The organism is Roseateles sp. PN1 (assembly GCF_038419725.1).
Taxonomy (GTDB): domain Bacteria; phylum Pseudomonadota; class Gammaproteobacteria; order Burkholderiales; family Burkholderiaceae_C; genus Paucibacter_A.
In genome coordinates this window covers 1-115,343 of sequence record NZ_JBCARA010000014.1, presented here as the reverse complement: position 1 = coordinate 115,343, position 115,343 = coordinate 1, and the positions used below count along the sequence as shown (strand labels likewise).

91 protein-coding genes and 3 tRNA genes (1 of these 94 running past the window's edge) are annotated in these 115,343 nt (G+C 63.9%); 41 read left to right on the top strand and 53 right to left on the bottom strand.

Features of this window, described 5'->3' with window-relative positions:
- The 5 genes from AABB87_RS19680 to AABB87_RS19660 form a co-directional block, all read left to right on the top strand.
- Positions 1-485, top strand: partial view of a HutD/Ves family protein gene (locus AABB87_RS19680; RefSeq protein WP_341972991.1) — the 3' portion only. 67 nt of this gene lie to the left of the window's left edge; the window shows 485 of its 552 coding nt (coding positions 68-552); the start codon falls outside the window, past its left edge; the stop codon is at positions 483-485.
- The gene (gene hutI, locus AABB87_RS19675; protein ID WP_341972990.1) at positions 482-1,699 is read left to right on the top strand and encodes an imidazolonepropionase; all 1,218 of its coding nucleotides are present in this window, start codon (positions 482-484) and stop codon (positions 1,697-1,699) included. The genes AABB87_RS19680 and hutI overlap by 4 nt, the downstream gene beginning before the upstream one ends.
- Entirely contained in the window at positions 1,699-2,502 is an 804-nt protein-coding gene (gene hutG, locus AABB87_RS19670; protein ID WP_341972989.1) for an N-formylglutamate deformylase, read from the top strand. The genes hutI and hutG overlap by 1 nt, the downstream gene beginning before the upstream one ends.
- Positions 2,499-3,878, top strand: a complete 1,380-nt coding sequence (hutF, locus tag AABB87_RS19665) for a formimidoylglutamate deiminase (RefSeq protein WP_341972988.1) — start codon at positions 2,499-2,501, stop codon at positions 3,876-3,878. Before hutG ends, hutF begins: the two co-directional genes overlap by 4 nt.
- A 162-nt stretch (positions 3,879-4,040) precedes the next feature.
- Positions 4,041-5,597 carry a methyl-accepting chemotaxis protein gene (locus AABB87_RS19660; protein WP_341972987.1) on the top strand — a complete coding sequence of 519 codons (1,557 nt, stop codon included), beginning with the start codon at positions 4,041-4,043 and terminating at the stop codon, positions 5,595-5,597.
- Between the two features lie 73 nt (positions 5,598-5,670).
- Here AABB87_RS19660 and AABB87_RS19655 read toward each other — a convergent pair whose 3' ends face one another.
- Together AABB87_RS19655 and AABB87_RS19650 are read right to left on the bottom strand one after the other, a co-directional pair.
- A complete protein-coding gene (locus tag AABB87_RS19655) occupies positions 5,671-6,714 on the bottom strand; it encodes an asparaginase (protein ID WP_341972986.1) in 1,044 nt (347 codons plus the stop codon).
- Complete coding sequence (locus tag AABB87_RS19650; RefSeq protein ID WP_341972985.1) at positions 6,711-8,279, bottom strand: S10 family peptidase; 1,569 nt, start codon at positions 8,277-8,279, stop codon at positions 6,711-6,713. The genes AABB87_RS19655 and AABB87_RS19650 overlap by 4 nt, the downstream gene beginning before the upstream one ends.
- A 39-nt stretch (positions 8,280-8,318) precedes the next feature.
- Here AABB87_RS19650 and AABB87_RS19645 point away from each other — a divergent pair, with 39 nt between their 5' ends.
- On the top strand, positions 8,319-9,173 hold the full coding sequence (locus AABB87_RS19645; RefSeq protein WP_341972984.1) for a DUF429 domain-containing protein: 855 nt from the start codon (positions 8,319-8,321) through the stop codon (positions 9,171-9,173).
- A gap of 141 nt (positions 9,174-9,314) precedes the next feature.
- On the opposite strand, the gene rocF is transcribed toward AABB87_RS19645, so the two are convergent.
- The 5 genes from rocF to AABB87_RS19620 form a co-directional block, all read right to left on the bottom strand.
- Positions 9,315-10,235, bottom strand: a complete 921-nt coding sequence (rocF, locus tag AABB87_RS19640) for an arginase (RefSeq protein WP_341972983.1) — start codon at positions 10,233-10,235, stop codon at positions 9,315-9,317.
- Between the two features lie 111 nt (positions 10,236-10,346).
- A complete protein-coding gene (locus tag AABB87_RS19635) occupies positions 10,347-11,240 on the bottom strand; it encodes an LOG family protein (protein WP_341972982.1) in 894 nt (297 codons plus the stop codon).
- Positions 11,241-11,300: 60 nt separating this feature from the next.
- Positions 11,301-12,059, bottom strand: a complete 759-nt coding sequence (locus AABB87_RS19630) for a HesA/MoeB/ThiF family protein (RefSeq protein ID WP_341972981.1) — start codon at positions 12,057-12,059, stop codon at positions 11,301-11,303.
- Positions 12,060-12,142: 83 nt separating this feature from the next.
- Complete coding sequence (locus AABB87_RS19625; RefSeq protein WP_341972980.1) at positions 12,143-13,597, bottom strand: S41 family peptidase; 1,455 nt, start codon at positions 13,595-13,597, stop codon at positions 12,143-12,145.
- Positions 13,598-13,905: 308 nt separating this feature from the next.
- Positions 13,906-15,015, bottom strand: coding sequence for an ABC transporter ATP-binding protein (locus tag AABB87_RS19620; protein ID WP_341972979.1), 1,110 nt, complete (start codon positions 15,013-15,015; stop codon positions 13,906-13,908).
- A 69-nt stretch (positions 15,016-15,084) separates the two neighbouring features.
- Between AABB87_RS19620 and AABB87_RS19615 the strand changes: the two genes are divergently transcribed.
- Together AABB87_RS19615 and AABB87_RS19610 are read left to right on the top strand one after the other, a co-directional pair.
- Positions 15,085-16,692, top strand: coding sequence for an ABC transporter permease (locus AABB87_RS19615; RefSeq protein WP_341972978.1), 1,608 nt, complete (start codon positions 15,085-15,087; stop codon positions 16,690-16,692).
- Between the two features lie 60 nt (positions 16,693-16,752).
- Positions 16,753-18,714 (top strand): acyltransferase family protein, encoded by a 1,962-nt coding sequence (locus AABB87_RS19610; protein WP_341972977.1) that lies wholly within the window; start codon positions 16,753-16,755, stop codon positions 18,712-18,714.
- 4 nt (positions 18,715-18,718) lie between these two features.
- Here the strand turns inward: AABB87_RS19610 and AABB87_RS19605 are convergent.
- The 7 genes from AABB87_RS19605 to AABB87_RS19575 form a co-directional block, all read right to left on the bottom strand.
- Positions 18,719-18,793 (bottom strand) — tRNA-Arg (locus AABB87_RS19605).
- Between the two features lie 71 nt (positions 18,794-18,864).
- Positions 18,865-23,130, bottom strand: coding sequence for a translocation/assembly module TamB domain-containing protein (locus tag AABB87_RS19600; RefSeq protein WP_341972976.1), 4,266 nt, complete (start codon positions 23,128-23,130; stop codon positions 18,865-18,867).
- Between the two features lie 2 nt (positions 23,131-23,132).
- Positions 23,133-25,226: a BamA/TamA family outer membrane protein gene (locus AABB87_RS19595; RefSeq protein ID WP_341972975.1), complete on the bottom strand. Its 2,094-nt coding sequence runs from the start codon at positions 25,224-25,226 to the stop codon at positions 23,133-23,135.
- Positions 25,223-26,404 carry a vWA domain-containing protein gene (locus tag AABB87_RS19590; RefSeq protein WP_341972974.1) on the bottom strand — a complete coding sequence of 394 codons (1,182 nt, stop codon included), beginning with the start codon at positions 26,402-26,404 and terminating at the stop codon, positions 25,223-25,225. The genes AABB87_RS19595 and AABB87_RS19590 overlap by 4 nt, the downstream gene beginning before the upstream one ends.
- A gap of 174 nt (positions 26,405-26,578) precedes the next feature.
- Positions 26,579-28,678, bottom strand: a complete 2,100-nt coding sequence (locus AABB87_RS19585; protein ID WP_341972973.1) for a S9 family peptidase — start codon at positions 28,676-28,678, stop codon at positions 26,579-26,581.
- A 123-nt stretch (positions 28,679-28,801) separates the two neighbouring features.
- On the bottom strand, positions 28,802-29,041 hold the full coding sequence (locus AABB87_RS19580; protein ID WP_341972972.1) for a hypothetical protein: 240 nt from the start codon (positions 29,039-29,041) through the stop codon (positions 28,802-28,804).
- A gap of 5 nt (positions 29,042-29,046) precedes the next feature.
- Positions 29,047-29,901, bottom strand: coding sequence for an AAA family ATPase (locus tag AABB87_RS19575; RefSeq protein WP_341972971.1), 855 nt, complete (start codon positions 29,899-29,901; stop codon positions 29,047-29,049).
- An 86-nt stretch (positions 29,902-29,987) separates the two neighbouring features.
- Between AABB87_RS19575 and AABB87_RS19570 the strand changes: the two genes are divergently transcribed.
- The 4 genes from AABB87_RS19570 (at position 29,988) to AABB87_RS19555 (ending at position 35,939) form a co-directional block, all read left to right on the top strand.
- Entirely contained in the window at positions 29,988-30,674 is a 687-nt protein-coding gene (locus AABB87_RS19570; RefSeq protein ID WP_341972970.1) for a c-type cytochrome, read from the top strand.
- Between the two features lie 155 nt (positions 30,675-30,829).
- On the top strand, positions 30,830-32,122 hold the full coding sequence (locus AABB87_RS19565) for an HD-GYP domain-containing protein (RefSeq protein WP_341972969.1): 1,293 nt from the start codon (positions 30,830-30,832) through the stop codon (positions 32,120-32,122).
- Positions 32,123-32,260: 138 nt separating this feature from the next.
- Complete coding sequence (locus AABB87_RS19560; RefSeq protein WP_341972968.1) at positions 32,261-33,841, top strand: ABC transporter substrate-binding protein; 1,581 nt, start codon at positions 32,261-32,263, stop codon at positions 33,839-33,841.
- Between the two features lie 112 nt (positions 33,842-33,953).
- Positions 33,954-35,939 carry a hypothetical protein gene (locus AABB87_RS19555; RefSeq protein WP_341972967.1) on the top strand — a complete coding sequence of 662 codons (1,986 nt, stop codon included), beginning with the start codon at positions 33,954-33,956 and terminating at the stop codon, positions 35,937-35,939.
- A 69-nt stretch (positions 35,940-36,008) separates the two neighbouring features.
- Here AABB87_RS19555 and AABB87_RS19550 read toward each other — a convergent pair whose 3' ends face one another.
- Both AABB87_RS19550 and AABB87_RS19545 read right to left on the bottom strand, forming a co-directional pair.
- Positions 36,009-38,129, bottom strand: coding sequence for a metallophosphoesterase (locus AABB87_RS19550; protein WP_341972966.1), 2,121 nt, complete (start codon positions 38,127-38,129; stop codon positions 36,009-36,011).
- Positions 38,130-38,249: 120 nt separating this feature from the next.
- Positions 38,250-43,949: a CHAT domain-containing protein gene (locus AABB87_RS19545; RefSeq protein ID WP_341972965.1), complete on the bottom strand. Its 5,700-nt coding sequence runs from the start codon at positions 43,947-43,949 to the stop codon at positions 38,250-38,252.
- Positions 43,950-44,259: 310 nt separating this feature from the next.
- Between AABB87_RS19545 and AABB87_RS19540 the strand changes: the two genes are divergently transcribed.
- From AABB87_RS19540 to arsH, 6 genes are all read left to right on the top strand, one after another.
- Positions 44,260-45,120: a Crp/Fnr family transcriptional regulator gene (locus AABB87_RS19540; protein WP_341972964.1), complete on the top strand. Its 861-nt coding sequence runs from the start codon at positions 44,260-44,262 to the stop codon at positions 45,118-45,120.
- Between the two features lie 233 nt (positions 45,121-45,353).
- Positions 45,354-45,677, top strand: coding sequence for an ArsR/SmtB family transcription factor (locus AABB87_RS19535; RefSeq protein ID WP_341972962.1), 324 nt, complete (start codon positions 45,354-45,356; stop codon positions 45,675-45,677).
- A 62-nt stretch (positions 45,678-45,739) separates the two neighbouring features.
- Entirely contained in the window at positions 45,740-46,234 is a 495-nt protein-coding gene (locus AABB87_RS19530; RefSeq protein ID WP_341972961.1) for an arsenate reductase ArsC, read from the top strand.
- 31 nt (positions 46,235-46,265) lie between these two features.
- Positions 46,266-46,778 carry an arsenate reductase ArsC gene (locus AABB87_RS19525; protein ID WP_341972960.1) on the top strand — a complete coding sequence of 171 codons (513 nt, stop codon included), beginning with the start codon at positions 46,266-46,268 and terminating at the stop codon, positions 46,776-46,778.
- Between the two features lie 21 nt (positions 46,779-46,799).
- Positions 46,800-47,882, top strand: coding sequence for an ACR3 family arsenite efflux transporter (arsB, locus tag AABB87_RS19520; protein WP_341972959.1), 1,083 nt, complete (start codon positions 46,800-46,802; stop codon positions 47,880-47,882).
- A gap of 111 nt (positions 47,883-47,993) precedes the next feature.
- The gene (gene arsH / locus AABB87_RS19515; RefSeq protein ID WP_341972958.1) at positions 47,994-48,716 is read left to right on the top strand and encodes an arsenical resistance protein ArsH; all 723 of its coding nucleotides are present in this window, start codon (positions 47,994-47,996) and stop codon (positions 48,714-48,716) included.
- Here the strand turns inward: arsH and arsA are convergent.
- Complete coding sequence (gene arsA / locus AABB87_RS19510) at positions 48,713-50,845, bottom strand: arsenical pump-driving ATPase (RefSeq protein ID WP_341972957.1); 2,133 nt, start codon at positions 50,843-50,845, stop codon at positions 48,713-48,715. The genes arsH and arsA overlap by 4 nt on opposite strands.
- A 359-nt stretch (positions 50,846-51,204) precedes the next feature.
- Here arsA and AABB87_RS19505 point away from each other — a divergent pair, with 359 nt between their 5' ends.
- Complete coding sequence (locus AABB87_RS19505; RefSeq protein WP_341972956.1) at positions 51,205-51,558, top strand: BON domain-containing protein; 354 nt, start codon at positions 51,205-51,207, stop codon at positions 51,556-51,558.
- A gap of 220 nt (positions 51,559-51,778) precedes the next feature.
- Here AABB87_RS19505 and AABB87_RS19500 read toward each other — a convergent pair.
- Positions 51,779-51,868: transfer RNA gene (locus AABB87_RS19500), tRNA-Ser, on the bottom strand.
- 84 nt (positions 51,869-51,952) lie between these two features.
- The gene (locus AABB87_RS19495; RefSeq protein ID WP_341972955.1) at positions 51,953-52,780 is read right to left on the bottom strand and encodes a symmetrical bis(5'-nucleosyl)-tetraphosphatase; all 828 of its coding nucleotides are present in this window, start codon (positions 52,778-52,780) and stop codon (positions 51,953-51,955) included.
- A gap of 105 nt (positions 52,781-52,885) precedes the next feature.
- On the opposite strand from AABB87_RS19495, the gene AABB87_RS19490 reads away from it, so the two are divergent.
- The 5 genes from AABB87_RS19490 (at position 52,886) to AABB87_RS19470 (ending at position 59,169) form a co-directional block, all read left to right on the top strand.
- Positions 52,886-54,196 (top strand): hemolysin family protein, encoded by a 1,311-nt coding sequence (locus AABB87_RS19490; RefSeq protein ID WP_341972954.1) that lies wholly within the window; start codon positions 52,886-52,888, stop codon positions 54,194-54,196.
- Positions 54,193-54,939 carry a SapC family protein gene (locus tag AABB87_RS19485; protein ID WP_341972953.1) on the top strand — a complete coding sequence of 249 codons (747 nt, stop codon included), beginning with the start codon at positions 54,193-54,195 and terminating at the stop codon, positions 54,937-54,939. Before AABB87_RS19490 ends, AABB87_RS19485 begins: the two co-directional genes overlap by 4 nt.
- Positions 54,940-55,094: 155 nt before the next feature.
- The gene (locus AABB87_RS19480; protein ID WP_341972952.1) at positions 55,095-56,678 is read left to right on the top strand and encodes a lyase family protein; all 1,584 of its coding nucleotides are present in this window, start codon (positions 55,095-55,097) and stop codon (positions 56,676-56,678) included.
- Positions 56,679-56,781: 103 nt separating this feature from the next.
- Positions 56,782-58,077 carry an acetyl-CoA hydrolase/transferase family protein gene (locus AABB87_RS19475; RefSeq protein ID WP_341972951.1) on the top strand — a complete coding sequence of 432 codons (1,296 nt, stop codon included), beginning with the start codon at positions 56,782-56,784 and terminating at the stop codon, positions 58,075-58,077.
- Positions 58,078-58,545: 468 nt separating this feature from the next.
- Positions 58,546-59,169, top strand: a complete 624-nt coding sequence (locus tag AABB87_RS19470) for an N-acyl amino acid synthase FeeM domain-containing protein (RefSeq protein ID WP_341972950.1) — start codon at positions 58,546-58,548, stop codon at positions 59,167-59,169.
- Positions 59,170-59,208: 39 nt separating this feature from the next.
- Here AABB87_RS19470 and AABB87_RS19465 read toward each other — a convergent pair whose 3' ends face one another.
- Positions 59,209-60,003: an IclR family transcriptional regulator gene (locus AABB87_RS19465; RefSeq protein ID WP_341972948.1), complete on the bottom strand. Its 795-nt coding sequence runs from the start codon at positions 60,001-60,003 to the stop codon at positions 59,209-59,211.
- A gap of 138 nt (positions 60,004-60,141) precedes the next feature.
- Between AABB87_RS19465 and AABB87_RS19460 the strand changes: the two genes are divergently transcribed.
- The 7 genes from AABB87_RS19460 (at position 60,142) to AABB87_RS19430 (ending at position 69,724) form a co-directional block, all read left to right on the top strand.
- A complete protein-coding gene (locus AABB87_RS19460; protein WP_058720486.1) occupies positions 60,142-61,113 on the top strand; it encodes an MBL fold metallo-hydrolase in 972 nt (323 codons plus the stop codon).
- 80 nt (positions 61,114-61,193) lie between these two features.
- Complete coding sequence (locus AABB87_RS19455) at positions 61,194-61,730, top strand: VOC family protein (protein ID WP_341972946.1); 537 nt, start codon at positions 61,194-61,196, stop codon at positions 61,728-61,730.
- A gap of 24 nt (positions 61,731-61,754) precedes the next feature.
- Positions 61,755-63,440 carry an FAD-dependent oxidoreductase gene (locus tag AABB87_RS19450; protein WP_341972944.1) on the top strand — a complete coding sequence of 562 codons (1,686 nt, stop codon included), beginning with the start codon at positions 61,755-61,757 and terminating at the stop codon, positions 63,438-63,440.
- Complete coding sequence (locus AABB87_RS19445) at positions 63,437-63,649, top strand: DUF2783 domain-containing protein (RefSeq protein ID WP_341972942.1); 213 nt, start codon at positions 63,437-63,439, stop codon at positions 63,647-63,649. The genes AABB87_RS19450 and AABB87_RS19445 overlap by 4 nt, the downstream gene beginning before the upstream one ends.
- Positions 63,650-63,718: 69 nt before the next feature.
- Positions 63,719-65,041, top strand: a complete 1,323-nt coding sequence (fahA, locus tag AABB87_RS19440) for a fumarylacetoacetase (protein WP_341972940.1) — start codon at positions 63,719-63,721, stop codon at positions 65,039-65,041.
- A gap of 382 nt (positions 65,042-65,423) precedes the next feature.
- Positions 65,424-68,066: a TonB-dependent receptor gene (locus tag AABB87_RS19435; RefSeq protein WP_341972939.1), complete on the top strand. Its 2,643-nt coding sequence runs from the start codon at positions 65,424-65,426 to the stop codon at positions 68,064-68,066.
- A 383-nt stretch (positions 68,067-68,449) separates the two neighbouring features.
- Positions 68,450-69,724 (top strand): sugar MFS transporter, encoded by a 1,275-nt coding sequence (locus AABB87_RS19430; protein ID WP_341972938.1) that lies wholly within the window; start codon positions 68,450-68,452, stop codon positions 69,722-69,724.
- 161 nt (positions 69,725-69,885) lie between these two features.
- On the opposite strand, the gene AABB87_RS19425 is transcribed toward AABB87_RS19430, so the two are convergent.
- Entirely contained in the window at positions 69,886-71,016 is a 1,131-nt protein-coding gene (locus AABB87_RS19425) for a PEP-CTERM sorting domain-containing protein (RefSeq protein ID WP_341972936.1), read from the bottom strand.
- 172 nt (positions 71,017-71,188) lie between these two features.
- A complete protein-coding gene (locus AABB87_RS19420) occupies positions 71,189-72,010 on the bottom strand; it encodes a substrate-binding periplasmic protein (RefSeq protein ID WP_341972935.1) in 822 nt (273 codons plus the stop codon).
- Between the two features lie 450 nt (positions 72,011-72,460).
- Here AABB87_RS19420 and AABB87_RS19415 point away from each other — a divergent pair, with 450 nt between their 5' ends.
- From AABB87_RS19415 to AABB87_RS19405, 3 genes are all read left to right on the top strand, one after another.
- A complete protein-coding gene (locus tag AABB87_RS19415) occupies positions 72,461-72,706 on the top strand; it encodes a hypothetical protein (protein WP_341972934.1) in 246 nt (81 codons plus the stop codon).
- Positions 72,707-72,771: 65 nt separating this feature from the next.
- On the top strand, positions 72,772-73,380 hold the full coding sequence (locus tag AABB87_RS19410; RefSeq protein ID WP_341972933.1) for a hypothetical protein: 609 nt from the start codon (positions 72,772-72,774) through the stop codon (positions 73,378-73,380).
- Between the two features lie 194 nt (positions 73,381-73,574).
- Positions 73,575-74,342 (top strand): substrate-binding periplasmic protein, encoded by a 768-nt coding sequence (locus tag AABB87_RS19405; RefSeq protein ID WP_341972932.1) that lies wholly within the window; start codon positions 73,575-73,577, stop codon positions 74,340-74,342.
- 26 nt (positions 74,343-74,368) lie between these two features.
- On the opposite strand, the gene AABB87_RS19400 is transcribed toward AABB87_RS19405, so the two are convergent.
- The 11 genes from AABB87_RS19400 to AABB87_RS19350 form a co-directional block, all read right to left on the bottom strand.
- Entirely contained in the window at positions 74,369-75,910 is a 1,542-nt protein-coding gene (locus tag AABB87_RS19400; protein ID WP_341972931.1) for a tryptophan halogenase family protein, read from the bottom strand.
- A gap of 36 nt (positions 75,911-75,946) precedes the next feature.
- Positions 75,947-77,515: an ATP-binding protein gene (locus AABB87_RS19395; RefSeq protein ID WP_341972930.1), complete on the bottom strand. Its 1,569-nt coding sequence runs from the start codon at positions 77,513-77,515 to the stop codon at positions 75,947-75,949.
- Positions 77,505-78,263 carry a response regulator transcription factor gene (locus AABB87_RS19390; protein ID WP_341972928.1) on the bottom strand — a complete coding sequence of 253 codons (759 nt, stop codon included), beginning with the start codon at positions 78,261-78,263 and terminating at the stop codon, positions 77,505-77,507. Before AABB87_RS19390 ends, AABB87_RS19395 begins: the two co-directional genes overlap by 11 nt.
- Before the next feature lie 8 nt (positions 78,264-78,271).
- The gene (locus AABB87_RS19385; protein WP_341972927.1) at positions 78,272-79,657 is read right to left on the bottom strand and encodes an extracellular solute-binding protein; all 1,386 of its coding nucleotides are present in this window, start codon (positions 79,655-79,657) and stop codon (positions 78,272-78,274) included.
- A 494-nt stretch (positions 79,658-80,151) separates the two neighbouring features.
- Positions 80,152-80,568: a VanZ family protein gene (locus AABB87_RS19380; RefSeq protein WP_341972926.1), complete on the bottom strand. Its 417-nt coding sequence runs from the start codon at positions 80,566-80,568 to the stop codon at positions 80,152-80,154.
- Between the two features lie 162 nt (positions 80,569-80,730).
- Entirely contained in the window at positions 80,731-81,498 is a 768-nt protein-coding gene (locus tag AABB87_RS19375; RefSeq protein WP_341972925.1) for an SDR family NAD(P)-dependent oxidoreductase, read from the bottom strand.
- Positions 81,499-81,565: 67 nt separating this feature from the next.
- Positions 81,566-83,152 carry a cryptochrome/photolyase family protein gene (locus AABB87_RS19370; protein ID WP_341972924.1) on the bottom strand — a complete coding sequence of 529 codons (1,587 nt, stop codon included), beginning with the start codon at positions 83,150-83,152 and terminating at the stop codon, positions 81,566-81,568.
- Positions 83,149-83,277, bottom strand: a complete 129-nt coding sequence (locus AABB87_RS19365; RefSeq protein WP_341973011.1) for a DUF2256 domain-containing protein — start codon at positions 83,275-83,277, stop codon at positions 83,149-83,151. Before AABB87_RS19365 ends, AABB87_RS19370 begins: the two co-directional genes overlap by 4 nt.
- 92 nt (positions 83,278-83,369) lie before the next feature.
- Positions 83,370-84,116, bottom strand: coding sequence for a bifunctional 2-polyprenyl-6-hydroxyphenol methylase/3-demethylubiquinol 3-O-methyltransferase UbiG (ubiG, locus tag AABB87_RS19360; RefSeq protein ID WP_341972923.1), 747 nt, complete (start codon positions 84,114-84,116; stop codon positions 83,370-83,372).
- Positions 84,113-85,189, bottom strand: a complete 1,077-nt coding sequence (locus tag AABB87_RS19355) for an NAD(P)/FAD-dependent oxidoreductase (protein WP_341972921.1) — start codon at positions 85,187-85,189, stop codon at positions 84,113-84,115. The genes ubiG and AABB87_RS19355 overlap by 4 nt, the downstream gene beginning before the upstream one ends.
- Positions 85,190-85,199: 10 nt before the next feature.
- Positions 85,200-85,571, bottom strand: coding sequence for a thiol-disulfide oxidoreductase DCC family protein (locus AABB87_RS19350; RefSeq protein ID WP_341972920.1), 372 nt, complete (start codon positions 85,569-85,571; stop codon positions 85,200-85,202).
- Between the two features lie 95 nt (positions 85,572-85,666).
- Between AABB87_RS19350 and AABB87_RS19345 the strand changes: the two genes are divergently transcribed.
- Positions 85,667-86,734: a MerR family transcriptional regulator gene (locus tag AABB87_RS19345; RefSeq protein WP_341972918.1), complete on the top strand. Its 1,068-nt coding sequence runs from the start codon at positions 85,667-85,669 to the stop codon at positions 86,732-86,734.
- A 31-nt stretch (positions 86,735-86,765) separates the two neighbouring features.
- Here AABB87_RS19345 and AABB87_RS19340 read toward each other — a convergent pair whose 3' ends face one another.
- The 6 genes from AABB87_RS19340 to prfB all read right to left on the bottom strand — a co-directional run bounded on the left by AABB87_RS19340 (position 86,766) and on the right by prfB (position 94,023).
- Positions 86,766-87,521: a substrate-binding periplasmic protein gene (locus AABB87_RS19340; protein ID WP_341972916.1), complete on the bottom strand. Its 756-nt coding sequence runs from the start codon at positions 87,519-87,521 to the stop codon at positions 86,766-86,768.
- Between the two features lie 280 nt (positions 87,522-87,801).
- A complete protein-coding gene (locus AABB87_RS19335; RefSeq protein ID WP_341972915.1) occupies positions 87,802-88,623 on the bottom strand; it encodes an abortive infection family protein in 822 nt (273 codons plus the stop codon).
- A gap of 369 nt (positions 88,624-88,992) precedes the next feature.
- A tRNA-Thr gene (locus AABB87_RS19330) sits at positions 88,993-89,068 on the bottom strand.
- 53 nt (positions 89,069-89,121) lie between these two features.
- Positions 89,122-90,135: a class 1 fructose-bisphosphatase gene (locus AABB87_RS19325; RefSeq protein WP_341972914.1), complete on the bottom strand. Its 1,014-nt coding sequence runs from the start codon at positions 90,133-90,135 to the stop codon at positions 89,122-89,124.
- 4 nt (positions 90,136-90,139) lie between these two features.
- A complete protein-coding gene (gene pepN, locus AABB87_RS19320) occupies positions 90,140-92,833 on the bottom strand; it encodes an aminopeptidase N (protein WP_341972913.1) in 2,694 nt (897 codons plus the stop codon).
- Positions 92,834-92,918: 85 nt separating this feature from the next.
- Positions 92,919-94,023, bottom strand: a protein-coding gene (gene prfB / locus AABB87_RS19315) for a peptide chain release factor 2 (protein ID WP_156422024.1) whose coding sequence is annotated in 2 segments (ribosomal slippage) — positions 92,919-93,941 and positions 93,943-94,023 — 1,104 coding nt in all. Because the reading frame shifts where the segments join, the coding sequence is not laid out codon by codon here.
- A 164-nt stretch (positions 94,024-94,187) separates the two neighbouring features.
- Between prfB and AABB87_RS19310 the strand changes: the two genes are divergently transcribed.
- A complete protein-coding gene (locus AABB87_RS19310; protein ID WP_341972912.1) occupies positions 94,188-94,502 on the top strand; it encodes a DUF4212 domain-containing protein in 315 nt (104 codons plus the stop codon).
- 16 nt (positions 94,503-94,518) lie between these two features.
- On the opposite strand, the gene AABB87_RS19305 is transcribed toward AABB87_RS19310, so the two are convergent.
- Positions 94,519-95,487 (bottom strand): alpha/beta fold hydrolase, encoded by a 969-nt coding sequence (locus tag AABB87_RS19305; RefSeq protein ID WP_341972911.1) that lies wholly within the window; start codon positions 95,485-95,487, stop codon positions 94,519-94,521.
- A gap of 109 nt (positions 95,488-95,596) precedes the next feature.
- Between AABB87_RS19305 and AABB87_RS19300 the strand changes: the two genes are divergently transcribed.
- Positions 95,597-96,085 carry a GNAT family N-acetyltransferase gene (locus AABB87_RS19300; protein ID WP_341972910.1) on the top strand — a complete coding sequence of 163 codons (489 nt, stop codon included), beginning with the start codon at positions 95,597-95,599 and terminating at the stop codon, positions 96,083-96,085.
- 15 nt (positions 96,086-96,100) lie between these two features.
- Here the strand turns inward: AABB87_RS19300 and AABB87_RS19295 are convergent, their stop codons facing one another.
- The 7 genes from AABB87_RS19295 to AABB87_RS19265 form a co-directional block, all read right to left on the bottom strand.
- Positions 96,101-96,373, bottom strand: coding sequence for a hypothetical protein (locus AABB87_RS19295; RefSeq protein ID WP_341972909.1), 273 nt, complete (start codon positions 96,371-96,373; stop codon positions 96,101-96,103).
- 380 nt (positions 96,374-96,753) lie between these two features.
- Entirely contained in the window at positions 96,754-97,575 is an 822-nt protein-coding gene (locus AABB87_RS19290) for a DUF2987 domain-containing protein (protein ID WP_341972908.1), read from the bottom strand.
- Between the two features lie 82 nt (positions 97,576-97,657).
- Positions 97,658-98,335: a hypothetical protein gene (locus AABB87_RS19285; protein ID WP_341972907.1), complete on the bottom strand. Its 678-nt coding sequence runs from the start codon at positions 98,333-98,335 to the stop codon at positions 97,658-97,660.
- Positions 98,325-98,579, bottom strand: coding sequence for a helix-turn-helix domain-containing protein (locus AABB87_RS19280; protein WP_341972906.1), 255 nt, complete (start codon positions 98,577-98,579; stop codon positions 98,325-98,327). Before AABB87_RS19280 ends, AABB87_RS19285 begins: the two co-directional genes overlap by 11 nt.
- Entirely contained in the window at positions 98,579-99,160 is a 582-nt protein-coding gene (locus AABB87_RS19275) for a DUF2975 domain-containing protein (RefSeq protein ID WP_341972905.1), read from the bottom strand. The genes AABB87_RS19280 and AABB87_RS19275 overlap by 1 nt, the downstream gene beginning before the upstream one ends.
- Before the next feature lie 188 nt (positions 99,161-99,348).
- Positions 99,349-99,945 (bottom strand): GNAT family N-acetyltransferase, encoded by a 597-nt coding sequence (locus AABB87_RS19270; RefSeq protein WP_341972904.1) that lies wholly within the window; start codon positions 99,943-99,945, stop codon positions 99,349-99,351.
- Positions 99,942-100,433, bottom strand: a complete 492-nt coding sequence (locus tag AABB87_RS19265; protein ID WP_341972903.1) for a carboxymuconolactone decarboxylase family protein — start codon at positions 100,431-100,433, stop codon at positions 99,942-99,944. Before AABB87_RS19265 ends, AABB87_RS19270 begins: the two co-directional genes overlap by 4 nt.
- A 233-nt stretch (positions 100,434-100,666) precedes the next feature.
- Between AABB87_RS19265 and AABB87_RS19260 the strand changes: the two genes are divergently transcribed.
- A complete protein-coding gene (locus AABB87_RS19260; RefSeq protein ID WP_341972902.1) occupies positions 100,667-100,927 on the top strand; it encodes a hypothetical protein in 261 nt (86 codons plus the stop codon).
- Between the two features lie 108 nt (positions 100,928-101,035).
- Here AABB87_RS19260 and AABB87_RS19255 read toward each other — a convergent pair whose 3' ends face one another.
- A complete protein-coding gene (locus AABB87_RS19255) occupies positions 101,036-101,563 on the bottom strand; it encodes a GNAT family N-acetyltransferase (RefSeq protein WP_341972901.1) in 528 nt (175 codons plus the stop codon).
- Between the two features lie 309 nt (positions 101,564-101,872).
- Here AABB87_RS19255 and AABB87_RS19250 point away from each other — a divergent pair, with 309 nt between their 5' ends.
- Positions 101,873-102,364, top strand: coding sequence for an SET domain-containing protein (locus tag AABB87_RS19250; RefSeq protein WP_341972900.1), 492 nt, complete (start codon positions 101,873-101,875; stop codon positions 102,362-102,364).
- 121 nt (positions 102,365-102,485) lie between these two features.
- Here the strand turns inward: AABB87_RS19250 and AABB87_RS19245 are convergent, their stop codons facing one another.
- Together AABB87_RS19245 and alaS are read right to left on the bottom strand one after the other, a co-directional pair.
- Positions 102,486-103,196 carry a UPF0149 family protein gene (locus tag AABB87_RS19245; RefSeq protein ID WP_058720448.1) on the bottom strand — a complete coding sequence of 237 codons (711 nt, stop codon included), beginning with the start codon at positions 103,194-103,196 and terminating at the stop codon, positions 102,486-102,488.
- An 83-nt stretch (positions 103,197-103,279) separates the two neighbouring features.
- Positions 103,280-105,910 carry an alanine--tRNA ligase gene (gene alaS / locus AABB87_RS19240; protein ID WP_341972899.1) on the bottom strand — a complete coding sequence of 877 codons (2,631 nt, stop codon included), beginning with the start codon at positions 105,908-105,910 and terminating at the stop codon, positions 103,280-103,282.
- Between the two features lie 194 nt (positions 105,911-106,104).
- On the opposite strand from alaS, the gene AABB87_RS19235 reads away from it, so the two are divergent.
- Positions 106,105-107,592 carry an NAD-dependent succinate-semialdehyde dehydrogenase gene (locus AABB87_RS19235; RefSeq protein ID WP_058720446.1) on the top strand — a complete coding sequence of 496 codons (1,488 nt, stop codon included), beginning with the start codon at positions 106,105-106,107 and terminating at the stop codon, positions 107,590-107,592.
- 120 nt (positions 107,593-107,712) lie between these two features.
- Here AABB87_RS19235 and AABB87_RS19230 read toward each other — a convergent pair whose 3' ends face one another.
- Positions 107,713-109,260 (bottom strand): methyl-accepting chemotaxis protein, encoded by a 1,548-nt coding sequence (locus AABB87_RS19230; protein ID WP_341972898.1) that lies wholly within the window; start codon positions 109,258-109,260, stop codon positions 107,713-107,715.
- A 380-nt stretch (positions 109,261-109,640) separates the two neighbouring features.
- Positions 109,641-112,130: a TonB-dependent receptor gene (locus tag AABB87_RS19225; RefSeq protein ID WP_341972897.1), complete on the bottom strand. Its 2,490-nt coding sequence runs from the start codon at positions 112,128-112,130 to the stop codon at positions 109,641-109,643.
- Between the two features lie 575 nt (positions 112,131-112,705).
- Here AABB87_RS19225 and AABB87_RS19220 point away from each other — a divergent pair.
- Complete coding sequence (locus AABB87_RS19220; RefSeq protein ID WP_341972896.1) at positions 112,706-114,442, top strand: bifunctional metallophosphatase/5'-nucleotidase; 1,737 nt, start codon at positions 112,706-112,708, stop codon at positions 114,440-114,442.
- A 192-nt stretch (positions 114,443-114,634) separates the two neighbouring features.
- Here the strand turns inward: AABB87_RS19220 and AABB87_RS19215 are convergent, their stop codons facing one another.
- The gene (locus tag AABB87_RS19215) at positions 114,635-114,889 is read right to left on the bottom strand and encodes a hypothetical protein (protein ID WP_341972895.1); all 255 of its coding nucleotides are present in this window, start codon (positions 114,887-114,889) and stop codon (positions 114,635-114,637) included.
- Positions 114,890-115,343: the final 454 nt, after the last annotated feature.

Here is a 115,343-nt window from a genome sequence, read left to right as displayed (position 1 = left end):
CCCGCGAGTTGCTGGCCTGGCCGCATAGCAACGACTGGCTGCTGCGCATCAGCGTGGCCGATATCGAGACCGACGGCCCGTTCTCTAAATTCGAAGGCGTGGACCGCTGGTTCGCGGTGCTGGACGGCGCAGGCGTGTGCTTGTTCGGCCACGAATTGCGGGCGGGTGAGCCGCTCTTGCAGTTCGATGGCGCTGCGGCGCCCGAATGTAGCTTGATCGACGGGGTGACGCGCGATTTCAATTTGATGCATCGGCGCGGCAAGGGCCGCTTGCGGGTGCAGCCGGCCGGCACCGCCTTGGCGCCGGTGAGTGCGCGTTGGGTCGGCCTGTTTACCGCCGCGGGCGGCGCGCTGAGCCATGGCGGCCGGGCCATGCCGCTGGCCGCTTTGAGCCTGGCCTGGTGTGAGGCGCCGAGTTTGCAAACCTGCACGTTTGAAGGCAACGGTTCGGCCTGGTGGATGAGCTGGCATGAGGACGCTGAATGATGAAGTTATGGACCAACGCTCACCTAGCTACCCTGGCCGGTGCGCAGCCCTGGGGCTGGATTGAGCAAGGCGCGCTGATCACCCAAGGCGCGCACATCGTCTGGGTCGGCGAAGCGGATCAAGTCCCTGCGGAGTTGCGTGGCCAAATCACGGCCAGCTATGACCTCGCCGGCGCTGTGATCACGCCCGGCCTGATCGATTGCCACACCCATCTGGTTTACGGCGGCTTGCGGGCCAAGGAATTCGAGCAGCGCTTGCAAGGGGCGAGCTACGAAGAGATTGCCCGCGCCGGTGGTGGCATACGCTCTACCGTGTCTGCGACCCGCGCTGCCAGCGAGGATGAGTTGTTCGAGGCCGCTGCTGGGCGCTTGCGCCACTTGCTGGCCGAGGGCGTTACCAGCATCGAGATCAAGTCCGGCTACGGCCTGAGCCTGGCGGCGGAGCGCGCCAGCCTGCGCGTGGCGCGGCGCCTGGGCGAGCATTTTGATGTGACGGTGCGCACCAGCTATCTGGCGGCGCACGCCTTGCCGCCGGAGTTTGCGGGCCGCCAGGATGACTACGTCAGCGCCCTGTGCGATTGGATGGCGCAACTGCATGCGGAAGGCCTGATCGACGCGGTGGACGCCTTCTGCGAGGGCATAGGGTTCACGCCCGCGCAGACGCGTCGGGTGTTCGAGGCGGCGCATCGCCTGGGCCTGCCGGTCAAGCTGCATGCCGAGCAGCTGAGCGACCAGGGCGGCACCCAGCTGGCCTGCGAATTTGCAGCCCTGTCTTGCGACCATCTGGAATACCTCAGCCCCGCCGGCATTGCCGCCATGGCGGCCAGCGGCTGTGTGGCCACCTTGCTGCCCGGCGCCTATTACTTTTTGCGTGAGACCAAGTTGCCGCCGGTGCAGGCTTTGCGCGAGGCGGGGGTGAGCATCGCCATCTCCACCGACCACAACCCCGGCACCTCACCCACGCTGTCCTTGCTGCTGATGCTGAATATGGCCTGCACCTTGTTCCGCCTGACGCCGGAAGAGGCTTTGCGCGGCGTGACGGTGAACGCGGCCAAGTCCCTGGGCCTGGCGGACCGTGGCCAATTGCTGGCCGGGCAGCGCGCCGATTTTTGTGTTTGGGATGTCCAGCATCCCAATGAACTGGCTTACTTTTTCGGCCGTAACCCGTTGCGTCAAGTGGTGCAGGGCGGCCAACTTCGCGGAGAGGCGTTTTGATGAGCAGCGCGGTATTTCGGTTAACGCAGGGCAACACGCCTCTTTTGATCAGCATGCCCCATGTGGGCAGCGAGATTCCCACCGATCAGCAGCGGCGTTATGTGCCCCGCGCCCTGGACAGCGAAGACACCGACTGGCATCTGGAGCGGCTTTACGGCGAGATCGCCCAGGCCCTGGGCGCCAGCCTGATCGTGCCGCGCTTTTCGCGCTATCTGATCGACCTGAACCGCCCGCCGGAGGACACGCCGATGTATCCGGGTGCGTCCAACACCGAGCTGTGCCCGACGCGATTTTTCACCGGCGAAGCGCTTTACCGCGATGGCATGGCGCCCGACGCCAAGGAAAAGCGCCGCCGCCGCGAGACTTATTGGATGCCCTACCACCAGGCCTTGCAGGCCGAGTTGGATCACATCAAGGCGCGCCACGGCTATGCGCTGCTGTTTGATGCGCACAGCATTCGCTCCGAGCTGCCCTGGTTGTTCGAGGGCCGTTTGCCCGACCTGAATCTGGGCACAGCGGACGGCGCCGCCTGCGAGGCAGGCTTGCAGCAGGCCGTGGCTGAGGTGCAAGCCGCGCAGGCGCAGTACACCCAGGTCGTCAATGGCCGTTTCAAGGGCGGCTACATCACCCGCCACTACGGCCAGCCCGCGCGCCAGCAGCATGCGGTGCAGCTGGAAATGTGCCAGCGCTGCTATATGGAGGAATGGGCGCCCTATGGCTATGACGCAGCCCTGGCCGCCCAGGTTCAGCCCTTGCTGCAAGGCCTGCTGAAGGCCATGTTGACCTGGCAGCCCGCCGCATGAGCGCCGCGTTGTATTGGGCCGCCTGGGCCTGGGTGGAGGGGCGCTGGCAAGCCGATGTGCTGCTCAGCGTGGGGGCCGATGGTCATTGGCAAGACATTCGTGTCGGCCAGCCTCAGCCTGCGGACGCGATGCGGCTGAGCGGCCCGGTGATGCCCAGCTTGGTGGACACGCATAGCCATGCTTTCCAGCGTGCCTTTGCCGGCCTGGCCGAACGGCGCGAGGCGGGGGATGATGATTTCTGGTCCTGGCGCGACCGCATGTACGGCCTGGCCCTCAAGCTCAGCCCCGAACAATTGCGCGCCGTGGCGGCCCAGCTCTACCAGGAACTGCTGGCCGGCGGCTACACCCAGGTGTGCGAGTTCCATTACCTGCAGCACGCCCCGGATGGCCGCGCCTATCCCGATGAACTGGCCATGAGCTGGGCCCTGGCTGATGCGGCTGCAGAGGTGGGTATCGGTTTGACGCTGTTGCCGGTGCTGTACGCCCGCTCGGGCTTTGGCCAGCCCGGCTTGCGCGAGGACCAGCGCCGCTTCAAGACCGACGCGGCCTGGGTCTGGGCTGCCAGCCAGCGCATCAATGCCGCCCAGCGGCCCTTGCTGAATGCCGGCGTGGCCCTGCATTCGCTGCGCGCGGCCAATGTCGACGATATTCAGGCGCTGCAGGCGCTGGTGGGCGAGACCGACATCCCCATCCACATCCACATCAGTGAGCAGCAGCAGGAGGTGCGCGACTGCTTGGCCGCCACCGGCCAGCGGCCGATGCAGTGGTTGTGCAGCCAATTCAAGCCTGATGTGCGCTGGCATCTGGTGCATGCCACCCACAGCACCCGAGACGAAATCGCCCAAGTGGCGGCAAGCGGCGCCAGCGTGGTGATCTGCCCCGGCACCGAGGGCAATTTGGGTGACGGCTTGATTGATCTGCCGGGCTGGCTGGCAGCCGAGGTGCCGATCAGCATTGGCTCAGACAGCCATGTCACTCGTAACTGGGTGGAAGAGCTGCGCTGGCTGGAGTATGGCCAGCGCCTGGGTCTGCAGCAGCGCAATGTGGCGGCCGCGCCGGGCCGCCAGCCCAGCACGGCGGCGCGTCTGTTTGAAGCCGCGTGCCAGGGCAGCGCTGCGCCGGCTGGCTTCAAGCAATGGGGTTTGCTGCCCGGCGCACGGGCCGATTTTCTGGTGCTGGACACGGCGGCCAGCGGCCTGGCCGGCTTGCCCCCAGCGGCGCTGTTGGATGGCTTGCTTTTCGCCTCCCAGGGCCAGGTCTTGCGCGAGGTCTATGTGGCCGGCCGCTTGCGCCTGCAGCCAGGTGGCACCACTGGGCAGTCCACCCAGGATGAGGTTCGCGCGCGCTTCGTGGCGGCCATGGAGGCGCTGGTCTAGGCGAATGCCTGGGCGCGGCGTCAGCAAAAGGCAAGGTCTGACACTCCTTGCCCGGCATGTTGCGATTTGGCCTAATTGCGCGTGACTTCTTGCGCTTTTGTGCGAGCAGCGTATCGCATATATTGGGGGGACCCAGGTGGGCCGTCGCCCCAGGAGCCAACGATGCTGAATCTGCAGGATTTCACGGTTCGCGCCCGCTTGTATGCCTTGGCCGCCATATCGATGGGCCTATTGCTTTTAGTCGGGGGCATGGGCTTGTACAGCCTGAGTCAGTCCACCGCTGCGTTTCAGCATTTTGTCGATAACGACAACCAGTCCTTGGTGCATGTGTCGGTCTTGCGGGCCGAAGCTGGCAATTTGCGCCGCTATGAAAAAGACATGCTGATCAATCTGGCCGATGCGGCTGCGGTGGAAAAGTACCGCAGCGATTGGATGAAAGCGTATGAGCGATTTCTCAAGGCGGAGCAGCAGCTCACCAAGTTGGATATCCCACCGGTAGAGAAGGAGCTGAACAAGTCCATCGAAGAAGGCTTGGCCAAGTACAAGTCCGAGATGGAAGTCTTCATGGGCAAGCTGCGCGACAACGCATTCCAAGATCCAGCCGAAGCGAATAAGGCGCTGGGCGATGCCAAGAAAGCCGTGCGTCCCTTGGAGGAAAAGCTCGCTGAACTGGTGGCGGCCATCGACAAAGACTCGGAGGCCGGGGTTGCTGATATTGCCGCCCATGAGCGCCGCATTCGCACGAGTTTGCAGCTCATTCTGGTCGGCAGCCTGATCTTGATTTGCTTCTATACCTTCTTCAACATTCGCTCGATCTTGCAACCTTTGAGCGAGCTTCAACAGTCGGCCGTGCGAATCGCCGGGCAGGATCTGAGTGAAGAAATCAATCCTCGCGGCAAGAGTGAAACGGGGGACCTGATGCGTGGCGTCAAGGCCATGCAAGATTCCTTGCGCCATGTGGTGGGCAATGTGCGCGGCGCGACCGACAGCATCGCCACGGCGGCCGCCGAGGTGGCCGCCGGCGGTCATGACCTCAGCCACCGTACCGAACAAGCGGCCTCCAATCTGGAGCAGACCGCGGCGGCCATGGAACAGCTGACCGCCAGCGTCAAACATAACGCCGACTCGGCCCGGCAGGCCAATCAGCTGGCTGCTGAGGCGGCCGGAGTGGCCGAGCGCGGCGGCGCGGTGGTGGGCGAAGTGGTCAGCACCATGAGCCGCATCAGCACCTCCTCCAACAAGATCAGCGACATCATCTCCACCATCGACGGCATCGCCTTTCAGACCAATATCCTGGCGCTGAATGCGGCCGTGGAAGCCGCTCGCGCGGGCGAGCAAGGGCGGGGATTCGCCGTGGTGGCCAGCGAAGTGCGCTCGCTGGCGCAGCGCTCGGCCGAAGCGGCCAAAGAGATTAAGGGCTTGATCACCGCCAGCAGCGAAAGCGTGGAGGCCGGCGCGGCCCTGGTGGAACGCGCCGGGGGCACCATGCAGGAGGTGATTGCCTCGATTAGCCGGGTCAGCAATATCGTGGCCGAGATCAGCCATTCGACCGCAGAGCAGAGCACCGGCATTGGCCAGATCGGCCAGGCCATCAGCCAGCTCGACACCATGACGCAGCAAAACGCGGCCTTGGTGGAACAGTCCGCCGCGGCCGCGCAAAGCCTGCAGAGCCAGGCCGATGAGTTGGCCAAATCGGTGGCGGTGTTCAAGCTGGCTTGAAGCGGCGTGAAGCCGTTTGCTGCCGCTTGATGTCGCGTGAGGCTGCCGCCGAGTTGCGCCCGGCTGGCTGAACCTAGCGCATCCCTGCCGTCAGCGCCGCCCTGGCCCGCACCGCGCCCACATGCACGCCTTGCCAATTGTGCAAAGCCATGTCGGCATAGCGGGCCAGCAGGGCAGAGGCCTCCGCGCCCGGTGTGGGTAGCAGGGCCTGTGCGATGGCCGCCATGGCGCATTCAGCCGCCCGGACCTGGCCGTCGTCGATCTTCAAGGCCAGGCCCAGACCCAGCTCGGGCAAGCTGGCGCAGTAGACGCCTTCCGCGCCGACCTTGCAGAACAGGCGCTCACCCAAGGCCTGCATCAGCACGGTGTCCAAGCGCTCGCTGCCGGCCACAAAGAATGGCGCAGCCGCCACCGCCTGGCGCAAGCGTTTGGCGGCGGCTGCACGGCCCGCGCTGAGGCCCTGGCCGGTACCCAGGCGTGCAAAGCCCAGCGCCAAATTGCGCAGCGGGATGCCGTAGGTGGGGATGGAGCAGCCGTCGGTGCCGCGCGGTGCCTGGCTCAAATCGCAATCGGTGGCGGCGGCCAGTGCCGCGCTAACTTCGCGCATCAAGGCGTGCTCGGGCGCGATATAGCCGCGCACAAACTCTGCGGGTTCATGGCCTTGCGCCAGCGCCATCTGGCAGGCCACGCAAACAAAGCCTGCATGTTTGCCCGAGCAGTTGTTGTGCAGGGCGCTGGCTGTTTCTCCGCGCGCCAACATGCCGCGCAACACCGGCTCGCGGCTGGGCCAGTGGCTGCCGCATTCCAACGCGCGCTCGTCCAAGCCCAGCTTGGTCAGCATGCCGAGTGAGGTGGCAACATGGGCCGGCTCACCGCTGTGTGAGGCGCAGGCGATGGCCAGCTCCGCATCCGTCAGCGCAAAGCGATCGGCCGCGCCGCTCTCCACCAAGGGCAGGGCTTGCAAGGCTTTGACCGCCGAGCGGGGGAAGATCGGCCGCTCAATATCGCCGAGCGCCCGCACTAAGCGGCCATCGGCGTCCACGATGGCCAGGGAGCCGCTGTGGCTGGACTCCACATGCGCGCCGCGCAGCACTTCAACCAGGATGGGGTGGCTCATTGTTTCGAGCTCGCTGACGTTGAGGAGGTCACATCACTGCGCACGAATTGGCGCAACTCGCTGGCCATGCGGGCCAGTGATGGGGGATGGATGTACATCATGTGGCCGGCCTCGAAATAGCTGACCTGCACGTTGTCTGTCAGCGGTGCGCGCAGGCCCAGGTGGGAAAGCGTGTAGTCACCCGCCGCATGTGGCGTGGCCAGGTCGAAATAGCCACTGGCCACATAGACCCGCATATCCGGGCAGGCGTGCATGGCGCGGCGAAGGCTGTCGCCAACGTTGACGTATTTGTTCTCGAAGCCCTTCCAGGTCCAGCTCTTCCATAGCGGGGCGATGACGGTGTAGGGTGAGTCGTTCTTGTAGCCCAGGGTCTCGTGCAGCAGGCGGTTGATGCCGACTGCGTAGGCGCCGACCAGATTGTTCATGCCCGCATCGTCCTCGGGCTGCTCGCCGGCATCGTCGCGGTCCAGGCCCAGGAAGCGGCTGTCCAGGCGGCCCACGGTCTGGCCCCGGTCGCGCAGCAACTCCTTGAAAAAACGGAACTCGTTCGGCCGCAGGTCGCAGCGCAGCACATAGGCTTTGCTCAAGCCGGTGAGCTGGGCGAGGCGCTCGGCAATCTGCTCGCGCCGCTCCGGGTTCAGGCGTGAGCCCTGCATCAGGGCGAGCAGATAGTCGGTGTTTGCAAAGGTCTCGGCCTCGGCCACTACGGCCTTCAGCGGCTTCTTCTGCATGGCCGTTGACAGCGCGTGGTGGTACCAGGCGGTGGCCGCGTAAGTGGGCAGGTAGAGCGGGTAGGGCAGCTCATTGCCGTGGTCGAAGCTGAGGGTTTGGAAGTCCACCGCCATCGACACCAGCATCAAGCCGTTGACGTGGATGTTGTGCTTGTCTTGCAGATGGCGCGACAGCCCTGCCGCGCGCGTGGTGCCGTAGCTTTCACCGATCAGGTATTTGGGGCTGGACCAGCGCCCATGGCGGGTGAGGTAGAGGCGGATGAATTCGCCCACGGCGTCGAGGTCGCGCTGGTAGTCGTGGAACTCGGCCATCTTCTCGCCCTCGGCGACACGCGAGTGGCCGGTGCCCACGGGGTCGATGAAGACGAGGTCGGAGTCTGTCAGGAGCGTGAACTCGTTGTCCGTCAGCGCATAGGGCGGCGTGCCGCATTGGCCCATCGAATCGGTGGGCACGCGCTTGGGCCCCAGCAGGCCCAGGTGCAACCAGACGCTGGACGAGCCCGGCCCGCCGTTGAAGCTGAAGGTGATGGGTCGCGGCTGCGCAGGCTTCTTGGCTGCGCTTGTCGTGTTTGCTGTCTTCGGCGTTTTGAGTGTGTAGGCGATGAAGAAGATGCTGGCGCGTGCCTTCTCGCCCTTGGACTGGCCCTTGCCTTCGGGCTCACTGGAATCGGGCTCGCGCAAGACCACCGTGCCACAAGTGGCTTGGTAGTTGAGGGTGGTCTTGCCGATGCTCAGCTTGTGTTCGGTGGTGACCAGTCGCTCGACGGGGAGCTCGGGGCTGGGGGGCTCACGCCGGTGCTTGTCCGTCTCGGCCGGGGTGTCTTTGTCTGCCATGCGCGGTCTCCGATTTTGTTCAAAGCTACATTGCTGAGCATGCACTCTAGCGCGACAAAACAAAGTACGCCTCACTCGTCCCCAACACCGATCATTGGGGTGGATTTCAGCAGCGCGCCCAGCCGGCGCAAACCCATCGTGATGGCGCAAGGCCATTTGCCTCAGCAGGGTCAGGTCTTGCGCCTGGACGGGCTGCGCAGTTTCGACAGCCTGGGCGAGTTCGGTGAATTTCTGGCCCAGCCCGGGACGTGGGTGGGTGGCTTCGATTTGCCCTTTGGCTTGCCTCGGGAACTCGTCGAGCATTTGGGCTGGCCGCAGGATTGGCTGGGCTTGATGCGCCACTACACCCAGCTGCCGCGCGAGGACATCCGCGGCCTGTTCGCGGCCTTCTGCGCGGCCCGGCCGGTGGGGGGCAAATTCGCCCACCGCGCTTGTGATGGCCCGGCGGGTTCATCCCCCAGCATGAAGTGGGTCAACCCGCCGGTGGCTTTCATGCTGCACGCCGGGGTGCCCCTGCTTCTGCAGGCGGGTGTTTCCTTGCCGGGTCTGCATGCCGGCGATTCCACTCGGCAGGCTTTGGAGGCTTATCCCGGCCTGCTGGCGCGTGAGATTCTCGGGCGGCGCAGCTACAAAAGCGATGACAAGCTCAAACAAACACCAGAGCGCCTGATTGCCCGCAAGGATTTGATTGAGGCGCTGGAACAAGGCCGCAGCCGCTTGGGGCTACGCCTGAAGCTCAGCCACGCTCAGCGCGATGCCTTGATTGATGATGCCAGCGGTGACCGCTTGGATGCGGTGTTATGCCTGCTGCAGGCGGCCTGGGCGAGCAGGCAGGCGAACTTTGGTTTGCCGGCTGGAATGGATCCCTTGGAGGGATGGATCGTCAGCGCTTGAAGACTTGCGCCTGTGGCTTGCTGCCGCAGGGCGGGCCAAAACAAGTGGGGACAGAGCTCGCCGGGTACGGCGCGGTCTGTCCCACAAGGTCATAAGAATCGCATCAGAGTAATCTTGCCCTCAGCCACCGGCTGGGCAAACTTACTTGCGCATGAGCGTTGATTTGCCAAACAGCGACTCAATCAAGTCCACCGCCACCTTGGCGGTCTTGTTTTGCAAGTCCAGTGCGGGGTTGAGTTCCATCACATCCAGCGAGGCCATGAAGCCGGTGTCGGCAATCATTTCCATGCACAGCTGGGCTTCGCGGTAGCTGGGGCCGCCGGGCACGGTGGTGCCGACGCCGGGGGCGATATCGGGGTCGAGGAAGTCGACGTCGAAGCTGACGTGCAGATGGGTGTTGGCGTCCAGCGTGGCCAGGGCCAGTTCCATCGCGTGGCGCATGCCCATCTCGTCGATGTAGCGCATGTCGAAGACTTCCAGCTCTTGCTCATGCACAAAGCGCTTCTCGCCCGCGTCGACGCTGCGGATGCCGATCTGGCGCACCCACTTCGGGCTGATCGCCGGCACCTGGCCGCCGATCTCGATCAGCTGCTGCGGGCCAAAGCCGCACAGGCAGGAGACGGGCATGCCGTGGATATTGCCGCTGGGCGTCAGTTCGCTGGTGTTGAAGTCAGCGTGCGCGTCCAGCCACAAGATGCGCAGCTTCTTGCCAACTTCGCGGCAGTGCTTGGCCACGGCGCTGATGGAGCCGATTCCCAGGCAATGGTCGCCGCCCAACAAGATGGGCATGCGGCCGAGCTTCAGTTCGGCGTAAACGGCGTCGTGCACCGACTGGTTCCAGGCCGTCACTTCGTTCAGGTGGCGGTAGCCGTCAACAGGCGGCAGCCAGGGGTTGGCGGGGCCGAGCAGATTGCCGCGGTCGGCCACTTCGACGCCATGGCTTTGCAACGCTGCGGCCAGGTCGGCCACGCGCAGGGCTTCGGGGCCCATGCTGGCGCCGCGCGCGCCGGCGCCGATGTCGGTGGGCGCGCCGATCAGGGATACGGATCTGAGGGTGGTCATGCGAATTCCTTGCAGGGGAGTGGTGGGCGGAGGGGCGTTTGACCTCAGCCGGCCGATGTCGTCAGGCCAGCAGTCTATCGCCCCGGCAGGCGATCGACTTGGCGCGGGCGATCAGACCCCGTCGCCACCCACGGGCATGGGATCGAGGTCATAGGTCGACTCCAGCAGCGCCCAGGCTTCTTCGGCGGTTTCGACGAAGTGGAACAACTTCTCGTCGCCCGCCGTGATCATGCCGGTTTCGATCAAGAGTTCGAAGTTGATCAGCCGGGTCCAGAAATCGCGGCCGAACAAAAGAATGGGGCGGCGCCGGCATTTGCCGGTCTGGATCAGTGTCATGGTCTCGAACAACTCATCCAGCGTGCCGAAGCCGCCGGGGAAGCAAACCAGGGCCACCGAGCGCATCAGGAAATGCATCTTGCGCAGCGCGAAGTAGTGGAAGCGGAAGCACAGCTCCGGCGTGATGTAGGGGTTGGGAACCTGCTCATGCGGCAGCACGATGTTCAGGCCTATGCTTTTGCCGCCCGCATCGTAGGCGCCGCGATTGCCGGCTTCCATGATGCCGGGGCCGCCGCCGGTGACGATGTAGATCGGGTCGGCCCGCTCCACCGAGGCGCGGGTGACGATATTGGCAAAGCGGCGCGCTTCTTCGTAGTAGTCGCTCATGCGCAGCTGTTGCTCGGCACGCTTGAGCGTGGCGGCATCGGCCTGGGTGCTTTGGGCCTGCTCCAGCGCGCGCTGGGCGTCCTCACGCGACTTGATGCGGGCGCTGCCGAAAATCACGATGGTGCTTTTGATGCCTTGCTCGTGCTGCACCAGTTCGGGCTTGAGCAACTCCAGCTGCATGCGCACCGGGCGCAGATCGTCGCGCAGCAGGAATTCGCTGTCGTCAAAGGCGAGGCGGTAGGCGCTTTCCGGTCCGTCGTAATTGGGCAAGGGCCGGGTGGCTTGAACTTCTTCTTTGGCGCTGGGGAAGTTGCGCAGGGTAAGGTCTTTGCGTTTGTTCATGTTGCTAGTTTCGCAGGCTTGGGCGCAGCCCTTGCTGCGCGCGAATAGGCGTTTTGTCGCTCAGTTTTGCCTGGACTTGGCGCAAACCGGGCAGTTGGGGTCGGGTCGCACTTCAATCTCTGTCCACTCCATGCGGCGCGCGTCCAGCATTTGCAGACGCCGGCTCAGCGGCGTGGGCAGACCGATCAGCTGCTTGAGTGCTTCAGCCGCTTGCATGCTGCCGATGATGCCGACCAGCGGCGCGAACACACCCATGGTGGCGCAGCGCACTTCATCGACCGCGCTCTCTGGTGGGAACAGGCAGGCGTAGCAGGGCGAATCGGCCTGCCGGCTGTTGAATAGGCTCACTTGTCCGTCGAAGCCAATCGCCGCGCCCGAGGCGAGCGGCTTGCCGTGATTGACGCAGGCGGAGTTGATGGCTTGGCGGGTGGCGAAGTTGTCGCAGCAGTCCAGCACGATATCGGCCTGCGCCACCAACTCGTCCAGCAGGGCGGCGTCAGCGCGTTGTTGGAGGGGTCGCACCCGCACATCGGCATTGATGGCAGCCAGGCTTTGCCGCATGGATTCGACCTTGGGCAGGCCGACGCGGGCGCTGGCGTGGGCGATCTGGCGCTGCAGATTGGTCAGGTCCACCGTGTCGTCATCAACCAGGGTCAGCTCACCCACACCGGCCGAGGCCAGATAAAGCGCCACCGGCGATCCCAAGCCGCCGGCACCAATGATCAAGGCCTTGGCGGCCAGCAGGCGGGTTTGGCCTTCGATGCCAATATCGTCCAGCAGGATGTGGCGGGAATAGCGCAGCAGTTGTTCGTCGTTCATGGGCGCCAGCATATCGCCCCGGCGCCATGAAAAAAGCCCGCTAGGTCAGCGGGCTTCTCTGTTTGCGAGTGCTTGTGTGCGCTTTACTCGACCGGCTTGGCTTCGGCCTTGCGCTCAATAGCGGTCTTGGACACGATCACCGATTCACCCTTGAGCTTGTTGAGCGCCTGGGTCAGCGGGAAGTCTTGTGCCGAGCCGAACTCCGGCAGTGGCTTGGGCGGCTCCATCTTCTTGGCGTACTCGGCCTCGAGCTTTTGGCGCGCTTCTTCGCGGGCAGTTTCGCGGGCCTTGTCGGCGGCTTCGTTCTTGGCGGGATCGTCCTTGCCGGCGTTCAGGTGCTTTTCCAGGTCGGCTTCACGCATGCGCAGTGCGGCGAAGACATTGCCCTCGGCCGTTTCGTCCAACATGATGTCGGGCACGATGCCTTTGGCCTGAATGCTGCGGCCGCTGGGCGTGTAGTAGCGCGCAGTGGTGATCTTCAGAGCGGTTTCTGGGCCGAGCTGACGCACGGTTTGCACCGAGCCCTTGCCGAAGGTTTGCGCGCCCATGATGACGGCACGCTTGTGATCTTGCAGGGCGCCGGCCACGATTTCGCTGGCCGAAGCCGAGCCTTCATTCACCAGCACCACCAGCGGCACCTTCTTCAGCGCGGCCGGCAGCTTGCGCAGCGGATCAGCGCCACCGCGACGGACATAGGACTCGGGGTTGGCCTTGAGGCTGCTCTTGGACTCGGGAATCTGGCCATTGGTGCTGACCACTTCCACATCACGTGGCAGGAAGGCGGCGGAGATTGCCACCGAGGCGTCCAACAGGCCGCCCGGGTCATTGCGCAGGTCCAGCACCAGGCCCTTCAAATTGGGCTCGGCCTTGTAGATTTCTTCGAGCTTTTTGACGAAGTCGTCCACCGTGCTCTCTTGGAACTGGCTGACGCGCAACCAGGCGTAGCCCGGCTCCATGATCTTGTAGCGCACGCTCTGGGCGTGGATTTCTTCGCGCGTGATCGTTACGGGGAAGGTACGGTTCTCGTTCTTGCGGTAGATGGTCAGCTGAACCTTGGTGTTGAGCTCACCGCGCATGCGCTTGACGGCGGCGTCGAGCGTGAGGCCGCGCACGGCGGTGTCGTCGATCTTGCTGATCAGGTCACCGCTCTTGAGGCCGGCGCGGAAAGCGGGTGAGCCTTCAATCGGCGAGACGATCTTGACCAGACCGTCTTCCATGCCGATCTCGATGCCAACGCCGACGAACTTGCCGGTTGAGCCTTCGCGGAATTCTTTGAAGTTTTTCTTGTCAAAAAACTGCGAATGCGGATCCAGCCCGGAAACCATGCCGGCGATCGCATCGTTGATGAGTTTCTTTTCGTCGACCGGCTCCACATAGTCGGACTTGACCATGCCGAACACGGCGGCGAGTTGCTGCAGCTCTTCCAGTGGCAGGGGCGACAGGCTGCTGCGCGCGTTGGCCTGGAATTGCATCGTGGTCAGCGCGCCAGCAACGGCGCCTACAGCGACCCAGCCGGCTACTTTCAATTTGGCACCCATGATGCGAGCGATTCCTTCTTTGGCAGGACTTACGCAAAACCGACTTCGCGGCGTTCAAGCAGGGCGCCGGACAGACGGGCTGTATTTGGCGCTTTGCTTGACTGAATCAAGCCAGACCGAATCAATTTTGCGTAAGCCCCAGATGAGAGCGAAAAAAGACGATGTTTGCAGGCGCGTGGCCCCAAAGATTTGCACTTCAAGTATAGGCCCCGCGCTTCTACGCGCAGAGGGCAGACACCCCTATTTGACGGTGCAATTCGGCGTTTTCAAGCGAAGTTTTGGCCAGCAGTGCCAGGTTTAACGCTTCTTTACGCGGCCGGAAAGGTCACCACATGGTCGACGTTGACGCGAATGCCAATCCACTCGCCCACATGATGGTCGTGGTGCGAGGGCACATGGGCCATTAGCCGCTCGCCGCTGGCCAGGCGCAGGGTGTAGAGAAAGTCGGCGCCACGGAAGATCTTGCGTTCGATCTGCGCCTGCACCGGGGCTAGGTCGTCGTGGATGATGTCGTCGGCGCGCAGCAGCACATCGCAGCGCCCGCCGGGGTAGGCGCTGGCCAGCGCGCAGGCCTCGGCGTCGATCAGCGCGCCCACGGGGGTCTGCACCTCGGGGCCGTTGGCGCCCACGACGATGTGGCCGGGGGTGAAGACGCCGTGGCCGATGAAGTCGGCCACAAAGCGCGTGGCCGGGCGGTGGTAGACGGTGTAGGCCGCGTCCCATTGCTCCAACTGACCCTGGTGCATCACGCCCACCACATCGCCGATGGCAAAGGCCTCGGCTTGGTCGTGGGTGACGAAGAGAGCGGTGGTGCCGCTGCGGTTCAGAATGCCGCGCAACTCTTGCGACAAATGCTCGCGCAAGTCCACGTCGAGGCTGGAGAAGGGCTCGTCCAGCAGCAGCAAGCGCGGCGCCGGCGCCAGGGCGCGGGCCAGTGCCACCCGTTGCTGCTGGCCGCCCGAAAGCTGGTGCGGTGCCCGTTTGGCGGCGTGGGCCAGGCCCACCAAGTCCAGCACTTCTTGAATTCGCTCGGCGCGCTGGGGGCGGGCCAGGTGGCGCAGGCCGAAGCCGACGTTGTCGGCCACCGAAAGGTGGGGGAACAAGGCGTAGTCCTGAAACACCATGCCGATGCGGCGTGCCTCAGGGGCCATGTGCAGGCCCTGGCTGGCATCGGCCAGGGTTTCGCCCGCGATGCTGATGCGGCCGGTTTCCAGCCGTTCCAGCCCGGCGATGCAGCGCAGCAGCGAGGTCTTGCCGCAGCCCGAGGGGCCAATCAGCACGCCGATTTGGCCGGTGGTCAGGCTCAGGCTGAGTTGTTGAACGGCTTGCGCGCCGGTGCCGGCGCGAGCGGTGGTGGCTGCGGTAGCGGCCGAATGCCCCGGGTAGCGCAGCCCGACGCGGTCAAGAGCTAGAAACATGGGCCGTATGATAGCGGGCTATCGCAAATGCGCATTGTTCGCGTTTGTTTGTTTTGTTTGACGAAGCGCATGCTGCGACTGATTACCCTTATTTGCCTGACGCTGGCGCTGCCGGTGCTGGGCGTTCTTGGCTCTTGGCTGGCGTTGGACGCGGCCGCTTGGGCCCTGCTTCAACATCAGCTCAGCACCGTGCTGGCGGGCTACGCCTGGGCCTCCTTGCTGCTGTGCTTGGGCGTGGGCGCCGGGGTGCTGATGCTGGGCGGGGCCACGGCGGTGGCGGTGAGCTTGTTTGATTTCCCGGGGCGGCGGGTCTTTGAGTGGGCTTTGCTCTTGCCCATGGCCATGCCGGCTTATGTGGCGGCCTATGCCTATACCGACGCCTTGCAATACAGCGGCATGCTGCAAACCATGTTGCGCGACTGGACCGGCCTGCAAGGCGCCCTGTGGCCCGATGTGCGCAGCCTGCCGGGCGCCATCGTTCTATTCGTGCTCTGCCTCTACCCCTACGTCTATCTGCTGACGCGCACCGCCTTGGCCGAGCGCGCTGTCGGCCTGATGGAAACGGCCCGCTTGCTCGGCGCGGGCAGTTGGCGGCGGGTGCGTGAGGTGGCATTGCCGCTGGCGCGTCCGGCCCTGGCTGCGGGCTTGGCGTTGGCCTTGATGGAAACCTTGGCGGATTACGGCGTCGGCGCCTATTTCGGCCTGACGACCTTCACCACCGGCATCTACAAAGCCTGGCTGGTGATGAATGACCGCATGGCGGCGGCCCAGCTTGCCTCGGTGCTGCTCTTGGTGGTGGGTGCCTTGTTGTGGCTGGAGCGGCGCTCGCAAGCCCGCCTGCGTTTCGGGGCCAGCCGCAGCGGCGCCCAGCACGCGGCCGAGGCCCGCGCCATGCACCTGCGCGGCGCTGCAGCGGCCGGCGCCGTTTTGCTGTGCGCCTTGCCGATCTTGCTGGGCTTTGTGTTCCCGCTGCTGGCCTTGCTCAAACTGATGTGGCTGGAGGCGCGCTACGGCGAATTCGGCCTGCCGCTGCTGCGCTTTGTCGATTGGTCGCTGACCAGCTTGAAGCTGGCCGGCATTGCCTCGCTGCTGGCCGTGAGTCTGGCCCTGGCCTTGGCCTTTGCCACCCGCATCGGTGGCGGTGGCCCGCTGCTGAAGGGTGCCACCCGCGTGGTGGCCTTGGGCTACGCCGTGCCCGGCGCGGTGATCGCCGTGGGCATCTTGCTACCCCTGGGTTGGTTGCAGACCCATGCGCCGGAGCTGGGCCTAACCTCCATCGTGACCGGCACCATCACCGGCCTGATCTATGCCTACCTGGTGCGCTTCTCCGGCGTGGCCTTGCAATCCATCGAGTCGGGCTATTCGCGCATCTCGCCCAATGTGGACGAAACCGCCCGCCTGCTGGGCGCCAGCCGGGCCCGCCTGCTGATTGAGCTGCATGCCCCGCTGCTGGCCCGTTCTGCTCTGGCCGCCGCCTTGCTGGTGTTTGTGGATGTGATGAAGGAGCTGCCCGCCACCCTGGTGCTGCGGCCCTTCAATAGCGACACCTTGGCGGTGGTGGCTTATCAGCTGGCCCGCGATGAGCGCCTGGGCGAGGCTGCACTGCCTTCCTTGGCCATCGTGCTGGTGGGGCTGGTGCCGGTGGTGATGCTGTCTCGGGCGCTGCGCAAGCGCTGACGAAAGCCGGCCAATCCGCCGCTACCATCTGCGCTCCATGATTTTGGCCGGGGGGCAGGTTTGATTAGGCAAGATATCCAAGCTTTGCGCGGCGTGGCTGTGCTGCTGGTCGTGTTCTATCACCTCGGCTTAGGGGGTGTCAGCGGCGGCTATCTCGGCGTTGATGTGTTCTTTGTCCTCTCGGGCTACCTGATTACTGGCTTGGTTGCGAACGGGATCACGCGCGGTGATTTCAGCTTAAAGGCCTTCTATTGGCGCAGAGCCAAGCGGCTTTTGCCCGCAGCCTATTTGACGATTCTTGTGACAGCCTTGTTAGCTCCCTGGTTCCTGAATCAGCTGGAGCTCAAAGACTTTGCCCTGCAGGTGGTTGGAGCCGTGAGCTTCACAGCCAACATTTTTTTGTGGCAGCAGACGGACTACTTTCAGGGTGCGGCCGACCTCAAGCCATTGCTGCACACCTGGTCGCTGTCGATAGAAGAGCAGTACTACATGCTGCTGCCGGCCGCCTTGTTACTGCTGCGCCGCTCCAACTGGTTGCCCGTTATGTTGGTGGCGACAGCGGTCAGCCTGGGTCTGTGCTTTGCCGGGGCCGAACTCAAACCCATTGCCACCTTCTATCTTTTGCCTACCCGTGCCTGGGAAATGCTGCTGGGCTCGGTAGGCGCTTTGTGGGTGCACCGACAGTCATCGGCCGGGCAGATCGCCAATCTGCCTGTGATGCGCTTGCTGTTCTACCCTAGCCTGATGGTGCTTTGCCTGCTGCCATTCTTCCCCTTAGGCCGCCAGCACCCGGGACTCTCCGCTGTGTTGATTTGCACTGCAACGTTGCTGATTGTTCTGCGTCAGCATGCGGGGCTTGAGAAATTGCGCGTCACGGCAGCCTTGGCCAAAGTGGGGGATTTCTCATATTCGCTTTACCTCGTTCACTGGCCCCTGATTGCGTTACTGAAGAATGCCTGGGTGGGGGCGGATCGGCAGCTGCCCCTGGGCTTGCGCCTTGCGGTCTTGCTGCTTTCATTTGTCAGCGCCTACCTGCTTTACCGATTTGTAGAAAACCCGTTTCGGCATGCGCGTGTTAATCCCAACCCCAAGCTCATATTGAAGGCGGTGCTGGTTTCGGTGGTGCTGATGACGCTTGCGCCCTTGGCACTTTGGTTGCGCCAGGATTCCACCGACTATCTCTCCTTGCGTCGAGTCAACCAGGGCCTGGATGAGCGCTGTGACTTCGCCGAGCGATTCACCGCAAAGCCGGAATGTGTCAGTGGCCCGCAGCCGAAAATTTTGGTTTGGGGCGACTCATATGCCATGCACTTGGTGCCCGGCTTGGCCGCCCAAGCTCAGCAGGGCAATCTCGTTCAGGCGACTCGAAGCGCATGTGGACCCATCCTGGGCTTGGGGCCACAGCGCTTGGTCAACGTCTCGCCAGGCCCTGTTTATGACCAGGCCTGGGCCCTGCGCTGCGTTGAATTCAATCAGTCGGTGCTGGACTTTATTCGGCGCAATCAAACGATCGAAACTGTGGTGATGTCTAGCCCTTTGGCCAGCTACACCGATGCCTTGAACTGGCGTTTGCTCGTTGGCGATGGCGCGGGGGCGAGCAGCGAAATGCCGTCTCAGAAGCTGGTGTTGCAAGCTTTGCTTCAAACCGTGGCCGCCTTGCGCGACGCGGGCAAGAAAGTCGTGTTTTTTGCCCCACCGCCGACGGCTGGCTTTGACATCGGCGCCTGCTTGGAGCGTCAGGAATCCGGACGGGTTGCGCTGGGCGGGGTGGATGGCTGCAGCGTCCCTGTGGCGACATATCAGAAAGACAGGGCTGAAGTGCTGGCCTTGTTGAGTGCGGCTGAAGCCGCCGGCCTTCCGGTGATCCGTATGGATCCATTCCTTTGCTCAGCCACCAACTGCCAAACCTTGAAAGACGGCATATTGATCTACCGGGACGGCGGGCACCTGTCCCACGCTGGCTCTAAGTATCTGGCCACCCAGATGGATTGGGCCCGACTGATCTTGGACAAGGCCAAGTGAAACTTGGTCCCTCCGACAGGAATCGAACCTGTATTTGCCGCTTAGGAGGCGGCCGTTCTATCCATTGAACTACGGAGAGACAGTCCCTGTGCCGCGTGGCTCAGGGCGGGCCGGATTCTCGCATGAGTTCGGCCACGTTCATTGGCGTGATCACTCCCACTTCCACTGCCAGATCAGGTCGAGCGCGTTCTCATCGCCCGATTGGGCGCGCAGGGTGAAGCGCTGTGCTGCCCGGTAAATCAACTGCCAGACGCCGGTGGTGGCATTGAGCCCGCGCTCGTAGCCCACATACCAGCGCTCCGACAAATTCTTACCTACCCGCACCACGGTGCCTTTGAAGTCGCTGCCCTTGCCGTCGAAAGACAGCTCATCCAGACCCACGGTCTTCATCACCTTGGTGGTGACGCCTTCGCCGTCGCCGGCCAGCAGGGCCAGGGCGGCGCTTTGCAGCATGGCGGCGTCGTTGCCCTCCACCTGATCGGGCGCACGGCCCAGCAGCAACCAAGAGAGCTTGGCGCTGTCGGCCATCTCGGGGTCGGAATAAAGCTTGATGCGCGGCGACTGCGCGGTGCCGGTCACCGTCACGCCGACTTGCACATCGTCATTGGCACTGCTGTTGAGCTTGTTGGGCCGCAGGGCCAGCACGTCCAGGCGCGGGTTGTCCGGCGTGCCGGTGAAGGTGATCAGGCCTTTTTCGACCGTGAGCTTTTGGCCATAGGCGTCGAAGCTGCCCTTGACCGCCTTGATCTGGCCGTTCAGCGCGGGGCCGCTGGCGGCTTGGGTCAGCACCAGCTTGCCGGCCAGCAAAGTGTCGAGGCCGTGGCCGCGCACACGCAGCTTTTGCCCCAGGTCGATGTCGAGCTTGACCTTGACGTTGCGTTTGGTCGAGGCCTTGTCGGCGACCTGGGGGGCGGCCTTGGCCGGGCGGCGCACCTTCACATCGTCATCCAATTCGGGCGCGTTATTGCGGGAGAAATCGAACAGGCCTTCCTCCACATCCAGCTGGCCGGTCAAATCGAAAGACTTGGGGTCGGTCAGCATCTGCAACTGGCCGTTGACAGACAGGCGCCGGTCCACCCGGCGCAGCAGCGCGAACTTGTTCGCTTTGACCTGCAACTCGGCATGCGGCTTGGCGCCCAGCTGCATGAGGCCGACGGCGCTCAACTCGCCGCCACCGGCGCGCAGCTTGAAGGTTTCCAGCTGGGCCTTGCCGCCGCTCAGCGTCAGGCGTAACTCGCCTTCGTTGACGTCCACGCCCAGCAAGGGGTTGCGCAGCGACAGCTTCTCGGCGCTGGCCAGGCCAGTGATCTCAGGCGCCCCTAAGCGCCCGCCGAAACTGGCGCTGGCCAAGAAGCTGCCGCCGACGCGCCAACCGGCAGGCAGCAAAGCGCCCCAGGTGTTGAGATTGGTCACCTGAGCTTCCAGCACGCCTTGCAGCTGCGAGTTGGGGCCGGGCCAAAGCTGGCCATCCGTGTTGCGCGCCGTCAGCGCCCCAGCTAGCGCGCCGCCGGGCACGCTGGCCGCCGCCTGCGTCAAATGCCACAAGCCCGGGCTGCCGATCAGGCCGACCCGCAGATCGGTGAGCTGCAGCATTTGTGTGCCGTTGTCGTCGGTGACGCTGAGGTCGCCGCGGCTGCGCTCCAGCGCGATGTCCACCTGCAGCTTAGGGTGGCTGCTGATGCGGGCATAGCCGGCCACCACCAAGTCGCCGCCCCAGCCGAAGTCGGGCTGCCAGCGCGCCAGCAGGGGCGCCACCGCCAGCGGTTCGATGTTCAGGTCGAGCGCGATCTGCTGCTCGCCGGCCCAACTCATTTGCTGCCAGCGCAGGCCGGCGCCCAGCAGGTCCAGGCGGCCGGGTTTGAGTTCGGCCTGCTTGAGCTGGCCCAGCGCCGCGAAGCTGACTTGGCCGCTTAAGTTTTGGGCTTGCAGCCAGGGCGCTAGCGCGCTGTCTTGCGGCCGGGCCAGCAGCTTGCCGCCGCTGAATTGCCAGCGCCCGCCCTCACGCCAGAGCTTGAGCGGTGCGGTGTCCAGGCCGGCTTGCAATTCCAGCTTGATCGGGCCGCGGGCGATCAGGTTCTTGGGCTGGTCGGGCGGGATCAGGGCCGCCGGCACTTTGCCCTCGACGCTGCCGTCCAGCAGCAGGCTGTGCTGCGCCCAAGTGCCCTTGAGTTGCAGGCTGGCCTGCGGCAGAGCGAAGCCCTGGCTGGAAAATTTTTGCAGGCTAAGCTGGGCCGATTGCGGCTGCGTCAAGCCGCTGCTGAGTGCCCATTGCAGCTGCGCGCCGCCCAGCTCGGTCAGGCCCGCGGCATCGCCTTGCGGGCCGGTGATGTTTTGCAATTGCAGGCCGCTGCCGCGCAAATCGGCCTCAGTGCGCCAGGCCCAGGCTGGGGCGGCTGACTTGGTGGACTTGGCATTGCTACTGCCGGGTTCGGGTTGCAGTTGCAGGCTCATTTGGCCTTGCAGACTGCCACTCAGCTTGGCGCCTGGCAGGAAACTGGCCAGCAAGGCCTGTGCGGAATTCAGCTGGCTGGCGTTGATATTGAGCCTGGCCTGCAGCTGCTCCGCCGCGGACAGGCTGGCTTCGCCGCGCAGCTGATTCGGGCCGGCTTGCAGCTCCAGCATGGCCTTGGGCATGCCCGCAGCTTGGCGCTCGTAGTTCAACAAACCGCTCAGAACGGTTCCGCCCGGATTGCTCGTTAGCACTTGCAAGGCCGCCGTGCCTTGCGGCGCCATTTGCAGCGGGCCGGCCTTGGTGGTACTGGGGCCGGCCTGCAAATTGGCGTCGAGTTTGAGGTCCAGGGCTTGCGCTTTTTGTTGCCAGGCACTGCCGGGCAGGCCAGCCACAAAGCGGCGCAGATCCGGGGCGTAGCCCTTGGCTTGCGTCTTGAGCTGCCAGCCTTGCTGCAGGCTGAAGGCCTGCTTGAGCTTGAGTTCGCCGCTGCCTGTCAGTTCACTCAAACCCACTTTGAGTGCGAAGTTGGGCAGCGTGACCATTTGGCGGCTCAGCTGAGCCTGCAGTTGAAGACTCAGCGGCAGATTGGGCTCGGCCAATGGCTTGCGGACCAGCCATTGGCCGTTCAGCTGGGCGTTCAGATTGAGCTGTGGGTCGGCGCCGGTCTGATTCAGTTGATTGATGGCCTGGCGGGTGCTCAGCTCGATGCGGCCATTGGCCTGCAAGCCTTGCAAGCGCGTGTCCAGCCCTTCGCCGCGCAGTTGTTCCAGTGCGATGGCAAGCTTGACGCCTTGGGCCGCACTGCTGCTGCCGACCAGGTTCAGGCGCCCGGCTGGCTGGCTGGCGCTGCCCAGCGCCAAGTCCAGGGTTTTGATTTGCAAAGCCGCCGGGTCGGCGGGCTGGAAGCTCAGGTCCAGCTTGAGGCTGCGCAGCGGCAGCAGGGCCTGGTTCCAGGTGCCGGCTGCGGCATTGCTGAGTTGGGCCTGAACGGCCAGGGTTTGCGCTGCCTTGGCATCGCCAGCGTCCTGGGCGCGGAGGGTGGCCGAGCCCGTCAGCGCGGTGCGTGGCACGCCGGACAGCAGGGCCGCCAGATCCAAAGATTTGGCGTCCAGCTGCAAAGACTGCAGCGGCCAAGCGGCGAAGGCTTGCACCTGCGCGTTGGCCTGCAGTTGCTGGGCTTGCGCGCTCAGCTGGCCCTGCAGTTGGAACTGCTGCAGCGGGCCTTTGGCCACCACTTGCGCGCTCCAGGCCGGTAGGCCGTCCTCGGTGGCCGCTGCTTGCAGTTGCAACTGCGCGTCCAGCGGCAGCGTGCCCTGGCTGCCCAGGTTCAGTTTGCCGGAGGCCTGCATCAAGTCCCAGGCCAGGTGGTGCAAGGTGAGCTGGTGTTGCTGACCTTGAGCCGCGCTCAAATCCAGGCTGGCGCGCAAATCGCGCAGAGGCTTGTCGCCCAGCTCCGGGCTGTGAATGCTGCCAATGCTCAGCTCGCGCACATGCAGGCCTAGGGGGCTGAGCAGGGAGGTCGGCACTTGTGTGGGCTCGGTGCTGGGGGCCAGGGCTAGCGTGAGGCGCTCGACATGCAGGCGCTGCAAGTTGATGTCGGCCCACAGCGCGGGGCTGCGGTTCCAGGCCAGCTGCAGGCCTTGCCAGTGCAAGCCTTGCAATTCGATCTGATCACTGCCGCCGGGCAGGGTGTAGCGCAAGCTCTTGGCCGAAAACTCACCGCTCAAGCTGCCTTGCACTTGCTCAACAGCAAGACCTGGCACCAGATTCAGCAGTTGCTGTGTGCCGGGCTCGGTGGCCACCGCCCACCAGCCGGTGATGCCGACCGCGCACAGCAGTACCGGCAGGGCCAGCATGCCGGGCAAGAGGGCGCGGCTGCGTGGCTTCTTGGCCTTGATCGGCGCCGGCGCCGGGGCGGGTGCCTGGGCTTGGCCTTGCGCTTGGGGTTCGGGGGTCTCGTTCATGCTCACAGTGCGATGCCCACGCTGAAGTGCAAACGCCATTTGCCGGTGGCGTGCGCATGGGCGTAATCCAGGCGCAGGGTGCCCAGTGGGCTGCGGTAGCGCAGGCCCAGGCCGCTGGCCAGGGTGGGACGCAGCTCGGCCCAGTTCATGGCGGTATGGCCGGCGTCCACAAAGGCAGCACCCATCAGGTCCGGCAAGGTGGCCGTGAAGGCGTGCGCCAGCTCGATGCTGCCGGTCCACATGACTTTGCCGCCGGTTGGGTTGCCGTTGGCGTCCACCGGGCCCAGGTCATGCAGGCCATAGCCGCGCACCGAGTCGTCACCACCGGCGCGGTAGCGCAGGGCTTCGGGCAGGCCAACCTGAGGCTGCGCGTAAACCTGTGACCAGTTCATGCGCGCGTTGCCGAACCAGCCGCCCGGCAAGGGCTTGTAGCCGTGCAACACGAGTTCGCTGCGGCCGAAGGCGCCGCTGCTGGCGACCGAGTTATCGGCTCGGCCCAGGCCCAGCAGCAAGCTGACGGTGTAGCCGTCGCTGGGCTTGAGCGTGCTGTCCACTCGCCGCCGGGTCCATTGGATATTGGCCGAAACCGCGCCGCTGCTGACCACCCGCTGCGGGTCGGTTTCACGGGCGCGCAGCACTTCAAGAAAGTAGATGCGGTCGTCTTGCAAGGTCTCGCGCAAGCGGCCCAGGCGTGCGCGCAAATTGATGGTGACCTTCTCGCCCTCGGGCACGCGCTCGGCGAAGAGGGCGGCGAGGTCTCGTTGCATATCGGTGCGCGGATGCGAGCTCAGTTCCCAGTCCAGCCAGGGGTTTTTCTGGCTGACATTGAGCTTGATGCGCGAGCGCATATTCAGGCCCAGCGGCTTGCGGTGGGTGTAGTCCAGGCCCAGGCGCGGGCCGTTGCCGGTGCTGAAACCCAGGCTGGCGGTGAGCTGCTGGCGCGGCGCTTCGCGCACCTCCACCCACACCGGCGCCAACGTCGGCCCGCCGGCTTCGGGGCGGATGCTGACGGTGGCGTTGTCGAACAAGGTGGTCTTGATCAAGCGCTCTTGAAAATCAAGCAGCGCGCGTTCGGTATAGGGCTCGCCAACTTGATAGCCGGCTAGGCGCTCAACCACCTCGCGCGGCTGATGCTTCAAGCCCTGGATGCGCAAGTCGCCCAGGCGGTAGAGCGGGCCGCTGTCCATCACCAGGTTCAGCTCGGCGTTGTTGTGCTCGGTGTCGATGTCGGCGCTGGAGCTTTCTAGCTTGGCTTGCGGATAGCCCTGGGCGCGGGCCTGGGTCAGCAGGGCCGACTTGGCGGAGGACCAATCGCCTTGCACAAAGGCCTGGCCTTCTTTCAAACGCCAGTTCTGTTGCAGGGTTTGGCGCACGCGCTCGGCTTGGGCCTCTTTCGCTTGATTGGCGGCTTGCTCGGTGGCGGAAAGGGTGGCGGAAGTCGTAGTTGAAGGGGTGGCTGCAGTGGCTGCGCCTGCGTTGGTGGATTCGGCGGCCGGCCCGGTGCTAGACGCCGTGGTCGATTCGGCCGGAGCGGCTGGGCTGGCGGGGTTGGTGGCGGCGCTGCTCTTGTCCGGGTCATCCGGGTCGGCCGCAGGGGTGCTTGGGCTGGAGGCTTGAACAAGGCCGGCGGCCACCTCACCACGGAAGTTCAGCTTGAGCTTGCCCACCGTCGTGCGCGGGCCGGGGGTGACGCTAACCGTGACGACGATGGGGGTCTGGCTGGTGTCGCGCGTGGCCACCACCTGGGCATTGAAATAGCCTTGTGTTTCCAGCAGGGCTTGGGCTTGCTCGGGCGCGGCCTTGGTCAGGCGGGCCAGTTCCTGGCTGCCCAGGCGCTGATCTTCCGGCGCATCGCGAAAGCGTGCCAGATCCAGATGCTCGGACAGCAAATCGCGCAGCGTCGCGTCGGGTGCCAGCACCACCAGCTTGTACTCGGCCACCAGGCGGCCTTGCGCCTGCTGGCCGGGGACCAGCGCACCGAGTGCAGCTTTGGCCTCGCTGATGGGATTGCCGAATTGGCTGGTGAAGCTGGCGCAGCCGCTCAGCAATGCGACACACAGGCTCAGGCCAGCGGCGCGCCAGGGCGCCAAGCTCATTTGCTGAGCAAGCGCATGGCCGCTTCCAGCCCGACCAGAGACAGGGGGAACATGCGCTGATGCATGAGTTGCTGAATCAGGGCCACGCTCTGGCGGTACTGCCACACGCCCTGCGGTTCGGGATTGATCCATGCGTACTTCGGGAAGGCATTGGCCAGGCGTTGCAGCCATTCGGCCCCGGCTTCTTCGTTGTTGTATTCGACGCTGCCGCCGGGCTGAAGAATTTCGTAAGGGCTCATCGTCGCATCGCCGACGAAGATCAGTTTGTAGTCGCGGTTGTACTTGCGGATGATGTCCCAGGTAGAGGTCTTCTCGGCAAAGCGGCGGCGATTGTTCTTCCAGACGAAGTCGTAGACGCAGTTGTGGAAGTAGAAAAACTCGAGGTGCTTGAACTCGGTCTTGGCGGCCGAGAACAGCTCCTCCACGCGGTGGATATGCTCGTCCATGGTGCCACCCACATCCATCAACAAGAGCACTTTGACCTTGTTGTGGCGCTCCGGGATCATGCGGATGTCCAGCATGCCGGCGTTGGCCGCGGTCTTGTGGATGGTGTTATCCAGATCGAGTTCTAGCTCGGAGCCTTCGCGGGCAAAGCGGCGCAGCCGGCGCAGGGCGACCTTGATATTGCGGGTGCCCAGCTCCAGCTGGTCGTCGTAGTCTTTGTAGGCACGCTGCTCCCAGACTTTGACGGCGCTCTTGTTGCGGCTGGCGCCGCCAATGCGTATACCTTGCGGGTTGTAGCCGCTATTGCCGAAGGGGCTGGTGCCGCCGGTGCCTATCCATTTGTTGCCGCCTTCATGGCGCTCTTTTTGCTCCTCGAAGCGCTTCTTGAGCGTGTCCATCAGCTCTTGCCAGCCCATCTTCTCGATGGCGGCTTTTTGCTCTGGCGTCAGTTCCTGCTCCAGATGCTTGCGCAGCCATTCCAGGGGCACGTCTTTGCTGAAGTCGGTGAGCAGCTCCACGCCCTTGAAGTAGGCCGCGAAGGCGCGGTCGAACTTGTCGTAATGGGCTTCGTCCTTGACCAGGGTGGTGCGGGCCAGGAAATAGAAGTCCTCGGTCGAGGGCGGGCCATCGGCGCCGATCACGCCCGCCTGCAAGCCTTCGAGCAGGCTGAGAAATTCCCGCACGGAAACCGGCAGCTTGGCAGCGCGCAAGGTGTAGAAGAATTTGATCAGCATGGGGGCGGGGAGACAGGGCTGAGTCCGATTATCCACAGGGCGGCCCTGGCTCGCACTCTGGCCTCAATGGCTGGGTTTTGGCTCGGTATTGAGCTTGGCTTTTTGGCCTGGCCGGCCGCCGGGGCAAAGCCCGGCAGGCGCGCTCCGGGTTCAGCTCTTGGCTAGGTTCTTGGCTCAGCTCTTGGCCTTGCGGGCCTTGGCCGTTTTGTCACTCTTTCCAGGCTTCTCGGCCTTCGTTGCCTTTGCAGTCTTTGCGGCCTTGCTTGGCTTGGCGCCAGCAGCCGCCACCGAGTCATGGCTCTTCAGCCAGTCAAAGAATTCACCGTACCAAAGCCGGCTGTTCTGCGGCTGCAAGATCCAGTGGTTCTCGTCCGGGAACCACAGCAGGCGCGCATCCACATTGCGGGCCTTGAGGGTGTTGTAGTAGGCCAGGCCCTGCGCATCCGGCACGCGGTAGTCCTTGGCGCCGTGAATCACCAAGGTGGGCGTTTGCATGTGTTGGGCAAAGCTGTGTGGGCTTTGCGAGGCGATCTTGGCGGGATCGTTCCAATACCAAGCGCCCAATTCCTTGGCATGCCAGGCATAGGCATCGTCGGCGAACATGGCTTGCCAGTCGTAGCAGCCGGCATGGCAGACATAGGCTTGATAGCGCCCAGCCGGCACATGGCCATTCATCCAGGCCACCATATAGCCGCCATAGCTGCCGCCGGTGGCGAAGATGCGGCGCGCATCGACCCAGGGCTGTTGCAGCAGATAGTCGGTGCCGGCTTCGACGTCTTGCAATTCCAGCTCACCCCAGCGGTGGGTGATGGCGTCCTTGAAGGCGTAGCCGAAGCTCGATGAGCCGTGGTAGTTGACGCAGGCGACGATGTAGCCCTGGGCGGCAAACGCCTGATGGTTCCAGCGCCAATGCCAGGAGTCGCCGAATGCGGTGTGCGGGCCGCCGTGGATCACCTGCATCACCGGGTATTTCTTGCTGGCGTCGAAGTCCGGTGGGTAGACCAGCCACATCTGCACTGGGTCGTTTTGCGCGCCCTGGACGATCACTTCTTCGTGGCGTGAAAAGCGGAAGTCCGCCAGGCGCTTGTCATTGAACTGCTCGATGCGCTGGGTTTGGCCGTCAGCGTTGAGCACCGCGATGCGGGTGGGGTGTTGAACACTGTCGTGCGCCAGCACCAGCGTGCCGCTGGCCTGGGCGAAGGCGGTGATATTGCCGCCCTCGACGATGCGCTGAACTTTCTGGGCGGGCAGATCGAAATGCCAGAGATGGCGGCGGCCGCGCTCTTCGGCGGTGAACAGCAGGCCCAGATCGTCTTCGGCCCAGGTCAAGGGGGCGTCGACCTCATGGTCCCAGTCTTCCGACACCACGGCCCAGGCGCCATGCGTGTCCAGCACCGCCAGCTGCGACGGCATATTGTGCTTTTGGCCTTGGTGGCTGGCGACAAAGGCCAGGTGCTGGCCGGCATGGCTGTAGCGCGGCGCTTGCAGATGCCAGTCCGGCTCTTGCAGCAGTGTTCTGATCTTGCGGCTCTTGACCTCCACCTCACCCAGGGCAAAGCGGTTGTCCAAACGCTTTTCCGCCGCGGGGTCGAAGGCGAAGACGATGCGCCGGCCGTCGGGTGAGATGTCGAAGCAGTCTTCATCGGCCTCGGTCCAGCTCAGGCTGATGTCGCTGCCTTCGAACAAGTCCTGGGTCTTGCCGTTGGCCACATCAATGACGTGGAGGTGCGGCACCCGGCCTTGCGGAATATGGTGGTCCCAGAAGCGGTAGAGCGCCTCCGATGTGGCGTAGGCCGTGGTCTTGCGGGCCTTGAAGTCGGTCAGGGCCTGGGCTTGCGCCTTGGCGCTTTTCAGCGCCGGCCAGACCCAGGAGATGAAGGCGATGTGGCGCCCGTCCGGAAACCATTTGAAGGCTTCCACCCCGGTGGCGACAGAACCCAGCCGGCGTGCTTCGCCGCCATCGGGCGCAATCAGGTAGAGCTGGGCTTCCTCGTCCTTGCTGCCCTCTTGTTCGCGTCGGGCGATGAAGGCGATCTGCTCGCCGCTGGGGCTCCACTGCGGGCTGCCGTCTTTCTCACCGGCGGAGGTTAGCCGGCGCGGCTCGCCGCCCAGCGTGGACAGCAGATAAAGGTGGTTGGCACCTTTGTTCTTGTCCATGTCGTAGCTGCTGACGCTGACCACCGCCTGCGCGCCATCGGGCGACAAGCTGGGCGCGCCGACGCGCTCAAGTTGCCACAGGGCTTCGACATTGAAGGGTTGATTCTTCTTGCTCATCGTGCTGAGATCCTTGAGGTGCGCGAAGGGGCGCTGAGAGGCGCGGAAGGTCGCCGTTGTGGGGCCTTACGCGGCACTAAGGGAGGGAACGGCAGGGCGGCAGAGGGCTGAGCGGCCCGCTGCTCAGGACTTGTTTTGACGCAGGCGCCAACGTGCCAGCAGTTCCCGGCAAATCAGGCGGCCCAGGCCGCAGCCGGCCAGGATGAAGAGCAGGCCGGTAATTTCCTTCACGCCCCAGGCGCTGGAGCTGATGAAGTCAAAGCCCAGCGTCAGACCAAGCTGCCAGCCCAGCAGGGCGCCAAGTACAAATCCGATCGCATCGGCCAGGCCCTCGTGCAGGGCATTTTTCAACGGTGTATCCATGGGTTTTAGCGGTTATGGCGTTGCATGAACACCAGTTTCTCGAACAGGGTCAGGTCTTGCTCATTCTTCAGCAGGGCGCCGACCAGTGGCGGCACGGTGACCGAGGCGTCCTGGGTCAGCAGGGATTCGGTCGGAATGTCTTCCGCCACCAAGAGCTTGAGCCAGTCCAGCAGCTCCGAGGTGCTGGGCTTTTTCTTCAGCCCCGGCAGATTGCGCACATCGAAGAAGGTCTTCAGCGCGGCGGCCAGCAGCTCTTTCTTGAGTCCGGGGAAGTGCACATCGACGATGCTTTGCATGGTCGTGGCATCCGGGAACTTGATGTAGTGGAAGAAGCAGCGGCGCAAGAAGGCGTCGGGCAGTTCTTTCTCGTTATTGGAAGTGATGAAGACCAGCGGGCGATGCTTGGCCTTGATCAGCTGACGAGTTTCATAGACGTAGAACTCCATCCGGTCGATCTCGCGCAGCAAGTCGTTGGGGAATTCAATGTCGGCCTTGTCAATCTCGTCGATCAGCAGGGCCACCGGCTGATCGGCCTCAAAGGCTTGCCAGAGCACGCCCTTGACGATGTAGTTCTCGATATTGCGGACTTTCTCCGAGCCTTCGATGCCGGCCAACTGGCTGTCGCGCAGACGGCTCACCGCGTCGTACTCATAAAGCCCTTGTTGGGCCTTGGTGGTCGACTTGATGTGCCATTGCAACAGGGGCATACCCAGGGAGCGCGCCACCTCTTCTGCAAGCATAGTCTTGCCGGTGCCGGGTTCGCCCTTTACCAGCAGGGGCCGCTGCAGTTTTGCTGCGGCGTTGACAGCCAGCATTAAATCTGGGGTGGCGATGTATTGATCCGAGCCTTCAAATTTCATGTTGTATGTCAAGGATTGGGTTGTGTAATTTCAGTATAAGGCGCGCCCTATAATCGGCGCCGACCTCAGATCAAGACCACGGGACTATGAAAAAACTGTTGCAGATCTCGATTGCCATGGCCGCCATTTTGGGCGCTACTTCTTTGGTTCAAGCCCAGGTTCAGGCCGCCACTTCGGCTGCTGCGGCCGGTTCGGCCAGCGTCCAGTCCAAGGTTGCCATGTGCATCGGCTGCCACGGTATTGCAGGCTACCAGTCCTCGTTCCCAGAAATCCACAAAGTGCCGATGATCGCCGGGCAAAACGCCAAATACATCGGCGCGGCCTTGACGGCTTATGCCAAGGGTGAGCGCAAGCACCCCACGATGCGCGGCATTGCCCAGACGCTGAGCGATCAAGACATCGCCGACATTTCGAGCTATTACGAAAAGCAAGCCGCCCAGGCCGGTGCGACGGCAGTGGCCGAAACGGTGGCCCAGCCTTCGGCCCAGGTGGCTGAGTTGCTGACCAAGGGCGCTTGCGCCTCCTGCCACGGCGCCAATTACAGCAAGCCCATCGACGGCAGCTACCCGAAGCTGGCCGGTCAGCATCCTGACTATCTGTATGCGGCGCTGAAGTCCTATCAGACCGAAGGTAATCCGGTGGTGGGCCGCGGCAACGCCATCATGGCCGGTCAGGTCAAGCAGTTCAGCCACACCGAGTTGCAGGCCATGGCCAAGTACCTGGCTTCGCTGCCGTCCGAGTTGCGCACCGTGCCGCAAAGCAAGTTCCGCTGAAACTGAACTGCCTTGCTTTTGAGCAAGGCCGGATGCAAAAGGCCGCCGTATGGCGGCCTTTTTTCGTCTATTTTTCACGAGTTCAGTTTAGGGGGTGGGTCATACTTCAAAGTGTGACAATTTCATTTTCGACTGCACGAGCAACAAAGCCCCGAATGCTCAAGAAGATTCCTACACAGCAGGTTCAGTTGGGCATGTTCCTCCAGTCGATGGAGGGATCATGGTTATCCCACCCGTTCTGGAAAACCAAGTTCGTCATCAAGGACCAGGCTGATCTGGAGGCCTTGTTGACCAGCGGCGTGCCCGCCGTTTGGATCGATGTCAGCAAAGGCGACGATGTGCGCCCGACCTCGAACGAGCAGGTCAATGAAGAGGCCAGCGTCACCGCTGCCTTGATCGAGGCTGCGCCAGTGGCGCCGCCTGCCGCAGCCCCCGCCGTGCCGCGCTCAGCACCGGTTGCTGCGCCGTCGCCACCACCGCCTCCTGCGCCAGCCAGCCAGCAAAAGGTGAATTTGGGGACCGAAATGGCGCAAGCCAGCAAGGTCATCAACCGCAGCAAGCAAGCGGTGATCAATTTGTTCGGCGAGGCCCGCATGGGCCGCGCCATGGATGTCGAGCAATGCCTGCCGATCGTGGAAGAGGTGGCTGACTCGGTGTCGCGCAATCCATCGGCCTTGATCAGCCTCGCACGGCTCAAGACCAAGGACGACTACACCTATATGCACTCGGTGGCGGTTTGCGCCCTGATGGTGTCGCTGGCCAAACAGCTCGGCATGGATGAGGCGCAGTCGCGCGAGGCCGGCCTGGCGGGTCTGCTGCACGATGTGGGCAAGATGATGATGCCCCTGGATGTGCTGAACAAGCCCGGCCAGCTCACCGATGCCGAGTTCAACGTCATCCGCTCGCACCCGTTGCGTGGCTATCAGATGCTCAAGGAAGGTGGCGCGGTGCCGGCGTCAGCCCTCGACGTCTGCTTGCATCATCACGAGAAGATGGACGGCACGGGCTACCCGCAAAAGCTCAAGGGTGAGGAAATCAGCGTGCTGGCCCGCATGGGCGCGGTTTGCGATGTTTACGATGCCATCACTTCCACCCGGCCATACAAGAGCGCTTGGGACCCGGCTGGCTCGATTCAGCGCATGGCGCAGTGGACGGGGCAGTTCGACCTGGTCATTTTCAAAGCCTTCGTCAAATGCGTGGGTATCTACCCGGTCGGCAGCCTGGTGAAACTGGAATCCGGCCGCTTGGCCGTGGTGGTGGACTTGAACCCGCTGAGCCTGGCTGCGCCTGTGGTGCGGGTGTTTTATTCGACCCGCTCCAAGCTGCCGGTGCCGGTGCAGTTGCTGGATCTTGCCAGCCCGACCGCCGGCGATCGCGTGGTGGGTCGCGAGTCGCCGCTGGATTGGGGTTTTACTCATCTGGACGATATCTGGCGCGCACCGCTTTAGTGCCTCGTTAGCGCTTTGATTCCTTGCCCAGGCCTGCAAGTGGCCAGGGCAGGGGCAGCTGCTAGGGTTGCCCCGGGCTGCTGCGCAGCAAGCCCTGCCTAAACTCCCCTCACGAACTTGGCTGAGGGAGGCCGCTTGATGAAGAGAATCACGTTGATAGCTTTGGCGCTGGCGACATGCTGCACGCCTATGTTGCTGCAGGCGCAAACCTTGCGCTGGGCCAGCCAGGGCGACCCGCAAACCATGGACCCGCACTCGCAGAACGAGAGCATGACCAATATGGTCAATGGTCAGGTCTATGAGCGCCTGACCCGGCGCGACCGCAGCCTGAATCTGGTGCCAGGTCTTGCCACCGAGTGGAGCCAGGTCTCGCCGCTCGTGTGGCGCTTCAAGCTGCGGCCGGGCGTCAAGTTCCACGATGGCCGAGCGCTGACGGCCGATGATGTGGTCTATTCCATCCAGCGCGCAAAGGAAAGCAGCTCGCAACTCGCTGTCTACGCCAATGCGGTCGGCGTGGCCAAAAAGATCGACGAGCTGACGGTGGAATTCCAGCTCACCAAGTTCAATCCGATCTTTTTGCAGCATATCGACTTGCTGTGGATCATGAGCAAGCCGTGGTCGGAGGCGAACCGCGTCACCAAGCCACTGGACTTCAAAAACAAGGAAGAGAGCTTCACCAGCATGAATGCCAACGGCACCGGCCCCTACCAGTTGGTGACGCGCCAACCGGGCATCAAGACCGTCTACAAACGCAACCCCAGTTGGTGGGGCAAGTTCGAGGGCAATGTGCAAGAGGTGGTGTTCAGCCCCATCGCCAATGACGCGACGCGTCTTGCGGCGCTGGTGTCGGGCGAGATCGACTTCGTGCTGGACCCCGCACCGCGCGACGTGCCGCGCCTGCGCAGCACCAGTGGCGTCAAGGTGGTGGATGGGCCGGAGAATCGGCTGGTCTTCATCGGCATGGATCAGGCCCGCGACAAGCTGCTCTACGGCAAGGCCGGCGGAGACAAGAATCCCTTCAAAGACATCCGCGTGCGCCGGGCCATGTATCAGGCCATCGATGTGGAAACGCTCAAGACCAAGCTGATGAATGGCCTCAGCGTCACCACCGGCAGCTTGACGCCCTCGGCCAGCGCCTCCTTCAATGACGCGCAAATCGAGGCCCGCACGCCCTTCGACATTGCCGCAGCTCGCAAGCTGATGGCCGAGGCCGGCTATGCCGATGGCTTCGAGGTCACGCTGGACTGCCCCAATAACCGCTACATCAATGACGAGTCCATCTGCAAGGCCTTGGCTGCGATGTGGGCGCAGCTCAAGATCAAGATCAACGTCAATGCCATGCCGCGGGTCACTTACTTCCCCAAGCTGGAAAAGCTCGACACCAGCTTGTATCTCTACGGCTGGGGCGGGCCAATCACCGATGCCGAGTCCATCCTGACCCCGGTGTTCCGCAAGCGCGGCGAGCAAGGCGTGGGCGCCTACAACTACGGCGATGTGCGCAATGACAAATTCGACGCCCTGGCCGCGCAGTCCAGTGTTGAGGCCGATCCGGCCAAGCGCGAGCAGCTGATCAAGGCCGCCATCACCGAATTCAAGCAGCAGTTCCATGTCTTGCCCCTGCATCGCCAGGTGATTCCCTGGGCCATGCGCAATGGCGTCGAGGTGGTGCACCGGCCCGACAACTGGCTGGAGCTGAGCTGGGTCAAGCTCGGTAAATGAGGCCGCAAACTGGGCGTTAGGCCCCAAATCGGCTGGCATCTCCGCTGACCTCGGCCGGGGTCGCGGTGGCAAGATCATGCGATAGAAAAGCCTTGGGGCTTGAGCACCCCGAATGATCAATATGCCCAGCCTGTTCTTGCCATCTCGCCCCTTCGCCCCGCGTCAGCTGGGCCTGGGCCTGCTTCTCGTTTGCGCAGTCTTGGTCGGCTGTGGTGGCGGCAAGGGCGGTGACAGCAGCTCGGGGGGCGGCGGCGTCACTGAGTTCGCCAGCGGTCCGACACTCAGCGGCATCGCCGCGGTGGGGGCGCCGCTGATGAATGCGCGTGTCGCCGTGGTGGACGGCAGCGGCGCCAGCCTGGGCAGCACCACCACCCGCGCGCCTGACGGCTCCTATAGCCTGACTTTGAGCAGCAAGAGCCTGACTGCGCCCTTGCTGGTGCAGGTCAGTGGCCTGGATACCGCCGGCAACCCGCAAGTGCTGCATTCGGCGGTGCCGATTTTGGCCGCCAATGCGTCGGCCATGGTGGCCCATGTGTCGCCGCTGAGCAATGCGGTGGTGGCGCTGGCGCTGGGCGCCGACCCGCAGCCGGTGTTTGCCGCGGCCAAATCCAATGGCCCAGCGCTTGCCGCGGCCGCCACGGCCGCCAGCGCGGCCGGCGAGTTCGTCAAAACCTTGGTCAAAACCCAGCTGACTGACCTGAAGTTCAGCAACCCAACAGCCCTTAGCCTGCTGGCCGATCCGGCCTTCGCCGCCAATAAGGGCGCGCATGATTTGCTGATCGAAAGCCTGCGCGTCAGCTTGGTCAAGAACAGCAAGGGTGTGATGCAGCTGCAGCTGAGCAATAAGCTGCAGCCCAGTCAAGCAGCAGAAGTGGTGGTGGATTTGCCCATGGCGCAGACCGAGCTGCTCAAGACCAGCAGCCCGACGCCCACCAGCGCCATCACCAGCACGCTCAAAGCCACCACCAGCCCGACGGCGACCTTGGCCAATCTGGCCGCACTGGACGATCTCAGCGCCGCGCTGAACAAGCTGATCGCCCAAGGGGCAAGTGCCGCCACCATTGGTTCGCACGCCTTGTTGGCGGGCTATGACACGCACAACGGCCGGCTCAAGGCCGCGCTCGCCACCAAGCTGGCCGACTACGTTGCCAAGAATCGCCAGTTCGGCCGCTGGCAGATCACCGGCTGTGCCGATGACACGGTGACCGGCGGCCTGTGCAAACGCGTGCTGGTGGCAGCACCCATCAGCGATGTCTCCGGCACCGTGGTCGATACCTTCAGCGATGCGGTCAGTTATTCCAAGACCTCCACCACCGGTTCGGTGTGGAACTTGATTGGCAATGGCAAGAAGCTGGCGCTGGCGGTCTACCCGCTGGCCTTCCGGGCGCTGGCGGCCGATGGCACGAACAGTACGGCCATCACGCCGAACCCGGTGGCCGGCCTGCAAATCAGCATTCAGACGCTGCTTGAAGGGTCTGACGCGCCGCTGCTGACCCAGGCCACGGTGCAGACGCCGGGCGGCTTCAGCATTCCTTTTGCCAATTGCGGGCAGGCTCAGCTGTGCATTTCCAGCACCGCCGGCGCCACCAGTCTGGTGCCGACCGGTGGCTTGGCTGACACGGCCTTGCTGCGATCTTCTGTGGGCTGGATTGGCGCCGACGACCTCGTGCTCAATGCCAAATACCTGGTGACTTACAGCCTCAGCGGTACGGCGGAATCGCGTACGGTCTATTTGCCAGCCGATGTGCCGGCGGAGCTACCTGCAGCGCGCTTCCCGACGCTGGACGGCATCAGCAGCAGCGCGCCACTGCGTAGCAGCCAGCTGCCGGCGGGCTTGACGATCAATTGGTCTGCCTGGGCGGCGGCCAACCCTGATTTGCGCTTGATCAGTGTGCGCACGGTGCTCAATGTGCCGGCCGATCCGACGCAGGCGCCGCTGATCAATGACACGACGCCACCACTGCCGCCAAGTACCACGCTGGCCCTCGCCGGCATCAGCGTGCCGGACGCGTTTGTTGCCAGCAATTACGAGCTGTGGCTGGGCGCGCAAGACGTCGCCGGCCGCCGCTACTACACGCGCTACACGCTGGCGCCGTAATCGCTTCGGCCCTCGATCAGCACCAGATCAAGTCGCGGCCCCAGCATTCTTGCTGGGGCCGCTGCTCATTCACTTGGCCGGGGCTTCGCAACGGGTGCGCTTGCCCTCGGTGGTGCAGGTGCGCAGCAGCTGGCGTTGTGGGTCGAACATGCGGGCGGTCCAGTTGCTGGTGCCGGCGATGCGGTCAAACACCACGAAGCCGAACTCCTCGCTGTGCGCGTTCTTGCTGCCCGCATCGACGACCGGGCTGCTGCTGAAGGCGTCGGGTTGCGCCATGGCCCCATTGGGCAGTTGGAAAGCCCAGGGCGCGTCGTGCCAAGGCCAACGGCGGTCTTGCGCTGCGATGTCATTGGCCTGCGCTTCAGGGGCTGCAGCCTGGTAGGGCTTGTCGCCCCGAGCGCCGAAATGGAAGCCTTCCAGGGCTTGGCCGGAATTGCCGATCAGGTATTGCGTGGGTAGCCCAGTCTGTGCCGGGTGGCTGATCATCATCCAGCCGTGGATATGGCCGGAGTGCACCATCTGCAGATTGGCTGGCAATTCGCCATTGCCCGCGCCAAAGCTCTCGACGCCGGGCTGCAAAGCCTTCTGAAATTGCCAGGTGCTGCTGGTGACTTTGGGGCCGCCCGAGTAAAAGGCGAACAGCGGCTTGTGCGTGACCAGCCAGGATACGGCCGCACTGCGCGTGTTGCTGTCGTGCGCCACCGCCGTGAGTTGACGGGCGGTGCGCAAATGGTCGCCATTGGTCCAGCCCTGATTGCGGCCGCGCCCCGGGGCATCAGCCAGGCCGCCCACGTCCATCAAAATCAGCTGCAAATCACCCAGGCGCACCAGCAGCGGGTCGGTGGCATTGCTGCAGATGGCGGGGTCGTAGTCCGGGCTGTATTTCGGTTCTTGCGATGGGAAGCGGCGATAGTCGAGAAAGCGATACCAACCCGCGCCGGCGCGGTCACATAACTCGTGATTGCCACGGGTGATGGCCCAGGGCGCGGCGCCTAGCAGCGCGCCGGCGGGGCGGAAGAAGTCTGCTTCCCAGGATTTCCAGCCGTAGGTGATGGTGTCCATATAGGCGGCGACGCGGGCCTCGTTGGGCTGGGGCTGGCCGGGCTCGGTGCCTTTGGGCAAGCCTTCGCGGTAATGGATGTCGCCGTTGTGGATGATCAGGTCCGGGTTGAAGCTGGCGGCGGCGCGGGCTATTCTGCGCCAGGGCCAATCGGATTCATCGCTGCAGTCTTGCAGCGGCGCGCCCGGCTTGCCGCTGCCGAAGGCATGAGGCCCCTGCACCCGGCAGCCGGTGTCGCCCACCACCACCACGCGATTGACTTGCGCTTGCGGCGGGCGCAGCGCCAGGCGCTGACCGCCCACGCCCACCACTTGCGCCGCAGGCGGCAGCGTGGCCTCGCAGGTCAGCAGTTCGAAATCGGCGCCTATGGTCTGGCGCTTGTCGCCGGTCTGGGCTGCGGCATTGCTGGCGACGCCGCGCACGGCGGGGGCGCGCACCTGCATGGGCTGCGGCCGGCCGTCCACCAGCAACTGTGGGCACTGCGCTGCGGCGGTGATGACGCGGGCGACTTGTTGGCCGCGGCCCAGGCTGGGGTCGCTCATCGCATAACGTGCGGCCAGATCGGTGGCTGTGGCATTGGCCGCCTTGAGCTCGGGGCCGGAGAAAGGCACTTCGTGCTCGAGCGAGCCGCGCTGCTGGCCTTGCGCGCCCGGCGTTGCGGCAGTCACCGCCGTGATGTGGGAGGTGGAGAAGGGCGCTTGGGCCATGTCGGCAAACTGGGTCCAAGCGTAGAAGCGGCCGGGTGTATCGAGCAGCGGCAAGGCCAGCGCCATGGCCTCCGGCTGGCTGCTGGCCTGGGCGGAAGTGATCAGGGCTTGGGTGTCGCGCTCAAAGCGGGCCAGCAGATCCTGGGCGATGGGGTCCAGTCGCGAGGGTTGCTGCTGCAATTCCTCAACGCTCAGGCCGCTGCGGGCGGCGATGCGGCGCAAGCCCTCGGCGCGGCTCAGGCCGGCGGCTTCTTGCGCGCCCAAAAGCTTGTTCATGGCTGGCGGCAAAGCCTGGGCTTGCTGCGCCTGCTGCTGAGGACCGCTGGCGCAGGCGGCCAGCAACAGCGCCGCGCTGACGGCCAAACTCAGCGGCAGCCGGCGATGCTGCAAAGTGGGGGCGGGCAGAGGACGGTGTCGGTTCATTGGGGCGGGCAAAAAGGCAGACAAGGAGACGAAAGCAAAGGCGGGCAGGCGGAGGTGGGCGCTGGCACGGCGCCATTGTCCACCCGCCCATTTTGTGCGCCTGATGTGACGCCAGTCCGTTCAGCTGCGACTGCCCGCCGCCAGCGCCTTGATGCCTTCCAGCAATTGCTTGGCCGCCTTTTGCTCGGCGCTTCGCAAGGCCGCGCTGGCATGGCTGACGCTTTGGTAGGGCTCCAGGGTGAAGCGGGCCTGCTTGTATACCGTGTCCCACATGGCGGGCGCGGGCACGCGGACTTTGAGCCCTTGCAAGCTTTGCAGCACGGCCGTTGCCGCGCCGGCCAAGCTGGATTGGCTGAGTGCTTGCAATATGTCCAGCTCGGTCTGGCCCACCACCGACCAGAAGTCCGGCTTGCGTGCATTGGTCTCGGTCAACGAGTCACGCGCCGCTTTGAAGGCCTCGGCGCTCAACTCGGGCGTCGACTCGGCACCTTCGGCGTCAGTGATAGGTCGGCCCGCCAAGAAGGCCAGGCGCAGCTCGATGGCCATGGCGTTCATGCGCGGGTAGAACAACTCCCCGGCCTGCGCTTGCAAGCAGCGCTGCGCGGCCTGGCTGTAGTGCTGGGCGGCTTTGCTCAAAGCCTCGGTGACGGCGGGGGGAGCTGCTTTGCCCGCAGACTGGGCCTGTTTCGATTCCAGCACCATGGCCAGATGCTTCCAGGCCGAGCCCATCAGGTTTTCGCGCTCTACCGTGGGCTGCACTGCCAGCACGCGCTCCAGCAGGCTGATGCCGCTGCGGATGAGGGCTAGGTCGGCCTGCAGCTCGCCTTCGCGCACCAGCAGATTGCCGTATTGCTCGCTCGCTTTCAGCGAGGCGCTGCCGTCCTCGGCTTCCACGGCGATGCGGTACCACTCCAGCGCGGCCTTGCGTTCACCCGCGCTGTTGTAGGCCACGGCAAAGGCTTCCGCCACCGCGCCCATGCTGCCCCACAGCGGCTTGAACTCGGCCTCCAGATAGCGCAGCTTGTCGAGTGCGCCCTGGCGCTTTTGGGGCGAGCTCTTGCCGTACTGGGCGCGCACGGCAATGTTCTCCAGCGTCAGCGTCAGCGACACGGGCGAGGCCACGCCTGCCAGCTCTTCCGCCAGCGGTGTGCTGGGGCGCTGGGCATCGGCGCCTTCGCGGCGCCAGGTCCATTCGGGGTCGCCATAGCATTGGTAGGCGGCCCAGGTATTGCCTTGGCGGTTGGCGCTCCAGGCGGCCTCGCGGGCGCGGCCCACGGCTTCGATGAAGCGGGCGCCGGTCAGCAAGCTGGCGTAGAAGGTGGTGGCAAAGACCTTGGCTGCTTCGTCCTCAACGGCCCAACCGGCGGCCACCACGCAGCGCACGCCGACCTTGATCAAGGCTTCGGCCGTGTTGGCGGCAAAGCTGGCGCGGTCGTAACGGCTGTTGCCATTGCTTGGTTCGGTTTGCAGCACGGCGCTCGCGTCGCGCCCGGCCAGGTGGCAGCAGTTCAGGAAGACCAGCTCCGGCACCACCCGCATGGACTTGACCTCGGCGGCGCTGAGGTAAGTGTTCTGGCCCGACAGCACCAGCCCGCCGTTCGGGCCCGGCACGCCGTGGCCGGCGATGTGGACGGCGCGGTAATTGCGCTCGAACAAGGCGTTGATGATGGTCTGTGCATCGTTCTGTTCGGCCAGCAGTTTGACGCGCTCGACGCCGTCTTGGCCGGCGCCAGGCCCAGTTGCGCGGCTCAGCTGCTCGGCCACGGCCAGGGCTTCCTGGCGTGCGCCTTCCAGGCGCGGGTAGAGGGTGGGGTCGCAGAGCGGCTCGCCGATCACCAGCACATGGTCGTCCGCGCTGGCATCGCGCGGCTCGGCACGGTAGTCGTCCAGCTGCAGCTTGCGGATCAGCTTGGTGCGAATCGCCCAGGGGCGCTTGTCTTCGCCGCTGTCCAGCGGGTTGGTGTTGAGCAATTCCCAAGGGATGCCGGCGGTGGCCGGCTCCAGCTCAATCACGAGCTCGCTGCTGCCGCCCAGGAAGGGCTCCATCTCGACGGGGATCAGCAGATTGAACAGGGTGCGGCCGATTTGCGTGTCGGTATTGGCATCGTTGGAGGCGCGGGCCACGAATTCGCGCAGCAGGGCGCCCTGGGCATGCTGCTCCCGCAGCTCGCTGCGTGCGCGCTTGGTGTTGAGCTTGTAGGCGATGGCGGGTTGATCCGGCTTGTGGCCCGGCACGGACAGGGCACTGATGAAGTCGTAATTGCTGCCGCGGTAATTCGAGTCCAGCATGCGCCGCATCGCACCCGGCCCTGAGCTGACCTTGCCGACCAGCTTGTAGCTGCCTGGGCTGGCGGCTTCAAGCTGCTGCAGGGCGCGCCAGGCATCGCCAGCGCGGTCGAGGTAAAGCTCGGTCAGGGTCAGGCGGCTGAGTTGCGGCCAGCCTGTGCCTTGCAACTTCTGCTTGGCGGCCCAAGCGCCTTGGGCAATGGCTTGGGCGGCCGCGCCGGTGGTGATGCCGGTGCCGCCGCTGCCGATCAAGGTGGCGGCCAGCTCGAACTCCAGTGGCGCCGGGGTCTCGCTGCCGGCGGTGCCAGTCGCTTGCTCGGACAGGCGCTGGGCATAGGCCATCACGGCCTGGCGCACGGTGAAGATCAGCTCGCTGGTGCGCAGCTTGCCTTCTTCGCCTAGGCCCACCACGATGGCGGCTTGCGGCCTGGCCATCTGGAAAGGGTTGTCGGGGTGCGGGCGCTGGTTGCCAAAGATTTGATGCGAGCCCACCGCGTCGGGATATAGGCCCGCCGCCAGCGCGCGGCTCATGCCTTGATTGACCAAGGCGTCAATCACTTCCTCGGCCCCGGTCAGGGTCATGGAGCGGTAGTGGCCCACCAACAGCGGCTGCTGCACAAAGCGCAGGTCGGCATTCAGCACCGTCATCTGCAGTGCCCGCGAGCCCTGGTCCGCCGCCACGCGCTTGGCGCTGTGGCGGGCCAGGCCCATCACATCGCCGGCATCCGAAGGCGGCAGCGAGGCCTGCAAGCCGCGCGAGGGCCGGCTGCGTTGCAGCTGCGGGCTGGCTGCCGGCGCAGCGGCGCCGCCGGCCGTGCTGGTTGTTGCTGCGGCGCGCGAAGCCCGCGCCTCCAGGGTTTCCAGCGAGCGGGTGTCGCCGGTCTGCAGCAGTTCGACGTAAGCGGCAAAGGCCTCGGCCACATCGGGCAATTTGCCATGCTCGGCGTCCAGCTTCCAAGTCCGCAGACCCAGCTGGGTGGCGCTGGCCAGGGTGACGCGGCCATCGCCGTCGTCGGGCGTGTCCAGATACTCCAGGCCGTCGTTCGGGTCTAGCCGGATGCCGGCCGGGGTGAAGCTGGCATGGCCCACCACCAGCAGCATCTTTTGCTTGTCCAGGCCGAGCTGGCCGATCTGGGCGTCGAGCCGGCGGCGCAGGGCCACGGCCTGGTCCAGCACCTTTTGCGGCGGCGCGCCCCAGGTGTAGATGCTGATCTGTGAATCCAGCTGATGCCAGAAGCTGCGCTCACGCAGGATGGCGATGTCTTGGTCGGCCAGCTTTTGCCAGGTCTCGGCCCGGTCCAGGCCCAGCTGCGGGTCCAGCAAACCGTCTTGCAGCTGCATAAAGCCGGGCATGCCGGCCATCATCTTGCGTGCGCCGCCCTTGTCGAACAGGGCACCAAAGGCCACCAGGGCATTGCCGAAGGTGTCGTCGCCCGACAGGGTTTGCATCGGCGCCCAGGAGCCGCCGTTGGGTGTGCCCAGCATCAGCAGGCGGGCGTCCGGGTGGGCCATCATGCGTCGCCAGGTGGCGGGGGCCTCCAACTGCATGGTGCGCGCCACCAGGCCACCCATGGAGTGGGCAATGATGCGCACCGGCTGGCCGCTGTTGCGGCGGGCGGCGATTGCCGCGTCCACCGCCTGGCCCAAGCGCCGCGCCTCGTCCTCAATCGGGCGGCGCCAATCGAAGGCGAAGGGGATCACCTCATGCGTGTCGGCCAGACGCTCGATCAGCGCGTCGTAGCAGCTGCCGATCGGGCCGTCGGGCGCGAACTCATTGACGGTCTTTTCATCCCAGGCCAGCTTCATCAAGCCGTTGACGAAGCGAAAGCCCAGCCAGATGCGGCTGCCATTGCGCTTGATATTGCTGCCCAAAATGCCTGGTAGCACAAACACGGCCGGCCGTTTGGCGGCTTGCTCGGCGCGCTGGGCTTGTTCGGCGGGGCTAGGCTCGGCGGTGTCATTGCTGAACCAGCCGCGTGAGCGCGCCACTGCCAAGGCGGCGCGCGTGCCGCTGGCGTCCTTGCCTTGCCAAGAGAGTGGGCCGATGGGGCTGAACTCGGCCGGCGCTGCCTCAGTCAGCGCGCTGCTGATGGCGGCCACCGTGCGCTCATTGCTGAAGTAGTTGAAGTGGTTGGTCTTGCCGCCGCGGTCGAGGATGAAGCTGGCCGCGCCGGCGCCACTGCGCGGGCTGCCGCCGTACATCGAGCGGGTCTGCACCACCAAATCGTTATCGGTCCAGTAGAAAGCGTCAGACAGCAAGGTCTTGAGCCAGGAGCCGATGGAGTCGCCTTCCAAATCGCCCGCCACCACGCGCAACTCGCCCGGCAGCTGCGCCTCGCTGCGGTTCAGCCATTCGACCACCGGGCTCTCCGGCATCATGGCCTCCAGGCCGGGCAGCTCTGCAGGGTCGGCGCGCCGCCTGGCCACCTCGTGCACAAAGTCCACCAGTTCCGGCGCCACCGGCACGCCGGCCAATTGCAAGCCCCACTGCAGCACGGAGAGGTAGGCGTCCAGGCGCTTGGAGGCCAGCGTGGTGCCGCGCGCCGGGCAAGCCACACGCACCACTCGCTCCAGTTTCAAGCCCTTGGCCTGCGCGGCCTTGACCAGGGCTTGCAAATCGCGGCGGTGCGTCTCGTACTCCGCCCCGGCGAACAGGGCCAGCTCTTCCTCGCTGAGCGCGCCGCCGCCGCAGGCGCGGGCCAGCACCTCAGCCACCAGGCCGCCGCGTGAATGGGTCAGCAGATGCAGGCGGGCACCGGCGGGCAGGGCGTTGACGAGGGTCAGCGCATTGGCGATGGGGCTAAAGCCCATGGTCGGGTGGTCCAGCGCATAGACCCGGTTGGCGTAATGCGCGAACAGGCTGCGCACCTTGTCGGGGTGCTGCACGAAGAGCTTGCCGAAGGTGCTGACCGTGTCCACAAACGTGCCGTGCACCAAGATCAGCAAGGGGCCGGCGTCAGCCGCGGCGGGTACTTGCTGCAGCGGCGTTTCATGCTTGAGCGGGCTGCGCAGCGAGGCGGGGCTCAGCGCGTAGACGCCGGCATTGACCTGGCCGTCCACCTTGCGGGTGATGGCGGCGGTGGCCAAGCTAACGGCCGGATCTTTCAGCAAGCCGCTCACCACCTCGAAGGCACTCAGCACCGCTGAGCCCATCCAGCCGCGGGTGGCGCCACGTGTGGCTTTGTCTTCCAGGCCGGGCCAGGCCAGCTTGGCCGTCACCAAGACCTCGTCCTCGTCATGCGCGGCCAGGGCGCTGCGGGTGGTGCCGCTGCTCTGCGCATGCATCAGGTCGCGGGCGGCCTGCGGGTGCAGCACCAGGGTTGGGCCGTTGGCCAGAGTCAGCAGCACCACGTCTTCGCCGGGGCGGGCGCTGACGCGTTGGGCCGAGCCGCCGGCACGCTGGCTGCTGAGCTGCACCTTGGCCTTGCTGATGCCGCGCTGCAGTCCCCCCGCCTGGCTGGCGCCTGCGCCTGAGCGGCTGGCCACCATCTGGCCTGGGATGAGGAAGGTGATGTCCTGTGACTTGCTGGCCATGGCATGCGCTCCGGGTCGATCGTGGCAAACGGTCAGATAAACGGGCAGATGCTAACGGCAATGGCCGGGCTGCGGCAGCATGTGGACGCTGGCGCGGGCCTGTTGTCCCTAGCTTGGTGGAGCTGCGGGGCGCATCTTTTGAAGTGGTGGCGATTGCGGCTGAGGCCACGGCCGGCGCCGGCTTCGAAAGCACGCGGGCTTTGACCCAACGCAAACCGCCGCCGCACCCGCCTTTGCGCTGCCTCAAAAGCAGGCCTTCCCAGCGGCCTCAAAGTCGAAGTGCATCGACTCAGCCGCATTGGAGATGACCATGCCTCATGCCTCTACCGTCGCAACCATTGCTTCCGCCGCGAGCGCCGTCTCCGCCCCGCGCCAGCGCAGAGTTGCGCGCAAGTCAGGCCTTAGTGTCTCGGCAAGCCAGGGACTGGACGCAAACGCCATCCCGCCAGAGACTCCGCCGGATATTCCTTCTCAAGCGCAGCTGCGCCAGATCTTGCTCGCGGCCTGCCCGCCCGGGCAGCTCAGCGAGCCGGCCTTGGCGAGCTTGCTGGGCCTGGGTTTCATGCATGTGCTGCCGGCCAAGTCCATGTGCCTGATGGCATCGCAGCCTGCTGAGGGCTTATGGCTGCTGCTGCGCGGCACCGTCAGCGTGGGTCGGCATGACGCGCAAATGCAGTGGAGCCAGCGCTGCACGGTGCATGCCGAGGAATGGATAGACGCTGAGAGCGCCTGGCTGGGCGGCAACTATCTGGACAACGCACGCGCCGAGACCGAGGTCTTGCTGTGGTTCTTCCCGCTGCCGGCGCTGGAGCGGGCCATGGCCGCCGAGCCCGCCTTGGCGCGCAGCCTGCTGGCGGTGGGGGCCGAGCGGCTCAAACGCGCAGTCGGTGGCGCGCAAGACTTGCTGGCCAAGCATGTGTTGGCACGCTGCGCTGCCTGGCTGCTGGATGAGTTGCGGGTACTGGGTCAGGGCGAGGGCAGCAGCACGGCCCAGACCCAGCTGTTGCTGAGCCAGCGCAAATGCGCCATTGCCTCGCAGCTGGGCACCTCGCCCGAGACCTTTTCGCGCAGCCTGCGGCAGTTGCGTGAGATGGGGGTGATTGCCTCCAAGGGCTATCGCATCTGGATTTTGGATGTGCCGGCGCTGGTCCGTTTGGCGCAATCGGCTTGAGGCTTCGGCCCGGCTGAGCGCTAGCTGAGCCGCGTCGCTCGCGGGGCCGTGCCACGGGGCCATTACTGGCCTGCCGGCCGCTTTGTCGAAGCTCTTGCTCGGGGCGGACCGCTGACTCTTCCCTATTGGCGCCTTCCGGTTCGCCACTGGTGTGGCTTGTGCAAGGTCGTCTGCTCGCGTGGCTTTCCTTCGTTCTCAATCTAATATTTCCATATTTATGGAATAATGGATTTATGAATGAAGACGTCGTAGTTCGATCCCTTGCTGCACTCGCTCAGGCGCATCGCCTGCGGGCCTTCCGTTTGCTAGTGGTGGCCGGTGCCGAAGGCTTGACGCCCGGCGCCCTGGCTGAAGCCCTGGCCGTGCCAGCGGCCACTTTGTCCTTTCATTTGAAAGAACTGATGCAAGCCGGCTTGCTGAGCCAGCAGCGCCTGGGCCGCAATCTGGTCTACCGCGCTGACTTCTCGCAGATGAACGGCTTGCTGGCTTATCTGACCGAGAACTGCTGCCAAGGCGAGGCCTGTATTCCCGCCTCGGCATCGGGCTGCGGCTGCTGAGGTCGGCGCATATCCGTGCCTGTTCACCTGCTGAAAACTGACCGTCCGAGCAAAGGATCCCCATGAGTACCAAAACCTACAACGTCCTCTTTGTCTGCACCGGCAACTCGGCCCGATCCATCCTGGCCGAGGGCTTGATGAACCATCTTGGCCAGGGCCGATTCAAGGCCTTCTCTGCTGGCAGCCATCCGACAGGCGTTGTCAACCCATTGGCTTTGCAGACCCTGGCAGGCCTGCATCTGCCCGCCGAGGGCTATCGCAGCAAGAACTGGGATGAGTTTGCGCAGCCGGGTGCGCCGGCGCTGGACTTCGTCTTCACGGTTTGCGACAAAGCTGCGGGGGAGGTCTGCCCGGTCTGGCCCGGCCAGCCGATGACCGCCCACTGGGGTGTGCCCGACCCCGCCGCCGTGGAAGGCAGCGAGGCGCAACGCTCGCAAGCCTTTCTGGATACGGCGCTGGCTTTGCGTCGGCGCATCCAGTTGATGCTGGCGCTGCCCATGGCCACGCTGGACCAACTCTCGCTGCAGAAAGCCATACGCGACATCGGTCAGGCCTGATGCGCGCAGACAACTCCAAACCCTAGCAATCATGACGATCAATATCCTCATCCTCTGCACCCACAACTCCGCGCGCAGCGTGCTCTCCGAGGGCATGCTCAACCACCTGGCCAAAAAGCTGGGCCGCGATGTGCGGGCCTTCAGCGCGGGTAGCGCGCCGAGTGGGCGCCTGAACCCTTTTGCGCTTGGGGCGCTGAGCGAGGCTGGCGTTGACATCAGCGGCTACCGCAGCAAGAGCTGGGACGAGTTCACCACGCAGGAGGCGCCGCCACTGTCCGTGGTGATCACCGTGTGCGATAGCGCCGCTGCTGAGCAATGCCCCGTGTTCTTCGGCGCGCCATCATCCCAAGGCCAACCGGTAAAAGTTCATTGGGGCTACCCAGACCCCTCCAATGCCGAGGGTGGCGATGAAGGCAAGCGCCGCGCTTTTGAGCTGACGCGCCAGGCCATTGGCTATCGCATGCTGCAGTTGCTGGCCTTGCCCTTGGAAAGCATGGACCGCGTCGCCTGCCAGGCCGCCTTGGCTGAAATCGGCCGCAGCTAAAACCCTCGAGAGAAAACAAGCATGAGCACCACCACTTTGCCAACGCCCGCGGAGACCCCCGCAGCGCCCGCGCCGATGAGCATCTTCGAGCGCTATCTGACCGTCTGGGTCTTTCTTTGCATCATCGTCGGCATCGCGCTCGGCCAGCTGCTGCCCGGGCCCTTTCAGGCCGTCGGCCAGATGGAGATCGCCAAGGTCAATCTGCCGGTCGGCCTGCTGATCTGGGTGATGATCATCCCCATGCTGCTGAAGGTGGACTTCGCCGCGCTGTCGCAGGTGAAGCAGCATTGGCGCGGGATTGGCGTCACGCTGTTTGTGAACTGGGCGGTCAAGCCTTTCTCGATGGCTTTGCTGGGCTGGATCTTCATCCGCCATGTCTTCGCCCCTTACTTGCCTGCCGACCAGGCCGACAGCTATATCGCCGGCCTGATTCTGCTGGCCGCCGCGCCTTGCACCGCGATGGTGTTTGTGTGGAGCCGGCTCACCGGCGGTAATCCGCTGTTCACGCTCTCCCAAGTGGCGCTGAACGACGCCATCATGGTGTTCGCCTTCGCGCCCATCGTGGCTTTGCTGCTCGGCCTGTCGGCCATCGTCGTGCCCTGGGACACGCTGATCACCTCGGTCGTGCTCTACATCGTGATTCCGGTGGTGCTGGCGCAGCTCTGGCGCAAGGCTTTGCTGCGCCGCGGCCCAGCGGTGTTTGATGCGGTGCTGGCCAAGATCGGCCCCTGGTCGATCAGTGCTTTGCTGGCCACGCTGGTGCTTCTGTTCGCCTTCCAGGGCAAAGCGATTCTGGAGCAGCCCTTGGTTATCGCGATGCTGGCCGTGCCCATCCTGATCCAGGTTTTCTTCAACTCAGGCCTGGCTTATTGGCTGAATCGGCGCCTGGGCGAGTCCCATGCCGTGGCCTGCCCATCGGCCTTGATTGGGGCCAGCAATTTCTTCGAATTGGCCGTGGCTGCCGCTATCAGCTTGTTCGGCTTCGAGTCGGGCGCGGCGCTGGCCACGGTGGTGGGCGTGCTGATTGAGGTGCCGGTGATGCTGTTGGTGGTCAAGCTGGTCAACGACAGCAAGGGCTGGTACGAGGCAGGGCAGAGGGCCTGACGTTCCCGATAGGCTCGACGCCTGAGTCGGCCGCGCATCAACGCGCTGCTACGCAAAAACATCAATGCAGGCTGCTGATCGTGAACGCGGCAGCCTGCGCAGGAGACTTCCTTGTCTACGCTTGACCCCAGCCTGCCCCATATCGACACCGCGCTTTTCGATGCGCCAACAAGCGCCAAGCTGAGCGGCGCCGGCCCATCCCAACATGCACCGCGCTTCTTGCTGCTCTACGGCTCGCTGCGCGAGCGCTCCTACAGCCGGCTGCTGACCTTCGAGGCCGCGCGGCTCTTGACCGCGATGGGCGGCGAGGTGCGCATCTTCAACCCTGCGGGCTTGCCGCTGCCGGACGATGGCAGCGATCAGCACCCCAAGGTGCAGGAGTTGCGCCAGCTGACCGAATGGTCCGAAGCCATGGTCTGGACCTCGCCCGAGCGCCACGGCGCCATGACCGGCGTGATGAAGTCGCAGATCGACTGGCTGCCGCTCAACTCTGGCGCCATTCGCCCGACCCAAGGCAAGACTTTGGCGGTGATGCAGGTGTCGGGCGGCTCGCAGTCCTTCAATGCGGTGAACCAGCTGCGCGTGCTGGGGCGCTGGATGCGCATGATCACCATCCCCAATCAATCCTCGGTGGCCAAGGCCTTTCTGGAGTTTGATGAAGCCGGCCGCATGAAGCCTTCCAGCTATTACGACCGGGTGGTTGACGTGATGGAAGAGCTGTTCAAGTTCACCTTGCTGACGCGCGATGCCAGCCCCTACTTGGTGGATCGCTACAGCGAGCGCAAAGAGAGCGCCGAGCAGCTGTCCAAGCGGGTCAATCAGCCCGCGCTCTAAGGCTTTGCATTTGCCATCCCATCCGTGAGAACGGCAGGCGCCGAACCAGGCGCGCTGACCAGTTTGCCCAGTTCCAGCAAGCCAATCGGCGGCACCGTCAACCAGGGCAGGGTGAACAAGCGCTTGGCCAGGCCGGCGTTCATGCGTGTGATCTGCTTGCGTTCGCCCGCCAAGCGCGCGGCCAGCAGCGGGTCTTGCGTGCCGGCCGCGAGCACGCTTTTGTTCAGCACCCAGGCATAGGGCTCGACGCTGGCACGGCGCAAGTCCTCTTGCAGGGCTGCGGCCTGCGAGACCGGCGTCACCTCGGGCAATGTGACCAGAATGATCTTGGTGTAAGCGCCGTCTTGCAGTCGCATCAGCGGCGTGACCACACGGGCGCTGCCGCGGCCTTCGAACTCATGCATCATTTGCCGGTGGTAGGCGCCGGTGGCGTCCATCAGCAGCATGGAATGGCCGGTGGGCGCAGTGTCCAGCACCACAAAAGCGCTGCGCGCTTCGCTGACGATGCGGGAGAAGGCGTGGAACACGGCCACCTCCTCGGTGCAGGGCGAGTGCAGATCTTCAAGCAACAGCGCCTGCTCTTGCGCATCGAGGCCGGGCGACTTGGCTGCCATGATCTTGTCGATATAGCGCTGCGTCTCCACCTTGGGGTCGATGCGGCTGAGTTGCAGGCCTGTGACGGCGCCTTCCAGCGTGGCTGCCAAGTGCGCAGCCGGATCAGTGGTGCTGAGGTGCACGCTTTTTCCGCGTTGCACCAGGCCCAGAGCCAGGGCCGCCGCAATCGTGGTTTTCCCAACGCCACCCTTGCCCATCACCATGATCAGGCCATGGCCGGCGGCCGCCAATTCGTCGGCCAGCGCGGCCAGCCCCTGAACTTGGCTGAGGGGCTGCGCGGCCCCGGCCAGCGGCGGTTCCGGTGGCGCGGCGACAGAGCTTGCCGGCGCCAGCACGGCGCGCAAGGCGGGCAAGCCGACGGTGTCAAACGCCCGCAAGGGCACGCGGTCTTGCGGCAGGGCTTGCAAGGCCGGCGGCATTTCAGCCAGAGCCACTTGCCCCAAGTCCTCAATCGCGCAGGCCACCGCATCGCTGCGCGCGCTGGCGTGAAACACGCCGTTGATGGCCAGGCGCTGGTTGTTGAGGCCCAGCTCGCACAGATCTATTGAGGTGCGCGCCGCCTCGGCGATGGCGCCCTTGTCGGGGCGGGTCACCAGCACCACGGTGGTCAGCGCTGGGTCGCTCAAGGCTTTCAATGCGGCCTGGAAGCGCACTTCCTGCATCTTCAGCCCGGAGTGCGGACCCAGGCATGAGGCGCCGCGGTCATTGCCCGCCAGAAAGCCGCTCCAGGCCTTGGGCAAGCTGAGCAAGCGCAGGGTGTGGCCGGTGGGTGCCGTGTCAAAAACGATGTGATCGAAGTGCGGCCGGCCAGCGGCCTGCTTAGCGGCCTGGTTAACGGCTGGCGAGTTGTCTGCCAGCAAGCTCGCGAACTCGTCGAAGGAGGCGATCTCGGTGGTGCAGGCGCCCGACAGTTGCTCGCGCACATTGGCGAGTTCGGCCGCGCTGGCGCTGGCGCCCATCTGCGTCAGCACCCGCTGCCGATAGGCTTCCGCCGCATTGTCCGGGTCGATGTTCAGCACCCAAAGTCCCGGCGCACCCGGCACGGGCGTCGGCGTGTTGTGTAAGGCCACGCCCAGCATCTCGTCCAGATTTGAGGCGGCGTCGGTGCTGACCAGCAGTACCTGCTTGCCGCCATCAGCCAGCGTTAGCGCCGTGGCGGTTGAGAGCGATGTCTTGCCGACGCCGCCCTTGCCGGTGAAGAACAGGTGGCGCGTTGGCTGGCTCAGAAAGCCGATGGTGTTGGCCACTGCATCCTCTGTGGCCTGTACAGCCGTGTCCGCCTTCGGCCTCAGCCAGGCCAGCACTTCTTCATGCGAAGGGATACCTCCGGCGTGAACCACCCGGCCATCAATCAGCACGGCTGGCGTGGCATGTACGCCGTAGCGCTGAATCTCCGCTGCCTGCTCGATCTTGATGATGGTCAGTTCTTGCCCCAGCGCCGCGGCTGCGCGCTCAATCATGCTGACCGTGCTGCGGCACTTGCTGCACCCTGAACCCAGAACTTTGACTTCCATGATCTTGGCCTCCCACTTATTGATTGGTTCTGTTGATCAAATGATGCAGCCTGCGCGTGAAGGCGAAAGCGGGCATGCTCTGCAACTGGGCTGTAGCCCCGTTCTCGCTCAAGGCCTAGCCCTGCACTTCGACGGCCAAGGATCAGCGGCAGCGCAGACCATTCTGTCCCCATGGCCAAGCACTTGGCTTGAGTTCAATCAATTTCGAGCTCGTGCTGAGATTGTTGCGCCTGATTCGTGTCGGTTGCAGCTCCCCCCGCTTGGTGTGCGTCAACGCACAGACCTTAGCTGAGGGCGAAGCGATGGTGAAGGCCCGGTCAGGCCAGCGTGGCCTGGCGTCATTCAGCCAAAGGCCTCTCATGAAGAACTCATACTCTGCCGCTCTGCTTTCATCTTGCGCCATCGCTGTTGTGCTGACGCTGGGCGCCTGCAGCAAGACGCCCGAAGTCAGCAGCACCTCCGAACCCGCAATGCCGCCTACCGCCGCCGGGCCGGTCAATGTTTCGGACGCGGACGTGACCGAGCACGTTAAAACCGCCTTGCAGAACAACGACGCACTGAAAGGCTTCGACATCACCGTCATAACGCTCAAAGGCGATGTGCGCTTGATTGGCGTGGTGGACAGCCAGGCTCAGATTGACGAGGCGATCGGAATTGCGCGCGCGTCTGATGGCGCCCACAGCATCCACGATGAACTGACGCTCAAGAAGTAGGCGCTTAGCCTGCGAAGGCGAGGCGAGGCGAGGCGAGGCGAGGCAGGGCATGGCGCAGCATGGTTGATGTGCCGGCGTTGCTGAGCGAGCTGAATACCCAGCCGTGGACGAAAAAAAACGCCGCAGCGTGACGCTACGGCGTTTGATAAAACGGTGTTTGCCTTGATCGTTCTTGCTTGCCCTTGAGTCTAAAAAGCACGGCAGCTGAAATCAAAGCAATTGGCGGAAGCTGTGAGATTCGAACTCACGGAGGGGATAAACCCTCGCCGGTTTTCAAGACCGGTGCCTTAAACCGCTCGGCCAAGCTTCCTGAAACTTTGTCGCGCGCTGCTTTTGTGTGATGCGGTTCACCGCATTACCAGCAGAGGCGGCATTGTAGCCGCGAACTAGCGCCTCATTTTCCGGGTTTCTGGGCCTGTTCGCACTTCACCTGAATCAGCTCCCGCATTTGCCCGTTTTCGACGCGTGCGGCGCTGAGCTTGCCGCCCCAGACGCAGCCGGTGTCCAGGGCCAGCAGGTCGGCGCGGGTGATTTGGCCCAGGGTGGACCAATGGCCGAAGGCGATGGGCGTGCCGGCCGTGCGGCGGCCGGGCGTGTCGAACCAGGGGTAGAAGCCGGCAGGGGCATCGCCCGCGCCGTCCTTGGTTTTGAAATCGAGCCGGCCGGCCGCGTTGCAAAAGCGCAGGCGGGTCAGGGCATTGATGACGAAGCGCAGGCGGTCGGCGCCTTGCAGGTCGTCGCGCCAAGTGTGGGGCTCATTGCCGTACATCTGGGCCAGGAAGTCGTGGAGATCGGGGCCGCGCAGCAGGGCCTCGACTTCGCCGGCCAATTGCAGCGCTTGCGCCAGATCCCATTGCGGCACCACCCCGGCATGCACCATCAGCCAGCCTTGCTCGAACAGGGCCATGTTTTGCTGGCGCAGCCATTGCAGCAAGGCTTCGCGGTCGGGCGCGTCAAGAATTTCTTGCACCGTGTCATTGCGGTGCGAGGGGCGGATGCCTTGTGCTACGGCCAGCAAATGCAGGTCATGGTTGCCCAGCAGGCTGCGGGCGCTATCGCCTAGGGCCATCAGGCGGCGCAGGGTGCGCAGGGATGCCGGGCCACGGTTGACCAGGTCGCCCAGCAAGTAGATGCGGTCGCGTGAGGGGGAGAAGTCAATTTTGCTCAGCAAGCGATCGAGGGCATCGCAGCAGCCTTGCAGGTCGCCGATTAGGTAGTTCATTCCGGGATTGTGCTGTCAGAACTTTCAAATGCTTCTGCTACCCTACGCGGCTCTTGCACAGTCAGGCGCACGCTGGGAGGCAATTCCGGCTCAGCGGCGCACTCAATGGATACCGCTTTTCTCATTTTTCTTTTGTGTTTAAACGCCTTTTTCGCCGCGTCGGAAATGGCCTTGTCTGCCAGCCGTAAAGCCCGGTTGCAGGTGTTGGTTGAAGCGGGAGAGTCTGGCGCACGCTCGGCCATGGCCCTGCATGAAGACCCGAACAAGTTTTTGTCCACGGTACAGATCGGCATCACTTCGATTGGTGTGTTGAACGGGATTGTGGGTGAAGCGGCCTTCTCGGGCCCGCTGGCGGCGTGGCTTTCGTCCACCTTCGGCTGGCATGACCGTTTTGTGGGCATCACCGCCACGGCCATGGTGGTGGTGATCATCACGGTGGTGACGATTATTTTTGGTGAATTGGTGCCCAAGCGACTGGGCCAAATCTACCCCGAAACGGTGGCGCGCAAGGTTGCGCCCATCATGGATTTCCTGTCCATGGCGGCGCGTCCGCTGGTCAAGTTCCTGAGTTTTGCGACCGAGGCGACCCTGGGCCTGATGGGCTTTGGCGGCCACACCCCGCGCAGCGTGACGGAAGAAGAAATCGCCGCCAGCCTGGACGAGGGGCGCGACGCCGGCGTGATCGAGGCGCATGAGCACCAGATGGTGCGCAATGTGTTCCGCCTCGATGAGCGCGAAATCGGCTCGATGATGATTCCGCGGGCCGAGATCGCCTGGCTGGACGTCAGCGACACGCCTCAGCAGGTGCTGGAGGTGCTCAAGGGCCACGGCTACAGCCGCTATCCGGTGTGCCGGGGCAGCTTGGCAGAGGTGCAGGGCGTTGTTTCGGCCCAGGTGCTTTTGCAGCGGGCCTTGAGCGGCCAGCCGCTGGCGCTGGCGGAGGATTTGGAAGCCGCGGTGTTTGTGCCGGAGACGCTGTCGGGCATGGAGTTGCTGGAGCAATTCCGCGTCTCTGATGCACCGCTGGTGTTTGTGGTGGATGAATACGGCGAAGTGCAGGGAGTGATCTCCGTGCGCGACGTGCTGGAAGCGATTGCGGGCGAGTTCAATGCGCCCAGCGACGGAGATGCCTGGGCGGTGCAACGCGAGGATGGGAGCTGGCTGCTGGACGGCTTGATCCCGGTGCCTGAGCTGAAGGACCGCCTGGAGCTGAAGGAACTACCCGAAGAAGACCGTGGGCGCTACAACACCCTGGCCGGCATGATCATGCTGCTGCTGGGGCGTTTGCCGCGTACGGCCGATGTGGTGGAGTGGAACGCCTGGAGATTTGAGGTTGTGGACCTCGATGGCAAGCGTGTAGACAAAGTGCTGGTCAGTCGACTGGCTGTTGATGATGATGGAGAAGAGAAGTCATGAGTACGCCCCCCCTGTACGGCAATCTGGTGCCCCTGGACCGTGAGGCCCACAAGCACCTGCGCCTGAAGACCGAATTGCCCACGGTGGACCGTGTGGCGGGTTTGAATTCCTTGTTCCTGGCCGTGGTGGAGTTCGCCGAAGCCTGCAAGGAATTCCCCATCGTGTTCGTGCGCGTGGGCGAAGCCCCCACCGACGGCTCCAAGCAAGCCGTGGCCCCGCTGGCCGTGATGGGCTTGCGTGCTGGCAGCAATCTGTTCGTCAAGGACGGCAAGTGGACCGGCAACTATGTGCCCGCCTATCTGCGCCGTTATCCCTTCGCGATGGCACGCCTGGACCAAGACACAGACACCGTGGCGGTTTGCTACGACAGCGAATGGCCCGGCTTCTCGGTCACCGAAGGCCAAGCCCTGTTTGGCGCCGATGGTGAGCCGACCGAATTCCTGAGCAATGCCCGCACCTTCCTCGAGAACTTCGAGCAAGAGTCTGAGCGCACCCGTCACGCCTGCCAAGCTCTGCAAGAGCTGGATCTGCTGCAAGACATGCGTTTCGAAGCCACGCTGGGCAATGGCGAGAAGCTGGACGTTGATGGCTTCCTGGCCGTGGACGAAAAGAAGCTGGCCGAACTGCCCGACGCCAAGATTGTGGAATTGCATCGCAACGGCCTGCTGGCCCTGTTGGAAATGCACCGCATCTCGATGGGCAATATGAACCGTCTGGCTGTGCAACAAGCCAATCAGGCTTGATGGCCTGAGGCCATTGAGGCCTCTTGAGGGTACGGAGAACTGGGTCGTTAGCGCCCATGCCTCCGTGCCCCAGGCAAACCCTCTGAGGGTTTGCCGATATCAGCCAAACCCCGGCGCATGGCTAGGATGCTCGCGAAGATCCTCTGAGGTGCGGTATGTCGGTGTTGGTGTTTGAGGGTTTTTTGTCCACGCCCGAAATGTTGGCGGTGTTGGATAAGTCGTCCATCGTGCAGGCCATGATGGACTTTGAGGCGGCGCTGGCCCGTGCCCAAGGGCGCGTGGGGGTGATTCCGCAGTCGGCCGCGCAGGCCATTGCCAGCCTTTGCCGGGTTGAGCTCTACGATATTCATGCCCTGATGGCCGCCAGCGCCCACGATGGCAGCTTGGCCATTCCGGTGGTGCGCCGCTTGGCCGAAACCGTGGCCTTGTTTGACCCGGCCGCCGCGTCCTTTGTGCACTTGGGCAGCACCAGTCAGGATGTGATCGACACGGCGCAAGTCTTGTTGGCCCGCCGTGGGCTGCGCCTGATCGAAGACGATTTGCTGGAGCTGGTGGGTGTGCTGCTGGATCTGGCCGATGCGCATCCGGCTCAGCCCATTCTGGCGCGTACCTTGATGCAGCCGGCCCAAGTCAGCAGCTTGCGTTTCCGCCTGGCCAGCTGGGCCTTGCCCTTGCTGCGCTGCGCGCAAGGCTTGCGGCATGCGGCTGATGGCGCGCTACAACTTCAGTTTGGCGGCGCGGTGGGTACCTTGTCGGCTCTTGGCGAGAAAGCCGAGGCGGTCAGCCAGGCCTTAGGTGCCGAGTTGAAGCTGCCGGTGCCGGATATGCCCTGGCACTCGCAGCGCGACCGCTGGGTGCGTTTGTGCGCCGAGTTGGGCGTGTTGTGTGGTTCGCTGGGTAAATTGGCGCGCGATGTGTCGCTGCTTTCGCAGGCTGAAATCGGCGAGATGGCCGAGCCCGAGGATCTGCCGCCCTTGGGGCCGCCTTCCGATGGGCTGGCTTGCCACGAGCCTGCCGGTGCTATGCCCGCTGCGCCGGCACCCTCGTGGCTCAAGCCAAGCGCCAAGCCGGCCAAGGCAGGTGGGCTTGATGCCGCGCATATTGGCTTGCCTGCGGGACTGCCCTTGTCGGTGCGCAAGCGCAGTCATTCACGGGCGATGCCGCACAAGCGCAATCCGGTGTCCTGCATGCTGGCGCTGGCTGCGGCGCAGCGCGCGCCGCAGCGCGTGGCGGCCTTGCTGGGCAGCATGCTGCAAGAGTTCGAGCGCGGCCTGGGCGGCTGGCAGGCGGAACTGGCCGAATCGGTGAGCCTGCTGATGCACAGCCATGGCTCGGTGCGTGCAATGCTGACGGCCATGGCCGGCATCACGCTCTACCCCGGGCGCATGGCGGCCAATATCGAGGCGCAGCAAGGCTTGGTGTACTCCGAGGCCTTGACCCAATGCCTGGCGGGCGTGCTGGGTCGCATAGAGGCCCAGCTGCTGGTGGGGCAGTTGTGCGATGAGGTGTTGGCGGCGCATGAATCTGGTGCAGCTCCGGTGGATAGTCCCAGCCTACGCGCCCTGGCTCAAGATATTTGTGCGCGTGACGCCCGCTTGCAGGCCGGCATCGAGCCTGCCGCACTGGCAGCGGTTTTTGACCCCCAGCGGGTCGCCCAGCATGCCGATCAACGGGTCGGCAAGGCACTGGCGCAGGCGCGTGTGGACTTGTGCGCCTTGCTGGACCGGCCGCAGTGGTGAAGGGCGCCAGCGGCCCGCGGTGTTGGGCCGCCGCGACCTGTAAGGATTGAGGCAAGGTTTCGGGTGCACACTTGGTTTATCCCCTTAGTGAGTTGTGTCCACCATGTCAGTTCAAGACCAATACAAGCAAAAACTGCGCAGTGCAGCGGACGCGCTGGCGCTGCTGCGCAATGACGACTTCATCATCGTGCCGACTGGCGTCGGCGAGCCGCCGGCGCTGTTGAACGCGCTGTCTGAGCAGCGCCGCAGCTTCCGTGGCATCAAAATTGGCCAGATCCTGCCGGTGCGCAAGTTCGCTTATTTCGACCCCGAGACGGTGGACCATGTGCGCCATGTGGCCTTCTTTTACGGCGGCGCCTCACGCCAGGGCGGCAAAGAAGGTTGGATCGATTTCATCCCCAGCTATTTCTCTGAAATGCCGGCCCTGATCGAGCGGGGCCTGATCCCCGCCGATGTGGTGTTCGCGATGGCCTCGCCGATGGACAGCCACGGCTATTTCTCGCTCAGCCTGGGGGCTGACTACACCATGGCCGCAGTGGCCAAGGCGCGCGCGGTGGTGCTGGAAGTGAACCCCAATGTGCCTTTTGCCTTCGGCAACTGCCATGTGCATATCTCGCAGGTCAGCGCCCTGGTGGAAAGCTCAGATCCGCTGCAAGAAGTGGGGCTGCCCAAGATCGGCCCGGTGCAGCAGGCCATCGGCAAATATGTGGCCGACATGATCGACGACGGTTCGACCCTGCAGATTGGCTACGGCGGTATTCCGGATGCGGTGGTGATGCAGTTGACGGCCAAGCGTGACCTGGGCATTCACACCGAGATGATCGGCGACGGCATCTTGACGCTGATTGAGAGTGGCGCCGTGACGAACCGGCGCAAGAACTATCTGCCCGGCAAGATGGTGGCCACGTTTGCGCTGGGCTCGCAAAAGCTCTACCGCTTTCTGGACCGCAATCCGGGCCTGGAAATGCACCCGGTGGACTTCACCAACGACCCCTATCTGGCCGGCAAGAACGACAAGCTGGTCGCCATCAACGCCACGCTGCAGATTGACCTGCTGGGCCAATGCGGCTCGGAAAGCCTGGGGCCGACGCCTTACTCCGGCACCGGCGGGCAGAGCGACTTTGTGCGGGCGGCCAATCGCTCGCTGGGTGGCAAGGCCTTCATCGTCGTGCCTTCCACGGCCAAAGACGACAGCATCAGCCGCATCGTGCCCACGCTGACGCCGGGCACGCATGTCAGTACCAGCAAGAACGACATCAACTACGTCGTCAGCGAGTACGGCGTGGCGCAGCTGCGCGGCAAGTCGGCCAAGCAGCGGGCGCAGGAGATGATCGCCATCGCGCACCCCAGCTTCCGCGCGGAGCTGACCGAACAGGCCAAGAAGCTGAAGCTGCTTTGATCGCCTGACCGATCCAGACCGGGCCTGGAAGGGCCTCGGTCGCGCGGGAAAGTCAGCAAGCCCAAACTATGGAAATCCTTGGCCTTTGTTGCTGCTGCGGGTAATGGCTGGCAGTCCGGCCCGACTGCCACTCTTTTCAAAAAATCAAGCCAATGTTGCCAAAGTTACCTTTTCTGCTGTCATTGGCGGCTTTTTTGAGTTTGAGGCCATCTCTGCTTCGGTAGTTCTCTTACTTCCTGCGCCAGATTGCCGTCACTGATCACGATTGGCCCCTATCGCTAACGCAAATGGCGTCAACTGCAATCTAGGGGCTTCTTGTGTAACTTCTCGTATTTCTGGTCAGGATTTCACACTTTGCTCGATAGACTGGCGCCCGTGCCATTCGCCCCCGGGTTCCAGTGATTGACAAGTGAGTACCTGATGATCCATTTCCAAGAAGTATCTGAGTCGCGATATCAGGCGCCCGGTTTGACCATTCAGACCGCCGACCATGCCTTTTGGGCCCATGCGCGCGGCCTGGTGGCGCGCCGTTATGCGGACCGCGGCTATCTGTGCAAGGACTTGAGCACCGCGCCGGATGGGGCGGAGATCATTTGCTCGGCGTTCTCTGGCGCGGCCACCGTCGGCACCATCGCAGTTCGCTTTGATACCGAGCATGGCCTGCGTGCCGAGGACTTGTTCGGGGCGGAGTTGCAGGCCCTGCGAGCCCAAGGTTTGCGGCTTTGCGAATTCGGCCGCTTAGCGCTGGATCAGGATGTGGCGGAAAGCAAAGAGCTGCTGGCCCATCTGTTTCACCTCGCTTTCATGCATGCCTACCGCCTTGCGGCTTGCAACACGCTGGTAATTGAGGTGAACCCACGGCATGTGCCATTTTATCGCCGCATGCTGGGCTTCAAGGTGCAAGGCGAGGCGCGCCACAACACGCGGGTCAATGCCCCGGCGGTGTTGATGGTCTTGGATCTCGTGTGGGCGGGTGAGCAGGTGAGTAGCTTCGGCGGCCGCCCGGCCAGTGCCAGCGTGACGCGCACCCTATACCCCTTCTTCTACGGTGTGGAAGAGGAATCGGCGATTCTGGCCAAGTTGCGCCAGTAAGCCAGACCAACTGATTGAGTTGGCCAGGCGCTCGAGCTTTTAGTCCGCCAGCCAGCCGAGTTGCCGCGACAGTTCTTGCCCGGCCCGCTTGAGGGCGCAAGCCAGCGGGCCACGGGCATCCAGGTCGAAATGGCCGCTGGGGCCGATGGCGGTCAGGCTCAGCACCATGCGCCCCTGATCGTCAAACACAGGCGCCGCCAGGGCGCTGACGCCCGGCACAACCCCGTCCAGTGAGCGCGCCAGGCCTTCGGCCCGCGCTTGTTTGAGTTGTTCGTCGAAGTCCTTGTTCTTGCCAAGCTTGTGGCCCTCGGCGCCGTCTTCGGCCGCCAGGGCGGCTTGCACCACGGCAGGTGCCAGGTGGGCGGCAAACAAGCGGCCCGAGGCGGTGCCGCGCAAGCTCATCACCGTGCCATGGCGCATGCTGATGTGGACGGGGCTGGGTGCCTCAGCCACCCGCACGATGGTGGGGCCGCGATTGCCCCAGACCGCAATCGCCACCGTCACCTGCAACTGCGCCGCCAACTCCTCAATGCGCGGCGTCGCCAGGCGCACCGGCTCATATTGCTGCAGGCTGATCAAACCCAGTTGCAAGGCCAGGGGCCCCAGGCCATAGCGCCCGCTGCTGGCTTCTTGCTCGACCAGGCCGAGCTTGATGAAGCTGACCAAGTAAGGGTGCGCTTTGGCGGGCGCCATCTGGCCTTCGCGCGCCAAATCCTTCAAGGCCATGGGCCGGCCATGGTGAGCCAAGGCAATCAGCAGCTGCCCGCCCACTTCGATGCTTTGAATGCCGCGCGGGCTGGCTTTTTCTTCGTTGGGCAGGGTGGGCGTGTTCATGTCCTTCATTACACCCGATCTCGCTGAACTCGCTGGGCGATAAATTCGCTATAGACAAACGAATTTAACTTTGTTTAAATTCGAGGCCTTGGGTTTCGGGTCTGCCGAAGCCTATTCACGCTCAACAAGCCGACGCCCATGACCCAGCCGACCAAGACCTTTGCCTCCCAAGCCGACCTCGAAGTCAAGCAAGTCAGCTTCGACAAGCTGTCCGAGCACGCTTACGCCTACACCGCCGAGGGCGACCCGAATACCGGCATCGTCATCGGTGACGACGCGGTGATGGTGATCGACACTCAGGCCACGCCGGCGATGGCGCAGGACGTGATCCGCCGCATCCGCGAGGTGACCGATAAGCCGATCAAGTACGTGCTGCTGAGCCACTACCACGCGGTGCGCGTGCTGGGCGCCTCGGCCTATCAAGCCGAAGGCTGCGAGCAGATCATTGCCAGCCAAGACACGTATGACTTGATCGTCGAGCGCGGCGAGCAAGACAAGGCCAGCGAGATCGGCCGCTTCCCGCGCCTCTTCGCCAATGTGGAAACCGTGCCGGCCGGCCTGACCTGGCCAACGCTGACCTTCACCGGCAAGATGACTTTGTGGCTGGGCAAGCTGGAGGTGCAGATCCTGCAACTCGGCCGCGGCCATACCAAGGGCGACACGGTGGTGTGGCTGCCGCAGGACCGGGTGCTGTTCTCGGGCGATCTGGTGGAGTTTGATGCCACGCCCTATGCCGGTGATGCCTACTTCAGCGACTGGCCGCAAACCCTCGATAACTTGGCCGCCCTCAAGCCCGCCAAGCTGGTGCCTGGCCGTGGCCCGGCGCTGCAAACCGAGGCCCAGGTGGCCGCCGGCCTGGCTGGCACGCGCGCCTTTGTCAGCGAGTTGTATGCCAGCGTGAAAGCCGGCGCGGCGGCCGGGCAAGAGCTCAAGGCCGTGTACCGCGAAACCTACGAGCGCCTGGCGCAGAAGTATGGCCAGTGGGTGATCTTTGCCCACTGCATGCCCTTTGATGTGACCCGCGCTTTTGACGAAGCCAGCGGCCATGTGGACCCGCGCATCTGGACGGCTGAGCGCGACCTGGCCATGTGGCAGGCCCTGGAAAGCTGAGCGTCTGATCGCTTCTCGGCTCCACCGCCAAGCACCGCGCTGCTGAGCCCACCCCACCGAACTTAGAGAGTTGCAAGACCATGAAGATCCAACGCATTCACCACGTCGCCTACCGCTGCATTGATGCCAAGACCACCGTCGATTGGTATGAAAAGCATCTGGGCATGAACTTTGTGCTGGCCATTGCCGAAGACAAAGTGCCGTCCACCAAGGCGCCCGATCCCTATATGCACATCTTCATGGATGCAGGCGGCGGCAATGTGTTGGCCTTTTTCGAGCTGCCCAATTCGCCCGCCATGGGCCGCGACAGCAACACGCCGGATTGGGTGCAGCACATCGCCCTCAAGGTCGACAGCGTGGCCGAGTTGGAAGCGGCCAAGACGCGCCTGCAAGCGGCCGGCATCGATGTGATCGGCATCACCGACCACACGATTTTCAAGAGCATCTACTTCTTTGATCCCAACGGCCACCGCCTGGAATTGGCGGCCGATGTGGGCACGCCCGAGATGTACGCCAAGCTCGACGCCTGCAAGCGCGAGATGCTGGACGAATGGACCCGCACCAAGCAAGCACCCAAGCACGCCGCCTGGATGCACGACGGCTCCCACGCCGCCTGAAACAGTCCTGAGCTGGAGCCCGGCGTGCAGCAGACCTATCAATACCCCGAATTTCCTTATGTGCAGAGCGCGGAGCAAGCGGCGGGTGAGTATCTGCAGCACCCGCTGGTGATCATTGGCGCCGGCCCCGTGGGCCTGAGCCTGGCCCTGGACTGCGCCATGCGCGGCATCCGCACCCTGGTGCTGGATGACAACAACAGCGTCAGCATCGGCTCGCGCGCCGTTTGCTACGCCAAGCGTACGCTGGAAGTGTGGGAGCGCCTGGGCGTGGCCACGCCCTTGCTGGCGCAGGGCGTGAGCTGGCAGCACGGCAAGGTCTTCCACCGCGATGAGCTGGCTTATCAGTTCGACTTGCTGCCCGTGGCCGCGCAGCAAATGCCGGCCATGATCAATCTGCAGCAGTACTACCTGGAAGAAGAACTGGTGGCGGCCTGCGTCAAGCACCCGCTGGTGGATCTGCGCTGGAAGCACAAGCTGCTGAGCCTGGCGCAAGAAGCCGAGGCCGTGCGCCTGCAAGTGGAAACGCCCGATGGCCAATTTGAGCTAGGAGCGCAATGGCTGGTGGCCTGCGACGGCGCCAGCAGCGACACCCGCCGCATGGTCGGGGCGGACTTCAGCGGCCAGTTCTTCCAAGACCGTTTCCTCATCGCTGATGTGGTGATCAAGCCAGATGCCGCCAAGGCCGAAGCGCCTACCGACGCAGAACACAGCAACGGCCATGGCGCGGGCCTGACGCGGCCCGGCGCCGCACCCGAACGCTGGTTCTGGTTCGATCCGCCATTCCACCCCGGTCAATCTGTGTTGCTGCACAAGCAAAGCAATGACGTCTGGCGCATCGACTTTCAGCTCGGCTGGGAGGCCGATCCGCTTGAGGAGAAGAAGCCCGAGAACGTCATTCCCCGCATCCGCGCCATGTTGGGCGAGGGCGTGCCTTTTGAGCTGGAATGGGTCTCGGTTTATCAATTCGCCTGCCGGCGCATCGACCAGTTCCGCCATGGCCGCGTGCTGTTCGCCGGTGACGCGGCGCATCAGGTGTCGCCCTTTGGCGCGCGCGGTGCCAACACCGGCGTGCAAGATGCCGACAACCTGGCCTGGAAGCTGAACGCGGTCTTGAACCAAGGCGCGCCCGAACGCCTGCTGGACACGTATCACGAGGAACGCGCCTACGCCAGCGATGACAACTTGGCGCAAAGCACCCGCTCCACCGACTTCATCACGCCCAAGAGCCGCGCCTCGCTGCGCCTGCGCAATGCGGTGCTGGAATTGGCGCGCAGCGAAGCCTTTGCCCGCCCGCTGGTCAATAGCGGCCGCCTGTCAACGCCGACACCCTACTTAAGCTCCTCGCTCAACACCCCGGACGAGCAAGCCTTTGCCGCCTCTAGCGTGTGCCCTGGCAGCCCTTGCCTGGATGCACCGGTGCAAGTGGCGGGCCAGTCTGAATGGCTCTTGCGTCAATTGGGCCGCGGCTTTGCTCTGCTGAGCTGGGGCCCTGCGGCTGCGGTCACTTGGGCCGGCGTGACAGCTCAACCCCTGATCGTGGGCCGCGATATTGCCGACCCGGACGGCTTGCTGGCTCAGCGCTTAGACGCCCAGCCCGGCACCGTCTACCTCATCCGCCCCGACCAATATGTGGCCGCACGCTGGCGCGAGTTTTCGCCCGCCAAAGTCATCACCGCATTGCGCCGCAGCCTGGGAGCTACTCAAGCATGAGCCATCTGAACCGCAGCCCGAATATCCCCGACCCCGATGGGTTTTACGAGGCCTTGATCCAAGCCCAGCGCGACCTCAACGACGCGCAGGCCGATGCCTTTTTGGCCAAGCTGGTGCTGATCCTGGCCAACCATGTCGGCGACCGCGCCGTGCTGGCCGAGGCGCTGGAGTTGGCCCGCAGCAATACCCTGGCAAATCCACCGCAATGAGCATCGCAATCAGCAATTAGCCGCCAAATTCAATCCACAAGACTGAAGCAAGAAAAGTAGTCCACCACGATGAGCCTGATCGACCATACCCACCGCCCAGACGCCCAAAGCTGGGTCGCAAGCGCCAACAGCGCCGACACCGAATTCCCAATTCAGAACCTGCCCTACGGCCTGTTCCGCCGCGCCGGCAGCAATGAAAGCGCGCGCGTCGGCATCGCCATCGGCACGCAGATTCTTGACCTCCACCGGGCCAGCGCACTGGGCAAATGGTCCAGCGCCGTGCAAGTGCTTTTGCAGCCCTTGTCCCAAGGCGATTTGAACGCCTTCATGGCCCAGCCCGCCGCGCTGCGCCGCCAACTGCGCCATGCCTTGTTTGACGCTTTGCTGGCCGGCAGCCCACAGGAAGCGGCCCTGCGCCCGGCCTTGGTCGCGCAAGCCGAAGCGCAGATGGCTGTGCCTTGCCGCATCGGCGACTACACCGACTTCTACACCGGCATCCACCATGCCACCACGGTGGGCAAATTGTTCCGCCCGGACAACCCGCTGCTGCCTAACTACAAATGGGTGCCGATTGGTTACCACGGCCGCAGCTCGTCCATCGGCGTGAGCGGCGGCACGGTGCGCCGGCCCCTGGGCCAGCTCAAGGCGCCGGACGCGGACGTGCCGACCTTCAGCGCTTGCAAGCGTCTGGACTATGAGCTGGAGCTGGGTGTGTTCGTGGCCGCCGGCAATGCGCTGGGCGAGCCCATTGCCATGCAAGACGCCGATGAGCATCTCTTCGGCGTGACCCTGCTCAACGACTGGTCGGCGCGCGATGTGCAGGGTTGGGAATATCAGCCCCTGGGTCCCTTCCTGGCCAAGAATTTCGCCACCACGCTGTCGCCTTGGATCGTCAGCATGGATGCGCTGGAACCCTTCCGCACCGCCTTCGCCCACCCGCCCGAAGACCCGCAACCTCTGCCTTACATCGACTCGCCCAAGAACCGTGCTGAGGGCGGCTACGACATTGAGTTGGAAGTCTGGCTGCAGACCGCGCAAATGCGCGCGCAAGGCCAGCCGGCCACGCGCCTGATGCGTTCCAACTTCAAGCATGCCTACTGGACGCTGGCGCAAATGCTCACCCACCACGCCAGCAATGGCTGCAATTTGCAGCCGGGTGATTTGATGGGCACAGGCACCCAATCCGGCCCGCAAGCGGGGGAGGGCGGTTCGATGTTGGAGTTGTCGCTGGGCGGCAAGCAAGACCTGACCCTGCCCAATGGCGAGACCCGCAAGTTCCTGGCGGACGGCGACACCGTCATCCTGCGTGGCTATGCCCAGCGCGAGGGTGCCCGCCGCATCGGCTTTGGTGATTGCAGCGCCACCATCACCGCAGCACCTGCGCTGGCTTGATTTTTTGATTGATTGATACACCGGGCTTTGGCGCCGTCGGGAGACGTTCGCGCCAAAGCCCGCTTTCTTGGGTGGGACCCTTTCCCGCCCACGCCAAAAGTCATGGTTTGTCGAAGGGCTCAGAGCGTCCCAGTTGATGCGGCCAGCCCCTTTGTAAGCACCATGCAATGAAGTCCATCAAAGCGCAACGTGGTGATTCAAGCCGGCCCCCAGCCGCTAAATTAGTGGCACCGAAAAGCAGCCGCTTAGCGGAGCGACCAGCCAGGCTCGATCAGCCCACTGCCCATTCAGCCCCATGCACCGCATGGCCTGAATCGCATGCTGAGCGCCCGGGAGTCATCAATAGATCCTCGCCAAAAAAATCATCACCAAGGAGCAACCCGTGTCCGACGCTGTATTCAAGAAGAAACTCTTGCCTCAACTCATCACCCTGACGCTGGCTGCGCTGGCGGTGCATGCGGCACAGGCGGCGGATGAGGTGGCTCCGGCCGCTAGCGCCGCGGCCAGCGAGAAGCTGGACTTGGTGGAAGTGGTGGGCGTGCGCGCCACCCTGAAGAAGAATCTGCTGGAAAAGCGCGAGTCCAACAATATCGTTGACTCCATCCGCGCCGAAGACGTGGGTAAGTTCCCTGACAAGAACGTGGCTGACTCCTTGCAGCGCATGCCCGGCGTGTCGGTGGATCGTGGCTGGGGCGAGGGCAAGGCCATCTTCGTGCGTGGCACGGACAAAAACCTGAACATGACGCAGCTCAACGGTCAGGCCGTGGCCTCCGCCGAATGGTGGTTGAACGAAGCGCAGACGCGCAGCTTCAACTACGACGTGCTGCCGTCTGAAATCGTGGGTAGCCTCGATATCTACAAAAGCCCCTCGGCCGATCTGGACGAAGGCAGCGTGGGCGGCCTGGTGGTGGTGAAGACGCGCAAACCGCTGGAGTTCAAGGAGCGCCTGACCCTGCAGGGCTCGGCCGAGGCCACCTATAGCAAGCTGCCCGGCAAGACCGACCCGCAGTTCAGCGGCCTGCTGAACTGGCAAAACGAGAACAAGACCCTGGGCGTCTTGGTCTCCATCAGCGCACAGAAGCGCACCATGCGCCGCGACGGCCTGGAGAACTTTCCCGACGGCAAGTACAACATCGTGCCGGTCGACAAGAGCAATACCCCCACGGGCGCGGCGGCCACCAATGCCTATGCGTCTTGGGGCGGTGGCTCGGCCATCTTCCGCCAGGATCGTGAGCGCACGACGGGCAATCTGGCGATTCAATTCCGCCCCACGAGTGAAACCGACTTCGTGCTGAATTACATGAATTCAGACATGAAGATGAATAACAACAACCAAAACTACCTCTGGCAAGCCAGCGGCCAAGCCGATGCCAAGGGCAATATCAAGGTTCAGAACCCGAGCTTCATCACCACCTCGGATGGCAGCAAGGCCTTGGTTGGCGGCAGCATCGGTGATACCAATGTGTCCTTCGAGCCGATTTATCGCGAGTCCTTTGTGAAGTCCAAAGTGCTGGACTTGGATGGCAGCTATCAAGGCAGAAATTGGAAGCTGCATGGCCAGGTCGGCAGCACCGAGGCTGAAGGCGGCAGCAAGCATGACCGCCACTTCTGGATGGAAGGCAATGCCACCACGCAGATCGATTTGGGGCCGGACAAGTACGGCGTCAAATACCTCAATATCGACCCGCTCACCTACACGGGCTTGACCCTGAAGCCGGGCGGCGGCACCAGCGACCGGGTGCGCATCATGAAGAGCAAAGAGAACTACGGGCAGGCCGACTTCTCGCTCTACTTTGACGACTCCTTCATCAATGCCTTGAAGGTGGGCTTGAAGCTGCGCGACAGCACGCAAGAGAATCAGCGCAGCCAAGGCCTTGCCGATGGCACCGCCGCCAGCTGGCAGTCCTTCACCCTGGCGGACTTGTCCACCGGCGCCTCGCCCCTGCTGAGCCAGAAGGCCGCCACCTCCGGCGCGCTGACCCAGTACCGTTGGTTTGACGATGGCCTGGTGGCCAGCAAAGCCATTCCCATGTTCGACAAGAACATGGTCTATACCCAGCTGAAGAACGAGGAATACAAGATCCACGAACGCATCAGCGCCGGCTATGTGAAGGCGGAGTACTCCAGCAATAAATGGCGTGGTGACTTCGGCGTGCGCCTGGTCAAGACCGAGCAGACTTCGGACGGCAATGCCATCGTGACGGGCGGTTATGCGCCCATCAGCGTCAAGAACAGCTACACCGACGCGCTGCCCAACCTGAACGTGATCTACGACCTGCAAAAAGACGTGATCCTGCGCGGCGCGGTGTCTCGCGTGATGTCGCGCCACCCCTTCAATTTGCTCAGCCCCAGCATGACGCGTGATGGCACGGTGCTGACGGCCGCCACGGCCGGCAACCCCTTGCTCAAGCCTGTGCACTCCAATCAAGGTGAGTTGGGCGCCGAGTGGTATTACGCCGAAGGCGCGGTGCTGGCCGGTACGGCCTTCGTCAAGAAACTCGACACCTTTGTCTACACCGTCGCGGCGCAAGAGCAGGTGCTGGGCCAGACGCTCAACGTCACCCGCCCCTACAACGCCGATAACGGCGCTGACATCAAGGGCTTTGAGTTGCAATGGCAGCAGCCCTTCGGCAATAGCGGCTTCGGCACGGTGATGAACTACACCTACACCGATGCCAAGGCCGGCGCGGTGGCCGGCCAGCCCAAGCTCAATGTGCTGGGTAACTCGCGTGACCAGTTCAACTTGAGCGGCTACTACGAAGCGCATGGCTTCAGCGTACGGGCCTCCTACAACTACCGCTCCAAGTCCTACGGCGATATGCACTTCGGCGGCCAAGACGTGAACAGCGCTTACGGCCAGTGGGATGCCACCGCCAGCTGGGACATCACGCCCAAGCTGAGCTTGTATGGCTCGGCGGTGAACATCACCAACGAGGTGGTGCGCACCAACACGACGGATGGCATGCCCATCGGCGTGTATGAGAACGGCTCGCGCTACTCGATCGGCTTGCGCGCCAAGTTCTGATCGGGCGATATCGCGCCAGCGCCTGATCGCTAGGCGTGGCTTGCCGCAGGCTCGGGGGGCAGCTTTTCCATCCAAGGATGAGCTATCCCTGAGCCTCGGCGGCCGCGTCTGCGAGGCGCTTGTGAAGAGACATCGCATCCTGTTCGGGCCGGCTTGATTGCTTGGGGTGAGTTGCAGCCATCGCCAACAGCGCTGTGGCTTGCGCGGTCTCCCTGGGTTGCAGCCACAGGCTTCATGGCTTGCGGCTCCCCCCTTGTTTTTCTTCGCTCCGCTTTGCTTCACCCATTGCCCGCTGAGAGTTAACGCCAAAAATGGATTCCGCCATGCAAACAAGCCCTGATGTTCAGGCGTCTTCTCGATCGGCGCGGAACGTTGTTCTGCCCATGTTGTTCATTGGCCTGCTGTTCTTCATCTTGGGTTTTGCGACCTGGTTGAATGGCTCGCTGATTCCCTTCCTCAAGATCGTTTGCGACCTGAATAACTTCCAGGCGCTGTGGGTCACGTTTGCCTTCTACATCGCCTACACCGTGATGGCCTTGCCGGCAGCCGCTGTGCTCGGCCGCATCGGCTACAAGAACGGCATGACGGCGGGTTTGGGCATCATGGCTATTGGCGCCTTGCTCTTCATCCCGGCTGCGCGCTCCAGCTATTACGGCATCTTTTTGCTGGCCTTGTTCACCCTGGCCACCGGCATGACGCTGATGCAAACCGCCATCAACCCCTATATCGTCTGCATCGGCTCGCGCGAGAGTGCGGCCATGCGCATTAGCATCATGGGCTTGTTCAACAAGGGCGCGGGCATCGTCGTGCCCTTGGTGTTCTCGGCGCTGATTCTGTCGGGCGTGGATCAGTTTTCCGACAGCGCCCTGGCTGCCTTGGATGCCGCCGGGCGCGAGGCCGCGCGTGCCGAGTTATCGGCCCGCCTGGTCTACCCCTATGCCGTGATGGCCGCGGGCTTGCTGGTGTTCATGATCATCATTCACTTCTCCTCGCTGCCCGAGATCGAGTTAGATGATGAGCCGGCGAAAGGCGGGGATGAGCTGACCCGCTTTGGCGTGTTCCAGTTCCCGCAGGTGGTGCTGGGGGCGCTGGCCTTGTTCGCCTATGTGGGCGTGGAGGTCATTGCCGGGGACACCATCGGCCTCTACGGCCACAACCTGGGCGTGGCCAATTTCGCGGTGCTGACCTCCTACACCATGGGCTTCATGGTGCTGGGCTACTGCTTGGGCGTGGCCTTGATTCCTAAGTTGATGGCGCAAAAGACGGCGCTGCTCTTGTCTGCCACCAGCGGCATCCTCTTCACGTTCGGGGTGGCCACCAGCTCCGCCACCGACACGGGCATTAGCCAGCTGCTCTTGGGTTGGGCGGGCGTGCCCGCCGTGCCCAATACGGTGATGTTCCTGGCCTTGCTGGGCCTGGCCAATGCTCTGGTTTGGCCTTCGATCTGGCCGCTGGCGCTGGAGGGTTTGGGCAAGTACACGGCGGCCGGTTCGGCCCTGCTGATCATGGGCATTGCCGGCGGTGCTTTGCTGCCCATGCTGTATGGCCGCATCTCCGACGCCAGCAATGCGCAGGCGGGTTACTGGCTGCTTCTGCCTTGCTATGCGCTGATTCTTTTCTACGCGCTGGTGGGTCACAAGCTGCGGCGCTGGAAGTAAGGCCTTGGGCGGCCGGCCGCTATTGAGCGACATCGACATCGACATGGGCTGACGCCGCGCCATCAGCGGGGTTTGTTCAAGTGGGACAGACCACGGGTGCAGCAAGAAGACCCGCGTGGCACAAGCCAGGCGGGTCTACTTTTTTTGGGCGAAGCGACTTTTCAGGCGCCGCGCTGGCGCTGCCGTATCAAGCCAATGAGGCTCAGCATGCCCACCAAAAGCAGGGCGGCACTGGCCGGCTCCGGCACCGGTGTGAGCAAGAAGATGTGCTGGCTCCACTGGCCGCTGGCGCTGTCGAAATAGTCACCGGCGCCAAGAATCTGGCCGCTTTCATTGATGTCTCTGGCCTGAGTCAGCTTGCCGAAACTCGCACCCGTGTGGCTCACGGTATTCAGATCAATCTCGTTCCAGCCCAGCGCCCCTTGGGTCCACATCATGGCCCGCTCGTCGTAAGGGCCGTAAGAGCCATAGCCGACGATGACATTGGCTTCGTTGATGCCGCCGACCCCGCCGACGTTCATCTGCCAATTGGCTGCCGTGGCACTGACCGGCAATGGCGTGACCGTGCTGCCTTGCCAGACATAGGTCTGGTTCCAGCTATAGCCCGCCGCCTCATAAAAAGCCGCGCCGGCCACCGTGTTTGAGTTGTTGATGGCCGCGCCCGCCGGTCTGAAGCCGGCCCGCTCGGGGATGAAGGTCGTGGCGCCGACGCCGTTTGAATAGCCAGCCTGGAAACTGGCCGTGGGCGAATTGACATTGCTCATCAAGCCCATGCCGGCATCGTTGATGGCGCTGCCTGTGCTCCATTTGTTCAGCTCTGTGATGGCGTAGCCGCCGCTGCCATCCGGTGACCAAATCGCCGCACCGTCCCCGGTGTTGCCGATGACCTGGCCCTTGGCATTGATCTGCCGCACTTCGGAATAGCTATAGCCCGCCCAGTTCGCCAGCTGCGGCAAGTTGGTCCGGCTGCCGGCCTGCCACACAAAGGCCTGCGCCGAGCCCGCATTGCGATCAACGCCGATCACGGCATTGCTGTTATTGATGCCGTACAAGGCAAAGTTATTGGCATTGCCCTGTGCATTGAATAGCTCGGTGACCGTGTAGCCGCCGGCCGTGGGGCTAAGAATGCGGTTGCCGAGTACCACCCAGCCTTGATCGTTCAAGGCCATGGTCTGCACATTTTGGGCCGAGCCGAGGTCGGTGATGGTCCAAGTGACAGCGGCATCCGCCTTGCTGCCCATCAGCGCCAATGCCAAGCCCGCCGTCATCGCCATGGTCGAGTAATGCTTCATCCCAAACCCCTTGCGTCCATTGACAAGAACTCGGCCAAGGCACTGCATAGGTGGCCCCGACCCTTTGTCAATGATGGAGGTTTGCAGCTGGCACCATTTGATTTGGATCAGATGGGCATCAAAGTGGATGGGGACTTGGCTACTGCCAATTCAAGGCTTCAGTCCACGAGAACTAGAACGTGACGAAGGCCTTGGCGTCTTCGGGGCTGAAGTACTTGCGCATGATCTTCAGCAGCGTGCCGTCGCGGCGCATGCCGTCAATGATGGCGCGCCATTTCGCTTGCTCGGCCTCAGGCAGCGACTTCTTGGACATGATCAGCCCGTGCAGCACCGGCGGGTCGCCGAAGTCCAGGGTGCGAGTTAGCTTGCTGAGCGCCGCACGCTCGACCTGCGAGAAGTTGAAGGGCTCGATGATCATGCCCTGGATGCGGTTGCGGGTCATCATCTCCAGCAGTTGCGCGTGGTCGGCCACTTCGTTGATGCGGCCGTTCGCTGCCAAGCGATCCACCAGCTGATTGGCGCGTTCGCTGTAGCGGAAGCTGCGGATCTGCCCCAGATAGAGTTCGGGGCTGCGCTCGAAACCTTCCAGCGTGCTCACCTGCGCGTCCTTGCGCAACAGGAACTGGTATTTGTTGAACAGGTACCAAGCGAAGCCGGCGAACTTCTCCCGCGACTCATTGCTGATGCCCGACATGCTGAAGTCCAGCTCGCCCGATTCGATCCAAACCCAGATGCGTGAGCGCGGCATCACGGTGGTTTCGATAGCGCAGCCGCTGCGCTTGATCAGCTCGTCCGCCACATCCCGGTCGATGCCTTGCTGGGTCGCTTTTGAGTAGAGCAGGCCGTGGTCATGAAAGGCCAAGGTGAAGCGCCGCGAACAACTGGGCAAGTCCGCCGTCGCCCCCGCCGACGCCGCATCTAGCGGCAGCAGGCACAGCCAAACCAGCACAGCGGCTGTGTAGCGAATGGCTGGGCGAGGAAGCGCAAGACGCATGAATTCTCCGTTATGGCTGATGTCGCGCTGCGGCGCGGCGAGCGACTCAAGTCTATGGCACTTGCATCGGCGCGGCGTCCCCTGGCTTGTTAGCGCGGCGCGGTGCTGTTCGGGGCAGGGTACCTGCTGCGCCTTTGCCACAGCGGCACGAAGGTTGACGCCGATCAAATGTGTCCAATCGCCTCGATGGGAGCATGAATTGAAGCCCCACAAAAAGCGAGAAAGCATCTGTGATGAGTCCAGCTCTGATCTCCTGCTCACCAGCCCTAGCCCCAGCCGTTGCCGCCAACGGCTGCACGCAGGCAATGCCGCTAGGCCTAGCGGCGTGCACGCTGCTAAGCGGCCCCATACGCAAAACCGGCGCGCTTTAGCCGGTGTGATTGCCCAGGCCGGGGCGGGCAGGACATCCCGCACCGCGGTCTTCATTTCAACTGTCCAAGCGAGGAAATCATGAAGAGATTGAAATCCGTTGAGCCAACGGAGGACGGCCCACGCCAGTCACTGCTGGAGCGGCCTCGTCGAGGCCTCAGCCTGGTGTTTGCGCTCGCCCTGGCGGGCGTGCTCGGTGCCTGTGGCGGTGGGGGCTCAGGCAGCGCACCCGAGCCGCCGGCACCACCCCCAACGCCACCCGCGCCCAGCACGCCGCTGAGCTGGGATCAGCCCCAGGCCACGTGGGACAACGTGGTGTGGCAATAGGCCTCGCCACCATTTCTTTAGCAAGAACCGACCAATTCAGTACTTCTATTTTTTGAAAGATTGATATGCGCAAGACTTTTATCGCCCTGACCCTCGCCGCCATCGCCACCGCAGCTTCCGCGCAAGTGACGGTGCCCAACACCTTTGTGGCCGGCGCGCCCGCCAAGGCGGCCGATGTCAATGCCAACTTCCAGGCCCTGGCCGCGGCGATCAATAGCCTGAATACCCGTGTGGGCAAGCTCGAAGGAGGAACGATCACCAGCAGCGATTTGGTGGGGAGCTACAGCATGAACGCCATTCAAACAGAGCTGGGTGGCGCAGACATCAACGCAGGAGGCATCAATCCCGGCAGGTATGTCTCCACCTATGTTGCCAAGGGCACGATCAGTTTTGCGGCCGACGGCACCGGCAAGGTGAAGGGTTATGTAGAGACCGGTCACACCGTGCCATTTCACGAAGCTGGCGGGACTCGCACGATTCATAGCGTGTCGGATCCCGAACTCAACTTCAGCTGGAGCTATGTCAACGGTGTGCTTTCGGCCAAAGACAGCAATGGCAATGTGATGATCAACGGATCGGCCACTGTTGCCTTGGGTGGCAAGCTGATCATCATGACCTCCAGCAACCCGAAAGATGGCACCAGCGTGCTCCAGGTCTGGACCCGAAGCAACTGAGCCTAGCAGTTGACTCTGCGCGTCGGCCGATGCATGCAGTGTGCAATTGCACCGCGTCGGCCGGCGCGTCGTCTTGTTCTTGTCACCGAATTTGGGGGGGCGCCCTCTTAGAATTGAAGCGTATATAAAACTCAGAACATCGGGCACCCTGTGTTGGATCGCTGTTTACTCCAGCCAGAGGCTGAATCATCGCCATGCGCCGCCGCGCCTTAAACCTTGCCGCCCTGAGCCTGCTGGGATGCGGAGCGGTCAGCGCTGTTAGTGCGGACGCCAACGAGCGCGTCACGCTGCAGGGCTTCACCGAGCCGCTGCCGCCGCTCAACTATGCCGACGACTCCGGCAAGGCCCAGGGCTTCAGCGTTGACTTGCTGCGCATGATTGCGGCTCAGGCAAAAGTGCCGCTGGAGATTCAAGTCACGCCCTGGGTGCGGGCCACGCAGCTGGCCGCCGGCACCCCCAATAGCATCTTGTTCTCGCTGACCCGTCTGCCGGAGCGCGAAGGTAAATTCAAATGGGTGGGGCCGATCAGTGGCCGGCGCATTCTCTTGTATCGCTTGAGGGATCGCAGCGACCTGCAGGTCAAGGATTTGAAGAGCTTGCAGGGTTTGAAGATCGGCGTCGTGCGCGAGTCCGCCGCTGCCAAGCGCCTGCAAGCCGAAGGCTTGCGGGTCGGCGAGGAGTTGGAGCTCGCGCTGGATGACAGCAGCAATCTGCGCAAATTGCTGGCCGGCCGTATGGACCTGCTGGTGATGCTGGACTGGGCTGCCGCCTGGAACCTGCGCCAACTCAAGCTGGACTACGCCACGCTGCGCCCGGTGCTGGAGTTGGACAACGCTTACGAGTATTGGTACGGCCTGCATCCCGATTGCGACGACGCTTTGGTGCAGCGCCTGCAAGCCGGCTTGAATACGCTGCGCCGCAACGGTCAGTACGACAAGCTGCGTCGCCAGTATTTCAGCTGAGGCCGTGGCTGCGTGTCAGGCCTTGCTCAGTGCGGCGGAGTGTCCGCAGCAGCGTGTTGCTGCAGATAAGCCCGGTGCCCCCAGAACTCGCCAGCCTTTGCCGCCAAGGCCGACCTTGCATGTGCACTGCTGATCAGCCCGCCTGGCGCAGGCCGCAGGCCTCCGGGAAAGCGCCCCATGCCCGCCAGCAGGCAATACCAAGAGGGGCGGATGTACATCAGCGCCTCGCCATGCCGGGTCAGCTCAGCCTCGAAGTCAGCGCCGCAGTCCCACACCTCCAGAATGCTGGCCAGGCGCGCGGAGATCTTGCGGTTGGCACGGTTGGCGCGCCAGTATTCCGTGTCGTCCCGGCTATTGAGTTGGTAGTGGCCCACCACATAGTCGCGCACGCCCTCGAACATTTGCCGGGTGCGGGCATTGAAGCCGGCCTGGCCTGCACGGCCGAAGTGGGCATGTTCCAGCGCGGCAATGAAATGATCGAGCGAGAACTGAATCAGCATCAGGGCCGTGGCCTCCAGCGGTTCGATGAATCCCTGTGACAAGCCGATGGCAAGGCAGTTGTTGCGCCAATGCTCAGAGACTTGGCCCACCCGCATCTTCAGATGCCGCGCCTCGCTGTCTTGCGCCGCAGGGCCTAGGTGTTCGCGCAGTTCTTGCTCGGCTTGTTCGGCGCTGACAAAGGCCGAGGCGTAGACATAGCCATTACCAAACCGATTGGTCAGCGGAATCTGCCAGGCCCAGCCATGGCTCAGGGCGGTGGAGCGGGTTTGTGAGGGGATGTCCTGGCCTTCGTCCAGCGCGGTGGGCATGGCGATGGCGCGGTCATTGAAAAGGTTGTCAGCAAAGGACTCGAAAGGCACGCCCAGGGCCTGGTTGATCAACAAGCCCTGGAAACCGCTGCAATCGATGAATAGGCTGCCCGCCAGAATCTCTCCGCTGCCGTTCAGGCGCAGGCCGCTGATGTCGCCATTCTCTTGACGCAGCACCTCGGCCACCGTGCCGATGCGATGGGTGACGCCCAGTTTGAGCGCATGCGACTTGAGGAACTGGCCCAGCAAGCCAGCGTCGAAGTGATAGGCGTAGTCGGTCGGCGGGCTGGCCCGACCATCGGCGCGCGGCAGATAGAAGGGCGCTTTGCGCTGGCGCGCCAGCTCGGCCGCGATGAAGAAATCCTGCGGGTTCGCATCAGCCGCGCTGCCGCGCCGGCGCAGACAGGCCTGAGTAAAGAAGCGGGTGCCCAGGCTCAGGTCATCGTGATTAAAAAAGGGGTGCACATAGCTCTCGAAGCCTGGCTGGGTGGACCATTGCGGGAACTCGATGCCGCATTTGTACGTGGCATTGCAGGCCGGCATCCATTCGCGCTCGGCCAGGCCCAGGCGGCGGAAGAATTCGCGCAAATAGGGGGTGGAGCCTTCGCCCACGCCGATGGTGGCGATCTCGGTGGACTCGATCAAGGTGACTCGGCAGCCCAGCCCGCCCCACTGCTGCATCAAAAGGTTGGCGCTCATCCAGCCGGCCGTGCCGCCGCCGACGATGATGATGTGCGCGATGGCTGAAGGAGGTGTCATGGCCTGTACGTGCATGCGTGCTGAGCTGATTGCGAGCTAGGGAGCGCGGCTGGGCAAGGCCATGCGCACCTCGAAGCCGCCTTGTGGATGATTGCGAAAGCGCAGAGCGCCGCCATGGTCGGCCACGATGTCGCGCACGATGGACAGGCCCAGACCCAGCCCCTCCTTGCGCAGCTTGGCGCCATGTTCCAGCCGGGTGTAGGGCTGGCCCAGCTTGGCCAGGGCGCTTTCGGGCACGCCGGGGCCGTGGTCGCGCACGGTGAGCAAGACCTGACCCTCTTCCGGGCTGCCGGCTTCGCCTTCGCTCATGCGCAGCTCGGCTCTTCGCTCGGCTTTGTGCTCGGCGCCGGCGCCGTAGAACATGGCGTTGTCCAGCAAATTGCCGAGCGCGCGTTTGAGCGCCAGCGGCTTGCCGAAGACGGTCAGCGGTTTGTCCGTCAGCTCGATGTGCTGGCCGGCCATGCGGGCGTCACGCACCATTTTCTGCAGCACCAGGTCGATGCGCACCGGCACGCGGTTCTCGTGAATGTCGGTGTCCTTAACGATCTGCAAAGCCGTCTTGACCATCATGTCCAGCTCGTCCAAGTCCTCATGGAACTCGTCCTGCACCGCCAGGTCATCCAGCAGCTCGCTGCGCAGGCGCAGCCGGGTGATGGGGGTTCGCAAATCATGCGAGATGGAGGCGAACAGGCGTTCACGGTCGCTGAGGTAGCGGCGGATGCGCTCTTGCATCTCGTTGAAGGCCTGGATCGCATGGCGCACTTCAGACGTGCCGCTGAGTTTGAGCGGCTTGGGCGTGGACTTGTGCCCCATGCGGGCGGCCGCGCGGCTGAGTCCGCGCAGCGGGCGTGTCAGTGCGCGCGCGGCGATCAAGGTCATCAGCAGGGCCAGGCCCAGGGTCAGCAACTGCGGGGCCATGCGCTGCCAGGTGAAGAACTCCAGCTGTTCCAGAAAGTAAGGGTCGGGCAGGGCGCTGGTGAGGTAGAGCCACTGGCCCGGCTCGGTCTCGGCCTGGATCACCAAAAAGGGTGCGGGCCGGTCCGGCGTCAGCAAGGAGGGTTCCACCCAGCTGTCTGGCAGCTCCGACAAAAGCGCGCCGCTGGGCGCCACTTGCAGGCCGACCGGCGAGGCCAGCGTGACCTTCAGCGCGGTGCCTGGCTTGAGTTGGGCACGCAACTCTTGCAGCACGCCTTCTTCCATGCGCCGTGCCAGGTCTTGCCCGGGCAGCGGGGTCACGCGCACTGCAGTGTTGTTGAAGAAAACCAGAAAGCGGGTGCCGCCCATGGTGCGCAATTGCTCGATCAGCAAGGGCCGGTAGGCGGCGGGCAATTCCCGCAGGGCGCGCAAGGCGCCGAGCGCGCCGCTGGCCACATGGTGAGCGGCCAGCTCGGCTTGGTGCTTGGTGCGCTGCTCGATCTGGTTGTACCAAAGCAGATTGATCAAAAGCTGCACCAGTGCCAGGCCGCCCAACATGGCCAGCACGAAGCGGCCTTGCAGGCTGTCGAACAAAAAGGCCAGGAAGCGCTGCGGCCATTTGTGCCAGACATCGCGCCACGAATTGCGCCAGCCACGCCCACCCAGCGTGGCGCTGGCCTCAGAGGGCATGGCCGGTGTCTACCGTAGTGGCAAACACATAACCGGAGCCGCGCACGGTCTTGATCAGCGCCGGCTGTTTGCCATCGTCTTGCAAGCGCTGGCGCAGGCGGCTGACCTGCACGTCGAGCGAGCGGTCCAGCGGCCCGAGGTCGCGGCCGCGGGTGACTTCGGCCAGGCGGCTGCGGTCCAGCACCTCGCCGGGGTGTTCCACCAGCAGCTTGAGCAGTTGGAAGTCCATGCCCGAGAGGGCCGAAGCCACCCCATCCGGGTCGATCAGGCTGCGCTCCAGAATGTCCAGGCAAAAGCCGTTGAAGCGGAAGAAGCGCGGCGGCTGTGGTGCTTGGGGTGGCGGCGCCGTCAGTGCCGTGGGCGGGCGGTCTTGGCCGGAGCGGCGGTGGATGGCCTTGATGCGGGCCAGCAACTCGCGCGGATTGAAGGGCTTGCCGATGTAATCGTCGGCCCCCAGCTCCAGGCCAACAATGCGGTCGGTTTCCTCGGCGCTGGCGGTCAGCATGATGACCGGCACTTCGGAGCGCTTGCGCACTGCTTGGCACAGCGCAAAGCCTTCGGTGTCGGGCAGCATGACGTCCAGAATGCACAGGCTGATTTGGGCTTGGCTGCGCTCGAACTCAGCCAGAAAGCTGGCGCCGTCATGGGCCAGCAAGACCTCGTACTGGTTCTTCTCGAGGTAGGTCTTGAGCAGGGTGCGGATCTTCTGGTCGTCGTCAACGATCAGGATGGTGCGATTGGTCGTCATGGATGGGTTCAGGAAGATTTGTGGCCCAGGGCGCGCAGCAGGCCTTGCAGCTTGCGCTGCGCGGCGGCCGGGCTCTGGCTGGGGTCCAGGGCGAAGCGGTGCACGGTTTCGATGATGGCGTTCTTGCCCACCTCGCCAAAGGCCATGCGGTGCACCAGGCTGGGCACGCGCGGCGTGTTGGGGTTGGCGAAGAGGCGGAACGATTGCTGGGCGCAGAGATCAAGTTCATCCACCGGCACATCGCGCCGCACCGGCACCGAGCCTTTGATGCGGTTGTAGCCCAGCTGCAAAGCGGCGCTGCCCAGCAGCTCGGCCATTTTTTCTTGGCTGGCTTGAACGTTGTTGTTGTTGCTGCCATTGCCGCCGTTGCCACCATTGCCGTCATTGGCCAACATGGCCAGGGTGTCGATGCTGAAAAGATGCGCCTGCGCCGTGCCGGGCACGGCCTTGCAATCAAAGTCACGCCCGCCTTCCAGCCCCAGGGTGCCTAGCTCGCCGCGCGCCCAGTCGCCCATGATCAGCATGGCCGAGCGGCCGGCGGCAAAGTCGGCCACCAGCTCGGTCCAGGGGCGCTCACCCGGCGCGCCGCTGCTGGAGGCGCTGGCGGCTCCGCTGCTGGCGTTGGCATTGGCGGCCAGGCTGCGCCAGGCGCGCAGGCGCGCAAAAGCGCGTTCCAGCGCCGGGTCCGCAAAAGCCTGCGGGTCGCGCTGCACCAGCATGCGCCGGTACAGGGCCGGGCCGGCCTCGCCAAGCAGAAATGCTTCGAACACGGTGGCCACTTGCCAGGGCTCATCGCTGAAGGCCACCGGCGTCACCCCGGCGGCGCGCAGGGCCCGGGCGGCGCGCTGCAGCCCGTCCCAGTCGCTGGGCAGCTCGATCTTGTGCTGGGCGAAGACGGCCTTGTTGAGATAGAGATTGTTGATGCGGTGGATGCCCAGCGGCGCGGCCACAACGTGGTCGCGCACCGTCACCTGTGCCATCACTTGCGGGAACATGGTCTTGGCCCACATGCGCTTTTGCGCCACGCCGTTGAGGTCCAGCAGCAGGCCCAGATCGGCCCATTCACTCATCGACTGGCCGTTGAGCTGCGCCACTTTGGGCGCCATGCGGCGCAGCGTTCGCTCGTTCAGCACCTTGATGGCCGCGCCGCCGCCGCCGCCCGCCACCGCGCCGTCCACCCAGCGCAGGCCCACCTCGGCCATGCGCGCGGCGACGTGGTCGGCGGCAGCGCGTTCGCTGGCCGAGGTCCACCAATGCAGCACATTGAGTTCGCCCGCGCCGTCGCCCGTCGTTGCTGAAGTGGCCGAGCCGGCACTCAAGTTGTTCGTGGGCGCAGCAATGGCCGAGCCCAGGCTCAGCCAGCCAAACGGTAGCAATGCAAGCGTTGTGAGCATGCGCCGCATCTTGCCCCGCGGCCCTGGCCTGCTGGCTTTGTAAAGGTTGGACTTTGGTGAGCTTGTGTAAGACAAAAGAGGGGTCCGCGACGGCTGTTGTGACAATTCTGGGTGGCTGCGCGGCGCACTGGCGATTGGGGGTTTCGCTGCACCGGGCGGCTTGGGCCCCGTCTCTCCCATGAGAGCGGGCGCTGGAGCCTACGTTAAAAAAGGTAACACGAGGCCGGCGCGCCACAGAATGGCAGTTTGCACCCTGCGGTCCTAGGGCTCGGCATCGTCCATGTTCTCAGTTAGGCTGCGCGCACAACAGGCCCGCTCCGGGTCAGGGCGAGGGCCAGGACACCGCCGCGCATGCAGGCAGGTGTCGAGCCCTTGCGCTTCACACGTGCTCCTCGTTCACTGCGAGCCGCCCCTCCCGACCAATGCGGGGCGGCTCGTAGGTTCTTTTCTGGCCGGGGTGGCATGACGAATCAGCCCAAGGCTTGCAACCTGAACTACGCAGCGCGCTGGAGGCCTGACAGTTTGAGTAACTTGAGCAGGGCCGTCACGACGAGCAGGCCCAGCACGATGCCCAGACTGTCGGCGAACAAGTCGGCCCATTCGCAGCTGCGACCCGGATCGAAGTATTGGATGAGTTCAATCGCCCCGCCATAGGCCACCAAGCCCAGGGGCAGCCTCAGCAGGTGCGCCCGTGGCCAGGCCAAGCGGCCGACAAAAGCCAGCGAGCCAAAGGCGAGGAAGTGATTGGCCTTGTCCCAGCCAGTGTCCATGTCTTTGGGCGGAACGGGAGCGAGCGCCAGGAAGCTGATCACGCAGAGCAGCAGCAGGAACAGCCATTGCCAGGGCGCGGGTGCCAGCACACGATTCAGCAAGCGTTGCTGCAAAGGGGCTGGCTGAGACTCTTGAGGCATGGTGTGGGCGTTGGTGGCTGCTTAAAGGCTAAGGTCGAAGGCCCGACCTTGAAGTGCTGCCGGATTCTGCCTCGACTTTGTGAAGGCCCGGCTGCGTGCATGGGGGCCTGGCCCTTGCCGCCAGCAGGCCACCGGCGATCAACCCATCAGCCCATCAACCCATCAACGGACCAGAGGCCGCACGCTGGTAAAACCACCGTCCACCGCGATCACCTGGCCGGTGATGCGCGAGGCGCCATCCGAAAGTAACCAGGCCATGGTCTGCGCCACTTGCTCTGCGGTTTGCACGCCGCCCAAGGGGTATTGTTTGCCAGCACCTTCGCGCATGGCATCGGCGCGCAGCATGCCGGCGGTCAGCGGCGTTTCGGTCATGCCCGGGGCCACGGCATTGATGCGCAGGCCCAGTGGTGCATAGGTGGCAGCCGCGCTGCGGGCCAGGGCTTCGATGCCGCCCTTGGCGGCGGCAATGGCTTCATGGTTGGCCACGCCGATGCGCGCCACCACGCTGGAGGCCAGCACCGCCGCACCCGGCTGCCCGGCGCTGCGCAAGCCTTCCACCCAAGCCTGCAGCATGAATATGGCGCTGTCGAGATTGACGCGCAGCACCTCGCGGATCTGCGCCGGGCTGCTGCGATGCAGGGGCGCGATCAAGGTGCTGCCCACGCAGTGCGCCAGCAAGGTGGGCGGGCCGCCCAATTGGGCGATGCAGGCGGAGATGGCGGCGGCTGCGCCTTCGGGTGTGGTGGTGTCGGCGCAGATGTGGGCATCGGCCTCCAAGTCGGCCAAGGTGGAGCCGTCGCGCCCCACGGCCGCCACGCGGTGGCCGGCAGCGCGCAGCTGCGCCAGCAAGGCGCGGCCGATGCCGCCGCGCGCGCCGGTGATCAAGGCGATGTGGGAGCTTGATGATGAAGAGGGGGGGGTGCTGGTCATGGCGGGCTTTCGTTGGCGGTGGGGGAAGGGGCTGGGCTGGCCGACTTGAAGCTGATCCGAATGGCGACTAAGCCGCTGCGCCAACAGCGCCGCTGCGTATCGCTTCGGCGCGTTCTTGCACGGCTTGCTGGTCGGCTTCGCTGAGCCGGCTCAGGTTCTTCACCTGCAAGGCGGTGCGGGCGTTCTGGCTCAGCAGGGATTGGTGGCGGATCAAAAAGTCCCAGTACAGGGTGGTGTAGGGGCAGGCGCGCTCACCACTGCGCAGCGCGGGGTCGTAGCGGCATTGCGCGCAGGGCCCGCCCATGCCTTGGATGTATTTGCCACTGGCCACATAGGGCTTGCTGGCCATCAGGCCGCCGTCGGCGTACTGGCTCAGGCCCAAGGTGTTGGGCAACTCCACCCATTCGACCGCGTCTACATACACGGCCAGGTACCACTCGTGCACCTGCTGTGGCCGCACACCCAGCAGCAGCGCGAACAGGCCGGTCACCATCAGGCGCTGGATGTGGTGGGCATAGCCATGCGCCAGGGTTTGCGTGATGGCGTCGCGCAGGCAGGCCATATCGGTCCGCCCGGTCCAGTACCAAGCCGGCAGAGGCTGTTGCGCATCCAAGGCATTGCGCTCGGCATAGGCAGGCATCTGTGTCCAGTAAACGCCGCGCACAAACTCGCGCCAGCCCAGGATCTGGCGGATCAGGCCTTCGGCGCTGGCCAGCGGCACCCGGCCGGCGCGGTAGGCGGCTTCCGCCGCTGCCACCACCTCGCGCGCGGCGAGCAGCTTGAGATTGAGCGCCGCCGAGAGTTGTGAGTGATACAGCCAGGGCTCGCCCGGCCACATGGCGTCTTCATAGCGGCCGAACAGCGGCAGGCGTTCCTCGATAAAGCGCTGCAGGGCTTGCAGCGCCTGCTCGCGCGTGACGGCCCAAGCAAAGCTGTCCAGCGTGCCGGGGTGTTCGGCGAAGCGTGTGTTCACCAGTTCGATGACTTCGCGCGTGATCGCATCGGGCTCAAAGGTCGCGCGCGCTGGCAGCAAGCCGGGCCCGGCGGCGCCGAAGGAGGCGCGGTTGTCGGCGTCGAAATTCCACTGCCCGCCGCAGGGCTGGCCCTCGTCCATCAACACGCCGTGGCGCTGGCGCAGTTCGCGGTAGAAATACTCCAGGCGTAGCTGCTTGCGGCCCTTGGCATGGGCGGCGAACTGGCGCACCGTGGTGTAGAAGTGGCGGTCCTCGCGCACTTCCAGCTCAGGCTTGTTGCCTGGTTCCCCATGCGCTGCAGCGGATGGCTCGGCCGCTTGCACACAGGCTTTGATGGCCTGCCAGACGCGCCAGTCCCCCGGTGCCGTCATCAGCACCCGCTGTGGCGCCAAGGTAGCCAGGGCGGCTTGCAACTCGGCGGCCAGGCTGCCGAGATTGCCGGGGTCATCCAACTGCCGGTAGTGCAGCGGGCGGCCCGCTGCCCGCAGGGCTTCGGCGAAATGGCGCATCGCGGAAAGGAAGAGGGCGCTGCGCTGTTTGCTCGACCAGACTTGGGTGGACTCCTCCGCCACCTCGGCCATCCACACCGCGTCTTGGCTGGGGTCGAAGCCGTCGAAGGCGGCGGCGTCCAGGTCGAGTTGGTCGCCCAGCACCAGCACCAGATGGCGCACGCGGCTCATGGCCGGACCCGCGCGGATTCCCCGTTAGGCGCGGCAGTGGCCGCAAGGGCCTTGCTTCTGCGGCAGGCATCGGAGCAGAACTTGACCTCGTCCCAGCTGCGCGCCCAGCGTTTGCGCCAGCTCATGCTGCGGCCACAGGCCATGCAGGGTTTGCTTGGCAGCGCTTGCTTATTGCCTTTGAAAGAGGTGCCGGCGCCGGTGGCCGGCTTCGCGGCCTTCATGCTTGGGTCAACCTGGCCAGCGGGCAGGCAAAAGTGGCGTGGTAGTTCACGCGGGTGTCGCGGCACCAGCTGGCGCGGTGCAGCACAGGCAGATAGCGCATGCCGCGTAATTCAAGGGTTTGCAGCCCGGCGCGTTCGGCCTCGGCGCGCAACTCGCTCGGGCGCACAAAGCGCCGCCACTGATGTGTGCCGCGCGGCAGCACGCGCAAGAGGTATTCCGCGCCGACGATGGCGAAGAGAAAACTCTTCCAGCTGCGGTCAATGGTGGACGCCATCAGCAAGCCGCCGGGTGCAACCCGCTGCGCCACGCTGGCCATGAAGGCCGGCACATCTTCGACATGCTCGACGACTTCCAGCGCCAGCACGAGGTCGAATCGCTCTTGCGGCCGCAGCACTTGGCTCACTTCGCCCAGCCTGTATTCAAGTCGATCCTCGAGCCTGAGCCCAGCGGCATGGCGCTGCGCTGCCGCCACATTTCCGGGTGAGGCGTCCACGCCCACGACCTGGGCGCCGCGCTTGGCCAGCGGCTCGGCCATCAAGCCGCCACCGCAACCCACATCAAGGATACGCAGGCCGGCGAGCGAGCCGCCGGGCGCCAGCTTGAAGTGGGCCTCCAAACGTGCCAGCACCAGTTGTAGCCGCAGGGCGTTGACGACGTGCAGCGGCCGCATCGGCCCAATCGGGTTCCACCAGCTGGCGCTGAGGCGGTTAAAACGTTCAATCTCGGAGGCGATGGCGCTCATGCGTGTGCTTGCCGGTCATGGGGCAGTGGGGTCTGGCTGCTTGCGTTGATGGCCGCCGCCAAGGCGCGGGCTGAAGCCCAAGCGCCTTCAACGCCGGCGCCGCCCAGGGCATCGCCGCAGGCGCCAAGGCCGATGGCGGCATCCCAGCGGTGGGTGGTGGTGGAGATACTAGAAGCCGCAGCGCGCGGCACCGAGGCATAACGCCAACGGTGCACGGTGCTGTAGTGCCAATGGGGTTGGCGGCCTAGCTGTTGAGCCAGCGCTTGCTTGAGGGCGGCTTCCACCTCGGCGGCCGGCGCTTCGAGATGAGTTTGGCTCCAGTCCACCGTGGCGTGCGCGACCCAGTGGGTCAGGCTGGGCTGCTGCTTGCGCCCGGGCTTGGCATCGTCGCGAATCACCCAGGCCAGCGGCCCGCTGCTGGGCCAGGCCAGGTCCCAGGCTTGGGCTTCGGCGGAAGCTGCTTCATCGGTGACGGCCATCAAGGCCCAGCCGGGCAGCATCTTTTGAGCCTGCGCTTGTTGGGCCCAAGCGGCTTGGTGGTCTTGCAGCAAGGCGGCGGCCTGCGCGGGCGGAATCGCCACCACCACGGCCGCGAAGCCTTGGTCCACCGTGATGCCGCCGCTCTCCAGGCGCCAGCCGCTTTCGTCGCGGCGCAGCGCATCAATGGCGCAGCAGGTGCGTACCGGCAGGCCCGCCAGCAAGCTGCGGCACAGGGCCGGCATATCGGGTGTGGGCGTCCACAGGTCAGGGCTGCCCAGCGGCAGGTAGCTGCTGGGCGCCATGCGCGGCGTCCAGCGGGCCAGCAGCCCATCGCCTGCGGCCTGGGCGACAAAGCTGGCGAAGTCGGCCGAGTGCGCGCTGAAGCAGGGCGCGCCGTGATCAAAACTGGCGGGGTGCGTGCTGCCGTTGGCATCAGTCCAATCGAGCCGGCGCGTGCTCATGCGGCCGCCCACGCCGCGCGATTTGTCGAATACCTGCACCGCCCATCCGGCGCTGGCCAGCAATTGGGCGCAGCTGGCGCCCGCCATGCCGGCGCCGATGATGGCGATGCGAGGTGCGGAATTGGTCCTCATGTCGCTACCCTCACTTGGGCTGGCGCCAAGCGCGCCGAATGAATAGAAAGCCCCGATAAGCCGGTTCCAGCAGCTTGAGCGCGAACGCAGAGCCCAGCAGCCGACCCAGCCATGCCCAGCGCGGCAGCGTCTGCCACAGGGTGGTGAAGGCTTGCGCGCCGCTGACTAGGCGGCCGTCCGGGTGGCGCCAATGCAGGCGGGCCATGGCGGCTTCGCGGCTCAAGCCCGGGCCCAACTCGCTCGGCGCGCAGCGCGTCACATCCAGCCACTGGATGTGCTCGGCGCCAGGCTGGCTGCGGTACATCGCCACCTCGCGGGAGCAGACCGGGCAGGCGCCATCGAAGTACAGGGTCGGAAGCGGTGCGGCGGCGGGCGTTTTCATGGGTGGATGATAAAACAAATCAACTCATGATGAACTCGAAGGTCTTTTTGTGTCGATCTTTCGCTCATAATAAAACTCAAAACCAACTCAAGCGAATGATGATGCGCAAATCAATGCCGCCGCCGAATGAACCTTCCGAGGGGCTGATTGAAGAGGCCGCGCCGGCCTTTCGCAGCAGTGCGGTCGCGCGCATGGCGCAGATGCCGGTGGCCACCCTGCGCATATGGGAGCAGCGCTATCAGGCAGTGCGCCCCGGCACGGCGCCTTCTGGCCACCGGCTTTACAGCGCGGCCGATGTGCAGCGGGTGATGCTGCTGCGCCAGTTGACTGATCAGGGCCATGCCATTGGCGCGACGGCTGGCTTGTCCACGGCGCAGCTGCAGGCTTTGGCGGCACACCAAAGCAGTCCCGCAGCGGGCAGGGGCAAAGGCAAGCCGGCACGGCCGAGTGCTGCCGCCTTGCGCGTGGTGGTGGTGGGCCATGCCCTGGCCGCGCGTTTGCAGCGCCCGGCCGTGGCGCAAAGCCTGGGCCAGCCGCTCAGGCTGCTGGCGGTGTTTGAGAGTTTGGATGAAGCCGCTGCCCACGCGCCCGAGGTGGCTTGCGACTTGCTGATCTGCCATTGGCCCGCATTGCCGGCCGAAGTGTTGCCGGCCATCAAGCTGGCGCAGCAAGTCTGCCCAGCGGCTCGCTTCGCCGTGGTCTACCGCTTTGCCGGCGCCGCCGCCAAGCGGGCCTTGGCCGAAGCCGGCGCCGCGCTTTTGCGCGAGCCGCCCGAGGATGAGGATCTCGGTCAATGGCTCGGTGCGCTGCAGGCAAGCATTGAAGCCAAGTCTGCCGGCCTGGCGCCGACGCTTGTGCCAGCGATCGCAGCCAAGGCGCTGTTGGCCGATGGCGTTAGCGCACCGCCGCGCCGCTTTGACGATGCGGCGCTGACGGCCATTGCGGGCTTGTCGCCCACGCTGGCCTGCGAATGCCCGCGCCACATCGCCGAGTTGCTGATGCAACTCTCCAGCTTTGAGGCCTACAGCGCCGCCTGCATCAACCGCAGCCCGGCTGATGCCGAACTGCACGCTTATCTGCAGCGCGTGGCTGGTGCATCACGGGCGATGTTCGAGGCTGCGATGGTGACACTTGCCGAGCACGAGGGCTTGAGCCTGCCCTGAGTGGCCTCCGCTTCCCGGATTCGACCTCGCCCTAGTCTGGAACCTTGACGCCCCAAAGCCGCCCCAACTCCCTCAGCGCGCCGGAGTTGTGCAGCGACTCCAACCCAAGGTCAAAAGCCTGCCGCAACTCCTCGCCCTGTGCATTGCGGGGGTAGGCGAAGTGCCCGGCTTGCACCGCGATCGGCGGCTGCAGAACGAGCATTTGCTGCGTCAGACCCATCGCCTGCAGCACCGGTTCGGTATTGCGCTCATTGCTAGCCAGCAGTTCGATGCGACCGCGTTGCAACATGCGCAAGCCGGTGGCCACATCGCCTGGGTGGCTGAGCTTGAGCTTGCTGCGGGCTTGCTCAATGGCCGGGCCGTAGGCCCAGCCCACGACCAGTCCCACCGAATGGCCACTCAGTTCGTTCGGGTCGCCGCGCCAAAGCCCGGCATTGCCTGGCAAGGCATAGAACACCAGCGCGTCTTCATAAAAACCGCGCTTGGAAAAAAGGAAGCGCGCCTCTCGTTCTGGCGTGCGATAGGGCCCAATCAAAATGTCCGCCTGCCCTTGCTCCACCATCATCTGCGCACGCGCCCACGGCACGCTTTCAAAGCGCAATCGCTGCCCCTGCAAGGCGGCGGCCCGGTTCAGTAGATCAACGGCCAAGCCGGTCGCCTGCCCCTTGGCATCCAACTCGAAAACGCGAGGGAAATGGGTGCCCACGGCCAGCAGGTCCCGCCCAACTGCCGGCCCCCAGAGCAGCGCGCAAAGCAGCAGAACCGGCAGTCGGTAAAAGATGTGCATGGGTGGGCAGGAGTGGGCAAGCCAGATTGATTATGCGACCCAAATCCGGCGGTCCTGCGCCTCCGCTGCGGGTGGTGCGAAGCCCAGAAACGACAAAGCCCAGTTTGCGCGAACTGGGCTTTGTGCTTTCTTTGTCGGTGCCGGAGAGGTGAACTCAGGCACCAAAATATCTCCGCCAAATTGTTGGAGTTATTGGCGTGGCTGATGTGGTGGTAATTGCTGTCTCCACGGAAACCACCCCAGGGGCTGGCAAGCTGGCCTACCCAGGACTAGCGCCGCTCTAGTTCCTCTTCTGCGCTTGGGCCCGTTTGTCCCAGCTCTCCAGCAGGAACAATGCAACCGTGTGAGCAGCATGCACTGCAAGGCGCGAATGCCTTGGTTCTAGGTTGTACTGCTTTGGGCCTGCCCCGTGGGCGCTACTGGCATGGGTTCTGAACGCACCAAGACCTTGAACGACCTGAATCATGCCCGTCAACACAATTCGCAGGTCGTCATCAGCAATTTGAGACGGATCGAACCCTAGGTCTTTTCGCACCACCCCCCAAAGCTCCCCGAGGACTTGCTTTGCTGGCATTGGAAGACCCATGTCCTCAATGTAGTGCTTGCAGATGGATTCAAGGATGTTGGCTGCGGCAGACACAGCCTCTCTCGGCTCTTTTTCTGCCTTGCCGGATGCCCTCTCAAATTCGTCTGATATGGCGCGGATGTCCCTGCCCTTGATGAAGCTAGCGAGGGTTCTTGTCGGAGCGGCCAGTGCACCTGAAATTTGCCCACCTGGAAGGTAGTGAAGGCCAGCCTCTCCCAAGGCCTTGGTCACCTTCGCCCGAAATTGGATCAACTCCGCATATCCCCAGTCTGACTCACCGGCTGGTTTGTCCATGTAGCCTTCAATTAGGCGGCCAAGAACCGTGAGCGGCTCTAACTCAGGATTTTTGTTGACAGCTCGTAGCCATGCCAAAGCCTTTACTGCCTTACTTCCCGGAGGTGGCTCCTCATCACAACCTGCGTAAATGAAAAGGGAGTCAAGCGAGGCGTGGGTCTCTGTAGTGGACGCGTACTCTGCAATAACGGCTAGGGCGGCCTGAGGGATTGTCTTCTTCATAGGTGAAAGCCGGTCGCAATTCTGAGACCTTCCCGACATTGGGATATCTCGCTGTTGCCCCAGGGCTTGCAGCATAACGCACCACTTACTGGGTAGGCCTTTCACAGCATTCCGGCCCTCTATCTGCTGGGCATAGTTCGACCGTCCGCCAGAGTAGGCGACCCATTTAGCCGTCATTGGCAGGCAGTCGTCTAGACCTCGTACGACAGCACCCTGGCCCGCCACTGTGCGGGCTTTGTTGTTTCTGGCTGGTGCCGCTGACCGGCTATACGGTGCGAAACCCATTACCGCAGTCTGAAAAAAGGTCTGTAAGAACCCCAGAAACAACAAAGCCCAGTTCTTGCGAACTGGGCTTGTGTTTTTTTGTATTGGTGCCGGAGAGATGAATCGAACACCCGACCTTCTCATTACGAATGAGCTGCTCTACCGACTGAGCTACACCGGCATCAAGCCCAAAATTCTAGCAGAGAAATATTGGGCTTTCGTTTGGGCTCTGGCTTATTTGCCGGCTTCCAGGTGATAGCGGGTGACCTGCTCGACTTCATTCTTGGAGCCCAGAACGACGGACACGCGCTCATGCAGCTGACTGGGTTGCAGGTCCAGAATGCGCTGGCGGGCGTTGGTGGCGGCGCCACCGGCTTGCTCGACCAGGAAGGCCATGGGGTTGGCTTCGTACATCAGGCGCAGCTTGCCGGCCTTGTTGGGTTCGCGCTTGTCCCAGGGGTACATGAAGACGCCGCCGCGGGTCAAGATGCGATGCACATCGGCCACCATGGAGGCGATCCAGCGCATATTGAAGTCCTTGCCGCGGACGCCAGTGCTGCCTTCCAAGCATTCGTCGATATAGCGCTTCATCGGGGCATCCCAGTGGCGCATATTCGACATATTGATGGCGAACTCTTTGGTGTCTTCGGGGATCTTGACGTCATCTTCGGTCAAGACAAAAGAGCCTTGCTCGCGGTCCAGGGTGAACATCACCACGCCGTCGCCCACGGTCAGCACCAGGGTGGTTTGCGGGCCGTAGACGCAGTAGCCGGCAGCGGCTTGTTGATTGCCGGGCTGCAGGAAGTCGGCCTCGCAGACGCCGGCCGAGCCTTCGGGCTTTTTTAGCACCGAGAAGATGGTGCCGATGCTGACGTTGACGTCGATATTCGACGAGCCGTCCAGCGGGTCGAACATCAAGAGGTATTCGCCCTGCGGGAAGCGGTTGGGCACCACATAGATGCCTTCCATTTCCTCGGAGGCCATGGCCGCCAGGTGACCGCCCCATTCATTGGCTTCGATCAGCACCTCGTTGGCGATGATGTCGAGCTTTTTCTGAACTTCGCCCTGCACGTTCTCGCTGCCGGCGGTGCCCAGCACCTCGCCCAGAGCGCCCTTGTTGACGCTGATGGCAATGCGCTTGCAGGCGCGTGCCACCACTTCAATCAACAAACGCAGTTCTTGCGGGATGTGGCCATGCTGGCGCTGCTGTTCGATCAGGTATTGGGTTAGGCTGATGCGTCGGGTCATGATGTTAGGCCGTTGGAGTTTGATCGGGAGCCGAAGCCAGGGCGCGGCTGATGACTTCGCGCACATTGACCGACAAGTCGGCCTTGGCGGCCACGCGCTGGATGGCCAGCAGGGCGGCGCTGCGGTAAGGCTCGGCCAGCACATTCCAGCGGTCCATCACGCGGGCCAGGCGGCTGGCGATTTGTGGGTTGATGGCGTCCAGCGCCAAGACCTGTTCGGCCCAGAACACATAACCCGCGGCATCAGCGCGGTGGAAGGCGGCTGGGTTGAACATGCACAGCGAGAAGATCAAGCTGCGTGCGCGGTTGGGGTTCTTCAGCGTGAAGTCGGGGTGCTGCAGCAGCTGGCGCACGCGGGCGAAGGTGCGGCCATCGCGCTCCGGGGTGCGGCCTTGCAGGGCGAACCACTTGTCGATCACCAGGGGGTCTTTGCTGAACAGCTCGTGGAAGCGGGCCAGCGCGGGCTCGGCCAGCTCGGCATGGGCGCCGACCAGGGCCGACAGGGCACCCAGGCGGTCGGTCATATTGCCGGCGTCCTTGAAGCGCTGGTAGGCGCGGCCGGGCCAGACGGTGTCTTGGCTAGCTTGCGCGTCCAGCACCAGCATGCTCAGGGCCAAATTGGCCAGGGCGCGCTTGCCACTCGACACGGGGTCGGGCGTGTAGCCGCCCTTGATCTGGTTGGCTTCGAACGCGGCCACCCAGTCTTCGCGCAGGGCGGCGGCCAGTTGCACCTGGGCGGCGTCCACAGCGGCGTGGATGGCTTGCGGATCCACCACGTCCAGCTGCTCGGCCACATAGGCTTCGCCCGGCAGTGTGAGGGTGATTTCCTTGAAGGCGGCGTCCAGCTCGGGGTGGCGCAGCACGGCGCGCACGGCGTCGAGGTAGGCGCTGTCCAGCTGCAGCGGCGTGCCGCTGCGTACTGCCGCCAGGATGCGGTTCAGCGCCAGGCGTTGGCCGGCTTCCCAGCGGTTGAAGGCGTCCACATCGTGCTGCAGCAGCACCAGCAGCTCGGCGTCGCTCAGGCCATCGTCCAGCACCACCGGGGCGGAGAAACCGCGCAGCAGTGAGGGCACAGGGGCGCTGGCCACATTGACGAAAACGAAGGTCTGCTGCGCTTCTTCCAGCACCAGCACCTGCTCGTTCAGCACCTCGGCCGAGCCTTGCAGTTGCAGGGGCAATACCTGACCCTCTTGGCTCAGCAGGCCCAGTGCCGCCGGGATCACCTGGGGCAGCTTGTGCTCTTGGCCTGGGGTGGCGGGGTTGTGTTGCGTCAGCGTCAGGGTGTAGGTCTGCGCGGCGGCGTCATACACGCCACGGGCTTGCAGGCGCGGCGTGCCGGCTTGCGAGTACCAGCGCTTGAAGGCGTCCAGGCGGGTGCTCAGGGCCGAGCCGGGGTTGGCGTCGGCAATCGCGGCCGCAAAGTCATCGCAGGTCACTGCCTGGCCGTCATGACGCTCGAAGTACAAGCTCATGCCCTTCTCGAAGCCGGCGCGGCCGACCAGGGTCTGGTACATGCGCACGACTTCCGAGCCCTTGTCGTAGACAGTGGCGGTGTAGAAGTTGTTGATTTCGGAATAGCTGTCCGGGCGCACCGGGTGAGCCATGGCGCCCGAGTCCTCGGGGAACTGGGCGGCGCGCAGCTGGCGCACATCGGCAATGCGGCAGACGGCGCGGGCGCTGGGGCTACCGGCCATGTCCATGCTGAACTCTTGGTCGCGGAAGACGGTCAGGCCTTCCTTGAGCGAGAGCTGGAACCAGTCGCGGCAGGTGACGCGGTTGCCGGTCCAGTTGTGGAAGTATTCGTGCGCAACGATGGACTCGATGCGGTTGAAGTCGGTGTCGGTGGCCGTGGCGGCAGAAGCCAGCAGGGCCGAGGTGTTGAAGATGTTGAGGCCCTTGTTCTCCATCGCGCCCATATTGAAGTCGGACACGCCGACGACCATGAAGCGCTCCAGATCCAGCGGCAGCTTGAAGCGCGCTTCGTCCCAGACGATGGAGGCGATCAGCGAGTTCATCGCGTGCTCGGTCTTCTCCAGGTCGCCGCGGCGCACAAACACCTGCAGCAGGTGGTCCTTACCGGCGCGGGTGCGGATGCGCTGCTCGCGTGCCACCAAGTCGCCCGCCACCAGGGCGAACAAATAGCTGGGCTTGGGGAAGGGGTCATGCCATTTGGCGAAGTGACGCGTGGCGTCCAGGTCACCCGACTCCAGCAAATTGCCATTGCTCAGCAGCACCGGATACTTGGCCTTGTCGGCGCGCAGCGTCACGGTGTAGACGGCCATCACATCGGGGCGGTCCAGGAAGTAGGTGATGCGGCGGAAGCCTTCGGCCTCGCACTGCGTGAAGAAGCTGCCACCCGAGGTGTAGAGGCCGTTGAGCGTGGTGTTCTTCTCGGGCGCGCAGGTGTTGCGCAGCTCCAGCGTGAAGTCGGCGTCGGGCGCGTTGTCGATGATCAGCTCATGGCCTTCCTGGCGGAAGGACACGCTCTCGCCGTTGATCAAACAGCGCAGCAGGTTCAGCTCTTCGCCGTGCAGGCGCAGGGCGCCGTGGGCGACGTCCTTGTTGCGCTCGATCTGCATCTTGGCCGTGACCAGGGTCTTGGCCGGGTCCAGATCAAAGCTCAGGTCAACGGTGCGAATCCAGAACGCGGGGGCTTGATAGTCTTCGCGGCGAATCAGGGTGGCATTGCCTTCACGCATGGCGGGCATCCTCGGGGTGTGAAAAAAAGGCGGCGCCAGTGAGCGCCGCGTTGCTGGTGTTTGCAGGCGAGTGCGGCTTGTGGCCTCAGACGCCTTGCTTCAGGCTGGCAGAAATGAACGCATCCAAATCTCCGTCCAGCACCTTCTGTGTGGCCGAAGTTTCGTAGTTGGTGCGCAAGTCCTTGATGCGGCTTTGGTCCAGCACATAGCTGCGAATTTGGTGACCCCAGCCCACATCGGTCTTGGTGTCTTCGAGCTTTTGCTGTTCTTCGGCGCGCTTGCGCATCTCGTGGTCGTACAGGCGCGAACGCAGTCGCTTCCAGGCCACATCGCGGTTGCTGTGCTGGCTACGGCCGTCTTGGCACTGCACGACGATGCCGGTCGGGATGTGCGTGAGGCGCACGGCCGAGTCGGTCTTGTTGATGTGCTGACCGCCGGCGCCGGAGGCGCGGAAGGTGTCGGTGCGCACGTCGGCCGGGTTGATGTCGATCTCGATCGAGTCATCGATTTCCGGGTAGACGAAGAGCGAGGCAAAGCTGGTGTGGCGGCCGCCCGAGCTGTCAAAGGGGCTCTTGCGCACCAGGCGGTGCACGCCGGTTTCGGTGCGCAGCAGGCCGAAGGCGTACTCGCCTTCCACCTTGATGGTGGCGCTCTTGATGCCGGCCACATCGCCCGCGGTTTCGTCTTCCAGCGTGGCGGTGAAGCCCTTGCGCTCGCAGTACTTCAGGTACTGGCGCAGCAGCATGCTGGCCCAGTCGCAGGCCTCGGTGCCGCCGGCGCCGGCCTGGATGTCGATGAAGCAGTTGCTGGGGTCGGCCGGGTTGTTGAACATGCGGCGGAATTCCAGCTGCTCAACGATTTCGTTGAGTTTGGCGGCGTCACCCTCGATGGCTTCCAAACCGTCGAAGTCTTGCTCTTCCTTGACCATCTCGTACAACTCGCTGCTGTCAGCGAGGTTGCTGGTCAGGTGGTCGATGGTGCTGACCACGTTTTCGAGCGTGCGCTTTTCCTTGCCCAGTTCCTGGGCGCGCTTGGGCTCGTTCCAGACGCTGGGGTTCTCCAGCGCGGCATTGACTTCGTTCAGTCGCAGTGCTTTGCGATCGTAGTCAAAGATACCCCCTTAGCGCGTCAGTACGCGCTGTCAGGTCGGCCAAGGTGGTGCCGATGGTGTTAATGCGTTCGATGTCCATGAGGGATCCTGTCAGAGCTAGTTTCGCGGCGGTCTTTTTCGGCTGGCTCGGGGCCCCGATGCAGGGCGGCCGCGCGCGCGAACAATTCAGCATTTTTACATGAGCGGCCCGGCTCAGGCAGCGGCTTGGCAAAGTGGCGCCAAACTGCGGCACACTGCAAGCCCATGGAAATGCCCGATTACGAGGATTTGAGCCGCCGCACGCAGCCCCGCGCTCGGCTGCTGCAGGCCTATTGGCGCCGCACTTGCCGGCTCACCGCGGTGCTCTTGCTGGTGTGGGCGCTGGCCAGCTTTGGGCTGATTTACTTTGCCCGCGACCTGTCTTTCAACTTCTTCGGCTGGCCGTTTGGCTTTTGGGTTGCCTCGCAAGGCGCCTTGATGGTGTTCTGCCTGATCGTGGCCTTTTACGCTTGGGCGATGGGGCGGCTGGATGCGCAGACGGCCGCGCTGCTGCAGGCCGAGGGCGCGGAGCGCCCCTAAACGCCTAGTGCCCAGCTCAGCGCAAAAAGTCTTCCAGCGCCTGCGCCAGGGCTTCAGGTTGGTCGTGGTGCAGCATGTGTCCGGCCTCGTCCAAAACCACGCGGCGCAGCTGTTTGACGACGGCAATGCGCTGCTCGAAATCCTCGCGGGGAAAGCGATCACCGAACCAGCGCAACACCTGGGTGTTCTTGCCTTCCACCCACAGCGTGGGCGCGGCGATGCGTTCCCAGCAGGCCACGACTTCGGCGCGACGATAAAGCGTTGGGTTGGTGAGCTTGTGGGCCGGGTCGCCCAGAATCTGCCATTCGCTGCCGCTTGCATTGCCCTGGGCTGTGCTGACTTCACGCGCCCAATGCGGCGCCAGCCATGCGGCTTTGTCCGCTGCCAGGCGCGGGTTGGTTCTCATCAGGCGGGCGGCCACCTCGGCCAGGCTGGCATAGGGCTTGAGTTGGGGCGGCGCCTGTAATTCGTCCAGCCACTGGATCAACCGATCCGGTGCCAATTCGGGCGCAGCATCGGGCAGGCCAAAGCCTTCCAGATTGATCAGGCGGCGGATGCGCTGCGGGCGCACGCCGGCGTAAGCCATCACCACATTGCCGCCCATGCTGTGGCCCAGCAGGTCCACCGCTTGATCGGGGCTGATGGCCTTGAGCAAGGCATCTAGATCGCCCAGGTAGTCGGGGAACCAGTAGCTGTCGGCGCCGCTGCAATCACTCAGGCCAAAGCCGCGCCAGTCCATGGCAATCACCCGCCGGTCCTCGGCAAGCGCGTCGACCACGAACTGGAACGAAGCGCCCACATCCATCCAACCATGCAGCAGTACCAGCGGCGGGCGGTCGGGCGTGACCAAGCTGGCGTCGCCCCAGTTCAGCACATGATGGCGCAGGCCACGCAGGGTCAGGAACTGGCTTTGGTGCTGGCGGCGTGGGGTGTAGCTGGCGGCTGCTTGGGGGCGGGCGCTTGAGTGAGAAGTGGCTTCGGTCATGCCAGCGAATATAGGGGAGGCAAGGGCGCGCTGATGTCGGGCAGGCGACAAGGGCTCGCCGCCAGAAGGCTGCGGCCCGACAGCTGCGCCGGGCAGGCAGAATGCCCGCATGACTTCAACGCCACCCTACGCCATTCGCCCGGCCACGCCCGCCGATGTCCCGCAATTGGTCAGCTTGATCGAAGAGCTGGCCGAGTTCGAGAACCTCACGCATATGTTGGCGTTGAGCGCCGACAAGCTCCACCCGCATCTCTTCGGCGACAAGCCGGTGGTGGAGGCCTTGATCGGTGAGATCGATGGCGAGACGGTGGGCTTCGCGCTCTTCTTCACCAACTTCAGCACCTTCCTGGCCAAGCCTGGCCTGTATCTGGAAGACCTGTATGTGCGCCCCGCCCATCGTGGCTCGGGCCTGGGCAAAGGCATCTTGACCCGTTTGGCCCAGATCGCGCTGGAGCGGGACTACGGCCGCTTCGAGTGGAGTGTGCTGGATTGGAACGAAACCGCGATCCGCTTTTACGAGCGCATGGGCGCCACCTTGCTGCCCGACTGGCGCATCTGCCGCATCAGCGGCGAGGCGTTGGAAAAGTACCGCAGTTGAGCCAAGAGCAATTTTTCAACCCGCTTTGACGCAGACCGGGACCGGGTTGGTCACTTGCATGGGCTGACCGAAGCTGTCCCGCATGGTGCCGCTGCTGGCTTGCGCTTCGAGGCGGCCGGGCGCGCGTGCGATGCTGCCGTCCGGCAAGCGCTCCTCGTAGAAGCAGGCGACGGCGCCCATGGCGATTGCGAAGCGTTCGCTCAGATTCAGCCGTACCGAATTGGCTCTGGGGTCGCGCAAGGCTTGATCCCGCACGTCGGCTTGCTGGCTGCGGGATGTGTATGGCAATCGCGCCGGCAGGCGCAAGTTCAGTGGCGCGGATGCCGCGTTTGAAGCTTCCGATTCAAGCGCTATTGCTTGTGTGGAGGCTGCGACGCTGCTGTCACGGGCGGCGAGGGGTGCACTCGGGCCGGCGAGCGGCTCGGCGGATTGCGGCGAGACGGGATTGGCCTGAACGATCCGCCCCGTCGGCCCTGAAGTTCCTGCCCTGGCTGCGCGTGCTCGGACAGACGCAGGGGGCTGCAACAGCGTCACCAAAAGCGAGCTAGGCCTGGCGGCGAGCTCTTGCAATCCCCTGTCATGTTGCCGCCAGGCGGCCAGCAATAGGCCGAACCAGGCCAAATGCATCAGCAGCACCAGGCCGATGGCGGCCGCACGTTGCGGCACGCTCAGCGGCTCAGTTGCACCGACAGTTTGCTGTTGGCGGGCGCCACCAACTTGGCCGAGTCGGGCCAGCGTTCCTGGCCGCTCAGCACGGTGCAGAAGGGGCGCGGATCGGGTTCGTTCTTGCCGTTCTTTTTGACCACCGGGCTCTTGCTGGGCGGCAGGGCCTCCAGTGGCAGCGCCAAGGTTTGGCCGCCCTCCGGCCATTCCAGCTGCCAGCCGGCTTGCGGGCTACAGATTTTCAGGCCCTCGATTTGCGGCATCAGCCAACGCAAGTAGAAGGGCAGCATCTCGGTGCGCAAGCTATGGCCCACGCGCATGATGCGGCGCACCAGCTTCATGTCCACCTCCTCGGGCTTGGCGTTGATCTCCAGCAGCCCTTGAATGCGCATCGTGCCCTTGGGCTGGTTGCTGGCGACTTCGGCTTCCTTGGCCTGCGCTTGTGGCAGCAGCGGCAGCACAAAGGCGCCGTCGGCCGCCACGGGAATGGGGATGTAGCGGTCCTCGCTACTCAAGGCCAGCTTGGGGTTGATCAGCGGCTTTTGATCGTCTTTGGGAAGCAATTTGAAGTCCAGGCGCACCAGCCCTTCGCCCACGGTTTGCAGCTGGGTGAGCACCCGGTTCAGCATCGCGTAGGGCAGCACGGCGGGGTCCTTTTGCATTTGAACCGTGACGGTCTCCAACTGCGCAGGCGCCGAAGCCGCGGGGCTTGGCGCGGCGTCTTGAGCTATTGCCTGCGTGCTCAGCAAGACCATGCTGCCAAGGGCAAGCGCCAGCTTGCGCAGGGCTGGGGTGGTGATGAACGATTCAAACTGAGAAATCTTCATGGTGTGCGAGTGAGCCATTTGCAAGGTTGAACGGAGGGCGGACCAAGTCGAGCAGGAGAGGGGGATGAGTCGAGTTCTGCGCCTATTTATCGCAAAGTTTGGCAAGTGCCGGCGTGGGATTGATGCCTTGATTGAAGGGGTCCAATCGGGCGATACGGGGCTGTTCCATGTCGATGCACAGCGAGCCTTGGCGCACCCGCCGTTTGCCATCGCCGGTGATGGTTTCAACCCTGTTCGGGTCGCTGCCCAGGGCGCTGGCCATGCGTTCACCGAGGTCAGGGCGCTGGCTATTGCTGCGCGGGTCTTGGGTGGCGGCAAATGAGGGGCGCTTCGGGTCTTGGGCTGCCTGCGCCCGCTCTTGCGCGGTACCGGGCAGTTGCAAATTGAGCGGGGCTGGTGTGGTTGCAGGGGCCGAGGCGGCTGCGGCAACTGAAGGGGCCGCGCTGGGTGTGATCAGGGTGATGCTCGTCGTGACGCGATCGTCCGGCTGGCTTGACTTTGCAGGCTGCCGCTCGGCTTTGGCCACCTTGTTGTTAGGCGCCGAGCTGGCCTGCAGTTCGCTGCGCGGGTTTGATTTGGACTTGGCCTTGCCGGCGTTCAACCAGATGGGAATCAGCACGGTCTGCTGCGCTTGGCGGCCGGGCTGCACACTGGGTTTGGCCCGCAGCTGCTGAACCATCAGCCAGCCCAGGCCCAGATGCAGCAGGGCCAGCAGGCCCAGCAGCAGGGGGCGGCGCAAAGGCGTTGCCTTATTTGGCATCGCGCTCGCCGTCGCTTTGGCCGTCGCTTGCTGGCTCCGGCCCGTCGACATAACTCAGCAAATCACCGGGCTGGCAATCCAGCGTCCGGCAGATGGCCGCCAGGGTGTCGAAGCGTACGCCGCGCACCTTGCCGGACTTCAGCAGCGACAAATTCGCCTCGGTGATGCCCACCGCCTCGGCCAACTCGCGTGAGCGCATCTTGCGCCGCGCCAGCATCACATCCAGGGTCACGATCACTGGCATCAGACGAACTCGGCGTTTTCTTGCGCCACGCGGGTGGCTTCAAACATCACCCGGGCGATGGCCCAGAAGATCAGGCCGAAAAACAGGCTGAAGCCATGCTCGAAACCCAAACCGAGGTTGAGTAAACGCTGGCCCGGCGGGTTGCCTATGGTCAGGGCCAGCACGGACAAGGTGTCTCCCAGCGGCGAGGCCAAGGTGTGCGCCACCAGGGCGAAGGCAAAACGCCGCAGGCGCAGCACCGGCTCGGTCGCAAAGACTTCGCCGCGTTCAAAGCAGCTGAACAACACCCAAACCTGCCACAGCGCAAACAGGCGCACGCCGCCCAAGAGCCAGCTGCTCAGCCAGCCCAGCAAGCGGGCGCCGCTGTCGAGTTGCAGCAGGGCGTCCGCCCGGTGCAGTTGCTGCCGGGCGGAAGACTCTACCCATTCCGGATTGGTCCAAAAAGCGATCGGCCCCAGCAGGATCACCAAAGCGCCCAGCAAACAGCACAGCTTGACCCCTTGAGCCAAGCGGGACATCGATTTGGCGGCCTGTGCATCGCCAAAGCTGGCGCTGGGAAGGGCATGGCCCGGTCTGCTCATGGTGAGTTCTTCATTGTTCATTGATAAAAATTTACTGTAAAACAATAATTTATCAATGTAAAGTACTCATACAGATGGAAGACCTTGAGGCTTGTTCTGCCCATGAGACGACTCGCACCCTATGCCGGATTGGCGCTGACGCTGCTGGGTTTGCTGCTGGCCGGCCTGCTTTTGGCGGCGCCTCGGCTTTAGTTCGGCGCTTGCTGGTCGGGCCAGGCCGGGTTGATCAGCGCGAAGACCTGGTGGTCGCGCCAAGCCTCGTTGATGAAGAGGTAGCGCCGCTGCAGGCCGGCGTCTTCAAAGCCCAGGCGCTGCAACAGGCCGAGGCTGCGCAGGTTTTCCGGGCGCACGGCGGCTTGCAGGCGATGCAAATGGATGCCGCCCGGCGCAAAAGCTTGCGCGATGACGCATTGCAAGGCCTCGCGCATCAAGCCCTGGCCTTGCGCGGCAGCATCAAGCTTGTAGCCCAAGGCCGCGTTCTGGAATGGGCCACGCGAGACCTGTGAAAGCTGCACCTTGCCGATGATTTTTTCCGGCTCGCTCAGCGGGCTCAGCCAGTAGTTATAGCCCTGGTCGTCGGCCCAGGCTTGGGCGCTTTGGCTCAAGGCAAGCGCCACGGTTTCTGCTTCGAAATAGCTCGGCGGGTAGCTGGGATCCCAGGGAGCGAAATGGGCGAGGTTGCGCAACTGAAAGGCGCACACGGCTTCAGTGAGCTGGGGCGCCGGAGCGCGCAGCAGCAGGCGCGCGCTGCGCAACTCGGTGAGTACCGTGCGCGCGGCCGTCATGGCTTGGCGGCGGGCGCTTGTTGATGCTCCTGGCGCGGCGCGTGCGGAGTAAAGCGCAAGGCCTTGCCGATGCGGTTCCATGCATTGATGTGCGCCACCGAGGCGGTCAAAAAGCTCAGATCGGCGGGGCCGAATTCGGCCAGCACTTGGGCGAACAGCTCATCGCTGATGGCGCCTTGTGCGGACAAGGTCAGCTGTTCGGCATAGGCCAGGGCCAGGCGCTCGCGCGGGCTGAAGACGGGGGCCTCATGCCAGGCGGCCAGCTGGTCCAGCTTGTCGGTCGACACATGCAGGCTGCGCGCCAAGTTGAGGTGGTACTGCAGGCAAAAAGCGCAGCCATTGAGTTGCGAGGCGCGCAGCTTGATGAGTTCGATCAAATCCTTGCCCAGGCCCGAGCCACCCACGGCCTTGCCAATGGCGCCCAGGCCTTCCATCACGCCAGGGGCGAGTTTGGCGAAATCTGCGTAATCAATGCGCACGGAGGTCATGGTGGAGGCTGCGGGGAAGTTGAATTGGCGCTGATTATTGCCCCGCCGCGAGGCGCATTGGCCGAGCCCAATCGACTTGGCGCGCCGGCGCGCGCGAACTTCATGCCTGCGCAGCGCCGCTTATCGGCCATTAACGCAGTTCGTCGCTTTGCGATGGAGCCGGCCGGGATGAGTCGGGATACTGGCGGCCTGAGATCCTGAGGATCGGCCTCAAGAGGGCAAGGGAGTTTTTGATGTTCAACAGCCAAGGCAAGACAAAAAAACGAAATGGCATTCCGTTGGCCGGCGTATTGCTGCTGGCTTCAAGCCTGCTCGTGCCCGCTGCCCCCGCCGAGGCCAGCGAGGTGGTCAAGCTGGTGCGCCTGGTGATGACCGGCAAGCGCATCAGCAATGCACCGGTCAAGCCGGTCAAGAAAACGCAGGCACCGCAGCGCGCCGATGAGACGGAGGCCCGTGTCGCCGAAGCCCAGCGCAGCGCCTTCCGCCCCATTTGATGGCTCGATCTGGCCCCATGACTTCACCCGCCTCGCGGCGGACGGGTGGGCCGATGGGGCTTTTCATTGCCCCGGCCGACCTGGCTTGCATCGGCCATAAGTGCTTCTTCAGCGAATCATTGGCGGCGACGGATGCAGGCGGCCCATCGCCAAAGCCGTCACATAGGCACCGTCACGCAAGGCATAGGCAGGCATGCGGCCTTCCTCTACAAATCCAAAGCGCTGGTAGAGGCGAATCGCGCGAGCGTTGTCGGCATAGACGGTGAGCTCGATGCGCAACACTTGGGCCCAGTTGTCGGCATAGTCCAGCAGCGCAGCCATCAGTGCCGCGCCCACCCCCTGACCCTGCGCGCGGCTGGCCACCATGATGCCCATCTCGGCCACATGGCGGCGCCGCGTCTGCCCGGTGACCGGGTGCAGGCCCACGCAGCCCAACAACTCATCACCGCGCTCCGCCACCAGATGCACATCTGGCAGTGCGTGTCCCGCTTTGGCGCTTTCTTGCAGGCGGTGCTGCCATTGCTCTTCGCTGGCGTAGGGCATTTGCAGCAGGCCACCAAAAACGGCGGGCTCGGCCACCAAGCGGGCGATGGCGGCGGCGTCTGACAGTTGGCGGCGGCGGATGCGAATGTCCATTGGAGTCTCTCCTTGTCTGTGGTTGGGCGGGTGGACCTTTGGAAACAAAAAAGCCCGCTGGGGCAGCGGGCTTGGGGAGGATTTGGTGGAGGAATTTGGCGGTGAGCGTCGTTCGCTGCTAACGGATCACCCAGGCATGGCCGACCTGCATTAGATGCAGGTGCGCATGCATGTGTAGCTGGCACAGGCCGAGCGTGGGGGAGGGGATCCAGGCAGTCATGGGCCCAGTATGGTCAGGAGGTGGTGCCTCGGTCAAGCCAGCATGAGGTTTGAATGACGGAGTGCGGCGTGGCTGCGACAATCAGCGCCATGCCCCGCCTGACTGCCATCCCCGCCGCCACTGCCCCAACTTCACCTGCCGCTGAGGTGCAGCAAGCGCCCAAGGGTCAGGTCTTGCCGGCTGAACGATTCGCCTTGCGGGTGGGGCCCAGCGTCATTGACGGCCTGGGTGTTTTCGCCGCCGAGGCGATTCCCGCGCGGCGCAAGATTGGTGAGCTGCGCGGCGAGGCGATCTCGGTGCGCGAGGCACGCAAACGGGCCAAGGGCCGGGAGCGCATTCACATCGTTGAGGTGTCGGAAACCCGCGCCGTCGATGCCACCGAATCCAAAGACGCGCTGCGCCACATCAACCACAGCTGCGCCGCCAATGCCAAGCTGCGCATCAGCCAAGGCCGGGTGGAGTTTTATGCCCTGCGCGATATCGAGCCCGGCGAGGAGCTGAGTTGCGACTACGGCGTCAGCCACCACGAAGGGCGGCTCAGCTGCCGCTGCGGCGCGCCGAATTGCGCGGGCCGGCTTTGAGGCTGGCCGGCGTGGCCAAAACAGGCCGCTGAAATCTACTGAAGAGTCGTAGGAAAGCAGAACCAGCGCAGCCTCGCCGAGCCGGTGTATCCGGCTGGCAAGGACTGAGCGGCTCAGGCCATCAGGACAGCGCTTGTCCGTCTTGCGGCTGCAGCCAGAACAGGCGCAGGTCTTGGGCCGAGAACAGGGCGTCGTCCAGCAGCACGTCCTGGTCGATGTCGTCTTCGGGCTCGTACTGCTCGGCGATGTAAGCCTCGCGCTGCTCACCGGGCGGCATGGCCACGGCGGCCACCGACATCAGCATGGCGTCCAGCATCTGGCCGGCTTCGCTTTCGCTGTCGTGCACATACCAGGCTTGCTCGTTGTCTTCCACGGCTTGCATAAAGCCTTCCACCCACATCAGGCCGGGAGGCGGCAGTTCGCTGAGTTGGTCTTCGCTCAGCACGCCTTGCTTGAGCAGATCGGCCTTGGTGGCTTCGTCGAACTCGGTGATCAGCGGCGTCAGCAGCATGGCTTCCGGGTCGGCCGACAGGGCCTCGGGGTCCAGGCTCTCAGAGATTTCGTTCCAGCGCGTCATCAGCACGCTCATGAACTCTTCGGTGGCGTCTTGCTCGTCCAGCGGTGCGGCCCAGTCTTCGCCGAACAAGGCGTCCATGGCGGCGATGGGGCTCAGCACCACGGGGCCGCAGATCAGCGCGGTCATATAGCCGTCCAGCGTGTCAATGGGCACGGCTTGCTCATCCTCGGGCGTGGCGGCCACCAGGATTTGCAGCAGGGCGGCCAGGCGCTCTGCATTGGCGTGGTCGATATCGTGTTGGGTCGAGTCAGTCATGGTGTTCGTCCTTGAAAAATGACAAGGGCTCTCGAGGATTTTTCGAGAGCCCTTGTCTTGGGGTTGTCAGTTAAGAAAAGAAGTTAGAGCCGCTCGCTCACCCAGGCTTGCACGCCTGCCAGCGCCGCTGGCAAGGCTGCTGGCTGGGTGCCACCGGCCATGGCCAGATCGGGCTTGCCGCCGCCCTTGCCGCCGCACTGCTGGGCCACAAAGCTGACCAGCTCGCCGGCCTTGAGGCCGCGGGCGATGTAGTCGGCGGTGACGCCGGCCGAGAGGTTGACCTTCTCGCCATCGACCGAGGCCAGCACGATGATGGCCGAGTGCATCTTGTCGCGCAGCTTGTCGATGGTTTCGCGCAAGGTCTTGGCGTCGGCGCCGTCCAGCGTGGCGGTCAAGACTTTGGCACCCTTGACCTCGACGGCTTGCGTCATCAAGTCATTGCTTTGCGCGGCGGCCAGGCGGCTCTTGGCGCTGGCCAGTTCTTTTTCCAGTGCCTTGACCTGGTCCAGCACGGCGTTGACGCGCTGCTCCAGCTCGGCCGGTGCGGCCTTGAGCGTGCCGGCCACGGCCGCCACGGTGTTCTCCAGGCCTTGGACATAGGCCAGTGCGCCAGCGCCGGTGACGGCTTCAACGCGGCGGATGCCGGCGGCAACGCCAGCTTCGGCCACGATCTTGAACAGGCCGATATCGCCGGTCGCCTTGACGTGGGTGCCGCCGCACAGTTCCTTGGAGGAGCCGATGGACAGCACGCGCACGGTCTCACCGTACTTCTCGCCGAACAACATCATGGCGCCGCTCTTTTGTGCGTCTTCCAGGTTCATCACCTGGGCTTGCGCGGCGGCATTGGCCAGGATCTCGGCGTTCACGATGGCTTCCACCTGAGCGATTTGCTCGGCCGTGACGGGCGCGTTGTGGGCGAAGTCGAAACGGGTGCGATCCGCTGTGACTTGCGAGCCCTTTTGCTGCACATGGGCGCCCAGCACTTCGCGCAAGGCCTTGTGCATCAGGTGGGTGGCGCTGTGGTTGCGAATGGTCTTGGCGCGTGTCTCGGCGTCCACCTTGGCGCTGAACTGGTCGCCGATCTTGATGGCGCCTTCCAGCACGCGGCCGTGGTGGCCGAACACATCGGCCTGGATCTTCAGCGTGTCTTCGACAGCGAAACGGCTTGTCAAATTGCGCAGCTCGCCGCTATCACCGGCCTGGCCGCCGCTTTCGGCGTAGAAGGGCGTGTGGTCCAGCACGATGACGGCGTCGTCACCCGCGTTGGCTTGGGTCACGCTTTGGCCGTCGATGTAGATGGCGGTGACTTTGGAGGTCTCGCACACCAGATGCTCGTAGCCGTGGAAGGTGGTGGGCGCGCCTGTGTAGGCCAGGCCCTGAGCCATCTTGAACTTGCCGGCGGCGCGGGCTTGTTCGCGCTGGCGGGTCATGGCGGCGTCAAAGCCGGCTTGGTCCACGGTCACGCCGCGTTCGCGGCAGACGTCGGCGGTCAGGTCGACCGGGAAGCCGTAGGTGTCATGCAGCTTGAAGGCAGTTTCGCCGTCAACTTGGCTGGAGCCATTGGCCAGGGCGGCTTCCAGGATTTCCATGCCATTGGCAATGGTCTGGAAGAAGCGCTCTTCTTCTTGCTTGAGCACTTCGGTGACGCGAGTCTGCGCCTGGCGCAGCTCGGGGTAGGCGTCGCCCATCTGGTTCACCAGTTCGACCACGATCTTGTGGAAGAAGGGGGTGCGGGCGCCCAGCTTGTAGCCGTGGCGGATGGCGCGGCGGGCAATGCGGCGCAGCACATAGCCGCGGCCTTCGTTGCCGGGGATGATGCCGTCGACGATGGTGAAGGAGCAGGCACGGATGTGGTCGGCAATCACTTTGAGCGAGGCGCTCTCGGCGTCGCAGTTCACCGCGCCGGCTTCGTCCACAGCCTTTTTGGCGGCGTCGAGCAGGGCCACAAAGGTGTCGATGGCGTAATTGCTGTGCACATGCTGCAGCACGGCGGCCAAGCGCTCGAGGCCCATGCCGGTGTCAACCGAAGGCTTGGGCAGCTTGTGCATCACACCGTCTTCGGTGCGATTGAACTGCATGAAGACGTTGTTCCAGATCTCGATGTAGCGGTCGCCGTTCTCGTCCGGGCTGCCTGGGGGGCCGCCGGCCACTTCGGGGCCGTGGTCGAAGAAGATCTCGGTGCAAGGGCCGCAAGGGCCGGTGTCGCCCATCATCCAGAAGTTGTCGCTCTGGTAGCGGCCGCCCTTGTTGTCGCCGATGCGCACGATGCGCTCGGCCGGGATGCCGACAACCTTGTTCCAGATTTCGTAAGCCTCGTCATCCTCGGCATAGACCGTCACCCACAGCTTTTCGGCCGGCAGGTGGAAATGTTCGGTCAGCAATTCCCAGGCGAAGGAGATCGCGTCGTGCTTGAAATAGTCGCCGAACGAAAAGTTGCCCAGCATCTCGAAGAAGGTGTGGTGGCGGGCGGTGTAGCCGACGTTGTCCAGGTCGTTGTGCTTGCCGCCGGCGCGGATGCACTTCTGGCTGGTGGTGGCGCGGTTGTAGGCGCGCTTATCGAACCCCAGGAACACGTCCTTGAATTGGTTCATACCCGCGTTGGTGAACAGCAGCGTCGGGTCGTCGCCGGGCACTACCGGGCTGGAGGAGACGATCTGGTGACCCTTGGACTCGAAGAACTTCAAGAAGGTCTGGCGGATTTCTGCTGCTTTCATGCGGGCTCTACTTTCGGGTCGGCTGCGCCTTGGCGGCGCACGATGGAGTCTGGCTTGGCGCAAAAAACGCGGGCTCGGGCCCGCGTTGCTTGGTCAGGATTCACTGGGGCCCGATTATATGGGGATGCCCTGGTGACAGCGGCGCCCAGGCGCCTCGGTTAGAGTGCTGCCACAAGCATGTTGGAGAACCGCCTATGAATCAAACGACTTCCCCTTTGGCCACCTTGGATGACGCCAGCCTTTTGCGCACCCAGGCGCTGATCAACGGTGAATGGGTCAGCGGCACCAGCAGCTTCGCCGTCACCGACCCCGCCACTGGCGCGCTCTTGGCTGAGGTGGCCAATCTGGGGCCGACCGAAGCGCAAGCGGCGATTGCCGCGGCCAACCATGCCTGGGGCCCCTGGCGCAGCAAGACCGCCAAGGAGCGCGCCGCCATTCTGATGCGCTGGTCGCAGCTGCTGAATAAGCATGCCGACGACCTGGCCCGCATCATGACGGCCGAGCAGGGCAAGCCCCTGGCCGAAGCGCGTGGCGAAGTGGCCTATGGCGCCAGCTTCATCGACTGGTTTGCCGAAGAGGGCAAGCGCGTCTACGGCGAAACCATCCCCACCACCGACAACAACAAGCGCTACCTGGTCATCAAGCAGCCCATGGGCGTTTGCGCGGCCATCACGCCCTGGAATTTCCCCATCGCCATGATCACCCGTAAGGTGGCGCCGGCGCTGGCCGCAGGCTGCACCGTGGTGATCAAGCCGGCCGAGGCCACGCCTCTGTGTGCCCTGGCCGTGGCCGAATTGGCGCAGCGCGCGGGCATGCCCGCGGGCGTGTTGAATGTGTTGACGGCGGACGCCGACAACTCGGTCGCCATCGGCCATGTGCTGTGCGACAGCGATGTGGTGCGCCATCTGTCCTTCACCGGCTCCACCGAAGTCGGCCGCATTCTGATGCGCCAGTGCGCGGGCACGGTGAAGAAGCTTTCGCTGGAGCTGGGCGGCAATGCGCCTTTCATCGTCTTTGACGATGCCGATCTGGACAGCGCCGTGGACGGCGCCATCGCCAGCAAATACCGCAATGCCGGCCAGACCTGTGTGTGCGCCAACCGTCTGTATGTGCAGGCCGGTGTGTATGAGGCCTTCTTGGAAAAGCTAACGGCGAAGGTCAGTGCACTCAAGCTGGGCAATGGCTTTGAGTCGGGCGTCAATGTGGGCCCGCTGATCGATGCTCAAGCCATGGCCAAGGTGCAAAGCCATGTGGACGATGCCCTGGCCCTGGGCGCGCGCCTGCTGGTGGGCGGCAAGGCGGCCACCGAGCTGGGCGCGCAGTATTTCGAACCCACCTTGCTGGCCGATGTGACGCCGGCCATGCTGTGCTCGCGCGAAGAAACCTTTGGCCCGCTGGCGCCGGTATTCAAGTTCCAAACCGAAGCCGAGGCCATCGCCCTGGCCAACAACACCGAGTTCGGTCTGGCCAGCTATTTCTACAGCCGCGACATCGGCCGCATCTTCCGGGTCGGCGAGGCGCTGGAGTACGGCATGGTGGGCGTCAACACCGGCCTGATCGCCACGGCTGAAGTGCCTTTCGGCGGTGTCAAGCAATCCGGCCTTGGCCGCGAAGGTGCGCATCAAGGCATGGATGACTATGTGGAGATCAAGTACCTCTGCCTGGGCGATATTCAAAAGTAAGGATTTCGATAGAAGCGCTGGCTGAGCCCAGCAAGCTTTGCGCTTGCGCCGCATCAAGCCATAAAAATGGGCACCCAGATGGGTGCCCTTTTTGCTGCGCGCTCAAACTGAGCGCCGTGCTCAGGACGCGAGCTTGAACACCGCGACCGAACCGACCAATTGCTGGGCTTGCAGCTTGAGGCTTTCGGCGGCTGCCGCTGACTGTTCCACCAGCGCGGCGTTTTCCTGCGTGGCCCGGTCCATATGGGCCACGGCCTCGCCGACCTGGCTGACGCCCGTGCTTTGCTCGCGGCTGGCCGCGCTGATTTCACCCATGATGTTGGTGACGCTGCGGATGGCGGCCACCACTTCCTCGATGGTGGCGCCGGCGCTGTCGACTTGGGCGCAGCCCAGCTCGACCCGTTCCACGCTGGCGTTGATCAAGCTCTTGATTTCGCGGGCCGCTTCGGCCGAGCGGCCGGCCAGCGTGCGCACCTCGCTGGCCACCACGGCAAAGCCGCGCCCTTGCTCGCCAGCGCGGGCTGCTTCGACGGCAGCGTTCAGCGCCAGGATATTGGTCTGAAAAGCAATGCCGTCGATGACGCCGATGATGTCGGCAATCTTGCGCGAGCTATCGCTGATGGCGCGCATGGTGCCCACCACTTGGCCGACGGCCACACCGCCTTGCTGCGCCACTTGTGAGGCCGTTTGCGCCAGCTGATTGGCGGACAGCGCATTGTCGGCATTGCCGCGCACGGTGCTGCCCAGCTGCTCCATCGACGAGGCGGTTTGCTGGAGCGCCGAGGCCTGCTGTTCGGTGCGCAGCGACAGATCGCTATTGCCTGAGGAGATTTGGGCCGAGGCGGTGGCCACGCCCTCGGCATTCGCACGCACGCCCTTGACGATGTCGGCTAGGCGGGACTGCATCTGCTGCATGGCGGCCAGCAGGCGAGCGGTTTCGTTGCTGCCGCTACCGTCGATGGGCATGGCCAGATCACCAGCGGCCACGCTGCTGGCAACGCGTACGGCCACTTCCAATGGCTCGGTGATGGAGCGGATCAGCCACCAGCAGCACCCCACGGCCAAGATCAGGGCCAGCACGCCTAAGCCCAGTAGCTGCAGCAGGGTGTCGTCAATTTCTGCGCTGACAAGCCGGCCATCCCGGTGCATCTGGCTTTCGCTTTGCTCGACCAATTTGTCCACCGCCGCCATATAGGCCAGGTGCTTGGGTCGCATGTCTTTGAGCAGTGCGGTCTTGGCTTGCTCCATCTCGCCCGCTTCGACGGCTTGCGTGACCCGGTCGCGCACGATGCGGTACTCGCCGCGCGCTTGATTCAACTCGGCCAAGCCGCGCTTGCTCTCGGGCGAGGTCAGTACTTTGTTGAGCTTGTCCAGCGTGGCTGCTGTGGTTTTGGAAATCTCGGCGATCTGGCCGAACTGTTGGGCGATCTCGGCCTTGTCATTGAGGATGATGACATCGCGCATGGCCCGCGCCACCTGGCCGTTGGCTTCTTTGACCGACAGCAACATCTTGACCGTGGGGTAGCGCTCATCCATGGTGAGGTGGAATTGCTGGTCGACCGCGCTCATCCTTGTCCAAGCCAGGCTGACCAGCAGCACGATCAACAGCAGCATGGCGGCAAAACCCAGGCACAGCCGGGTGGAGATCTTCATCGCGTTGAAGCTCATCGGGAATTCACTCTCGCTCTTGTTCGGTAGTTTTAAGAAAAGCCGACGAGCGTAGGGGCCGGCTTACGGCGGCGGCATGAGCTAGATCAAGACGGGCGGGGTGCTGGCCGCCAGCAGTGCGATCTCCGGAGCAAGCCTCCGGAACAAGCTTTCGCCGCTTGTCAAAGGGCTTGCTGCATTCCTGCGGCCAATGAAAAAAGGGCAGCTCGCGCTGCCCTTTTGTTGCCTTGCTAGATCAAGTACCTCTGCCTGGGAGACATTTTTCGCTAGGCGCCGCTCACCCAGAAACGAAAAAACCGCGAGGCAGCTTTTGGCTGCACTCGCGGTTGCCGACTTGATCGGACGGGCTTGGTAGCCCCGTCCGTCATCGTGCTTGAGGCTTACTCGACGTCCACGCTGAAAGTCAGCGCGGTCAGGCGGGGGGCGCCCAAGTAGTAGAAAGCCGTGGACGGGTTGTAGTTGGCACCCGAGCCATTCAGCTTCGTCGCAGCTGCATTGGTGATGACCGACGAAGCGCTGCGGTACTTGGTGTTGGTGATGTTGCTGATGTTCAAGCGCAGTTGCGGGTTCTTCAGCATGCCCCAGCTTGAGAACTTGTAGCCAGCGTCAAAGTCACCCGACGTGTAGCCAGGAGCCTCTTCCTGGTTCATCAGGTCGACGAACTGTGCGCCGGTGTACTTGCCCTTCAGGCGCAGGTAGATCGGGCCTTGTTCGTACTGCAGCGACAGCGAGGCCATCTTCTCCGGCGTCTTGCCGAATTGCTTGTCCTTCGTCGGCAGCAGGCCCGTGGTGGTGACCCGCAGGTCTTCCTTCATCTTGCTCTTCTGGAATGTCAGCGAACCGTAGGCCGAGAAGCCGCTGTAGACGCCGCTGCCCAGTTCCAATTCCAGGCCGCGGTTTTTCGTGCCACCTGCGTTCAAATAGGTGCTGACCAGGGTTTCCGGATCGGTCGCCTGAACCTGGCGGTTCTTGAAGTCGGAGTTGAACAGCGTGACGGAGAGCGACAGATCGCGAGACTGGAAGCGATAGCCGGCGTCGATCATCGTCGAGGTTTCCGACTTGACTTCCAGCAGGGGTTCCACCGGGCCGCCGTTAATGGAAGCCACATAGACACCGCTGGAGCTGACCTGGTACGCGTAGTTCGGCGGCGCACGGAAGTTCTTCGACACGTTCGCGAAGACGTGTTGCTTCTTGTCGATGTTGAAGCGGGCGCCCAACTGCGGCAGCACTTCGCGGAAGGTTCGTTCGATATTGAAGGTCTTGCTGGTCGCTGTGCCGGGTGTGTAGACGCCATTGACCACCGTGTAGTTCGGAACCTTGGTCTCGTTGGCGTAGTTGGTGACATCACGCGTCACGCTGGGCAGCTTGATGCCCAGGTTGATGAAGGCGCGGTCGTTCAGGAAGCTGATCTGATCGTTCAGATAAAGCTGGTAGACCGTACTGATCGTCTTGCTGTCGCGGCCTTCATAGCAAGAGCCATCGACGCGCTGCACGCAGTCGTTCCGCAACCACTTGTCCGTCGCCGTACCGTCGGCATTCAACCGGACGGCGGGCTGGGTCTGACGGTGCGAGGCACGCTCGTACCACAGGCCCGCTTTCAGCGAATGGTTGCCCACCGTGGTGCTCACCTCGGCAGTGACGCCGGGGCGGTTGGTCTTGGTCACGCTGGCGCGGCCCAGAGCCACGGTGTCCAGCGTGTCGCCGTCACCGTTAATGTCTTTCGCGCCGCCCATCAGGCCGGTGCTTTCCGACAGCAGCAGGCGCGACCAGCCGCCATTGCCGAAGCCGTACCACATATAGGGCTGCACCTTCAGGTAGGTGTCTTGGGCGAGCTTGAACGAGCCCGAGACCGAGGCAATCACGTTCTCGAACGGGTTGAGCGCCAGGCCGTAGTAGACGCCCGACCCGGCCGCGGTGACGGGCTGGGCGATGTCTACTTGCGCGCCTGGGCCGGGCGTCTTCTGCCCGATGTTGGTGGGCGAGTAGTCATATTTGTAGCCGTACTGGTTCAACTGCGCCAGGCTGAGCGTCTGGATGTTTTGGTTGACCATCCGGTTGTACAGGATCGAACCCAGGATCTTGTTGTCTTCGTTCAGATCGAGCGAGAAGCCGGCGTCGATGTGATCCTTCTTGCCTGTGCCAATGCCCTTCCACTTGTCGACTTCAGCGTGTGAATAGCTCAGGAACACCTTGGCCTTGTCGTTGGCGAAGCGACCCGAGTCAAGACGCACGAAGGTGCGCTTCAGGTTCAGGCCACCGAGGGTCTGGCTGAAACGGGCTCGGCGAGTGTCGGAGGGGTCGCAGGTGATCATGCTCACCGAACCGCCAGTGGCGCCGCTGTTTGGCGACTCCAGCTCAGGAGAACCCTGGGCCACCGAAGCGGTACAGACGTTCTCCTTGTCGATCATTTCTTGGGCGTAAAAGGCGTAGCCACCCGAGTCGTTGACCGGCACGCCATTCACCGTGAAGCCGATCTGGTCGGACGCGAAGCCGCGGATGCTGACGTCGCCGCCGAACATGCCAGTGGCGTCGTAGTTGTAGGTGTTCACGCCGGGCAGCAAGGCAATACTCTGCAACACGTTGCCCGTGCCGAGTTCCTTCTCCATGGCAGCTTTGGTGATGGTGCTGCGGCCTTTGACCGAGTCATCCTGGATCATCTGACCGCCGGCGAGCTTGCCTTGGCCCACCACGCTGATCGTGCCCAGGCGGACCGTGTCCTCCTTGGCGCGTGGTGTCGCTTCGTCGTTGGCTGCAGCGTTGCCGCTGCTTTGCTGGGCCATCGCGGGAACACCAGCCAGCAGGGCCACGGCCAGGCTCAGTGCCGTCCTGGAGAAGGCGGCGTAGCCGGAAGAAACCTGTCGTTTGCTCATCTCAAAAAGCTCCTGTGATCGAAATCAAAAAATAAGAAAAATGAAATCCTGCAAGCTGCTCTCGTCTCAACTGGCAAACGTTTGCCAATCAATGCCTCGGCCACTCGAAATCTTGTTCTCGGCGACTTGTCAGCACTGACTTGTCACCGCATTGCGCCGAACGCAGCAGGTCGAAAACGTTTGCGGCAACTTATTTGCCGGGAACGTTCGCGTTGCCTATCTGCCTCCGAACTTTCGCGTCCAGACCCTGTCTCTTTGTCAGCAGTGCGCCACTTTATGGTCTGCACTGCATTTCTTACCCCCGTGCTTCACCCGAGCGAAGGGCGCACAAACTGCACGCAAGCGCGATTTTCATATGTGAATATTCCAAATCGGTGACATCTTCCGTTTGACCCATGACTTGTCGTTTTGCTGCGACAGCTTGGCGCCGCTGGCGGCATTCCGCCAGCGTCTGTGGCCGGGCCTGATTTGCCGGGCGGCGTTAACATGCGCCGCTTTCACGGCCGTCTGCCTTTGGGTGGATGGCTTCGCCTATGGCCTGTTCGGGCCTTTCTTCGATTCGCTGGAGCTGCCCCTTGTTGCCCACGCCCCCCCATTCCAAACGCCTCAGCACCGGGCGTTCGCCCGCTGCAGGCGCGCTGCTTGCCGTTCTTACCGCTGCACTTTTAGGCGCTTGCGCCAGCAAAGTGCCGCTCAAACCCGCTGAAGTGGCACCTGCGCCGACCCGCGAGTTGAGCGTTTTTTCCATCAACGACTTCCACGGCAATATCCAGCCCAAGTCGCCGGTGCCCTTGTCGCCGCGCCTGCCCGATGCCAAGACGGGCGAGATCAAACCGCAGCCGGCGGGTGGGGTGGCTTATCTGGCCAGCGCCATGCAGCAGCTGCGTGCCGGTAAGCCCAATTCGGTGTTTGTGGCGGCGGGTGATTTGATTGGCGCCTCCCCGCAAATGTCCGCGCTCTTGAAAGATGAGCCCAGCTTGGCTGCCTTGAGTGAGCTGGATCTGGCGGCCAGCGCCCTGGGCAATCACGAGCTGGATGCCGGCTTGCAGGAGTTTTTGCGCAAGACGCGCGGCATCTGCCAGGCCGAAGGTTGCGTTTGGCCCGGCTTCAAGGGAACTGCCTTTCCGTATCTGGCGGCCAATCTGCTGGATGCCAACACCGGCAAGCCCGTGCTGCCCACCCATGTGATCAAGCAAGTGGGCGACTTCAAGGTGGCCTTTGTTGGCGCCGTGACGCGCGATACGCCCTCGGTGGTGGTGCCGCGCGCCATCGTCGGCCTGCGTTTCAGCGATGAGGCCAACACCCTCAATGCCCTGATTCCGCAACTGCGCGCCGAAGGGGCGCAGGTCTTGATCGCCGTGATGCACGAGGGTGCCGAGCATAAGGGCGCCGCCAATGACCCCAGCTACGAATGCGCAGGGCTGCAAGGCCGCGGCGTGGACATCGCCAAACGCCTGGATCCGGCCTACGCCATGATCATCAGCGGCCACACCCACCAGGCCTACACCTGCAAGGTGGATGGCCGTTTGCTGGTGCAAGCCGGCAGCTACGGCGGCTGGGTGACGGAAAGCAAGCTAACGCTGGATATGAACGGCAAGGTGCTGGCCGCGGAGGCGGTCAATCACCCCGTTTTGCAGTCTAGCTATGCCCCCAACCCGGCGTTTGTGGCCCTGGTGCAGCGCGCCGCCGAGCTGACCGCTGCGGCTCGCAACAAGCCGGTGGCACGCCTGACCGAAGGCGCCGTGCGTTTCAGCAAAGCGCCCTTTGGTGATTCGCCTCTTGGCAATCTGATCGCCGATTCGCAGCTGGCTTATGCCCAGAAGCGTGGCACCGCCGCAGACATCGCGATGATGAACCCGGGCGGCATCCGCGCTGACCTGACCCTGGAGTCGGATCGCCCGGTCACCATGAGCGATGTGCTGGCAATTCAGCCCTTCGGCAATGAGTTGGTGGCCTTGACCATCAGTGGCGCGCAACTGCGTGAACTGCTGCAGCGCCAGCTTCCCAAGGCCGATGCGGCCCCGCGCTTTTTGCAAATCTCCAGCAGCTTGACTTACCGCTGGCAGCAAGGGGCCGATGGCGTGGCCCAGCTGAGCGATGTGAAGGTGAACGGCAAAGCCCTGGACGCTGCGCGCGATTACCGCGTGGTGGTCAACAACTTCATGGCCGAAGGTGGCGACGGCAGCGCCGTGCTGAGCAAAGGCCGTGACCGCACCGTGGTGGGCCCGGATGTAGATGCCTTGGTGGAATGGCTGAGCGAGAACCCGAAGGCCGTGCAGCAAGCAAAGGTGGGGCGCATTGTGAAGGAGTGAACCCCGGGCAAGGGTTGGGATTGCGAGGTGATTGAGCGTGTTTGATCGCCCCTCCCGCCACGCTTAGCAGACGAACTGCGCAAAGAAATCGCCCCCCAGCCTTGCGGCTGGGGGGCGATTTTGTTTCGCTGCTCCGGAAATCAGCGCGCCGTCCCGCTGCGTGTGCTGGCCGCAGCGGAGGGCACCTTGCAGCTAAATTGCGCCGGCCTTTTCCTTCGTTTTGGGGTGCTGGTGCACCACAAAACCTGATGGGGCGCCAGCGCGGCTTGCGCATGCCGCTGCCCACTCATCGAAGCTGGAGTCAGAGACCTCCAGTCCGTCTAGCGAAGCGATGGGCTCGCTGGATTGATCGTTAGTTGGTGTTTCTTTCTTCCCCAGGCCCATAGCCGCAGCCCATGCCAAGACACGTTGCTTGCGCGAACCATTGCGCTCATTCATTGGTTTCATTCCTCCCTTTTCTTCCTTGGCTGAAGCATCGGCGATAAGGCGTCGGGGAGGCTATCCAACTGATGGGGGTGTTGTTGCATTGTTGGTGGGGAATATGCACCGCTTCAATCTCGGCAGCTTTGCTGGCGAGACTGAAGGCCCCCTCGGTTTTAGTGCTGCAGCACGGCGAGAAGTTTCGAGCCGCAATGCCGGGCGCGTACCCCGGACTGTTCCCCGCATTGTTCCCCTGGGTTTGCTGCGCTGGATGACGCGAGCAGGCGTCAGCTTGACGAAAAAAAGCCCCTAAGTCATTGATTTGACTAGGGGCTAGATCGTGTGTGAATGCATAGATTCACTTGTCTGGAGCGGGTGATGGGAATCGAACCCACGTGATCTGCTTGGGAAGCTACGTCACGAGCTGTGGTTGCGTCCTGCGAGCACAGGACGCAGTCCGCGCCCGTAACGCAGCCAAGCA

Bases quoted from the DNA above. Each gene is read 5' to 3' on its own strand.
- AABB87_RS19410 (WP_341972933.1), top strand. From the start codon at position 72,772: ATGCGCAAGACTTTTATCGCCCTGACCCTCGCCGCCATCGCCACCGCA.
- AABB87_RS19445 (WP_341972942.1), top strand. From the start codon at position 63,437: ATGAGCCATCTGAACCGCAGCCCGAATATCCCCGACCCCGATGGGTTT.
- AABB87_RS19485 (WP_341972953.1), top strand. From the start codon at position 54,193: ATGAGTACGCCCCCCCTGTACGGCAATCTGGTGCCCCTGGACCGTGAG.
- AABB87_RS19505 (WP_341972956.1), top strand. From the start codon at position 51,205: ATGAAGAACTCATACTCTGCCGCTCTGCTTTCATCTTGCGCCATCGCT.
- hutF (WP_341972988.1), top strand. From the start codon at position 2,499: ATGAGCGCCGCGTTGTATTGGGCCGCCTGGGCCTGGGTGGAGGGGCGC.
- AABB87_RS19535 (WP_341972962.1), top strand. From the start codon at position 45,354: ATGAATGAAGACGTCGTAGTTCGATCCCTTGCTGCACTCGCTCAGGCG.
- AABB87_RS19475 (WP_341972951.1), top strand. From the start codon at position 56,782: ATGTCAGTTCAAGACCAATACAAGCAAAAACTGCGCAGTGCAGCGGAC.
- AABB87_RS19655 (WP_341972986.1), bottom strand. From the start codon at position 6,714: ATGAGCCACCCCATCCTGGTTGAAGTGCTGCGCGGCGCGCATGTGGAG.
- hutI (WP_341972990.1), top strand. From the start codon at position 482: ATGATGAAGTTATGGACCAACGCTCACCTAGCTACCCTGGCCGGTGCG.
- AABB87_RS19525 (WP_341972960.1), top strand. From the start codon at position 46,266: ATGACGATCAATATCCTCATCCTCTGCACCCACAACTCCGCGCGCAGC.
- AABB87_RS19300 (WP_341972910.1), top strand. From the start codon at position 95,597: ATGACTTCAACGCCACCCTACGCCATTCGCCCGGCCACGCCCGCCGAT.
- AABB87_RS19355 (WP_341972921.1), bottom strand. From the start codon at position 85,189: ATGAGGACCAATTCCGCACCTCGCATCGCCATCATCGGCGCCGGCATG.
- AABB87_RS19395 (WP_341972930.1), bottom strand. From the start codon at position 77,515: ATGCCCTCTGAGGCCAGCGCCACGCTGGGTGGGCGTGGCTGGCGCAAT.
- AABB87_RS19585 (WP_341972973.1), bottom strand. From the start codon at position 28,678: ATGAGCAAGAAGAATCAACCCTTCAATGTCGAAGCCCTGTGGCAACTT.
- AABB87_RS19250 (WP_341972900.1), top strand. From the start codon at position 101,873: ATGCCCCGCCTGACTGCCATCCCCGCCGCCACTGCCCCAACTTCACCT.
- AABB87_RS19390 (WP_341972928.1), bottom strand. From the start codon at position 78,263: ATGACGACCAATCGCACCATCCTGATCGTTGACGACGACCAGAAGATC.
- AABB87_RS19530 (WP_341972961.1), top strand. From the start codon at position 45,740: ATGAGTACCAAAACCTACAACGTCCTCTTTGTCTGCACCGGCAACTCG.
- fahA (WP_341972940.1), top strand. From the start codon at position 63,719: ATGAGCCTGATCGACCATACCCACCGCCCAGACGCCCAAAGCTGGGTC.
- AABB87_RS19260 (WP_341972902.1), top strand. From the start codon at position 100,667: ATGTTCAACAGCCAAGGCAAGACAAAAAAACGAAATGGCATTCCGTTG.
- AABB87_RS19375 (WP_341972925.1), bottom strand. From the start codon at position 81,498: ATGACCAGCACCCCCCCCTCTTCATCATCAAGCTCCCACATCGCCTTG.
- AABB87_RS19235 (WP_058720446.1), top strand. From the start codon at position 106,105: ATGAATCAAACGACTTCCCCTTTGGCCACCTTGGATGACGCCAGCCTT.
- AABB87_RS19225 (WP_341972897.1), bottom strand. From the start codon at position 112,130: ATGAGCAAACGACAGGTTTCTTCCGGCTACGCCGCCTTCTCCAGGACG.
- AABB87_RS19255 (WP_341972901.1), bottom strand. From the start codon at position 101,563: ATGGACATTCGCATCCGCCGCCGCCAACTGTCAGACGCCGCCGCCATC.
- AABB87_RS19540 (WP_341972964.1), top strand. From the start codon at position 44,260: ATGCCTCATGCCTCTACCGTCGCAACCATTGCTTCCGCCGCGAGCGCC.
- AABB87_RS19615 (WP_341972978.1), top strand. From the start codon at position 15,085: ATGCTGCGACTGATTACCCTTATTTGCCTGACGCTGGCGCTGCCGGTG.
- AABB87_RS19645 (WP_341972984.1), top strand. From the start codon at position 8,319: ATGCACTCTAGCGCGACAAAACAAAGTACGCCTCACTCGTCCCCAACA.
- ubiG (WP_341972923.1), bottom strand. From the start codon at position 84,116: ATGAGCGCCATCGCCTCCGAGATTGAACGTTTTAACCGCCTCAGCGCC.
- pepN (WP_341972913.1), bottom strand. From the start codon at position 92,833: ATGCGTGAAGGCAATGCCACCCTGATTCGCCGCGAAGACTATCAAGCC.
- AABB87_RS19425 (WP_341972936.1), bottom strand. From the start codon at position 71,016: ATGAAGCATTACTCGACCATGGCGATGACGGCGGGCTTGGCATTGGCG.
- AABB87_RS19230 (WP_341972898.1), bottom strand. From the start codon at position 109,260: ATGAGCTTCAACGCGATGAAGATCTCCACCCGGCTGTGCCTGGGTTTT.
- AABB87_RS19265 (WP_341972903.1), bottom strand. From the start codon at position 100,433: ATGACCTCCGTGCGCATTGATTACGCAGATTTCGCCAAACTCGCCCCT.
- rocF (WP_341972983.1), bottom strand. From the start codon at position 10,235: ATGACCACCCTCAGATCCGTATCCCTGATCGGCGCGCCCACCGACATC.
- hutG (WP_341972989.1), top strand. From the start codon at position 1,699: ATGAGCAGCGCGGTATTTCGGTTAACGCAGGGCAACACGCCTCTTTTG.
- AABB87_RS19625 (WP_341972980.1), bottom strand. From the start codon at position 13,597: ATGGGTGCCAAATTGAAAGTAGCCGGCTGGGTCGCTGTAGGCGCCGTT.
- AABB87_RS19550 (WP_341972966.1), bottom strand. From the start codon at position 38,129: ATGAACCGACACCGTCCTCTGCCCGCCCCCACTTTGCAGCATCGCCGG.
- AABB87_RS19385 (WP_341972927.1), bottom strand. From the start codon at position 79,657: ATGCTCACAACGCTTGCATTGCTACCGTTTGGCTGGCTGAGCCTGGGC.
- AABB87_RS19365 (WP_341973011.1), bottom strand. From the start codon at position 83,277: ATGAGCTGGCGCAAACGCTGGGCGCGCAGCTGGGACGAGGTCAAGTTC.
- AABB87_RS19285 (WP_341972907.1), bottom strand. From the start codon at position 98,335: ATGCCAAATAAGGCAACGCCTTTGCGCCGCCCCCTGCTGCTGGGCCTG.
- AABB87_RS19325 (WP_341972914.1), bottom strand. From the start codon at position 90,135: ATGACCCGACGCATCAGCCTAACCCAATACCTGATCGAACAGCAGCGC.
- arsA (WP_341972957.1), bottom strand. From the start codon at position 50,845: ATGGAAGTCAAAGTTCTGGGTTCAGGGTGCAGCAAGTGCCGCAGCACG.
- AABB87_RS19560 (WP_341972968.1), top strand. From the start codon at position 32,261: ATGAAGAGAATCACGTTGATAGCTTTGGCGCTGGCGACATGCTGCACG.
- AABB87_RS19280 (WP_341972906.1), bottom strand. From the start codon at position 98,579: ATGCCAGTGATCGTGACCCTGGATGTGATGCTGGCGCGGCGCAAGATG.
- AABB87_RS19570 (WP_341972970.1), top strand. From the start codon at position 29,988: ATGAAAAAACTGTTGCAGATCTCGATTGCCATGGCCGCCATTTTGGGC.
- AABB87_RS19465 (WP_341972948.1), bottom strand. From the start codon at position 60,003: ATGAACACGCCCACCCTGCCCAACGAAGAAAAAGCCAGCCCGCGCGGC.
- AABB87_RS19310 (WP_341972912.1), top strand. From the start codon at position 94,188: ATGGAAATGCCCGATTACGAGGATTTGAGCCGCCGCACGCAGCCCCGC.
- AABB87_RS19270 (WP_341972904.1), bottom strand. From the start codon at position 99,945: ATGACGGCCGCGCGCACGGTACTCACCGAGTTGCGCAGCGCGCGCCTG.
- AABB87_RS19370 (WP_341972924.1), bottom strand. From the start codon at position 83,152: ATGAGCCGCGTGCGCCATCTGGTGCTGGTGCTGGGCGACCAACTCGAC.
- AABB87_RS19565 (WP_341972969.1), top strand. From the start codon at position 30,830: ATGCTCAAGAAGATTCCTACACAGCAGGTTCAGTTGGGCATGTTCCTC.
- AABB87_RS19345 (WP_341972918.1), top strand. From the start codon at position 85,667: ATGATGATGCGCAAATCAATGCCGCCGCCGAATGAACCTTCCGAGGGG.
- AABB87_RS19305 (WP_341972911.1), bottom strand. From the start codon at position 95,487: ATGACCGAAGCCACTTCTCACTCAAGCGCCCGCCCCCAAGCAGCCGCC.
- AABB87_RS19400 (WP_341972931.1), bottom strand. From the start codon at position 75,910: ATGACACCTCCTTCAGCCATCGCGCACATCATCATCGTCGGCGGCGGC.
- AABB87_RS19350 (WP_341972920.1), bottom strand. From the start codon at position 85,571: ATGAAAACGCCCGCCGCCGCACCGCTTCCGACCCTGTACTTCGATGGC.
- AABB87_RS19600 (WP_341972976.1), bottom strand. From the start codon at position 23,130: ATGAACGAGACCCCCGAACCCCAAGCGCAAGGCCAAGCCCAGGCACCC.
- AABB87_RS19380 (WP_341972926.1), bottom strand. From the start codon at position 80,568: ATGCCTCAAGAGTCTCAGCCAGCCCCTTTGCAGCAACGCTTGCTGAAT.
- AABB87_RS19490 (WP_341972954.1), top strand. From the start codon at position 52,886: ATGGATACCGCTTTTCTCATTTTTCTTTTGTGTTTAAACGCCTTTTTC.
- AABB87_RS19495 (WP_341972955.1), bottom strand. From the start codon at position 52,780: ATGAACTACCTAATCGGCGACCTGCAAGGCTGCTGCGATGCCCTCGAT.
- AABB87_RS19635 (WP_341972982.1), bottom strand. From the start codon at position 11,240: ATGAACAAACGCAAAGACCTTACCCTGCGCAACTTCCCCAGCGCCAAA.
- AABB87_RS19430 (WP_341972938.1), top strand. From the start codon at position 68,450: ATGTTGTTCATTGGCCTGCTGTTCTTCATCTTGGGTTTTGCGACCTGG.
- AABB87_RS19340 (WP_341972916.1), bottom strand. From the start codon at position 87,521: ATGCACATCTTTTACCGACTGCCGGTTCTGCTGCTTTGCGCGCTGCTC.
- AABB87_RS19545 (WP_341972965.1), bottom strand. From the start codon at position 43,949: ATGGCCAGCAAGTCACAGGACATCACCTTCCTCATCCCAGGCCAGATG.
- AABB87_RS19590 (WP_341972974.1), bottom strand. From the start codon at position 26,404: ATGCTGATCAAATTCTTCTACACCTTGCGCGCTGCCAAGCTGCCGGTT.
- AABB87_RS19660 (WP_341972987.1), top strand. From the start codon at position 4,041: ATGCTGAATCTGCAGGATTTCACGGTTCGCGCCCGCTTGTATGCCTTG.
- AABB87_RS19415 (WP_341972934.1), top strand. From the start codon at position 72,461: ATGAAGAGATTGAAATCCGTTGAGCCAACGGAGGACGGCCCACGCCAG.
- AABB87_RS19420 (WP_341972935.1), bottom strand. From the start codon at position 72,010: ATGCGTCTTGCGCTTCCTCGCCCAGCCATTCGCTACACAGCCGCTGTG.
- AABB87_RS19580 (WP_341972972.1), bottom strand. From the start codon at position 29,041: ATGGATACACCGTTGAAAAATGCCCTGCACGAGGGCCTGGCCGATGCG.
- AABB87_RS19290 (WP_341972908.1), bottom strand. From the start codon at position 97,575: ATGAAGATTTCTCAGTTTGAATCGTTCATCACCACCCCAGCCCTGCGC.
- AABB87_RS19555 (WP_341972967.1), top strand. From the start codon at position 33,954: ATGATCAATATGCCCAGCCTGTTCTTGCCATCTCGCCCCTTCGCCCCG.
- AABB87_RS19335 (WP_341972915.1), bottom strand. From the start codon at position 88,623: ATGAAGAAGACAATCCCTCAGGCCGCCCTAGCCGTTATTGCAGAGTAC.
- AABB87_RS19575 (WP_341972971.1), bottom strand. From the start codon at position 29,901: ATGAAATTTGAAGGCTCGGATCAATACATCGCCACCCCAGATTTAATG.
- AABB87_RS19460 (WP_058720486.1), top strand. From the start codon at position 60,142: ATGACCCAGCCGACCAAGACCTTTGCCTCCCAAGCCGACCTCGAAGTC.
- AABB87_RS19650 (WP_341972985.1), bottom strand. From the start codon at position 8,279: ATGGCAGACAAAGACACCCCGGCCGAGACGGACAAGCACCGGCGTGAG.
- AABB87_RS19630 (WP_341972981.1), bottom strand. From the start codon at position 12,059: ATGAACGACGAACAACTGCTGCGCTATTCCCGCCACATCCTGCTGGAC.
- AABB87_RS19215 (WP_341972895.1), bottom strand. From the start codon at position 114,889: ATGAAACCAATGAATGAGCGCAATGGTTCGCGCAAGCAACGTGTCTTG.
- AABB87_RS19275 (WP_341972905.1), bottom strand. From the start codon at position 99,160: ATGAGCAGACCGGGCCATGCCCTTCCCAGCGCCAGCTTTGGCGATGCA.
- alaS (WP_341972899.1), bottom strand. From the start codon at position 105,910: ATGAAAGCAGCAGAAATCCGCCAGACCTTCTTGAAGTTCTTCGAGTCC.
- AABB87_RS19480 (WP_341972952.1), top strand. From the start codon at position 55,095: ATGTCGGTGTTGGTGTTTGAGGGTTTTTTGTCCACGCCCGAAATGTTG.
- AABB87_RS19595 (WP_341972975.1), bottom strand. From the start codon at position 25,226: ATGAGCTTGGCGCCCTGGCGCGCCGCTGGCCTGAGCCTGTGTGTCGCA.
- AABB87_RS19405 (WP_341972932.1), top strand. From the start codon at position 73,575: ATGCGCCGCCGCGCCTTAAACCTTGCCGCCCTGAGCCTGCTGGGATGC.
- AABB87_RS19245 (WP_058720448.1), bottom strand. From the start codon at position 103,196: ATGACTGACTCGACCCAACACGATATCGACCACGCCAATGCAGAGCGC.
- AABB87_RS19620 (WP_341972979.1), bottom strand. From the start codon at position 15,015: ATGTTTCTAGCTCTTGACCGCGTCGGGCTGCGCTACCCGGGGCATTCG.
- AABB87_RS19455 (WP_341972946.1), top strand. From the start codon at position 61,194: ATGAAGATCCAACGCATTCACCACGTCGCCTACCGCTGCATTGATGCC.
- arsB (WP_341972959.1), top strand. From the start codon at position 46,800: ATGAGCACCACCACTTTGCCAACGCCCGCGGAGACCCCCGCAGCGCCC.